Origin of the sequence: Pelagibacterium limicola, from assembly GCF_015694405.1 — a bacterium.
Taxonomy (GTDB): domain Bacteria; phylum Pseudomonadota; class Alphaproteobacteria; order Rhizobiales; family Devosiaceae; genus Pelagibacterium; species Pelagibacterium limicola.
This window is the reverse complement of sequence record NZ_JADQDB010000001.1, coordinates 1-112,291: the sequence shown is the minus strand read 5'-3', so window position 1 is coordinate 112,291 and position 112,291 is coordinate 1. Positions and strand designations below refer to the sequence as shown.

Here is a 112,291-nt window from a genome sequence, read left to right as displayed (position 1 = left end):
GCGCCGTGCTGCATGACGAATGGACGACGTGCCGGGTGAGCGGGCCGGAACTCGAGGCGCTGGCGCGGGGATGAGCGATGTCCGCATAGCAATGATTGCCGCGGTGGGGCGAAACGGGGCCATCGGCGCCGGAGGCAAATTGCCGTGGCGGCTGCCGACCGATTTCGCGTTCTACAAGGCGACGACAATGGGCAAGCCGCTCATTGCCGGGCGCAAGACGTTCGAGAGTATCGGCAAGCCCTTGCCGGGCCGGACCAACATCGTGGTGACGCGGCAGCCCGATTATGCACCGGACGGCGTTGTCACCGTTGCTTCGCTCGATGCGGCGTTGGAACACGCAAAAATGATTGCGCGCCGCGACGGGGTGGATGAGGTTTTCATCAATGGCGGAGGGGAGTTATACGCCCAGGCAATGGGATTGGCTGATCGGCTTTACATCACCCATGTGGATGCCCAACCGCCAGGGGACACGTTCTTTCCCGAGATCGATCCGGATCAGTGGGCAATGCGGCTGCTCGACGACATAAAGCCCGGGGAACGCGACAGCGCAGGGTTCACGATTGCGGTCTATGACAGGAAGTGACGCACCGGTCCGGTTTTCATTGATCGGTCTTGCGCGCTTCCCTATATAACTGCGGACCATTCAAAAAGACTTTCACGACAACCGAAAGGGACGAAATGCCGTGGGAAGATAACAAGGACGGCCGCCGCACGCGTAGTGGCGGCCCCTGGGGCCAAGCGCCCGGCGGCGGCGGCGGGGGCGGACCCCGCAGGCCGGGAGGCGGCGGATTCGGTAACAACACGCCCAATCTTGAAGACATACTTGCGCGCGGCCGGCAACAATTCGGCGGCGGCGTACCGGGTGGACGATGGGCCATCATCGGCGGCATTCTCGCACTGCTGATCTTTTGGGCCTCGAATGCGATCTACACCGTGGCGCCACAGGAAATCGGTGTCGAGCTGGTTTTCGGAAAGCCCAAGGATGAATTCTCCCTTCCGGGGCTGCATTTCCACTTCTGGCCCATCGAGCGTGTGGAAAAGGCCTCGACCACAGAAAACCAGACGCGCGTCGGCGCGGCTGCACGCGATGAAGGGCTGATGCTTTCAGGCGACCAGAACATCGTCAACATGAGCTTCTCGGTCCTCTGGCGCATTACCGATCCACGGCAATATCTGTTCCTCGTTCGCGATCCGGACGAGATGGTGCGTAAAGCCTCCGAGAGCGCCATGCGCGAGGTGGTTGGGCGCCGTACCGCGCAGGCCGTCTTCCGTGACGATCGTGCGGGTATCGCGCTCGAAGTGCAGCGTATCACCCAGCAGATTATCGATAGCTACAATGTCGGCGTGACGATCTCGAACATCTCGATCGAGAACGTGGCACCGCCCACTGAAGTTGCCGACGCGTTCGACGAAGTGCAGCGCGCTTTGCAGGACGAAGATCGCTTCCAGGAAGAAGCCCGCCAATACGCCAATACCTTGCTGGGTAGTGCGCGTGGTCAGGCGGCGTCGATTCGTGAAGAGGCGGCCGCTTACCAGGACCGCGTTATCAACGAGGCCCAGGGTCAAGCCGCACGTTTCGTGGCGGTTTATAACGAGTATCGCAACGCGCCCGAAGTGACGCGTCAGCGTATCTTCCTTGAAACAATGGAAGAAGTGCTTGGCGGTACCAACAAGCTGATCGTTGAGGGCGGCGCGTCCGGTTCGGGCGTGATTCCCTATCTGCCGCTGCCCGAGTTACGCGGCACTACCGGTCAGACGGGCGGAGGTAACCAGTAATGAACAGGCTCGTTATTGTAATTGTCGTACTGGTCCTTGCAGGCTATGCGCTGCTTTCGTCCCTGTTCATCGTCAATGAGCGTGAACAGGCCATCGTCACCCGTTTCGGCGAAATCACCCGCGAAATTCGCGAACCCGGCATCTACTTCAAGATTCCGACCGATTTCGTTGAAGCCGTACAGATCATCGACAAACGCTTGCTGCGTTACGACCTCGACCGTATCCGGTTGCAGGTTTCGGGCGGCCAGTTCTATGTCGTGGATGCCTTCATCACCTACCGGATCGAAAATCCGACCCGGTTCCGCCAAACGGTGCTCGGCAGCCTTCAGCTCGCCGAACAACGTATTGCAACCCGTTTCGAATCCGCGCTGCGTGGGGTTTACGGTCTGCGTGAGTTCGACGCGGCCCTTTCCGAACAGCGTGCGGAAATGATGCGCGAAGCACGCGACCTCGTGGCCGCGGACATGATCGAACTGGGTATCTCGGTGGTCGACGTGCGTATTCTCGTGACCGATCTGACGCCGGAAGTTTCGGCCCAGACCTTCGAGCGCATGAAGGCCGAGCGACTTGCCGAAGCCGCGTTCCTTCGGGCACGTGGTCAGGAGCAGGCGCAAATCCTACGGGCTATCGCGGATCGTCAGGCGGTGGAAATCGTTTCGGCTGCCAACCGTGACTCGGAAATCATCCGAGGCCAGGGCGATGCTGAACGGAACCGCCTGTTCGCGCAGGCCTATTCGCAGGACGAGGCCTTCTTCGAGTTCTACCGCTCGATGGAAGCTTATCGGATTGCGCTGGGCGACGGGAATACGACCATGATGCTCAGCCCGGATTCGGCGTTCTTCAGGTTCTTCGGATCCGATGGGGCTCTGCCGGAATTCCCGGCACCAACATTGGCCCCGATCGATATCGGGGTTGAGGGGCCGAGCGAATTGCCGATGGATCCTTCGCAGTTCGAAGATCTGCTTTCGGTTGACAGCCTTGTGTCGGGCGAAGGGCAGGCCGAGGAACCGGTCGACCTTGAATTGCTGCTCGAAGATGAGCCCGAAGAGGTTCCGGCCCAGTAAGGCCAGCTTCTGATCAATCAGGGGGCGCATCCGTGGATGCGCCCCCTTTTCGTTGCAACACCGGAGGGTGTCATGTCCGATCTTTTCGCCGCGCTCGCACTCGCGCTCGTGCTCGAGGGGCTGCTCTACGCGGCGTTTCCCGAGCAGATGAAGCGTATGATCGCGCAGGTGCTGGAAATGCCCGCCCAGCATTTGCGCCTCGGGGCGCTGGTGGTTGCCGGCGTGGGGCTGGGACTGTTGGCGCTGGTGCGGATGTAGCGGGCTACCACAAATTGCGCCCATCTATCTCCACCACCGGCACGGACGTGATGTCGAAATCGTCCAGCGTCCAGAGATTGACCGAGATGCGGCGCTTGCTCGGGTCGAAATTCGCCTCGGCGGTTTCCCAGTCTTCGGCAAAAGCGGAATAATCGGGATTGTCCGAAAAGGTTGTGCAGCCGCAGACCGGGCAGAAATAGTGCCGGTTTTCCGGAGTGGTCGGGGAATATTGCTGCGCGTTGTCCATCGGTGTGAGCAGGCGGAACTGATCGGGGTCGCCGTAAATCCAGAGCGCGCCCTTTTTGGTGCAGAACGTGCAGGTGCAGCGCGTGGCGGTTTCCGGGGTGAAATCGATCTCGTACTGCGTTGCGCCGCAGTGACAGCTTCCCTTTATCGGCATTCCGGCCTCCATTCGTTGAGAGAAGCCGACGATAACCAATGTCGCTGACAGATCGTGTCAGGAGGCGGGGTTTGCGATGCGGTAAAGGACGTGGGGGCGCAAGGGGTGGCCCGGCGCTATGCGGGGATGCTCGAAATCATCCCCGGGGGTGCGGATCATGCCGATCTTTTCCATCACGCGCCGGGAGGGCATGTTGATCCGAGCGGTGAAGGCAACAACTTCGGGTATCCCGAGGGTCCAGGCGTAATCAAGGCAGGCACGAGCGCCCTCGGGCGCCAAACCCTGTCCCCAGAACTTCGTGTTGATCACCCAGCCGATCTCGACTTCCGGACGCGAGGGAATGACATCGCGGATAATATCAGGAATGGCAGCGATGCCCAAAAGTCCCACGAACGTGCCGTCATGCGTGGTGAGGACCCGGAAATGGGGATCGGTTGTGGACTGCTGAACGCTCAGGTGAAAATCGAACTGTGCATCGGCTTCGGCTCGGCTCAACGTTGAGGGAAAGAAGCGTCGTACGATCGGATCGCCCTGAAGGGCTGCGAAACCGTCGCGATCATCCTCCCGCCAGAGGCGCAGGATGAGGCGCTCGGTTTCGAGTATCATCTGACGAACTCTTCCTCGTTGTAGCCCTGGAGATACAGCAGGGCTGTGAGGTCGCCGTGGTCGATACGGACATCGGCGCGTTCGGCAACGGCGGGTTTTGCGTGCAACGCCACGCCGAGGCCAGCCGCTTCGAGCATATCGAGATCGTTAGCGCCATCTCCGACGGCAAGAGTCTGAGCCGGCGTGATGCCCAGATCGCCGACGAGTTCGACAAGGCGGTTGCGCTTGGTATCCTTGTCGACGATGGGCTTTCTCACGGTGCCGGTAAGGCGATCCTGGGCGTCGAATTCGAGGACATTGGCGATGGATTCGTCGAAGCCTATACGCTTGGCGAAATATTCGGCAAAGAGGGTGAAGCCGCCAGAAACCAGCGAGGTGAAGGCGCCATAGGCCTTCATGGTTTGCACCAGCACGCGTCCGCCCGGGGCGAGCGTGATGCGCTCGCGGCGGATTTCCTCAACCACCTTGCGCTCAAGCCCTGCGAGCAGCGCGACGCGTGTGTCGAGGGCCTGCGCGAAATCGAGCTCACCGCGCATGGCGCGTTCGGTAATCTCGGCGACCTGTGGCTTGATGCCGAGGGCATCGGCCAACTCGTCGATGCATTCCTGGTCGATCATGGTCGAGTCCATATCCGCGACAAGGAGCTTTTTGCGGCGATTGGCAAGCGGAAGGTGCGCCACGTCGACGGGCAGCAGCGAGACTATGTCGCGCGCGATCTCTTCGGGCTTGGCCGCGGTCGGCATGACGATCTCGCAGGCAATGCCTTGCGCGAGCCAGTTGATTTCGCCATGAACTTCCCTCTGCACCGCATCGACGAGCGTGTGCGAGAGTGCCGGTTCGTTGGGATTGGCGATCAGACATAGGACGGACATCGGCAACCACCATGCAAAAGGGCAGGGAAAGATCTGCGGTTCTGATAGCCGGTCCCACCGCGAGCGGCAAGACGAAGTGGGCAATCGAGACGGCCCGAACACGTGGCGGCGTCATCGTCAATGCCGATTCCATGCAGGTCTATGGCGTGCTCGACAGGCTCACGGCCCGCCCGACACCCGAGGAAATGGCTGCCGCACCGCATCTCTTGTTCGGGCATGTCGACCCCGCCCGGCGCTACTCGACCGGCGCGTGGCTCGCCGACGTTCGTGAAGTGATTCAAGCGGTTGAGAAAGAGAATCGGGAACTGATTTTCGTTGGTGGAACAGGGCTTTATTTCGAGGTGCTCATAAACGGATTCGCCGAAGTTCCGACCGTCCCGGAGAAATCGATTCAAGCTGTTGAGAAACTGATTCAAGGGCTGGATGCAGCGGATAGACTGAAATTGCTGGCAGAAAAGGACCCGGCAACGGCAGCGCGCATCGGAGTGGCCGACCCTCAGCGCGTCGTGCGGGCGCTTTCGGTGCTCGAGGCGACAGGCAAGCCGCTGAGTGCCTATCAGGAGGATAACGAAGCACCGCTATTGGAAGGTTTCTCACTCGAGAAAATCGTCCTCATGCCGGATCGGTCACTGCTGCGCAAACGGATCGCCGACCGATTCCAAGCTATGGTCGAGGATGGCGCGGTGGCGGAGGTCGAGACGCTTCTGGCCCGCGATCTCGACCCCTCTCTGCCTGCCATGAAGGCGATCGGGGTCAAGGAGATTGGGGCAATGCTGCGTGAGGAGAGCTCCCCCGAGGAGGCGATTTCACAGGCGGTGACTGCGACGCGACAATACGCCAAGCGGCAATCGACATGGTTCCGCAACCGGATGGCGGATTGGCGGTTTGTCGATCCCTTCGGATGAGGGTGATGCGCTAGATATTCAGGGCCAGCCAGCCGATATAGGCAGCGTAGCAGGCCAGGAAGACCCAGCCTTCGCGCCGGGATACGCCGCGTCCGGTGTAGGCTAGGACGAGCAGGAGGGCGGTAGCGGCGAGCATGGCCCAGATGTCAAATCGAATGATTTCAGGTGGAACGGGGATCGGCTGGACAAGGGCGGTGATGCCCATGATGCATAGGACGTTGAAGATGTTGGAGCCGATGATATTGCCCAGCGCAAGGTCCGTCTGGCGGCGCAACGCCGCGATACCGGAGGTCACGAGTTCCGGGAGTGAAGTGCCCAAGGCGACGACGGTGAGACCGATCACGGTCTCCGACACGCCGAGTTGGGTCGCCAGTTCGACCGCGCTCGACACGAGCAGGCGCGCACCGGCGAGGGTGAGGCCGATACCGGCTACGGTCAGAAGTAGCGAGAAGGCGAGATTGGCGCGGCGGGCCGATTCCGGGGGCGCCTCGGTACGCGCGGCAACCGGGGTTCCGCGCTCGACCATATAGCTACGGACAATATAAGCGATGAGCATTGCGACGAAAATCACGCCCGTTATGCGCTCGATGATGCCGATCAGAACGGTTGCCAGACAGGCGAGCGAGGCGATGACGAGGACGCCACCATCGCGCCGCAAAGTCCTTTTGCTGACGAGAACTGGATAGATTGCGGCTGTAACGCCGAGGATGAGCAGAATATTGGCGATGTTCGAGCCGACGACATTGCCCACAGCGATGCCTGGCGCGCCGGCGAGGGCGGCCTGGACCGACGTCACGAGTTCGGGAAGCGAAGTTCCGAAGGCGACGAGGGTAAGGCCGACAAGCAGAGTGGACATGCCGAACCGGTAGGCAACGGCCACCGACCCGCGCACGAAACTTTCCCCGCCGGCGATGAGCAGGACGAAGCCGGCGATCAATGTGAGATAAACCATTCGCTCCCATGCCCTCAGTTTTCCGGTGCCGGATATAATTTCCGAACGGCGCATGCGTTCCGGCGCGCTACTGATAGCACGGATCCGGCCTTCCGGGAGGGAGGGGAGTTGACGCGCGCGCGCAAGATTGCACAAGTGCGTCCGAGACATTTGGATTTTTTGTGGCGCCGAGAGTGCTGCGGGAGGCGAAGATGAGCGAACATGCGCTGATCGTCATCGACGTTCAAAACGATTTCTGCCCGGGTGGTGCGCTGGCCGTGGACGAGGGCGACGAGATCGTGCCGCTCGTCAATGAACTCATATCCACGCATTCGCATGTGATTCTGACGCAGGACTGGCATCCACGGGATCATTCAAGCTTTGCGTCGCAGCATGAGGGCAGGGCGCCATTCGAGGAAATCGAGGTCGAATACGGCATCCAGAAGCTCTGGCCCGACCACTGCGTACAGGGTACCCGAGGTGCGGAATTCCACGCCGAGCTCAACGTGACACCTGCGGAGCTCATTATCCGCAAGGGGTTCCGGCAGGCCATCGACAGCTACTCGGCGTTCTTCGAGAACGACCACACGACGCCTACGGGGCTGGCGGGATATTTGCGCGAGCGGGGACTTTCCAAGCTGCGGATGGCGGGGCTGGCAACGGATTTCTGCGTGGCCTATTCGGCGCTCGACGCGGTTGCGCAGGGGTTTTCGGTGGAGGTGGTGTTGCCAGCCACCCGGGGGATCGATCTCATGGGCTCGATGGCCGAGATGCTGGGCCGGATGCGCGAAGCGGGAGTGATCCTGCGTTGAGTGCGTCGCGGACCGATATCGCAAGGCGGGTTTTCAACCACACCTTCAAGCTCGACCCGATCGTCAGGTCGCTGCTCGATACCGATTTCTACAAGCTCCTGATGCTCCAGATGATCTGGGGTCTCTATCGCGATGTCGATGCAACCTTTTCGCTGACCAATCGCACCAAATCGGTACGGCTGGCCGACGAGGTCAACGAAGGCGCGTTGCGCGAACAGCTCGACCATGCGCGGACGCTGCGGTTCACGAAAAAGGAAATGATCTGGCTCGCGGGCAACAGCTTTTACGGTACGCGCCAGATTTTTTCGCCGCAGTTTCTTGCCTGGCTCGAAACCTTCCAATTGCCCGAATATGAGCTTTCGGTGCGGGATGGCCAGTTTGAACTGCATTTCCATGGGAAGTGGGTCGAGACGAGCATGTGGGAGATTCCCGCGCTCGCCATCCTCAACGAACTGCGCTCCCGCGAGGCGATGCGCGGAATGGGGCGGTTCGAGCTCGACGTGCTCTATGCGCGGGCGAAGGCCAAGACCTGGGACAAGGTGGAGCGGCTGAAAAAACTGCCGGACCTCAAGATTTCCGATTTCGGTACGCGGCGGCGACACAGCTTCCTGTGGCAGCGCTGGTGTGTGGAGGCTCTCAAGGAAGGGCTGGGCGAGGCGCTGACGGGCACCTCCAACGTGTTGCTCGCGATGGATACGGATCTCGAGGCGTTAGGCACCAATGCACACGAATTGCCCATGGTGCTGGCGGCGCTGGCTGCGGACGACGCTGCGCTGCGACGCGCACCGTTCAAAGTGCTGGAGGACTGGCAAACCTATTACCAAGGCAACCTACTGATCGTTCTGCCCGATGCGTTCGGGACGGAGGCCTTTTTGCGCGACGCGCCGGATTGGGTGGCCGACTGGACCGGCTTCCGCCCCGACAGTGCGCCGGCTATCGAGGGTGGGGAACGCATAATCCGCTGGTGGCTGGAGCGCGGGCGGGATCCACAGGACAAGCTATTGATCTTTTCGGATGCGCTGGACACCGAGACGATCGAGGCGGCGTATCATCACTTCGAAGGGCGAATTCGGATGACGTTCGGGTGGGGAACCAACCTCACCAACGACTTTGCCAATGTGGCGCCGAACTTTACCCCGCAACTCAAGCCGATCTCGACCGTCATAAAGGTTTCGAGCGCAAATGGCCGGCAAGCGGTTAAGCTCTCGGACAACCCCGCCAAGGCGCTCGGCGACCCCGGTGAAATCGCACGGTATGTCAGGGTGTTCGGAACCGAGGGCATGGCGGAGATGCCGGTCGCTGTTTGAAGAACGGCTTCGGCATTCAGCCAGCATACCCGACCCAACCCTTGAAGCTCAGCCCGGCGTAGAACAGGCTGACACTCGCAAAGCCCGCTTGGGTGAGCATTGCCTCTTCCTCCTCCGGAGAGAGAATGGTCAGCCTTGTGGAGATCGCTTCGCGGGCGGATTCGATGTTGCCGGGAAACGTGCCGCCCCAGGCGATGTGACGGTCGATCCACAGCGAGCGCTCGGGCTCGGTCTGAGGAAAGCTGATGTGGGCGAGGACGAAGGGCGCGCCGGGCTTGAGACGGCGGCGGATCTCACGCAGGGTCGGCAGGCGGTTCTCGCGCGCGATGAAGTGAAAAGTCAGAAGGCAGGTGGCGGCATCGAAAGCGGCTTCGGGAGCGGCCTCGATTGTGCCCTGGGTCAAGGCGATGCGGTCCATGTAGGGCGCGGCGGTCTGGTGTACCTCTGCAAGCATGTCAGTTGAAGGATCGACGCCGTCAAACCTCCAGCCGGGGTGGTCGGCGGCCAAAGTTCTGAGCTCCAGCCCACCACCAGCGCCCAGCACTAGGATGCGGGCATCCGGAGGGGTGCGTTCGGCGAGGAGCATGGACATCATGCGATGGAGCGCGTCAAAGCCCGGCACGAGGCGCGGCGGGCCTTCAACATAGCTCTTGGCGTGGGTATCGGAGAAGGAACGGGCTGGATCTTTCATGTAACTTCTAATGTTACATATAGAGGTGCATTGTCAAGCGCCGCTTGCCGGGCCGTGTCAGCTACCGGTTATCATGCGTCTCGGGTCGAGCAGCCCCAGCCGTTCCCGCATGGCGAAGCGGGCGGTGAGGACGACCGCCACAAAGGCAAGGCCGACGGCCAAGCCGATCCAGACGCCGACACCGGCCAGCCGTTCCTCGGCGCCGAGGAATAGCGCTGTGGGCATTCCAACCCCCCAGTAGCCGAACAGGGCCACGACCATGGGGATCTTGGTGTCGTTAAGCCCGCGCAGGACGTGCGCGGCAACGACCTGCGCGCCATCGACGAGTTGGAACAGTCCAGCGAGCAGCAGGTAGGTCGCAGCCAGAGCGAGGGCGGCAGCGTTGCCTGGATCGGCGGGATCAAGGAACAGGCGCACGAAGACATCCGGCATTGTGAGGAACAGCGTTGCCGTGATCGCCATGAAGCCAACGCCCAGCGCCATGGCTGTCCACCCCGCACGGCCGACGGCTGCGGGACTTTGGGCTCCGAAGGCGAGGCCGACGCGGACGGTGGAGGCCATCGAGAGACCCAGAGGGACCATGAAGGCGAACGACGCGCATTGCAGGGCGACGGCATGGGCAGCCAGTTGGGCCGTCCCAAGCCAGCCGATGAAAATTGCGGCGACTGCGAACATGCCAACTTCTGCCAGCAGCATCAGGCCGATGGGGGTGCCGATGCGGAAGATCTGCTTCAAGCGCTGCCAATCGGGCCGCCAGAATCGGGCGAGAATGTTGAAGCGCCTGTATCTGCGATGTCGCAGGGCATAGGCCAGCAGAAGACCGAACATCACGAAGTTGGTTACGACAGTGGTGATCGCCGCGCCGCGCAGCTCAAGCCGGGGAAGGCCGAAATGGCCGAACATCAGGAGGTAATTGCCGGCAGCATTGACGATCACGCCGGCGACCGTCACGTAGAGGATCACCTGGGTCGTGCCCAGCGCCGAGAGAAACGAGCGTATCGCGAAAAGCCCGAGCCCGGGATAGAGGGTCAGTACGGCGATCTGCATGTAGCCTTCGGCGAGTAGGGCCAATTCCGGGTCCTGCCCGGCGAGCAATAGCAGCGGACGGATATTCCAGATGAGTGGGAACAGGAGCGTTGCGAGCAGAATGCAGGCCCAGAAGCCCTGGCGCACGGTACGGCGGACCTGCTTGATCTGGCGTGCGCCCAGCGCCTGCGCGACGAGCGGGGCCACCGCGCCGACGATGCCGCCACCGAGAAGGAGGAAGGGCGTAAAAAAGGCCGTGGCGAGGGTGCCGGCGGCGAGATATTCGAACCCGAGCCAGCCCATCATGATCACGTCGGTCGTATAGAGCGCATTCTGCGCTACCTGCGCCACAACCAGCGGCCAGGCGAGCAGAAAAGTAGCGCGCAGTTCCTCGCTCCAGCTTTGCGCCAGGCGGGGATCGGTATTCGCGTTCATTGGTGTGGCCTTCCCAAGCCGATACGATCCCCGAATCGAGGGGAGCCGATCTGGATACAGGATCAGAAAAGGTTTGTCAGGCCGGATGATGACGGTTTCGGCTTATAGCGCCGTCTCAGTTATCGGTGTGAGTGCAAGCCAGGAAGCAGGGCGTTCGGTTCATTTCGCCAGGACAGAAAAAACAAAATCCCGAAGCGTGATCTTACCGCGCCAAGGTGTATCCGGCTTGTCGAAGTCGCCGTCCAGAGTGGCGACGGTCATCTTGGTATAAGCGCGCGCGGCTTCTTCGGAAAAGCCGATGCTTTTGAAGATTTCCTGCCATTGGTCGCGTTCGGCCACGTCCAGCGCGACCTCTCGATCCAACGCGGCCGCGAAGGCATCTGCCACATCCTGAGGTGTATACCGCGCTGGCCCCTCCACATAGACGATACCGACATCATCGAGTGGGCTCACAAGCCGGGCCGCCGCAGCTTCTCCGAGATCGCGCGGCGCCACCATCGGCATCTGCGCGTTTGCCGGAAACATGCTTGGGAGCTTGCCGGTCTCCCGGACGGTTTCAACGAACCCTGTCCAGTTGGTCATATAGTACGCGCCGCGGTTGATTGCGGCGGGTATAGGCTGGCGACGCAAACCTTCTTCCAGCTCCCACAAGGTGGAAAGATCTCCGATCCTCTCGCCCGGCTGCGCGCCGTAAGTCGAGGCGGCAACGACCTTTTCGAGTCCCGATCCCCCGATTGCAGCCAGGATGTTCGCGATCGTGCGTCTTTCCGTTTTATCGGTGTCGCCCGTGGGGTCGGCCGGCGGATTGAGAAGGAAAGCGCGCTCGCCCGACTGGAAAGCAGCCCGTAAAGACGAAACATCCTCTGCATCGGCCCGCAAAATTTGCGCGCCCTTATCGCTCCAGATTCCTGCTTCCTCGGGCCTACGGGTAAGGACAGTCACCGGCGCGCCCTGGGCCAGCAATGTGTCGGCGACCGCGCCACCGACGTTTCCCGTTGCTCCCATGATCACGTACATTGGCTTTCACCCTGACGGTTTCCAATCGAACCCCTGATAAATTCAGCGGGACCTTGAAAGTTCTCTCGCGCGAGCGCTTTTCCCTATTTCGACAGATTTCGTTCGAGGAACTCCAGAATGCGCCCGGTATGGCCCGGCAGGAAATGGTAGCCGTCCTCAAGAAAGCAGATTTCCGCTTGCGGGGCGCAGGCCCGTAGCCGTTCCCGTGTATCAAATGAATCGATAAGGGCGTCGCGCGCGCCGATGATCGCGAGGGTCGGTATGGTCAGGGTGCGCAACTCGGTATCGCTCAAGCGCGGAATGGCGACAACACGCGGCTTGACCGCTTTGCCGATCATATCCATCAGGCCTGCGATCGTCTGTTGTTGGGGTGGTAGCGACTTGGGGGCAGGGCCGAAGACCATCTCGCGGACCTTGCGCGCGCCCCATGACCCGAACAGAAGAAGGGGTAGAGCCTTGAGGAGAAAATTTTTCTGCCTGCCGATCCCGGCGGGACAGATGAGCACGAGCGCTTCGGCAAAGCCGGGGCGCCGTTTGGCATAATCGAGTGCGAGCCAGCCGCCGAGCGAAGTGCCCACCAGCCCGGCGTGGGATAGCTCGAGCGCGCCGAAGACGTCATCGAGCCATTGAGCATGAGTGTCTCCTTCCAGTTCAGGCCGGACGTGCTCGCTGAGGCCGGGTTCTCCGATCATGTCTATGGCATGGAGGCGGAATCTCGCAGCCCATGCGGCAATATCGGGGAGCCACGCGGCTGAATTGGCTTGTGAGCCGTGAAACAGCACGACAGGAGGCGCGGATTCGGGGCCGCAGGAAATTACGAATGCCTTGCCGTGACGCGTCTGGATTTCGCGTTCGCTTCGCGGGACTGGCCACAGGTCGAGAACCTTCCGATAGGCCTGCTTTACCGCGGTGGCGGATTCGGCGTTTTTGAAAACCAGCTCGCTCATCATCGGCTCCTAGTGTGCACATCGAGCATCTCCAGGAGCTTGCCGACGTCGGCGGGTGTGCCGATGAGGATGATTTTCATGGATTCCGTAGCGGGATCGAAAGCGGTCTGGACGTGCAGAGGCGGGGTCGTGGCATCGCCGGAGAGAGCGGTAGCCTGAAGGAAGGTGGCGATGCGTTCCGAGCGGCCAACGTCGATGGTGGGAATCTCGAGGATGGCAGTGGCGCGGGCAGCGGATGCTTTCGCGGACGCCCCTGCTGCGATTCCGGCGAAGGCGTCGAGCTCGTTGCGGAGAATACGGTAGGACTTGCCTAAACGAGTCGCGGTGAGCCGGCCTTCGCGGATGTAGCGGAGGACCGTTTTCGGATGGAGGTTCAGCCGCTGGGCCGCCTGCTCCACGGTGAAGAGATTGTCGGACATGACCATATATTCCCTATTGCTCCCTAAAAATAACTATAATAGCGAAATATAGAACGCAATAAGGAATATCAGCATGACTCAGAGTTCAGCGAACGCCATGAAAGTGCAGCTACGCACGGACCTGCGGGCCGCGATGAAAGAACGACGTGCGGGCGAAGTGAGGCTTCTTCGTGCGCTGGTTGCTGCAATCGATCATGCGGAGGCACCTCCAATGTCGGCGGGGCCGGTGGTGCAGCACGATTTCCATAGCGGATCGGCCGAGATATTACGCCTCGGGCTCGGCGAAGCGGATATTCGCGATCTGCTCGTCGGTGAAATCGGAGAGCGCGAGCAGGCAGCTCTAGAGTTCGACCGGCTGGGCCTCGAGGACCAGGCGGAAGCGATGCGGGCGGAAGCGCTGATCGTGCGGCGTTACCTCAAATGAATTGAGCCGGCTCTCAAAAAACGATATGCCGCAAGCCCCTTGAGAAAATCACAAAAATAGCAGAAGTTAACCTATGTTAGGGTTCGTTCAGGTTGGATTCAGATTCGTCCTGATAGCCCATCGGTTCCTTCACGCGGAACGAAAAGCGGCGACGAGCATTTGAAGCGTGAGGGAACTCAAAGTTTTTCAAGTCGCACGGAGGCTTCTCAAGATGAAAAAGTTGTTGGTCATTGGCGTTGCGCTCACCACGCTTCTCGCCGTATCCGCCTGTACCCGGACTCAGCAGACGGCTGCGATCGGCGCCGGTGCTGGTGCAATCGTTGGTGGTGTGACCACCGGGACGGTGCAGGGTGCCGCCATTGGCGCGGCCGTTGGCGGCGTTGCCGGTGCGCTTGTCGGCCAGGTGGCCGGTCAGCCCGAGCGCTGCTACTACCGCGCAGCCGATGGTCGTCTCTATATCGACCGCTGCCCGCAGGGCTAATCGCCTGAAACAGGCAAGTTTACGAAGGCTCGCTGCGTCCAGTAGCGGGCCTTTCTTCGTAGTGGCGAGAGAATTTGGGGCTTGACCATCCGAATTGGTCCCACTACCAATGCCGGTGGAATATCTGGAGAAGCTCCGTCGTGACGGCACGTATTCTTGTAGTAGGCAGGCGCATCGCAACATGAGGGAATGACCCTCGTGGCAAATTGCGGTGCGCGGAAACAGGTCCCAAACGGGGCCTTTTTTATTACCTGAAGTCCGCTCCGGCGGCAGTTAGAAGTAGGGAGAGGCTCAAATGGCCGAACAGATGACCGGCGCCGAAATGGTGGTTCAGGCGCTCATAGATCAGGGAGTCGAACATATCTTCGGCTATCCGGGCGGCGCGGTGCTGCCGATCTACGATGCGATTTTCCAGCAGGACAAGCTCGAGCATATTCTCGTGCGGCACGAGCAGGGCGCAACGCACATGGCCGAAGGCTATGCCCGCTCGACAGGCAAGTGCGGGGTCGTTCTCGTGACTTCAGGACCGGGGGCCACAAACGCGGTGACCGGGTTGACCGACGCCCTGCTCGATTCCATCCCGCTGGTCTGCATCACGGGGCAGGTGCCAACGCCGCTTATCGGGTCCGATGCCTTCCAGGAGTGCGACACGGTCGGGATTACGCGCAACTGCACAAAGCACAACTATCTCGTCAAATCGATCGAGGACCTGCCGCGCATCCTGCATGAAGCGTTCCATATCGCGACGTCGGGGCGGCCGGGGCCGGTGGTCATCGACATCCCCAAGGACGTGCAGTTTGCGATGGGGCGCTATTTCAAGCCACAGGCTCAGATGAGCCACCCCACCTACAAGCCGCAGCGAGAAGGGGATATCGAGGCGATCCGTTTGGCTGTCGAATTGATGCTGAAGGCGGAGCGCCCGGTGTTCTACACAGGCGGCGGAATCGTCAATTCGGGGCCGGAGGCGAGCCGGAACCTGCGCGAACTGGCGGAGCTGACGGGATTCCCGGTGACATCCACCCTGATGGGGCTGGGTGCCTATCCGGCCTCGGGCAACCAGTGGCTCGGGATGCTGGGGATGCACGGCACCTATGAAGCCAATATGGCGATGCACGATTGCGACCTGATGATCTGTCTGGGCGCACGGTTCGACGACCGGATCACCGGCCGGATCGATGCGTTCTCACCGGGAAGCCGGAAGATTCACGTCGATATCGATCCCTCCTCGATCAACAAGAACATTCTCGTCGACGTGCCGATCGTCGGGGATGTCAATCTCGTCATGGAAGAGATGATCCGGATCTGGCGGGCCAAGACCAACCAGCCGCGCATCGAAGCCATTGCACCTTGGTGGAAGCAGATCGAGAAATGGCGGAGCGTCAATTCGCTGGGCTTCACCAATTCGGATACGATCATTAAGCCCCAGCACGCGATCCAGCGGCTGTACGAGGCGACGAGAGGCCGGGACGTCTACATCACAACCGAGGTGGGCCAGCACCAGATGTGGGCTGCGCAGCACTTTCATTTCGACCAGCCCAACCGTTGGATGACCTCGGGCGGGCTGGGCACGATGGGCTACGGGCTGCCGGCCGCCATCGGCGTGCAGGTGGCGCATCGGGATGCGCTGGTGATCGACATTGCGGGCGAAGCCTCGGTACAGATGACAATGCAGGAAATGTCGACGGCGTTGCAGTACAACCTGCCGATCAAGGTGTTCATTCTGAACAACGAATATATGGGCATGGTGCGCCAGTGGCAGGAACTGCTCCATGGCGGGCGGTATTCGCACTCCTATTCGGACGCGCTACCCGATTTCGTGAAACTTGCCGAAGCCTATGGTGGCCATGGTATCCGCTGTAGCGACCCGTCGGAACTCGACAATGCGATCGACGAGATGATCAACGTCAACAAGCCGGTGATTTTCGATTGCCTTGTGTCCAAGGAAGAAAACTGCCTGCCGATGATCCCGTCGGGCAAGCCGCATAACGAGATGATCCTGCCCGATACGGCGGATATTGGATCGATCATCGATGAGAAGGGGAAGGTCCTCGTCTAGGACCCCTGAGGGACATGAACATGAATGCAAATCTGTTGCCGACTGGATCGGCATATTTTCTGACCCAGCAGACCCAGACCCCCGAGCGTCATACGCTGACGGTGCTGGTGGACAACGAGCCGGGGGTACTCGCGCGGGTCGTGGGGCTGTTTTCGGCGCGGGGGTTCAATATCGACTCTCTCACGGTGAGCGAGACCGAGCACGACAAGCACCGCTCGCGGATTACCGTGGTAACGGTGGCGACCCCCAAGATCCTCGAGCAGATCAAGCTCCAGCTTGAACGGCTGGTGCCGGTGCACAAGGTGCATGATCTGACCGCGGAGGGGAATGCCATCGAGCGCGAATTGGCCCTGGTCAAGGTTGCCGGGGTCGGCGAGAATCGCGTCGAAGCCTTGCGGCTGGCCGATGCGTTCCGCGCGCAGGTGATCGATGCATCGACCGAGAGTTTCGTGTTTGAGGTGACGGGCAAATCCTCCAAGGTCGAGCAGTTCATAGCGCTTATGGCGCCCATCGGGCTGGTCGAGGTGGTGCGGACCGGGCTGGCGGCGATCACGCGCGGCGCCGAGGGCATGTAGAGGTTGACCAGACTTTCAGCGAATGCCCGGGGCATCATCCTCATGGTGGCAGCCTCGGGCGCATTCGTTATCAACGACTCGTTTTTCAAACTGGCGACAGAGGAGTTGCCGGTCTTCCAGGCTCTGTTCTTGCGCGGCGTTGCGGCGGCCATCTGGTGTTTGCCAATGGTGCTCCTCACGCGGTCGGCGCATCGCATGAGGATGATCTTCGACCGCTGGGCGCTGTTGCGCAACGTGTTCGAAATTATCGCGGTATTCTGCTTCCTCAATGCGCTGGCGCGGATGCCGATTGCCGATATTTCGGCTATCGGGCAGCTTTCGCCCATGCTGCTGCTGATCGGGGCGGCGGTGATTTTCAGGGAGCGGCTTGGGCGCGCACAGATCGTATTGATCCTTGGCGGTTTTGCCGGGGCGCTCATGGTCGCGCAACCTCAGGCGGGGAGCGTATCTCCATTTATGGTTCTTGGGCTTGTTGCTGCGGTTGCCATTGCAGGACGCGATATCGTGGCGCGAATGCTGCCGGCGGACATACCTGGGCCGGTGGTCGCGTATGGCGCGGTCATCATGGTCATGGCGGCGTCAGGGATCGCGACGCTGCTGTTCGATAGCTGGGTTTCCCCCTCGTTCCATACCCTGGTCTATCTGCTTGCGTCGGGATTTTTCCTGATGTTCGGGCAGCTTTTCATTTTTCTGACCTTTCGTGTCGCGCCGGTGGGGGTGGTCGCGCCATTCCTTTACAGCACTTTGTTATGGGCGCTGTTGCTGGGGTTCGTGATGTTCGGCGATTTTCCGAACCCGCTTGCCTTCGCGGGGATCGGGCTGATTCTCGTGTGCGGGGTAATCCTCGTCATGCGGTCGAGCCGGCCCGCAGTGGCAGCCCGGACACCGATAGATATAAAGCAGGGTTCAGGCAGGGCCTGAAACGATGTAGAGAACGTTTCCGAGTCTCCAATCCATCGTGCTTTCCATGACCAAGCTATCCGTCAATCTCAACGCCGTCGCGCAATTGCGTAACCGCCGGAATCTGCCCTGGCCGAGCGTCACGGGCATGGCGCGGATCGTGCTCGATGAGGGAGCAGCGGGGGTGACGGTGCATCCGCGGCCCGACGAGCGGCATATTCGGCGCGAGGACGTTTACGACCTCAAGGCGCTGCTGGACGCCGAATATCCCCAGGCCGAGTTCAATATCGAGGGCTATCCGAGTGAGGATTTCCTCGCGCTGATCGAGGAGGTCGATCCCAATCAGGTGACGCTGGTGCCCGACGATCCGGCGCAGGCGACTTCGGACCATGGATGGGATTTCTTGGGCAAGGGGAATTTCCTGACATCCGTCGTCCAGCGACTCAGGACTTCCTCGCGGCGCGTTTCGCTATTTTGCGACCCGGACGCAGGACATGCAGGCATCGCAGCCGCCAAGGCGACCGGTGCGGACCGGGTGGAATTATATACGGGCCCGTACGGAGCGTGCTTCGATGATCCGGTGCGAGCCGAAGCCGAACTTGCGGTACTCGCCGAGACGGCGAGGGCAGCGCGGGTTGCGGGGATGGGTCTGAATGCAGGCCACGACCTGACGCTGGCCAACCTGCCCGCGTTTAAGGAGGCGATTCCCGGTGTCGATGAGGTTTCCATCGGGCACGGGATCACGGCGGATGCTCTGATCTTTGGGTTCGGCGAGGCCGTCCGGCGGTATATCGACGTATTGGGCGGATGACCGCCTATTTCTTGTTCGACGCGTTGAACGCCGCGGCGGCTTGAATGAGCGCCTTGAAGGCTTCCTCGTCGAACGTTTCGCCCTGCCGGAAATCGATGGCGCGGCGGGTCCCGCCCGTAAGGCTTGAGTTGAAGACGCCCGCGGGATCGGGGAGCGAGGCGCCGCGGGCGAAGGTGGTTTTAACGGCTGCCTTGTAGACCTCGCCGGTGCAGATAATGCCGGCGTATTCCCAAACCGGCGTTCCGCCCCATTTTACCGTTTCGACGACTTCGGGGACTGCTTCGTGAATGAGTGCGCGGATGTGCGCGAGAGTCTCGCCGCGCCAATCGGGGAGGGCGGCGATCCTGGCGTCGATTTCGGTGTCGGCGGGATTCGGATTGCTCATTGAAACCTCCTTCGCGTGGGCCAGTCCAAGGAACGCTAACCCGGTCGATGCGTTGGTCGGGTAGGTTGAGCGAGCGAAAACATGAGTGTTTCATAAACGCGAACGATCCTTCCGCGCAAGCAAGGTTGGACATGCGAGCGCCGAAAATGCAGGAAATACAACGGATAAACCTGCGGTATAGAGCCTTCGTGATTTATCGCCACCCGAGTTCCTACGGTTACATAAAGGTGCCTACTTGTTTTTAGTGATTGAGCAGACTTAAGTATCCTTGGTCACTATTTGTAACCGATTTATAGGAAGTATCAGATGTCCAAACCAAAAATCGCCATCATCATCTCTTCGACGCGTGAAACGCGGTTTGCCGACAAGCCGGCCGCATGGCTGCTCGATTTGGCCAGGCAGCGCTCCGAAATCGATGTGGAACTCGTCGATCTGCGCGATTTTGACCTGCCTTTCTTCAACGAAGTTGCTTCCAACGCCTGGGCGCCTACGCAGGACCCCAAGGCTATCGCCTGGCAGAAGAAGGTCGCCGAGTTCGACGGCTATATTTTCCTCGTCGCCGAATACAATCGTTCGATCACCGCAGCTCTCAAGAATGCTCTCGATCAGGCCTATGTCGAGTGGGGCCGCAAACCGGCAGCCTATGTCGGCTACGGTTCGGTTGGCGCTGCGCGCGCCATCGAGCAGCTGCGCCTGATTAATGTCGAATTGCAGATGGTACCCGTCCGCCATGGCGTGCATATCGGCGGCTCTGAATTCTACACCGTCTGGTCGGGTGCCGGTAATCAGCCGATGTCTGCAATCGAGGGAGCCATCGGCCCGAGCGCCAAGGACATGCTCGACAACCTCGTTTGGTGGACCAATGCCACCAAGGAGGCGCGGGAAGCGGACGTCCAGAAGGAAGCCGCCGAGTAAAGGTCCCGCTCGCCACCACTTGGCCAATATGTTATACGCACAAGGGGTTGCCGTCGTGGCAGCCCCTTATTTTATTCATTGAGTTACGGGCCGATGTTCGAATGGATCGACGCCGCTGGAGATGCGGTGATGGGTGGGGTTATCGGGGTCATGGGCCTCGTGGGGCTGGTCGACGAAGCGCCGTCGCGATATCCGCTCGACGCCATGATGGCCGGGTTCACCGAAGAATGCCAGCTTTCGGGGGCGCTCGAGGCTCTGTGGACGAGCGCAGTCAATGGCGAAGCGCTGGTTCTGCCAGATTTGGGAGAGCATTATTTCGGCGATATTCAGGTGCGTCAGGACGAGGAGTTCCGGGAAATCCGTGTTCCCGTAGAGGGTGAGTGGATGGGACACAGCGTGGATCATTTTGCGCTGTTTGCCGGCAACGACAACGGCATCGCGGTGTTGAGCGTCAGGTTCGATCCCACCGATACGGAGGTGGCGGCAACGTTTGCGCCGCTCGCCCAGGCCTCGGCGGCGAAGCTCGACACCGATCCGGAAAACTACACAGAGGTTTCAACCGCCTTCGTTTCGGAAGGCGGGCTCAGTCAGTATTACTGCGATTTTTCGACCTGATCCGCGTCAGCGCGGCATATCCGGGCAGACATAGGGGACGGGGGCAGGCTCGAAGCGCTGGGTGATGGTTTCATTGACCAGATCGAGCGAGAGGACAAGTTCGGCTTCGGACAGTTCGACGATCTCGGCAGGAATATCCATACCGTCCTCGTTCCAGACGAGGGTGGTGTCCGAGGTCATGACCCAGGATGAGAGGCGGTAGGTTTCCCAGCAGGAATCCGAGAGTAGCGTGCCATCCGAGAGGAAAATCTGCATGGAGCCGGGCATTCCGGAGGTGTCGTCAGACCGTACCCAGATGCGGTCGGTGAGAGAGACGCCGATCATCGGTGCGGAGGTGGGGGCTTCGCTATCCTGCCCGAGCGCGGGGATAGCGAGGGTGGACAGCGTCAAGACGAACAAGGGCAGACAGCGCATCACTTCGATTCCCAATTGGCACGATGTGACATTGTTATCCCGATTCGACCAAAACAGGGCGGGGAGGCCGACGGCATGGAGGGTAGCGCTTGCCAAATGCCGAACCGTAACGTACGGTACGGCAAATGGAAGGCGAACGTTGCCGCGCGTTTGTTCCAGGGTTTACGACGGGGAAAGCGCGCGGTGGGAGCGCGCTTTTGTTTGTGGTTCTCGAGGTCCCTTGGCGCGGCGCGGCCTCCTCAACATTGTCGAACCCCACACCAGAGGGCAACTTTTGACACCTCCAGGCCTAACCATTGGCGACGATACGCTGACCGAAAGGCAGAAGGCCGTTCTGAACGCGGCGCTCGGGCTGCTCGTCGAGGGTGGGGACGGGCTGACGATGACCGGGGTGGCGCGGCGAGCGAGCTGCTCCAAGGAAACGCTCTACAAATGGTTTGGCGACCGCGACGGGCTGCTGACTGCGACGGTGCAGTGGCAGGCAGCCAAGGTGCGGATGGTGCCGGTGGACCGGGAGCGGCTCGATGCGCGGGCGCTCGGGATTGCGCTCGAGAAGTTTGCCCGCGACCTCTTGAGCGTCTTGTCGGGCGATATATCGGTGGCGCTGAACCGGTTGGCGGTGTCCCATGCGGGGCAGGAAAAGCGCAACCTCGGCATGATCGTGCTCGAAAACGGACGCTATGCGATGGGGCGGCGACTGAAACCGGTGCTCGAGGCGGGGCGCGACGCAGGGCTATTGGTGTTCGAGGATTGCGAGGCGGCGTTCCGCACCTTTTTCGGGCTGGTGGTGCGCGACGTACAGATCCGGCTTTTGCTCGGGGATGCAATGAAGCTCGACGAAAAGACAATTCTCGAAGACGCGCGCCGGGCGCGTGAACAGTTTTTCGCGCTCTACGGGGCGTGACGAAAACCAATCCAGACAATGCGATAATGGGAGATTCCAATGCGCGTTTATTACGATCGGGATGCTGATCTCAACATTCTCAAGTCCAAGAAGGTCGCCATTATCGGCTATGGCAGCCAGGGCCGGGCGCATGCGCTGAACCTTCGCGATTCCGGGGTGACCAATGTCGCCATCGGGCTGCGTCCGGGTTCGACGACTGCAAAGAAGGTCGAAGCCGATGGGCTCAAGGTCATGAGCGTTGCCGAAGCGGCTGGCTGGGCCGACATGATGATGATGGCGACGCCGGACGAACTTCAGGCCGATATCTATCGCGACGAGATCGCGCCCAATATCCGTGACGGTGCAGCATTGGCGTTCGCGCACGGACTTAACGTTCATTTCGGGCTGATCGAACCGAAGTCCACGGTCGACGTGCTGATGATTGCGCCGAAGGGGCCGGGCCATACGGTGCGCGGTGAGTATGAGAAGGGCGGCGGGGTGCCGTGCCTGATCGCCATCCATCACGACGCAACCGGCAATGCACACGATCTCGGGCTGGCCTATGCCTCGGGTGTCGGCGGCGGGCGCTCGGGCATCATCGAGACGACCTTCAAGGAAGAGTGCGAGACCGATCTGTTCGGCGAGCAGGCCGTGCTGTGCGGTGGTCTGGTCGAATTGATCCGTGCCGGGTTCGAAACGCTGGTCGAGGCCGGTTATGCGCCGGAAATGGCCTATTTCGAGTGCCTGCACGAAGTGAAGCTGATCGTCGACCTGATCTATCAGGGCGGCATCGCCAATATGAACTACTCGATCTCCAACACTGCCGAATGGGGTGAATATGTTACCGGCCCGCGCATCATCACGCCGGAAACCAAGGCGGAGATGAAGAAGGTGCTGGGCGATATCCAGTCGGGCAAGTTCACCTCCGAGTGGATGCAGGAATACCGCGCCGGCGCCGCGCGCTTCAAGGCCATCCGCCGCAACAACGACGCACACCAGATCGAAGAGGTCGGGACGAAGCTGCGCGAAATGATGCCGTGGATCAAGGCCGGGGCGCTGGTGGACAAAAACCGCAACTAGCTACGCTTGCCTTGCTATCGAGATCGCCGCGCGCTGCCATGGGGAGCGGGCGGTTTTCTTTTTAGCGGTGCGAATGCATATTTTCGCGGCGCGCATTATCGCGCATGATGCGCTCCGAACTCGGGATTCGCCGGCGTGAGGGGCGTATGAGACTTTCCTATTTCATTCTCGACGTGTTCACCCGTGACAGGCTCGCCGGCAATCCGTTGGCGGTGGTTCTGAAGGCCGATGGGCTTTCGGGCGCGCGGATGCAGGCAATCGCGGCGGAGTTCAACCTTTCCGAAACCGTTTTCGTTTTGGCGCCCCAGAACGAGCGGCATACCAACGCCTTGCGCATTTTTACGCCAACCCAGGAACTGCCGTTTGCCGGGCACCCCACGGTGGGCGCGGCAGTCCTGCTAGGGCTACAGAGCCGGGCATCGGCGGTGCGGCTGGAGCTGGGCGTGGGGTTGGTGACTGCTGTCATGGAGCGCATCGACAAGCGCACTGGCGAGGCCAAGTTCGCTCTGCCCAGGCTACCCGAGCGGGTAGGGGAGGCGCCGCCGGACGACCAGATTGGCGAAAGGCTGGGGCTTGCAGTGGCAGATATCGGCTTTGGCGATGTGCGACCGGCGATGTACTCAGCCGGGCTACCGTTCTATCTCGTGCCGGTGCGCGATGCGCGCGCGTTGGCGGCGATCACGCTCGAGCGGAGGGGCTGGAACGATACATTTCGGGGTGACAGAAATTCCGTTTATGTTTTCACTGAAACACCCGATGAGCGCGGAAACGATTATGCTGCGCGCATGTTTCAGGTTGCGCACGGCGCGGGCGAGGATGCAGCGACGGGATCGGCCGCCGCGGCCTTGATCGGCCTTCTGGCGGCGCAGCCGCGCTACGGGGATGGACATCACGAGATCATGTTGCGCCAGGGCCGCGAGATGGGACGGCCCAGCCTCATCGAGCTGCAGTTCAACAAGGAACAGGGTCAGTTGCGTCATGCCGGGATCGGCGGTGCGGCAGTGGTCCTGGCGGAAGGCGTGCTGGATCTGGACGAATAGTCAAACAAGGGTGGGGGACGATGGATATCCTGGCCAAAATACTGCTTTTCCTGCATTTTTTTGGGCTGGTGATCGGCATGGGGTCGGGGATGGCGTTGTCCAACGCCACACGCCTCGTAACGAACCCCGCTGCCGATTCCGGGTTTGATCGGTTCACCGCGATGCTGGCAAGGAGCGGCCATATCGGACTCGGACTGCTCTGGGTTACGGGGGTGCTGATGGTGGCGCTCAAATATGGCGGGATGGGTACCTTTGACGCGTGGTTCTGGATCAAGATGGCGCTGGTCATCGTGCTGACCGCTGCCGTGGGGATCGGATCGGCGTCGGCGCGCAAGGCCAGAGCGGGAGACACGGAGGCCGCAAAACGGGCAAAGCTCGCTTCGATGGTCAGCGGGCTGAGTGGGCTCGGCGTGATCTTTGCGGCTGTTTTCGCCTTCAACTAGGCCGAATTGATCGCATACAAGGCTTGCACGCCGGACAAGATTGCATCATTGTGCGCGGCAACGGAGATTTTGAGGAACCGGTAGAACCGATGCGCCGCAAAGATACATCTGCTGCCGTCGCTATCGCCCGCAAGGAGCAAGCCTTGCGGATCAATCTCCTATTGGGTTCGGGGCTGCTGCTTGGCAGCGCCCTTCTTCTCCTCCTTATCAGCCCCTGATTGCCGGCGGTCCGCGAAGCGTGGACGGGTCATCAGGGGATAGCGCCAGAAGCCGAACACTTAACGAGATGTCCGGCCACAGCCTGCATATGATTTCCGCAGGTGGCCGAGAGTAAGGACCTAAGAGAAATGAGTACCGAAGCCAGTTCAGCGAGCAACACCGACCGCGTTTACATCTTCGACACGACATTGCGTGACGGAGAGCAAAGCCCCGGGGCGACGATGACGCTCGAGGAAAAGCTCCAGGTGGCCGAGATCCTCGACACGATGGGTGTCGACATCATCGAGGCGGGATTCCCCATTGCTTCAAACGGTGACTTCGAGGCGGTGGCGACCATTGCCAAGCGTGCGAAAAACGCCGTGATTGCCGGATTGGCCCGCGCAATCCCCGCCGATATCGACCGGGCAGGGGAGGCGGTGCGGTTCGCCAAGCGCGGACGCATCCACACTTTCGTATCCACCTCGCCGATCCATCTGGCGCATCAGATGAAGAAAACCGAGGACGAGGTGCTTGAAATCGTCACCAAGACCGTAACGCAGGCGCGCAACCTCATCGACGATGTTGAGTGGTCGGGCATGGACGCAACGCGTACACCGGTCGAGTTTCTGGCGCGCTGCACGGAAGCGGCCATCAAGGCGGGCGCGACGACGATCAATGTGCCCGATACGGTCGGGTATTCGACGCCGGAAGACTACTACCAGCTCATCCGGACACTGATCGAGATGGTGCCCAATTCCGACAAGGCAATCTTTTCGACCCATTGCCACAATGACCTCGGGATGGCGGTGGCCAACTCGATTGCCGGCGTGCGGGCGGGGGCGCGGCAGGTCGAATGCACGATCAATGGGCTGGGCGAGCGCGCGGGCAATGCGGCGCTCGAAGAGGTCGTGATGGCGTTCAGGACGAGGGCGGATGCCCTTCCCTTCCACACCAATATCGAGAGCACGCACCTCTCGCGCGCCTCCAAGGTCGTCTCGGCGGCGGCGAATTTTCCTGTCCAGTACAACAAGGCGATCGTCGGCAAGAACGCGTTTGCCCATGAGAGCGGTATCCATCAGGATGGGATGCTCAAGAACGCGCTGACCTATGAGATCATGACGCCTGAAAGCGTGGGCATCAAATCCACCTCGCTGGTGATGGGCAAGCATTCGGGCCGCCACGCGTTCAAGGAAAAGCTGCGCGACCTGGGATATGAACTGGCCGACAACCAGTTCCAGGAGGCCTTCCAGCGTTTCAAGGACCTCGCGGACCGCAAGAAGCACGTCTATGACGATGACATCGTGGCGCTGGTGGACGATGAGATGGGCTCGGCCGCCGATCGCATCAAGCTGGTGGACATGAGCGTAACGTCGAAGACCGGCGGCGTTCACAGGTGCGAATTGACCGTTTCCATCGACGGGGAAGCCACTGAGGTTACCTACGACGGTACGGGGTCTGTGGACGCAATCTTCAATGCGATCAAGAAGGCGGTGGGGGCCGATCCGCATCTGGTGCTCTATGCGGTGGATGGGGTCACCGGCGGTACCGACGCCCAGGCCAATGCCCATGTCCGGCTCGAGATGAACGGGCGCATCGCTTCGGGCAATGCGGCAGAGCCCGACACATTGGTCGCCTCCGCCCGCGCCTATCTCAACGCGTATAACCGTCTGTTGGTGGAAAAGGGCGCTTCGGCGCAGGGCGCTTTGGCGGGTTAAGCCGCCGACGCTTCGGACTTTTTGCCTGGTGCCTCGCCGCGGGGTTTCCAATCCGCCGTCTGCTGGAGCGTGAATTGCGCGTTCCAGCGGCCGGCGCCCCATGCGGGGGTGACGGGCCGCTCGAGGAAGGCGATATAGTCGTGGCGCGGCATATCGATACCGCCAAGGTCCTCGACCCATCCTGACATGATCTGATGGTCAACGGCGGTGAATCCCGCTTCCTCGAGATGGTGATAGAGACTGACGATGGCGAATTTCGAAGCGTTGTCGGCCGTGTGGAACATCGAGAGTGCCGAAAAGACATGTCCGGCCGCGAGACCGAAGAGGCCTCCGACGAGTTGGTCCTCGGTATCGTAGATCTCGACGGAATGGGCATGCCCTTCATCGAACAGACGCATATAGAGCGCCTTGGCCTGCGGCGTGATCCAGGTAAGGTGCGTCCTGGCGCGATCGCGAGGGGCCGCGCAGCCGGAGATGACACCGTTGAAATCGGAGTCGAAGGCGACGCGGAGATCCGTTTGGCGCATGGTACGGCGGAAACGTTTGGCGATGTGGACATTTTCGAGCGGCATGGTGGCGCGCTGCGGCGGCGACCACCACTTCATCCTTCCCCAATGCGCCATGGGGTAAAAGCCTCTGCGGAAAGCCGCGAGGACCGTCGGCGTTGTCAGATCGGTCGCCAATCCACCAAAGCCGGGCGGGCGATCATCGATCCGACCGACATCCGGAATGGCCGGCGGTGGGCTGAGCATTTCCCGGACGATACGGGCAGCAAGAAACGGAAGCCATTTTACCCTTGGCGGCTTCAGCCAATAGGCCGTAGCCAGAGCAAGGCGGCTCAAGGGGAGTTTTCCGGCATTTTGGGGCATAAAGCTGGTCCGTCGGCGGGGGTGCCGTTAATACATAGCTGCGCATTTTATTACATGTGATCGCGCCACGATCCATTATCTCCGCGGATATGGTTCACAGTGTGTTGACTTGCGTCCAGCACCGTCCGGGCGTGAGCTAGAACAAGGCTAAACGGAGGTGACGATGACGATGCGGATACTGCAGGCAATTGCCATCTCAGGCCTTTTTCTGGTCATTGCGGTTCCTGCGCAGGCGGCGACCGCGCTTTTCGCCGGCGGATGCTTTTGGAGCGTGGAAGCCAATTTCGACAAGGTGGAGGGCGTTACTGGGACGACATCGGGCTTTGCCGGTGGACACGTTGAAAATCCCAGCTATGAACAGGTGATTTTCACCGATACCGGGCATTACGAGGCGGTCGAGGTCACTTACGACCCGGATGTCGTGAGCTTCGAGCATTTGCTGACCGTCTTCTGGCACACGACCGACCCAACTGATGCAGGCGGACAATTTTGTGACCGGGGCCACAGCTATCGCACTGCGATTTTTGCGCTCGATGAGGAACAGGCTCGGATCGCTGAGGCCAGCAAGACGGCGCTGGTCGAAGAAACAGGATTTGTCATCGTTACCGAGATTTTGCCTGCCGCTCCGTTCTATGCCGCCGAGGATTATCATCAGGATTTCCACCTCAAGAACCCCGCGCGTTATGAGGCATACCGCATCGGATGCAGGCGGGATTTCAGGCTGTCGGACCTCTGGGGCAACAAGGCATTTCTGGGGACCAGCCTCAATCCGGTTTCGCATTAGCCCAATTGCGATTTGATGGGTGGACAGTCCCTGATGGGTTTGATAGAGAGGCGCCACTTCAGCGGCTTGCCGCATGTCGTGGGTGTATAGCTCAGTTGGTAGAGCAGCTGACTCTTAATCAGCGGGTCCGAGGTTCGAGCCCTCGTACACCCACCATTTCCCCCCTGATGGTGCCGATTCCCTGATACCGATGCGAGCCGCAGGGGTGCAACTGCGCGACGATGGCGGTGCTTATCTGGCATGGAAGTGAGCCCGACGTGGGTTCATAGGCCGTTAACCATCTGCAAAGAAGGCGCATCCGCTATCAGGCGCGACAACCTTTGACCAAGTGGCCCCGGCTATACTGCCGGCGCTATCGAACGGATCAGGTTTATGGACGTGGCCTCACATTCTCCTGCTGCACTGGGAGCGGTCGCCGGAAGCAAGGGCGGACTCTCCGGAAGCGCAGCCGTGCCCGCCGGCCTTGTAGCGAAGGTTCTCCCGGGAGACGTCTGGGACGAAGTCGCCGTGGCGTTCGATGGGATTTGCCAGGAACAGTTATATGCCTACGCGCGCGGTCGATGGCCTGGGGTCGCACTTGAGCCTGTGCTGTTTAGCAAGGACGGAGAGACGATCGGCGGCGCGCTCGTCATGCTGCAGCCGCTACCCCTCAAACTGGGGATGATTGCGCTGGTAAAATGGGGGCCAATGCTCGCTGATGCCGGGGCTCCGGGCGGCGAGGAAATGCTCCGTGGTATGATCGGCCACCTCAAGGCCGAATACGGCGATCGCCGCGCCATGATGGTGTCGATCATGCCCCCAGTTGAATCTCAGCGCGAGAATGCCGGGCTAGCCCGTTTGATCGACCTGGGGTTTTCCCAAGGAGAGAGTCTGCGCGCGCCGGACCGGTATGTCGTCGACGTGAGGCTCGATGACGAAAAGCGGATGGCGGCCTTCTCGCAGAAATGGCGTTACCATCTACGCAAGGCCATGAAGAACGAGCTCGTTTTCGAACGTTCCGCGGCCCACAATCTCGAACGGTTCATGACCCTTTACGATGCCATGTCGGAGCGCAAGCGGTTCGCCGACCATTCGGCGATCGACACGGTTTCCGACCTGTTTGCCTTGCCGGAAGGCAGGGGGCGACCTGAGCTCTTCTTCGTTTCACGCGAGGGGAGTGTCGTGGCCGGGGCCATCGTCTTTACCGCGGGAGCGACAGCGACTTATCTCTACGGCGCGACGATTGATGCCGCACTCGATCTGCGTGCGGGTTATTTCCTCCATTGGCACGTCCTGGGCTGGCTGCGCGACCATACGCGCGCGCGTTGGTACGACCTCGGCGGAACCGACGGTTCGCCGGGCCTGCATCAGTTCAAGAGCGGAATGGTGGGGGACGCCGGTTTTATCCATCCCCTGCCGCCTATTGCCAACTATACTTCTCATCGGAGCGCGCGGCTGGCCGGCGAAGCTGCCTACATGCTGCGACGAGGGTTCAACAACGTGCGCGATGCGCTCGACGCATACATGCGCGTTCTGGCGAAACACCTGCGGCGGGCCGCACGATAGATGTCGATCGCCACCAAGCTTGCATCGAAATCGGTATTCATGTTTGCCCTGCGCATCTTCGGTGCCGGGTTCGTTTTCGTCGTGCAGGCCGCAATTGCGCGGGTATGGGGCGCGGAAGCTCTGGGAGACTACCTCCTCGTGATTGCGGCGGCCAACCTTCTGGCCGTGGGCATGCCATTGGGCTTTCAGACCGTGGGCACGTATTTTGCCGCGGAATACCGCGCCAGGGGGGAAGGGCGTCAACTGCGTCGCTTTCTCCTGCAGGCCTATGGCCAGGTCGCTGCGGTGGGTATTGCCGTGGCGTTGGCAGGTTGGCCGGTCACATATCTTATGGGCGATTCCGGCGCCGATCTGCGCCTTCTATGGTTGCCGACGTCGGTGATCGCGATTGCAACCGCGGTCAGTTACGTCAATGCCACCACGCTTGTAGGGCTCAAGCGGCCGCTTGCGGGATATGTCCCGGACATGATCTTCCGGCCAGCATTGATGCTGGGCGGCTTTGCGGTCGTCGCTGCGGTCACCCAGGGGCCGCAATTGCTTCCCATGCTCTGGCTCGTCGCGCTGCTTCTGCTCGCTTTGTTTGTCGGGCAGTTCGCCTTCGTCGTCCGGGCAGTGCGCGTCATACCGGCTGACGACACGCCCCGCCCCAGCGAGCAGCGGCGGTGGTGGCGGTTCGCGGCGCCGTGGGTGCTGATCGTCCTCGCATCCGACTATTTCTTCGACATCAACCTGCTGCTTCTCGCAGACCTTCTCGATCGCGGGGACCTGGCGATTTTCGGGGTTTCCACGCGTATCTTTGCGTTGGTTTCGTTCGGCGTCGTGGCGGTGTACTCCCTGACCTTGCCGGATATGTTCGAGGCCGAGGCCAAGTCGGACCGCTCCGCATTCGAGAGCCGCGTGGGGGAGGCCAATCTGGTCGCTACGCTGTTGGCTCTCGGACTGTTTCTTGGCGTGCTGATCTTTGGCCGGTTTATCCTGATGTTGTTTGGGGATGACTTCACCGCCGGAGCGCTGCCCATGGCGATATTGTGCCTGGCGCTGGTCGTGCGCGCGATGTTCGGTCCGGCCTCGCTGGTGCTTTCGATGCATGACCAGCCCTATGCCAGCCTGCCATCTATCCTGCTTGGCGTCGTCGTGCTGGTTGCTGGCAATTACCTTTTGGTACCCGCCCATGGGTTGATGGGTGCTGCGGTTTCGGCATTCGTTGCCATCAGCGTCTGGTCTGTCTCGCTGTGGCTGACGGCGCTGGTAAAGGCCAAGGTGGACGTCTCGATATTCAATCGGTTCCGCGCAGCGCCGGCCTAAAACCTAGCGGTCCAACAATCCGCGCAACCGCAGGCCGAGACGTTTGCGCATCGGCAAGGCCATGCCGCGGTCGTAACCTTCGGTGACCTTGGTGAACTTGCGCTCCATGATGAGATAATCCTCGCCGAAGATGTGCTTTTCGAGCAAGGCGATCTGCTCGTAACCATAGCGGCGCAGGAGCGCCAGTGCCGGGCGGTTGTCAGGGCGGACCCAGGTGGAGGCCTTGTGAAAGCGAGAATTGTCCCAATGGTCGATGAAGGCATCCATGCCGAACCGCCCGAGGGGCGTTTTGCGGAACTTGGGGAAGATCGCCGACCATAACTGGAAAATAGTACCGCAATCGGGCCCGGAAATGAGGAAACCACCGACTTCGCCATCCATTTCCAGCAGCAAGATATGCCAGGGATCGATGGCGAGCAGGGTGCGCAGGAAGGTCTTGTCCAGGCGCTCCTTCTCATGGGCCTTGAAGATGTCGGAATAAAACGGCATCGAATCGATGAGGTCCATCAATTCGCGATGGACCATGTCGATATCTGCTCGGGTCGCGGCGCGGGCGTTCATTTGTTCCATGACGCAGCCTCCAGTTCGGACAGCGCAGCTTAGCGGGCTGCCGTTGACAAAGCGTGACTTTCCGTCACGTCGAATGCGCCTCGCTTGCCCGCGTGCCGCGCGGTGCGCTAAGTTCCTCACCAAATGAATTGGGAGGAACTACAATGAGTTCGGAGGCAGTTTTTGCCCCTTCCGCCGACGTCGTGGCGCGGACCTATGTGACGGCCGCGCAGTACGAGGAAATGTACGCGCGCTCGCTGGCCGACCCTGAGGGGTTCTGGGGCGAGCAGGGCAAGCGTATCGAGTGGATCAAGCCCTACACCAAGGTCAAGAACACCAATTTCGATTGGCCCGACATCTCGATCAAATGGTTCGAAGATGGAGTTTTGAACGTTACCGCAAGTTGTATCGACCGGCATCTGGCGTCCCGGGGTGACCAGACGGCGATCATTTTCGAACCGGACGATCCAGAGGCCGAGGCCCGGCATATCACCTATCGCCAGCTTCATGATGAGGTGTGCCGGTTCGCCAACGTCCTCAAGGGCCTAGGTGTCAAGAAGGGGCACCGGGTAACCATCTACATGCCGATGATCCCTGAAGCTGCGTATGCGATGCTGGCTTGCGCGCGGATTGGTGCGGTGCATTCGGTGGTATTCGGCGGGTTCTCTCCCGATGCGCTTGCAGGCCGCATCAACGACTGCGACAGCGCGGTCGTGGTGACCGCCGATGAGGGACGGCGCGGTGGGAAGTCCGTGCCGCTCAAGGCCAATGTGGATGCCGCGCTGGAGGATTGTCCGGGGGTCGAGAAGGTCCTGGTCGTCAGCAATACCGGCGGCGAGGTCGCGATGAAGGGGAAGCGCGACGTATGGTGGCATGAGGCCGCGGCAGGCGTCGAGCCGTTTTGCGATCCCGAGCCCATGAACGCGGAAGACCCGCTGTTCATCCTTTATACCTCCGGCTCGACGGGCAAACCCAAGGGCGTGCTACATACGACGGGGGGCTATCTCGTCTGGGCGTCGCTGACGCACCAGTTGACGTTCGATTATCGCGACGGCGAGGTTTTTTGGTGCACCGCGGACGTGGGCTGGGTAACTGGTCACTCCTATATCGTTTATGGTCCGCTGGCGAATGGGGCGATCACGCTCATGTTCGAGGGCGTCCCGAGCTATCCCGATGCGGGTCGGTTCTGGGACGTTGTCGACAAGCATAAGGTCAACATCTTCTACACGGCGCCAACGGCAATCCGGGCACTGATGGGTGCGGGGACGGAATTCGTCGCGCGGGCCGATCTTTCGAGCCTGCGGCTGCTCGGATCGGTGGGCGAGCCGATAAATCCCGAGGCCTGGATGTGGTATCATAAGCATGTGGGCCGCGAGCGGTGCGTTATCGTGGATACCTGGTGGCAGACCGAAACCGGTGGGTTCATGATTACGCCGCTTCCCGGTGCCATTGCGACCAAACCGGGTTCGGCGACAAAGCCGTTCTTTGGGGTGAAGCCCGTTGTCCTCGAGCCCGAGAGCGGGAAGATCATCGAGAGTACCGAGGCTTCCGGCGTGCTGGCAATTGCCGACAGCTGGCCGGGACAGATGCGGACCGTTTATGGGGACCACCAGCGGTTCAAGGAGACTTATTTCCAGCAATACAAGGGCTTCTATTTCACCGGTGATGGCTGCCGGCGGGATGTCGATGGCTACTACTGGATCACGGGGCGGGTCGACGACGTGCTCAACATATCCGGCCATCGACTGGGAACCGCGGAGATCGAGAGCGCGCTGGTGGCACATCCAAAGGTTTCGGAAGCGGCGGTGGTCGGCTTCCCGCACGACGTCAAAGGGCAGGGCATCTATTGCTATGTGACATTGATGGCCGGAGAGGAGATGTCCGAGGCGCTCGCGGTTGAATTGCGGAACTGGGTACGCAAGGAAATCGGCCCGATTGCAAGTCCCGACCACATCCAGTTCGCGCCGGGCCTGCCCAAGACCCGCTCAGGCAAGATCATGCGCCGAATCCTGCGCAAGGTCGCCGAGAACGATTTCGGTTCGCTGGGAGATACCTCCACACTGGCCGATCCGATGGTGGTGGATGACCTGATCTCAAACCGGAAGAACCGGTAGATCGGAGCCAGCCAGGTCAAATTTGGTCAATTTTGAGCAAGTGAGGCGAAATCCGCCTCGCTTGCTGATGTTTTTTACGGGTTGTTCAGATCGTAGGGACAAAGTCGGTGCTGTCCGATCTGCCCGAATATATAGGGCAGGGTGGTTTTTAAGGCTTTTTTTGTCGAATATGCGCGGGGGCGAAGTGCACCATCAGGAGCCGATGACAGAATATCGGCAGTGGTTCGTTGCGGCAACGATAGCCATCGTCGTGGTGACGGCTTCCTGGCTCGGCTGGTTGCGACCTGTCGAGGACGGCCTGCAAAACCTGCGGTTCAAGTTGGCGTCCCGCCCCGCGAGCGGGGACATCGTTTTCGTTGAAATCGACCCGGCGGCTCTCGCAAATATTGGCAGCGCTTCCAGGGCGCGGGGGCTTTATGCCGATGTCGTCGCGATTCTGGCCGCCAGCGGCGCAGAAATGATTGTCCTCGACGTCAATTTGCGCGGCAGGCTCGGCTATTTCGACGACAACGAGATGTACAGCGCGCTTTCGAGCGCGGCTGGGCGCGTGCGGACGACGGCGACCATGTCCTCCGGGCCCGATCATGCCCCCGAATTGCCGCTGGAGCGCTTTGCCGCTTTGGCGCCTCCGGTCTTTGTCGGGGTAACGCCCGATCGTGACGGTGTGGTCCGGCGCTACCCGTCGCGGCAGATGCACGAAGGTTGGGTGATCGAATCTCTAGCCACGGCCGTCACGCCTCAGAGGCGTGTTCCCGACGGAGCGTTCCTAGTCGATTTCGGCATCGAACTGGATACCATTCCGCGCGTGCCTGTATCCGCTCTTTTGGGTGACGGCGACGTATCGCCGCTCATCTCGGGTAAGGTCGCTATTGTAGGAGTGAGTGACTTCTCGACGCAGAATGGCGTTATGGTCCCGCGATACGGCATGCTTTCGGCAACGGCCGTCCAACTGTTGGCGGCGGAGACAGTGCGGCAGAACCGGATGCTGAGTAGCTGGCGGGTCGATCCGCCATTCGTGCTGGTCGCATTCTCGGCGATCTTGTTCCTGATACTCCGGCGCAAAATGCCGTTTTTGCTGGCTGCATTCGGTTCTGTTGCCTTCCTGATTATAATCGAGCTTATCACAATCGGCATGCAGTCGCGGATGGGCGTCACCGCACATACGGCTGCAGCGCATGTTTCCCAGTTTGCCGTTATCATCGCGGCTCTCATTCAAGAGCTGGGACAGCGCAACAAGTCGCTTAGCCTCGCTTCAAGGGAGCGCGACTCGATGCGGGGCATTCTCGCGCGGGTTGTCGCCGACAATTTCGATGGCGTTGTCGTCATCGACCATAATGAGGTCATACGGGCCGCGAGCAAAATGGCCGAGGATTTCATCGCGCCGGGCTTGCGGGGCCGATCGGCCTCCGAGGTGCTAGACGATACTTTCCTTGTTCACATCAAGTCCGCCATCAATCTGGGCAAGGCGATGGACCGGGCGCAGGAAGCGACCATCATCCGCCCCGGTGGCGAACGCATTGTGGAATTCGTCGTCACGCTTTCCAGCGTTTCCGAGTGGGAGGATACACGGGAATCGGCGGAGCGTGTTGCCTGCCTCACATTCCGCGATATTACGGAGCGGCGGGAGGCGGCGGCGCGCCTCACCTATCTTGCCGAGCATGATCCGTTGACCGGGGCAGCCTCGCGCATGCGATTCGTCGAGGCAATCAACGAGCAACTGGCCACCCCGCTGGATCGCGCCAGAGGTGTTACGGTACTGCTGGTGGGCCTGGCGCGACTGAAGGCCATCACTGATACGCTGGGGCACGCCTTCGGCGATGAACTGGTACGACAGGCCGTGGACCGGCTGGGCAGCTTGGGGGCCGAATGCGTTGCGCGGCTGGATGGCAACAGGTTCGGGCTCGTGTTCAAGGGGCTTGTCGACACCGACATGCTGTCGCTCGCCGAGACCGTCAAGGAAACCCTCTCGCGTCCCTATGCGCTCGATGGTCACCACGCCATTGTCGGTGCTCGGGTCGGGCTGAGCGATTCAGATCTCTCCGGCTCCGTGCCGGAAGCGATCGTGAGTCACGCGACAATGGCACTTTCGATGGCGGACGATGCTTCGGGCAACGCCACCGTGGTCTTTGCCGCGGAAATGGATGCCCGTATCAAGGGAAAGCAGGAGATGGAAACCGCCCTGCGCGCGGCGCTGGAGCGGGGGCAATTTTCTGTGCATTACCAGCCGCAGGTCGATCTCGATAGTGGCGAAATAATCGGCGTCGAGGCGCTCGCACGATGGACCCATCCCGAACTGGGCAATATCTCACCCGGCGAGTTCATACCTGCCGCCGAGGCGACGGGTTTGATCATCGAGCTGGGCCGCTGGGTTCTGGAAACGGCGTGCGCGGAAGTGGCCACCTGGCCCAAACCGGTGAGGCTCTCGGTCAACGTGTCGCCCATGCAGTTTGAGCATGGAGACATCGTATCGGATGTGCTCGGCGCGCTGGCGAAGTCAGGCCTGGCGCCAGAGCGGCTCGATATTGAGATTACCGAAAGCCTCCTCGTGGCCGAAACCACCCATGTAGGCGACAAACTCCAACTGCTGCGCGGCTGCGGTGTGGGCGTGGCGCTCGACGATTTCGGGACCGGCTATTCCTCACTGAGCTATCTTGGCCGCCTGCCTGTCGACAAAATCAAGATCGACCAGAGCTTCGTAAGGGGGCTGCCGGAGGACGACCACGCGACGGCCATCGTGCGGGCGGTGCTCATGCTGGCCGAGTCGCTCGACAAGGACGTGGTGGCCGAGGGAATAGAGACGCAGGATCAGGCGTGGGTGCTACGGCTGGCCGGTTGCAAGAAGGGGCAGGGCTACTTCTTTGGCCGTCCCGGGCCGGCGCTTGCGATACTGGAACGCCTGGCCGCCTCCGACGCCGACCGGCTTGCCGCCAAAAAGGCGGGATAAGTCGCCCAGGGGATTCCCAGGGTTTTCTACGCGCAACTGGTTTTGTCGAGGTCGCGCGGGCGCCGGAATCGTGCCACTCTGAACGCAATGAACGGAGTGTATATATGCGGTTCTTGCGTAACGCGGCGGCTGCCGCTGTTCTGTTTTTTGGTCCGTCGTCGTCGTTATGGGCGCAGACAATTGAGGACATGGCCGGCCAGATGGTGCTTGTGGGCTTCCAGGGAGCTCACGTATCGGATGAGGGCGTGCGTGCCGTCCGTTCGCAGATTGCAGCGGGAACGATCGGCGGAGTAATGTATCTCCGGCCCAACATCTCGTCGCTGGCGGCTGTCCGTGCGATGAACAGAGGTTTCCGCGCCGCACAGCCCTGGCTACCCCCACTCATCGCGCTCGATCAGGAAGGTGGGCAAATCCGGCGCCTGACCGAGGCCGTGGGGTTTGCTGAAATTCCGTCGGCCCGGCAGATCGGACGGGGCAGTCTGGCGGAGGCGCGGGCTACTTATGGCGATCTCGCTACGCGGCTGGCGGCACTCGGATTCAACCTCAATCTAGGGCCAGTGGTCGATCTCGACCTTAATGCTGATAATCCGATCATCGCGCGTTACGAACGCGCTTTTGGGGTCAACCCCGTGCGCGTCGCGCAGATGGCGGCGATGTTCATAGATGGGCACCGGGCGGCGGGCGTGGGAACCGCGCTCAAGCATTTTCCAGGACATGGATCGAGCACAGGGGATACCCACGAAGGCTTCGTTGACGTCACCGATGTCTGGCAGGAAGTGGAACTTGCGCCTTACCGGCGGTTGGTCAGCGATGGCCTCGCCGACATGGTCATGGTCGCGCATATCTTCAACGCCAATTATGCCGGCAATGGCGACGTGCAGCTTCCGGCCAGCCTCTCGCCGGAATGGATCGAGGGCGTGCTGCGCGACACGCTCGGATTTGAGGGCGTGGTGATCAGCGACGATCTCGAAATGAACGCCGTGCGCGAGCACTTCGACCTGCGCGAAACGATCGTCCGTGCGGTGCTCGCGGGCAACGATATCCTGCTCTTTTCCAATACGGCCATACAGGACCCGGGACTGGGCGCTCAAATCCATGCCATCCTGGTCGAAGAGGCAGAGATCGACCCCGCCTTTGCACGACGCATCGAGGAAAGCTACGGACGGATCGTCGCCCTCAAGGCCAGACTGGCTGGTAAGGGCTAAAGCGGCAATACCGAAAGGCCGGCGCTGGACCGCTTCTAACGGCTGTGGCGCTGTTTCTCATTTGGGAGCGAGTGGTTATAGTGACTGGTGGAAGCGGCAGGGAATCGTCCGGTTCCGGTACGGTTATGCGTTGCGGGGATCCGGTCGCGGATGCAGGAAAATAGTGAGGTCCGGCACTTCAGGACGCTGTTCTTCAGCGACGTGCATCTGGGCATGCAGGCCATACGCGTCGATGAACTGCTGGAATTCCTCTCGGTTCACGACGCGGACACGATTTATATTGTGGGCGACCTGATCGACGGGTGGCGGTTGCAGAAAGAGTGGAACTGGCCGCCCAGCTATGATCAACTGGCTCGGGTCCTATTCCAGAAGGCACACCAAGGCGCAAGGATCGTCTACCTCGCGGGTAATCACGACGAGTTTCTGCGCGATTACCTGGGCACTTATTTCGGGGGTGTCGAAATCGTCGACCGCATGATCCATGTGAGCGCCGACGGCAAACGCTATCTCGTCATCCATGGAGACCAGTTCGACGTCGTCGTCGCCAATGCGAAATGGCTCGCCCATATCGGGGACTGGGCCTACAACTTTGCGCTCAAGATAAATGTGCCGGTCAACTGGGTCCGGCGGCGGATGGGGCTGTCGTACTGGTCCTTGTCGGCATGGGCCAAGCAGAAGGTCAAAAGTGCCGTCTCGGTGATGGGGCGATTCGAGGAGGCGCTTTCGCTCGAAGCCCGGACCAGCGAGGTCGATGGAGTCATATGCGGGCATATCCATCATGCTGCCATGCATAACCGTTTTGGCATCCATTACATGAACTCCGGCGATTGGGTGGAAAGCTGCACGGCGATCGTCGAGAATTATGACGGCGCGTTCGAGTTGATCCGTTGGAAGGACACAGGAGCCCCCGCCAAGCTGCCACGTCGACTGAAAGGGCGGAAGCCACAGTCCGAAGTTTAATCCTTCACTGTGCCCGCTATCGTTTGCGTCTTGCATCGGTGCGTGCGCCGGGGCAATGTCGTGTGTTCCTGGTGCCGTTCGAGCACTTCTCAAGGATATTCCGGATATGACTGCAGCGTCGCCTGCGCGGTTCGCTTCACCCGAGGTGCGTGCCGGGCTTTATTACTTGTCTTTCTACGTGCCGGCAGCCGTGCAGACCCTGCTGCTACCGATCTGGCTGGACGCGCAGGGGATCGGTGAGGAACAGATCGGCCTAATCGCGGCAGTGCCGATCGCCGTGATGATCGTCCTCAACCTGTTGGTCGGGCGGATTGCAGACAAGGCAAGCGACTGGCGAAATGTGATCGTCGTCGCCTCGCTGATAGCGGCCGTTGCCTCGCTGGGACTGGCGATGGTGGACAGCTTCTGGGGGATCCTACTGATCGTTTCGCTGTGTGCCATCCCCATGATGGCGACCGAGCCCGTAATCGATGCGGCTACGATGCGCATGACGCGGCGGAGGGGGAGCGATTTCGCGCGAGTGCGCATTTGGGGCACGGTGGGTTTTGTCGCAATGTCCGCGCTGGCCGGATGGATTTACGGCTGGGCGGGAATTGCAATTTTCGTTCCCCTTTTCATCGCCACCTGCCTGTTGCGCGGGGGAGTTGCCCTGTTGTTGCCCCGGTTTCGGGCACCCGACGGCGAAGCTGTGGCGCCGGTCAACATCGACGCGGCAACCACAATGCGACAGGTACTGCGGCCGTGGTTCGTGCTGGCGCTGGCGGGAGGCGCGGTGCTGCAGGCGAGCCACATGCTGCTGATGAGTTTTGGTGCACTGCTGTGGGTGCGGGCCGGAGTGCCGGAATCCATGCTTGGAATCCTTTGGTCGGTTGCGCCGGTTTTCGAGCTTCTGGTGATCTTTTATTTTGCCCGCATCGCCCGACGGTTTTCAGCGCGGCATCTGCTTCTGTTTGCGTGCATATGCGGAGTGGTGCGGTGGACGGGAATGCCGCTTGCCAGCGAATTGTGGCAGTTCGCGGTGCTTCAGTCCCTGCATATGGCAACGTTCGCCCTGGGCTATATGGGTATGGTGAGCTTTGTTGCGAACTGGACGAGCGAGGATATCGCGGCCCAGGCACAGAGCTTTTATGTCGTGCTCAAACAGGTGGCTTCTGTCCTCGCGCTCATCGCCTTTGGGCCATTGGTAGCGGCGATGGGTATGGACAGCTACTACGTGGCCGCCGGGGTCGCCGGCCTAGGTGGTGCGATGATCGTCATTTCGCTGGCTATGAAGAAAACAAAATAGCACTCGGAGAACAAAAAAACGCGGCCGTAGCGGCCGCGTTTTTTTGTTCTCATGACAGGTAGAGCCGTCAGCCCAGCCTGCCGCTGGCGTGCGCGAGCATGGTGTAAACCTTGCCGCGGCTGCTGACGAGCTGGCCGAAGGTTGCCTGCATTCCGTTGGGACCGTTGGCGGCTTCGCCCAGAAGCTGTTCGAATTCGCTCATATAGGCATTGGCCGTGCGAGCGAATTCCGGGTCGCGCTGGAATTTGCGGCGGACCTCATCGAACGTCGTCTGTCCCGCGATGGTATATAGCCTGCGGTTGAACGCCCCAGACTCGCCATCCTGGTAACGGTTCCACGCGGCGACCAAGGCGTCGTCGTCGATCGACCGGGCAATGTCTTCGGTCAGGCTCGAAAGGTTCAGCGGACGCTGGGTGCCTGCCTGGCTGGCCGAAGCGTTGCGCAGGACGTCGCGAAGCCAGCCGCCTTCCGCGGCGGGAGTCGCCGGCTGGGTACGCGAACGTGCGAGCGCCTCATTGAGTCTTTCGGAAGGCGAGGGTGTCTGGGCGACCTGCGCTGGCGCCGGCTGGCGCACCGGGGCCGGGCGGGGCTGCTGCGCGGGCACAGGTGCCTGGGCCGGAACCGGAGCCGGAGCCGGAGCCGGAGCCGGAGCCGGTTCTGTTCGGCTGGACGCTTCGAAGGTCGTGCGCGGAACTTCGCGGCGCGGGGCGCTGCGGGCGGCCACGTCGTGGGTGCTGGGTTGCGCGCGAACGATGGCGTTGAGTTCGGCAAGCGCCTCGATCTGCTCGGCAACCACCCGCCGCATGGCAGCAGCACTGGCTCGTGTTTCCTCGGGCAGATCGAGGACGGAGCGCTGCAATTCGGAGCGCGTGGCTTCGAGTTCCTGGCCAAGCTGGGAAGCCGTCATCCGCATCGCCTCGGCAGTGTCACCGAAGCGCCGCGTCGCGTCGGCATAGGCCCGCTCGATGTCGGCGAGCACATCGGCTTGGGTTTGCCGCAAGGCATTGCCGGCACGCTCGCCTTCCCCGGCAGCAAGATCTCCAATAGCCTGGATTTGGCCAGTGACGCTGTCGGAGGTCGAGTGGAGCGCATCTTCCATCGCCTTGCGGGCTGCAATGAGGCGGCGTTCGGTCTGGTTGACCGTGTCGGCGATCGACTGTGCGAAGCCACGCAGGCGCGCATCGATTTCCTCGGTGCGCGCAGTGAAGCCCTCTGCCAGCGCGCCCAGCGCAGCGCGGCCGTGCTCGATGGTTTCAGTGGTAGCGTTGTTTGCCTCGGCCAGGTTGGCCGCGGCGCCGGTGAATTCGTTGGTCTCGTTTCGCAGCCGCCCTGACATCTCGCCAAACTGCTCAAGCATGTTCGACATCGCCGATTGCAGTGCATGGACGTGTTGGCCGACGACTTCGCCCGCCTGCTCGGTTCCCGAAAGGGCGTCACGAATGGCTTGCGAGTAGCTCGCAGTCTGCTCGCCGACACTGTTCTGGAGGCGGGCGAGGTTGCCAGTCGAGCTTTCCAGAACCCGCTGGAGGAGGAGGTTGGCGTCGTTGAGCTTGCGCAACGCGTCGGTGACCTCGTGCTGGATGCGGTTGGTCGACTCCGCCATAAGCTCTTCGGAGTCGCGCGCATTGGCTTCGAGCGCGGCACGCAACAGGTTGGTCTGAGCTCCGAGCGCGTTGGTGAGCTGGTTCTGCTTTTCGTCGATCAACTGAGCGAAGCCATCGGCCTGCTGGGCGACGATGCGGTTGAGTTCGGACGCCTTGCGTTCCAGTTCTTCAGCGGTGTGGACGGCGCGGACCTCCACGAGATCCTCGATTTGCACGGCAGCGGTCTTGAACTCGTCCATTGCCTTGCGGACGACAACGTCCATGCGTGCCGCCGTCTGCTCCACCTCAGCGGAGATGTTGGCGGTGACGCTGGCCAGTTTATCGTTAAGGACCGTTTCGATGCGATCGGCACCCGATTCGAGATCCTGCATGGAGCGACCGATGGCGTTGTGGATCGAATCGTTGAGCTTGATCTCGATGCGGTCTGCGCCCGTTTCAAGCTCGCGCATGGACTCAGAAATGGTGCCGTGAATGGATTCGTTGAGGCCGGCCAGTCGCTCGGCGGTGATCTCCGCGCGGGTGGTGATGGCTTCGGGCAATGTACCAAGGCGGTCGTCGACCATTTCGGTGATGGCATCGCGGGCTTCTGCAAGGCGCATTTCGACCTGGTCTGCAGCCGCTTTTGCACTCGTGCTGACCGACTCGGCGGCCTTGTCGATGCGGGCGGTCACGCCGGTTTCGGCATCGCCTATGCGAGCAATGGCACTGTCGATTTCGCGGCCGATATTGAGATTGACCTCCGAAACCTTGCTCTCGATGAGCTGGGAGACTTGCGTTGTGCGGCTCTCCATCGCGCTGGTGACGTTGGTGAGGCTCGTGTCGATGCTTTCGCGGAACGCTTCACCCGTCGCATCCATGGCGGCTGTTATGTCGGCGGTGCGTGAGGAAATCGTCTCGCCGATCCGCAGGGCGCGTTCGTCGAGCGATTCTTCGAGTTGGCGGGCCTTGTCGGAGACGCCTTTTTCCAGCTTGGCGCTGGATTCGTCGATGATCGAGCCAAGGTAGCGTGTGCGCTCGGAGAGGGTTTCGCTGAGCTGTCCGGCCGTGATGTCGAGCATCGAATTCATGGCCGCGGCGCGTTCGGATAGAGTGTCGTCAAGTTGGGTGGTGCGGGCCGATAGGGTAGTGTCGAGTTGACCCAGGCGCGAGTCGAGAGTGTTGGCCAGAGTTTCGGTACGTTCCGCCGTCACATTTGCAAAAGCGTCGGACCGTTCATCGAGCTTGGCGGTCAGCGAGGCGCTCCGCTCGTCGACCAGCGAGGCAAAAGCCTGGGTGCGGCGGTCAAGTCCCTCGTTGAGAGCCTGCGCCTTTTCACCGATCGTTGATTCAAGTCGCCCGGCAATTTCGGTGAACTGGCCGGTGTGGCCGTCGAGAGCAGCGATGAGCTTCTCGCCCTTTTCGCCCACGACGGAATCGACCTGACTGATGCGGTTGTCCAGAACCACCGAAATCTCGTCGATGCGGGCGTTCAGCTGCGACAGCGTGCCCTCGCCGGCGCGGGCGAGATGCTCGCGGGTACGGTCGACCGATTCCTGAAGCGAGCCATCCAGTTGCAGCGCGAGGGTCTGAATCTGGCTTTCGAGTGCGTTAGACTGAATCGAGAAGGTTTCGTCCAGCCGCTCGGTGATGCGTCCCAATGTCGATTGGGCCTCGTCGGCGCGGGCCTGGATATCGGTCGAAAGCCTCTGGCCCAACGCAGCGAAGGTCGAGCCAAGCACTTCACCGCGTCGGGTGAAATCAGTGAGGATGGTTTCTGATGTCGCGTTGAGCATTTCGGTCAGCGCGCCGGCCTTGTCTTCTATCGCGGTGGAAACCGAGATGGTGTGGCTGTCGAGCGCATTGACGAGACTGTCGATGCGGGCGTCGACCGTGCCAGCGATTGCAGTCGCGCGGGCGTCGAGCGCGTGGGTCAGAGCCTCGGTCCGATCCTTGAAGGCTGTTTCGATGCGATCGGCCTGACCTTCGAGCGCCGAGGTGATGGTGCTCGACCCGGTAGCGAGGGCATCGACGAGGCCGTCTATGCGCGCGTCGACCGCCCCGGCGATCGAGTCGGCTCGGACGTCCAGAGCCTGTGTAAGCGCAGCGGTGCGTTCGGTGAACGTGGTCTCGATACGGTCCGCCTGGCCATTGAGGACAGACGCGATGCTGGTCGAGCCGGAAGCAAGGACTGTTTCGAGCCGTTCCGTCGTGGCGCCTATGACCTCTGTCACCGACGAAGCGCGATCCGTGAGGGCCCCATCGAGTCGGCTGGCGCTATCATCGAGCGCCATGATGAGGTCGGCGGTGCGGCTGTCTATGGACTCTACAAACGAGCGGCTACGTGAATCGAAAGCCGTCTCGAGCGAGGTACCGGCGGTTTCGAGGGCACCAGTGATCTCGCTACCCGTGGTGCGAAGCCGCTCGGTGATCGAGTTGCCGAGCGTATCGAGTTCTCCCGATACGTTGCCGTGCACGGCAGCGATGGCATCGCGCATCCGCTCGGCGTTCGTGACAACCGACTCGCGCTGGCTGGCGAGTTCCTCGATCAGTTGCCGCATGCGTGTTTCGTTATCCGAATAGGAGCGTTCGAGTGCTGTCACCTCGTTATGCACCATCACCTCCAGTTCGGAGGCGCGTGAAAGGGCGCGCTCGAGCCCGTCGCCAATGGCATTGACCTCGCGGCGTACCGCCTGTCCTACGGTGGCGATCTTGTGTGCGGCCGCGGACTCAGGCTCGTTGAGCCGGATCGCAGCCTGGGTCATGGAGGCGGCAGCTACCCTCAAGTCCTGCGCGCGGCGCACGAGGAAGCCGACGGCGAGCATTGCCAGGACCGGCAGCGCAACGATGGCGGCGAGGGCGGCAAAATCGAGGCTGCGCGCGAATTCGGCAAGGGTAAGGCCCTCGGCGAACTGCGCGCCATAGCGCATCCAAGCGATGGCACCTACACCCGCGACCCAGAGAAGCGAGGCGATGACGGCGACCCATATGGCTGCGCCCGAGGGGCGCGCGTTCAGCCCGTAAAGGAGCGCTGCGGCGCTCGAGCGGTCGTCATTGGCTATGGAAGACGCCTGGGCGGCTATCTTGTCGGCGGCCTTGAGCCGCTCACTGGCAGTGGGCGCTTCCTTGCGCGCCTCTCTGCGTCCGGGCTGGCTTTCGACCTTACGGGCCGGCTTGTCGTCCATCGAAAAGATCGATTCCTTCAGTGCATCCTCGACAGCCGAAAACGCAAGTGCTGCCGGATCGTCCTTGGGAGGGGTCGATTTGTTCGCCATACTCTTTACTACTCTTCACTTTGTGCGCCGCCACGCCGTGAGCGACAAACAGCCGGCCGTGGCGCAAGAAAGCCGCGCATACAGCCTGCCGATGATGTGAACCCTGAACTGAGGCGTCCCCCGGACAGAGCAAACCCCCACACCGTCGCCTGATCTAACATATCCTTATACACCGATAGGTGCGGTTGCTGAAATCTTTATTAAAAGTTCGTTAACGACTTTTTCACGCATGTCGCTTGAGCGGGGAAATCAAGAGTTTTCCCAACCCGGTTAAGCCTTTGTTCGCCCGTCTTTCACTAAAATGAATGAAAGACCGCGGAGGAGGCTGACATGGCCCGCATACACTCTCTGCCATTTGCCGAACCCGGACGCCCACACAGCACGGTGCGGCCGATCGATCTGGTTCACCTCGCCCGCCAAACGCTGGGTGACGATGCGCTGAAGATTGAGGTTCTGCGACTTTTCAATCAACAGATCGTCCACTATTTCGAGCGTGTGCGCATGGCAACGGAGCCGCATGAAATTGCTATGGGCCTGCATACCCTGAAAGGCGCTGCACAGGGCGTGGGGGCTTTCGTTCTTGCCGACATTGTCAGGGCTGCCGAAGCCGACTACCGGGCAACGGGTCAGCTCGATGACGAAATGCTCGATGATATTGCTATGGCCGTCAACGAGGTCCAAAACTATGTCGGCGGTCTGATTGCTCAGGCGGACGCGGGCGGTATGAGGCAATAGGGCGCTTGCCCGGCGGGGCCGGTGTGCCTATATCCGGGCCGACATCCATTTCCCTTCGAGCCTTCGATGCCCACTGTTACCTTTATTGAACCCGATGGCACGCGCCGAGAAATCGATGCCGAGAACGGCGCGACGCTGATGGAAACGGCTATCCGAAACGGCGTGCGGGGAATCGTTGCAGAATGTGGCGGGGCCTGCACCTGCGCCACCTGTCATGTCTATGTCGAGACCGAATGGTTCGGGACGACGGGGGGACCATCCTCGATGGAAGAAGACATGCTCGATTTTGCATTCGACGTGCGCGAGACGAGCCGGCTTTCGTGCCAGATCAAGATCAGGGACGAGTTGGACGGGCTTGTCGTAAACGTGCCCAGCCGGCAGGGGTGAAGAAACACCCCTGCGCTACGCCGCGGATGCGCTAGTTGCTCAAGCGTTCGGCAATCTGTCCGAAAAGATCGAGATCGCCTGCTTCAGGAATGGTCGGATCCGGTGTGTGGCTCGTCTTGACGATAACCATATCGTTGGCGGGGTCGATATAGATGTATTGGTGGTGAAGCCCCAGCGCCATGAAGGCATCGGAATCGGGCAGGGTCCACCATTGATACTGGTATCCCATGGGACTATCGGGCTCGGTCGGTTCGTAGCCTTCGTCGGGAATGGTCGCTTCCCGTACCCAATCGGCCGGTATTACCTGATTTCCATTCGCCACGCCGCCGTTCAGGATCATGAGGCCGAAACGGGCATGATCGCGCGCGGTAGCCGCGAGGCCTGCCCCGAAGAATTCCCGCCCTACGGAGTCCGGCCCGTCCATGATCCAGTAGGCGTCGCTCTCCATTCCAGCGGGCTTCCAGAGCTTTTCGGACATGAATTCCGCTCCCGTTTTCCCGACCACCCTTTCGACGATACAGCCGAGGACGCTGGTATCCAAAGTGGCATAATTGAATACGGCGTCGGGGGCATTAGGGCTGGGTTGGGACTCGTTGGCTGCGTAATCGCACCAGCGGTAATTGTAGAGGACGAGCGCGTTGTCGTGCACCTGGGTTAGCTGCGTGTCGCTGCCGAACTGGTAGACCTCCAGCCAATCCACTCCCGAACGCATCCGCAGCAGATCGCGAATGGTGGGGCCATCGTAACCGGAGCCTTCCATCTCCGGGAGGTAGTCCGTCACCTTATCGTCCAGGCTTTCGATGGCGCCATCTGCCAGCGCGAGGCCAACCAGCGTCGAAACATAGGATTTGGCCACCGAAAAGGTCAGGAAGCGCGTCGCCTCATCGCTGTTGTTGCGGTAATTCTCGTAGACGATCTTCCCGTCCTTGATGACCACCAGAGCGTTGGTGAATAGGCTTTCGAGCGCATCTTCGAGCGGCATTGTTTCGCCAAGAATTGTGTATTCTCCTTCAAGCGCGATCGGCTCGACGGGCAACTCCCAAATATCGCTGCCTGCCTCGACCGTGCGGGTCGCGAATGACTTATCCATGTGCTGGAACGTAAGATAGTTGAGCGCCGGCTCGAACATATGTGCGCGCGCATTTATCATGGTTGGGGTGAGCCAACGCTGGTCGTCGTTGGCGAAAGCAGAAGTGGCGGGCAGGGTGCCTGCGAGCAGCGCCGCCACCACACAGGGCAGAAGCGCCGAATTGAGTTTCGACATAGGGTTCTCCTCCGTTTGAGATTTCCCGGGAGCGGGCGCTCCTCATGCGTCCAGCGGCCCCGGAAGTTTGCGGTCGCCTCGATCGGGGATCGATGTTACCATTGGTAACATTGCTCGTGGCGGTTTGTCCGTCAAGCCGCGCGGCGTTCGACTTAAGTTGAAGCAGTGCTGAAGATGAGGTAGGCGGCGGGGATCAAGACGAGAAGGGCATTGATCGTGGAAGCAGAGGGCCGGAAAAAGAGCGGCTATCACCACGCCGATCTGAGCAGCGCGCTGCAGGAGGCCGCGCTGGATCTCATTGCCGAGCGGGACGGTCCGGCTTTTTCGCTCCGGGAGTTGGCCGCGGTTCTGGGGGTCACCCATGCGGCGGTCTACCGGCATTTTGCGGATAAGGCGTCTCTTTTGGATGTTCTTGCCGGGCGTGGATTTACGTTGCTGCACGAATACCAGAAACGCGAACTCGAACGGTCGCCGCCCGATCCCTATGAGCAGCTGCTAGCGCTGGGCGCGGCTTACATCCAGTTCGCGCTGGACAAGCCTGGCGCGTTCTTGCTGATTTTCGGCAACCGCGGGGAGGAAGTGCGCCGGGCCAAAGCCCGCGAGGAAAACAATGCCGCCGCGCTAAACACCCTCCTACATGCCATCGAGCGTGCCCAGAAGTGCGGTGTGCTTCTAGAAGGCGATCCTCAGAAGATTGCCGGCTTTCTCGTGATGGCTCCCCACGGCTATGCCTGCTATTCCAGCCAGGACCGCGCCAAAATCGGCTCAGGCGCGCTGGCCCTGTCTGCCCGCCAGCTTGCGGAGATCAATCTGATTCCGGTTCTAGCCAATCCCCCGGCCCCGAGCGAAATCCTCGAGCGTTATTTCCGGTGACGAGCCTGCTAAAGCGTCAAGTCGCCCCAAAAGCCATAATCTACTCGTTTAGTAGTGTTTCTAGCCGTTGTCTTGAGCGGGAATATTATTCGCTCCTTGGAATACGGTTTGCTGCTGCGTTCTAACCACGCAAACTCAAAGGAAATAAATAGGCGGCGAGCATCGGCGAGCTTGCTGTCTGGCCGGGAATTCCTTATTTTTTAAGGCGTTTCCGGATAGGATTGCGATGATCCCTTCCGAAGGAACCCCCGAAAATTACGCTATTGGATCGCCTGGAGACGAACTGACTTTGGCCCGGCTCGATACATTCCCGATTTCCTACCGCGTTGCAGGACGGCGGATCGTCATCGTCGGCGGCGACGACGAAGCGCTGGCCAAGGCGCGTCTAGCGGTGAAGACGAGTGCAGAGGTCGTTCTGTTTGCGGATGCGTTCGAGGCGAATTTTACAGGACTGGATGTGACGCTGGTCGAGCGCGGCGTAGAGGCTTCCGATTTCGAGAATGCAGCGCTGGTCTTCGTTGCCGATCACGGACATGAAGGCGCGAGGGCGCGAGGGCTGGCCAAGGCCGCCGGGATTCCTGTCAACGAGGTCGACGTTCCAGAGCATTGCGATTTTTTCACGCCCGCGATCATCGACCGTGCTCCAATATCCATTGCCATTTCCTCGGAAGGCGACGCGCCGGTGCTCGCTCGCCTGATCCGCGCTCGGATCGAGGCGTTGCTTTCGCCCGGGCTCGGCGATTTGGCGAGACTGGCCGGTGCGATGCGCGAGAAGGTCACTGCCGCATTTTCTGATGGTGCGGCGCGGCGGCGTTATTATGAGGCGCTGGTGACATCACCTGCAATCGAGAAGGCGATCGCTGCCGGGCAAGGCGCGCAAATGGCAGATGCACTGCTCGAAGCGCACACTGCGGACGGACAAGGGCAGGGCGTTGTGTGGCTGATTGGCGCCGGGCCTGGCGCAGAGGACCTTTTGACCCTGCGCGCGCAACGGCTACTGCAGGAAGCAGATGTCATCGTTCATGACGGGCTGGTTCCTGCCGCCGTGATAGAAATGGGTCGGCGGGATGCCGAGCGCATTGCCGTCGGCAAGGCCAAAGGACTTCACTCTTTCTCGCAGGCGCAGATCAACACATTGGTCATTCGCCTGGCCCGAGAGGGCAAGCGCGTCGCCCGGCTCAAGTCGGGAGACCCTATGGTTTTCGGTCGCGCGGGAGAAGAAATCACCGCGTTGCGGAAGGCGGGGATCGACTATGCGATCGTGCCCGGGGTTACGGCAGCGCTTGCGGCTGCTGCTGATACATCGACTCCGGTGACGTTGCGCAAGGTTTCCTCGGGATTCGTTTTCGCCACGGCGCACGGTGCGGGCAATGACGACCTCAACCACTGGGCATCGCTTGCCGCTTCGGGGCTGACGCTCGGGCTTTACATGGGCAAGTCGGTTGCGTCGCAGGTAGCGGCCGATCTCGTGGACCGCGGGCTGGATAAGGCGACGCCGGTCGGGGTCGTCGTGAATGCGGGACGACCGGACCGGGTGCTTTATTCAGGAACGCTCGACGGGCTGGCTGCAAACTCAGTGACGTTCGCTGAGGGGCCCGCGATCATTTTCATCGGCGATGCAGTGACGCATGGCAATTGGGCCGAAGCTGAGAAGCTTGCGCCCCCGGAATTCAAAGTAGCGTAAGAAAAAGATGTCGAAAATCCTCACAGGAAACGAATTGCTCTCCGGGGCTACCGTCTATCTGGACGGGCATGGCAACTGGGTTGAAGACCTGCAAATCGCGCGGGTGTTTGCCAAGGACGAGTCCGAAGCACTCGATGCTGCGCTGGCCGCGACAAAGGCAACTGGCCGGGTCATCAGCCTCGAGATCGAGGATGTCGAGGTGAGGGGCGGCCTCGTCTATCCGCATCGTATCCGCGAGCGCATTCGCGCCGAGGGGCCGACGGCACCACGCTTCGACCGCCAGCATCTCGATGAGGACAGCCATGTATCGATATGACGAGTTTGACGCTGCCTTCGTCAATGAACGGGTAGCGCAGTTTTCCGACCAGGTCCGGCGACGCATTTCCGGCGAGTTGACCGAAGACCAGTTCCGGCCGCTCAGGCTGATGAACGGGCTTTATCTTCAACTTCACGCATACATGCTGCGGGTGGCAGTGCCCTATGGCACGCTTAATTCGCGTCAGATGAGAATGCTTGCGCATATCGCGCGAAAGTATGACCGGGGCTACGGGCATTTCACCACGCGGCAGAACATTCAGTACAACTGGCCGAAGCTGCGCGACGTGCCTGCGATCCTTGCCGATCTGGCGAGCGTCGAGATGCATGCGATCCAGACCTCGGGGAACTGCATTCGCAATGTGACGACGGACCAGTTCGCCGGCGCGGCGGCCGACGAGATCATCGATCCGCGGCCTGTGGCGGAGATCATCCGGCAGTGGTCGAGCCTGCATCCCGAATTCACCTTCCTGCCGCGCAAGTTCAAGATCGCCATTACCGGCGCACCGAACGACCGGGCCGCGGTCAAGTTCCATGATATCGGGCTGATGGCGCAGACCAATGGGTCGGGCGAAATCGGTTGGGCCGTATATGTCGGCGGCGGGCTTGGGCGCACGCCGATGATCGCCAAGCTCATCAACGGTTTCGTGCCGCACGAGCACCTGCTGGCGTATCTGGAATCAATCCTGCGGGTCTACAATCGCTACGGGCGTCGTGACAACAAGTACAAGGCGCGTATCAAGATCCTCGTCCATGAAGAAGGGCTCGAGAACATCAAGGGCCAGGTCGAGGAAGAGTTCGCCCATATCCGCGGAGGCGTGTTGACGCTGCCGCAGGAGGAACTGGACCGCATCAACACCTATTTCGCCCAGCCTGCATACAAAGACATTGGCGTGGTCGATATCGACATCGAACGTGAAAAGATTATCGATTCTGCCTATGGGCGGTTCCTCGAGAACAATACCTTCCCGCATGCGCGGCAGGGCTATACGTCGGTGACGATCTCGCTCAAGCCTATCGGCGGGGCGCCCGGCGACGCCACGGCTGACCAGATGGATGTGGTCGCGGATCTTGCGGAAAAATACTCATTCGATGAGTTGCGGGTCTCCCACGAACAGAACCTCGTACTGCCGCATGTAGCGCTGACGGATCTTCGGGCCGTCTATGACGCGCTGGTTGAGGCCGAACTGGCGGACGCCAACGCAGGAGAGATCACCGACATGATCACCTGCCCGGGGCTCGATTATTGCGCGCTGGCCAATGCACGGTCGATCCCGATTGCGCAGGATATTTCGCAGCGATTTGCCTCGCCCGAGCGCCAAAAGGAAATCGGCAAGCTCAAGATCAAGATTTCGGGCTGCATCAATGCCTGCGGCCATCACCATGTCGGCCATATCGGCATTCTGGGTGTCGAAAAGAAGGGCACCGAGCTTTACCAGATCACCGTTGGCGGTGACGGGAGCGAGGACGCGGCGGTGGGCAAGATTCTTGGCCCGGGTTTCGTTGCCGAGGACGTGCCGGACGCAATCGAGAAGCTGGTCGATGCCTATATCGAAAAGCGCGAAAGCGCCGACGAGACGTTCATCGCGGCCTATCGTCGGCTTGGCGATGCCCCGTTCAAGGAGGCGCTCTATGGCAATGGCTAGCCCTATCGTTTCGGCGGAGCCGAAGCACGACAAGCTGCGTCAGCTCGGGATCATTGCGCTCAACGGCATGTTCGACGAGATGGATGCCGAGGGCGTACTGCGGCAGGCCGTCGACGACCTATTGCCGGGCGATATCGCTATGGTGTCGTCCTTTGGCGCCGACTCTGCGGTGCTTTTGCATTTGGTCTCCCAGGTCGATCCGAACCTCCCGGTCTATTTCCTTGAAACGGGAAAGCATTTCGCCGAGACGCTCGATTATGTCCAGACGCTCAAGTCGCGGCTCGGACTCGCCAACGTCATCGCGCTGCATCCGGACTCGGCCGATCTCAAGCGTTTCGATCCCGATGGCGTGTTGTGGGAAACCGATCCGGACTCTTGCTGCCATATTCGCAAGACCGAGCCGCTCGAAAAAGTGCTCGCTGGCTTTGGCGGTTGGGTGACGGGACGCAAGCGGTTCCAGACCGCTGAGCGCGGTGTGCTGCCCCATTTCGAGCTGACGAGCGATGATCGCATCAAGGTCAATCCGCTTGCCTATTTCAGCAACGAAGATATCGAAGCCTACAAGGCCAGATACGACCTCCCCGATCATCCGCTCTATCAAGAGGGCTACAAATCCATCGGGTGCGCGCCTTGCACAAGCGCGGTGGCCGACGGCGAAGACCCGCGCGCCGGCCGGTGGCGCGGGCTCAACAAGCAGGAATGTGGCATCCATTTCGATTTCAATGGGAGCATCGCTAAGCCGGTGAGCCAATCTCAACTGACCCTGTTCAAGGACGGGGAATTCAAGGCCGACCCCTGGCGCTCCTGGGCGGAAGGGGACGAAGCCTCGAGCGTGCGCTACACGCATGTTCCGGTGAGCGTATTCATCGAGCATCGCGAAGCGTTTCTTGCCAGTCCCCACCCCATCGGGTTGCAGGTCGATCCGGGAGAGAAGGTCGAAGAGGTAGCGGACGATCTGTCGCGGTTTTCCTCCGTCGCCATCAATTTCCCGGCGTTTGGCGACGGTCGCGGCTATTCGAGCGCGCGCCTGTTGCGTGAGCGGTACGGCTATGAAGGCGAATTACGGGCCATTGGCGACGTGCTGACGGACCAGATTCCTTTCATGCGGCGGTGTGGGATCAACGCTTTCGTCGTCACCAATATTGCGACGCGCAAAGCCATCGAAGCCGATGCACTGGCCGAGGTGCGCCTTTACTATCAACCGGTCGGCGCCAGCCGCGAAGTGCCGGTCGGCACGCGGCCCTTTCTGCGGCGCAACGCGAACTATACTTGAGCGGCATCGTCCGTTATAGCACGCCCGGCCATCAGACTTACGGCTTTGAGGACTATTCGTATGAGCGGAAATGAAGTTGTGACCGATGTGGTGATCATCGGCGCCGGCCCGGTCGGGCTGTTTGCGGTATTCGAGCTTGGGCTCGTCGACCTCAAATGCCATGTGATCGATATCCTCGACCGGCCCGGCGGGCAGTGCGCCGAGCTTTATCCGGAAAAGCCGATTTACGATATTCCCGCTTTCCCGGAGATTTCCGGGCAGGGCCTCACCGACAATCTGATGAAGCAGATTGCGCCTTTCGGGGCCGAATTTCATTTCTCGCAGATGGTCACCCAGCTTGAAAAGCTGGACGATGGCAGTTTCCGGGTGACGACAGATGCGGATGAGAAATTTGTCGCCAAGGTCGTGGTCATAGCCGCAGGTGGTGGGTCGTTCCAGCCCAAGCGACCGCCAGTGCCGGGAATCGAGGAATACGAGGGCAAGTCCGTCTTCTATGCGGTGCGGAAGATGGAAGAGTTCCGCAACCAGGACATCGTGATCGTGGGCGGCGGGGACTCTGCTCTGGACTGGACGCTCAATCTCGAGCCGCTCTCGCGATCATTGACGCTGGTACATCGGCGGGACGAATTCCGTGGCCACGCCGATAGCGTCAACAAGATGCGGGCGCTGGTGGCGGATGGGAAAATCAATTTCGTCCAGGGCCAGCTGTCTCATCTCGAGGGAGAAGGTGGGCAACTCTCGCACGTTCATCTCAAGACCCCGGCTGGCGACATGAGCGTTCCCGCGACCAGGCTGCTGCCGTTCTTCGGGCTCACTATGAAGCTCGGGCCGGTCTCGGACTGGGGGCTGGAGCTGTACGAGGGCAATCTCATCAAGGTCGATACGGAGAAATTCGAGACCAGTGTGCCCGGCATATTTGCCATCGGCGATATCAACTGGTATCCGGGCAAGCTGAAACTGATCCTTTCCGGATTCCACGAAGGCGCATTGATGGCGCAGGCCGCCAAGCGCATTGCGCACCCTGGCGAAAAGGTCATTTTCCAGTATACGACTTCCTCTACGAAGTTGCAGAAAAAGCTCGGGGTGGCCTGATGCACATCATCGTAACTGATCAGAACGGAACCGTTCACGAACTCGAGGCACTCGAGGGCTGGCGCGTGATGGAGGTGATCCGGGACTGGGGGCTCAACATCAAGGCCGAGTGCGGCGGCTCATGCGCCTGTGCGACATGTCACGTGTTCGTTGATCCTGAATGGGAAGAACGGCTAAATCCGCCCACGGCCGAAGAAGAAGACATGCTCGATACCGTTCCCGACGTGCGAACCAACTCGAGGCTTTCTTGCCAGATTCTGATGAGCGAGGATCTTAACGGGCTCAAGGTTACGCTCGCCGATTCAGCTGCGCAGGAAGAAGCAGCTTAACGGGACAACCGGCAGCGCAGCATAGTTGCGTCGGCATCTGCCGTGTGCTCTACCTATCAGCGTTCATTAAGCGCTGTCGTTTCCCGCCATGTCCATTGTCGAATTACTCCCTTATGCGATCGCGTTGGCGATCGCTGCAGCCATTCCTGGCCCGGGTATCGCCGCCTGCGTTGGCAAGGCACTGGGCTCGGGTTTCCGTCCAGCGACTTATTTTGCGACGGGGCTTGTCCTGGGGGATCTGTTTTACCTGACGCTGGCCGTTCTTGGACTGGCCGCGGTCGCGGCAGCGTTTTCCGGGATATTCGTCCTCATTAAAATTCTCGGCGCCGCTTATCTCATATGGCTCGCCTGGAATTTCTGGCGAGCCGGAATTGACCCTGACAAAGTCGAAGCGCGCAAAGGGAACGGGTTCTGGGCCTCGCTGTTTGGCGGCTTTTCCGTCACGCTAGGCAACCCCAAGACGATCATTTTTTACATGGCGCTTCTTCCCACGGTGGTCAAACTGAACGAGGTGACGTTCGAGCGTTACCTTTGGCTCGTGCTGGCGACGATCGTGGTACTCTATGTGGTCGTCGTTCCCTATATTGCCCTGGCTGCCAAGGCGCGCGACTTCCTGCGCAATCCGCGGGCGCTCAAGGTCCTGAACCGCGGGGCCGCCGGGGCGATGGCGAGTGCCGCCGCTTACATTGTCATCAAGCAATAGTCGCGTTACCTTTTTCTCGCCCCAAAAATACCTTAAGTGTGGCAGCAACCCCCCGACGGGAATCGAGTTATCCGGCTAGCACAATGGTGCTGACTGGTAAAAATTCTCGAGAAAGGGAGTTCCCATGCCAAAATTTGCTCTTGTTTCCCCCGTCGCTCTCGCCCTTGGCCTTGCCCTGACAGGCGCTGCCGCCGCGCAGAACATGATCGGCACACAGGACGTTACCGACGCCGATTGGTCGGCAGTGCAGGAACACTGCGATCAGCTGGTTGCAGATGAGGTGACGGCTGGTATGGAGGAAACGGACGCTGACGATAACGACAGCGGCCACCCCGTCATTACGGGCAATGTCGATTTCGACGCGATCACTCTTGAAGATTGCCGCGCTGCGGGTCTTGTCAGCTAATCTGGCCACGGCTCCAAAAAACGCCCCCGCTTCCTCGGAGGCGGGGGATTTTAAAGCGCTCCCTGGACTGGGGGCAGCTTATAAGTCCGATCGGCAAGTCGCTCCGCCGATATCGGTTTCTTCATATTCATAGGAGCGGCGGTAACTGCCGGGCGGGCATCCAATATCGGCCAACACACGGTGTCGGGCCGAAATAACCGCAAAAAAGGAGTACCACATCATGCGTAAATTTGCTCTTGTTTCCCCCATCGCTCTTGCCTTTGGGCTGGCGCTTACCGGTGCTGCTGCCGCGCAGGTAATGGTCGGCGATCAGGAGGTCCGGGATGAGGACATGCTGGACGTTCAGACGCATTGCGAAGCGCTGGCCACAGCCGCGAGCACGGCGGCTTCACCCAATGAGGCGACCGTTCAACTCGATGAACTCGCCAACCAGCGGACAGGCGTCGAGCTTACCACGATCACCGTCCAGCAGTGTATTGATGCTGGATTGATTGATGGTCCCGTGCCGGGGTTGACGCCAACCGTGACCACAGCACCAGGAACTGACGACTCTGCGGATGATGGTGAGGACGACGAGATCGACGACATCACCAACGATTAAACGCTGCTGCATTTGATCGGGAAGCGGGCAGAACTTACATTCTGTCCGCTTTGCTTTTTGCGGTGTCCAGCCTTGTCAATTCGCCGATAAAGTCCGACACGGCTGGCGATTTCTGCACGGAGAAAGGCAGGGGGCGGACGACGCGGATGGCGGCGATGCCTACGCGGACGGTCATCAGGCCGTTGACCACGCCTTCGCCCAACCTGGCCGAGAGTTTTGTCGCAAGGCCCTGTCCGAGCAACTGTTCTATCACACCATCGGTCAATACCAATCCACCGGTGACGGCAAGGTGCGCAAGAATTGTCGAGATCAAGCGCATGAAACCGAAGAGGCCCGGGCGGGCGCCATAAAGATCGGCAAGGTTGCGGGCCAGTCGAAAGCTCTCGAAAACGACAAATGCTATGTCGATAAGCGCGCGTGGAGACACCGCGGTGACCAACGCTACCCTCCGGGCGCTGGCGGCTGTCAGTACGCGGGCGCGGGCGTCGAGAGGCGCCATGAGCGCACGCTCGGTGATGCGAACGAGTTCGGCGCCGTCAAGAATGGTTTTGGCGTCCGCGACGAGTTCGGCGCGCGCGCGGGCGAGATCAGCTCGATCCGCATAAATTACAAGCAACTCGTCGGTGATTTTTCGGGCGTGGGGCAGGTTATCACCCTCAAGGGCCACTACGCCGCGGGCACGAAGTTTATCGAGGGTACGCAGGCGCAATAGTCCGAGCACTTCGCGGGCGGCCAGGACAGCGAGGGCAAGGACGAAGAGCGCAAGAGCAGCGAGCCCAATCCAGCCGAGCCATTCATAGCGGGCGAAGAGATCGCGGATCAACCGTTCGGCGGCGAGGGCTAGTCCGAGGGAGACGAGTGTACCTCCGGCCCAAAGCGCAAGGGCGCGCCATCGGCGGCCTTTGCGTCTGGGTAGGGAAGCGGCCTCAGGCGTGAGTTCGCCTAGCCCGGCAAAGACATCGGCCTCCAGCTCTGCCGCTTCGCTGGCAAAGGCGCGCGGTGCGCGGACTGGGGCAGGGCCTTCCGCCGGCGGACGGGTGGGCATGGCACGAGGCTCTCTCATTGCATGCGGTCTCCGATCAGATAGTCGAGCGCGCGGTCGAGCCGAATGTTGGGCAGAACGGGATCTCCGGTTTGCGATACCTCGTATGCCGCGGGCGGGAGGAAACGCAGGAAGTTGAGTTGAGGTGTAGATTCAACCGTTTTGAACAGTGAGTCCGGACTTTGCGGCAAGTCTCCGGGAAACAAGGCGATTTCTGTCTTGCCGTCATAAACCGTTCCGCCCAGGCGCTGACCTTCTTCCGGGGTCCCGATGATGGTGTCCAGCGTTTCCCCGTTATGCTTGACCGTGCCTTCGCGCGTGGCGCGTATAGCCGCGATTGCCAGTGAGCGGGCCTCTGCGCCTGCGAACTTGGCGCGCCGCGCGGCGCTGGCCACAAGGCGATTGAGGATCGCTTCGAGGCGCGGGTGCGAGGTATGGTGCAGGAGATCTGCCTTGGTCGCAGCAAAAAGGATCCTGTCGATCCGCCGGGTGAAGAGGCGCGAGATAGGGTTCGAGGCGCCCTGACGAAAACAGGCGAGGACCGAGGTCAGCGCCATTTCGAGATCGGCAACCGCTTCGGGTCCGGCATTCAGCGCGCGGAGTGCATCCACCACGACGATCTGGCGGTCGAGCCGGGCGAAGTGGTCTCGGAAAAAGGGGCGGACGACGACCGCCTTATAGGCTTCGTAGCGGCGCTCGAGCATGGCGTAAAGGCTCGATGAGCGCGGCGTGGCAGCGGGCGGTGGAAGGGGCGCAAAAGTGAGCGCAGGGGAGCCCTCGAGGTCCCCGGGCATCAGGAAGCGACCCGGCGGCAGAGTCGAGAGCGCCTGGGTATCGGACTTGGAATCGCGCAAATATTGCGTGTAGGCAGCGGCCAGGCTCTCGGCTGCTGCATCGGTGGCCTCGACGCCGGGATCGGTAGCAGTGACCAGATCGAGGTAGGGCCTTGCCACGGGATCGCGGGCCGGACGGTTCGCCAGCGAAAGGGCTTCTTCGCTCCATTGGGCGTAGGATCGGGTCAGTAAGGGCAAATCCAGCAGCCATTCGCCGGGGTAGTCCACGAGATCGAGGTTGAGCGTCGATATGCCGAACCGGCTCCAGAGCCAGTTGTTGGACTGGTAGCGCAGGGTAAGCCGGAGCTGGGAAATTCGGCGCGTGCTATCGGGCCAATGCGGTTGTGCGCCGGTGAGTGCCTTAAGGTGGGCTTCGTAGGCAAAGCGCGGCGTCGCGCTGTCGGGATGTTCGGCGAGCTGCGCGCCGATCAATCGGCCTTCGGCCATCGGCGCAAAGCCTGGCAGGCGGGCCCCCGTCAGGAGGTTATGGATGAAGGCAGTGATGAAGATGGTTTTGCCAGCCCGGGAAAGGCCCGTCACGCCAATGCGCAGGGTGGGGGTTACCGTGCCCGATGCGGCGTCGGCGAGGTTGCCGAGGGCAATGCCCAATTCGTCGGTCATCCTTGTCGGCAAATCGGGCAAAAGCTTTTAGTCTCCGCGTGCTGAACGAAGGTAGGTTGCGGAACGGGGAATGTGAAGGGGCCCCTGCCGGTGCTCCCGCCATTACGTCATGCCGATGGCATCTTCTCGAATTTGGGGATAGCGCCGTCGAGCACATCCCAAGGATGGCCACGGAAGGCGTAGGTTACGGCTTGTGGCTCGAACATGCGGGGGTCATCGAGACTGGTGGCATGGATCGCCGTCAGGTCGGGCATCGCCGCAAATGTCAGGTAAACCGGGGTGCCGCAGATCGGGCAGAAGTGATGGGTCTTGTCGTTTCCGCTGTCAGCGGTGACGGTCCATTGTGAGGACTGTCCGGTCACCAAATCTGCTGCGGGCTGCATAAAGCTGAGATAGGAGCCGTGGCCGGTACCGCTCCGCTTCTGGCAGTCAAGGCACTGGCAGTGGTTCTGGGAAACCGGTTCGGTGCTCGCGCCGTAGCGAATTGCACCGCAAGCGCAGCCGCCCGTATAGGTTATCTTGTTCATCTTGATACCTCTTGCGCTGTTTTGGGCTTGGCAAAGATGTCGAGACCCTTTCCGGTTTCCAGGAAGGATTTGAGGCTGGAAAGGACGATCGGCCAGCCTCGACGCATGCCGTTTTCCATGCGGCTACCGACCAAAATTTCGTCGTGGTTCACGGTCAGGCGCACCATGTCGGCATATTCATCGATGGTGAAGGTCACCCGGCTGAACATCGCGGGATCATGGGCCTCCGAGGCATTGGCCCATGTCAGGACGAGGCGGGTGGGCGGGGTATGCTCGATAACTTCACCGACCAGTTCTACCGATTGCGTCTCGTTGTCCCGCACGTGCTCCCATTTGGCGCCGGGCTGCCAGTCCGACACGTTGCCGTGACCCCAATACTGTCTCGCGATCTCGGGCCGGGTGATGGCCTCGAATACCCTTTCCGGCGTCGAGGCGATGTATGTGACATAAACAAAACTGGTACGTTCGGCTGTCATTCATTATCTCCTTCGAGCTCCTTCTTGAGCTCGTACAACATGGTCAGGCGCTGGAGCTCGAACTTGCGAACCCATCGCTCGTAAACATCGTGAAGCGGGACCGGGTTGATGAAATGCAGTTTTTCCCGGCCGCGTTTGACGGTTGTGATGAGGTTGGCGGCTTGAAGGATGTCAAGGTGCTGTGTCGCGGATTGCCGCGTCATCGCCAGCCCATCGATCAGCTGGTTGAGCGTTTGCCCATTGTTCTCATAGAGCAGATCGAGCAGTTTCCTGCGCGTTGGGTCGCCCAGCGCCTTGAATACCTTGTCGTCGTCCATCGGTCTCATTTCTGTCTGCAGCGATAATAGGCAGGTATTTGCCTGCATATCAAGATGGAAAATGCACTGGGATTTTGTAGAGGCGCGCGTCAGAAATTCACGTGATTTTCCACAGTCTTATGGAAGGCCGACTCCGCAACCGGATTGCTTTGCTCTTTCAGCCCCGTTCCAAATTGTTCAAGACACGCGCGAAGGAACGGCGACCAATGTGGCCCAAAATCGGAACCAAGTGCTGGGCTCTTGCGAAGGGCTCAACGGAAGCGTGGAGGGGAGCGGCTCGCAGCTAATCCCTTGCTATGGGCAAGAGGAGCGAAGTCCTCGCTCCTCTTGATGGCTGTTATTCCGTCCCGATCTTTTCCAGATCATAAGGCGTGGACTGATAGATCTCGTTGATCCAGTTCTGAAACATCAGGTGCGCGTGGCTGCGCCAGCGGTTTTCAGGGTCGATCGTCGTATCGCCGTCCGGAAAGAGGTTTACCGGCAGAGCGGGATCGAGGCCGGCTTTGACGTCCCGTTCGTATTCGTCGACCAGGGAACGGTTGTCGTATTCGAGATGGTTGAGCATATAGGCCGCGCGGAGCTTCTTGTCGCCAAGCATGCAGACGCCGATCTCCTCGCTGTCGATCAGGACCTCCAGATCCGGACCAATCGAGGCGCGGTCGATATCGTTGTAGCGCGAGACGGGGATCATTGGACTGTCCGACAGGCCGCGGAGCAGGGGCGATGGATTGACGATCCGATGGCGGAAGACACCAAATGCCTTTTTGTCCATGCGGTAGCGTTTTACATCGTGGAAATGGTGGAGCGCGGCCTGCGCGCCCCAGCAGATGAACATTGTGTGATGCACATTGGTCTGCGTCCAATCCATGATCTCAAGCATTTCGGGCCAGTAACGCACGTCCTCGAAGGGGATGTGAGCAACCGGGGCGCCGGTCACCACGAACCCATCGAACTTGCGTTGCCTGACGGTTTCCCAGGTCTGGTAGAATGTCTCGAGATACTTCTGGGGCGTATTTTTCGATGCATGATCGGTGATGCGCACCAGCGTCAGGTCGACCTGTAGAGGTGTTGCGCCGATGAGACGCGCGAACTGGGTTTCGGTACGTTCCTTGTTGGGCATCAGGTTCAAGAGCCCGATCTGCAGCGGACGGATGTCCTGCCGGATCGAGCGCGTTTGGTCCATGACGACCACGCCTTCAGCTTCGAGAGTCCTGCGGGCTGGGAGCTGATCGGGGATGCGGATGGGCATTTTTTACGTCCTCATTGGAATGTCATGCGGGTCAGCGGGCATCGATTGCCCTGCACATGAGTTCCATGAAGTCATTCTTGTCGCGGACCATCGCGAGGTCCTCCGCGTCAATTTCGTAGCCGAAATTATCGGCCAAGGCCTGATACCGCGGCAGGCGGTCGCGTAGGAGCGCCTCGAAGCCCCAGACGGCGAACGCGTCGGGGTCGACATCATCGTCATGCCGAACGTCATTCAAGCGCTTGAACTCATCCCATTTCTCGATGAGGAAGGCCGGCGGGTAATACATCGGCTTGGGGGCTGCCCGGAAGCGGTCGACGAGGCGCTGGGCGTCGCCCTCGCTGCCCTTGAGATAGACGAGTACGGTGTTTTCCCGCAGCGCCTTGACCACCGCGTCCTCGGGGTTGTGCGGATCGAGGACCTCGATCAGCGAGCCGCCTGTGTCGCACAGGAAATCGTCGTAACCGTAAAGGTCCTTGGCGCGCTCGATAAAATACGGAACGTCAAGCAGGGAGTAGACCTCCGCCATCCGGTGCTGCTCCTGCCGGCGCTGGTATTCGGCGAAAGGCAGGCCACCCTTTTGGGGATCGCCGGGCGTGCCGAGATAGGTCGAGAGCGGCTCGAGGTTATCGAACGTAATGTTGGATGAAATGTAGATCGAATCCGAGCGCAGGAGTTCGGCAAGGAAGGGAACCTTCATTGCCTCGCGCTTGAAGTTGTCCACGATGAACTCGCCCATATGCCGCGTGCCTATGCGGAAATCCACCGAGAAGTGGAACCAGTCCGCCTTGCGCAACAGGTTGCCCAGCCGTGTCTTGCCGACGCCCGCCATGCCGAAGACGGTCACGGCCTTGCGAGGAAGGGCTCTGAATTCTGCGGCGTTCGCGAAGTGCATGGCAGACCCGGTAATTCGTTCAAGAGCAGCCGTTTAGACCATTGCCGGGGCGCAAACAAGCGATGAGGCCGGGCAGAAATTGCCGGGATAGTGGAGAAAGATTCCGGGCTGGGCATGCTGATGGACGGCATGTCCGTTCTAAAGTCTAGGAAATTCAATCAGTTGAGAGTCTGGCATCCGGCTTGCTTCGTGTTTTGTGAATATGTGCGCACTGGCGCCGGCAATACGGAGAGTAAAATGGGTATTTATGGTGCTTTGGCGACGGCCGTGACGGGGATGCGAGCCCAGGCATTTGCGCTCGAGAACATCTCGGGCAACATCGCCAACTCCCAGACCACGGGCTACAAGCGGATGGAAACCGGGTTTATCGACCTCATTCCTGATGCGGCAGTTGGGCGGCAGGTGCCGGGCGCGGTTCTGGCCTACTCACGCTCAACCAACGATGTGCGTGGCGATATCATCACCTCGCCCACGGGAACACATATCGCGCTCAACGGCTCGGGCTTCTTCATCGTTTCGCAGAAAACCGGAACGACGGATGGGCAGGCAGTGTTTGGCGATGCCAACTTCTATACGCGGCGCGGCGACTTCGAGATGGACCGCGAGGGGTATCTCATGAATGGCGCCGGTTATTATCTGCGCGGCGTGCCGATCGATGCCGAGACAGGGAACGTTGCGGGCTCGGTCCCCGAAATGATCAAGATCGGCAACGGGCTTATCCCTGCGCGTTCGACAACCCGGGTCCAGTACCAATTGAACCTCCCGGCCGTGCCGGCCGTCGGGCTGCTCTATGCGCCGGCGCAGACAGGAACCAATACGGGCGGCATCGCCGGCGGCGATTTGCTGACCGCTTTCACGGATTTTTCTGCAGGTGAGACCTTTACGATCAATACCGGACAAGGAGTGCAGACATTTACCGAGGGTGTCGACGGCACGACCGTGCAGGAGCTCATCGACTGGATCAACGGTAATGCCAATATCAACGCGACGGCCTCGCTTGCTGGCGGCAATATCCAGATCGTCGCCAACGACGTGCAAACGGGCCTGACCATTGCAGGTTCAGGTCAGCTTCCAGGTGTCACGACCCAAGGCGTGCCCGAGTTTCTCAATCAGACTGTAGAGGGCGGGGCGATTACCGTCTATACCCCCAATGGCGCGTCGGTGAACGTTCAGATGCGCTGGGGTATGCTGTCGGAAAATCCGAACACCTGGCAGCTCTATTACATGTCTCAGAGCAACCCCCAGCAGTGGGTGACGGTCCCAGGAGGCGAGTTCGGGTTCAACGCTGCCGGCGCGCTTGCTACATTGGGCGGCAACCCTGTTGCTGCTGGCGATGTCGTGCAACTCAACCTCCCGAACCTGACCGTGAACGGTACTACGGTCGGGAATGTGATGCTGGATTTCGGCATAGGCGGGATCACCCAGTTCAGCAACGCCAACGGTCGCGCCTCGGTAACCCAGCTCAGCCAGAACGGTTATGCCGCGGGCTCATTCATGTCGGTCGCCATCAACGACGCAGGACGCGTGGTGGCCACCTATTCGAACGGCGAGCAGATCGAGCTCTACCAGATCATTACCGCCAATTTTAATGCACAGAACATGCTCAAGCGCATGGATGGCGGCGTCTATGCGGCGACCGCGCAATCGGGCGAGGCAATCCTTTCGATCGACGGCGGGATTTCCGGCGGTGCTCTGGAATCCTCTAATACTGACATTTCGGACGAGTTTACTAAGCTGATCGTAACCCAGCAGGCTTACGCTGCCGGCACTCGCATCGTGTCAACGTCCGACAAGATGCTGCAGGAAGCCCTGAATATGATCCGCTAGTTGCGACAGAACGTCTTAAACTGGAGAGACGGACGTGGGACTAAGTTCGACACTTTCAAACGCTCTTGGCGGCATGAATGCAAGCCAGCGCGGGATCGATGTACTTTCACGCAATGTGGCCAACCAGGGTACGCCTGGTTACCACAGACAGTCCCTTGTCATCACCGAAACGGCGTATGGCACCAGCGCACAGGTACGCACGGCGGAACTCACTCGCGCCTTCAACGAGGCGCTGGAAAAGCAGCACCTCGTTGCGGTTTCAAACACGGGATTTCATTCGGCGCGCGCATCGTTTCTAGACCGTTTGCAGATGCATATCGGCAAACCGGGAAGCGCGAACTCCCTCGATACGCTTTATACCGGGTTCGAAAACGCGCTTCAGGCTCTGGCGACCAATCCCAACGACGTAACGACACGGGCCGGCGTGCTCAACACCGCGCAGCACCTGGTAGAGCAGCTCAACCTCCTGAGCGGCGCCGTGCAGGAGATGCGGCGCGAGACCGAATCCCAGATCACGAACGCGGTTTCCGATCTCAACCGCAACCTCAAGGCGCTTGCCGACGTCAACATCCGTATCCTTGATCTGTCCCAGGACCAGGCGGCACGGCTCTCACTGATGGATGAGCGCGACCGGCTGGTGGCGATGGTCGCCGAGAACATCGACGTCCGCGTGAGCTACAGGTCTGATGGCACGGTTTCGCTCATGACCGAATCGGGCGTGGGCATTCTCGACGTGATGCCGTCCGAATTCACCTTTTCGACTGGAGGCGCGCTATCGGCCACGTCGCAGTTCAGCACCGATCCGGCGCAGAGCAGCGTGGGGGCGCTCAAACTTCGCACGCCATCGGGCCTTGAAATCGATCTGGGCGCGCAACGGCTCCTTTCTTCCGGCAAGATCGCCGGGCTGATGGAGTTGCGCGATACGACGCTGGTCAACATGCAGGATCAGCTCGACGAAATCGCCGCCGGATTGGCCTTGGCGCTCAATACCGTGACGACGGCGGGTACGAGTGTGCCGGCCACAAATCCTGGCGATCCGGCGGGTTTTGAGCTCGATCTCAACAATATCCGCCCCGGTAACTCGGTGCTCCTGAACTATACCGACTCCAGTGGAACGCACACTGTGCGGCTAATCCATACTGAAGACGGAACCGTGCCGCCTTCGCCCAACGCCCGGGGTGAGCGGGTCATTGGCGTGGATCTCAGTGATCTGGGGGCGGCCGCGACCGCGCTCAACACTGCGCTGGGCCCTGACGTGACCTTCACCGACGAGGGTGGTGGCGTCCTGCGCATGATGGACGACGGGGGAACCAACTCCTCAATAGCGGCCATGACATCCTTTGTTACAGCGTCGGGCAATCAAAGCGGCAACGCTGCGCTGAACCTGTTCGTAGACGCCTATGGAGTGCCCTTCAGCAACAGCCTTGATGGGACCGACCAGAAGATCGGTTTTGCGAGCCGGATCCAGGTCAATTCCGCGCTTGTCAGTAACCCCAACCTGCTCGTCCAATATGATGTGGATGTGTCACTCGGCGATCCTACACGGCCTCGCTTCCTGCTCGACAGCCTCAAGTCGATGCAGTTCACCTCTGAAAAAATGACGTCCATTTCCGATGGCGGCGTACGTCTGTCCGGTAAGGTCGGCGAAATGATCGGCCAGATGATCAACCATCAGGGCAATGTGGTGGCCAGAGCAGAGAGCCAGTACGCTGCCGTCCAGTTTACGCTCGATACGCTGACTCAACGGATGTCGGCGGAGTATGGCGTCAACGTTGACGAGGAAATGGCACGGCTGATGCAGCTGCAAAATACCTATTCAGCAAGCGCCAGAGTGGTTTCGGTCGTCCAGGAACTGATCGACGCCCTGATGCGGATGTAAGAGGCCAACTGGCATGATTGTGAACAAAGCGCTTTACCCGGTTTCGACGACGATCAAGACGATCAACAATATGCAAAAGCAGATGGAGAGCCTCCAGATGCAACTTGCGACCGGCAAGCGTCACAATACGCTGGCCGAAATCGGTTCGGACCGCGTTCACGACCTCAATATTCGGGCGCGGCTGGGACGAATTGCCGGCTTCCAGGCCAACATCCAGACGGTCGAGACCCGACTTTCTTTCTATACCAAGTCCATGCAGCGCCTCGACGAGATTGCGGGCAGTGCGCGCGGGCTCGCAGTGCCCGGTGCCTATGGTACGAACGGGATCAACCTCGCTAACGCCCAGAGCCAGGCTTCGACGCTGCTCAAGGAAGTGATCGATACGCTCAACACCGATATCATGGGGCAGTACATTTTCGGTGGGAACGCCTCGGACCGCAAGCCGGTGGCGAGCTTCGACCAGATCATGCACGGGCCGAACGGTTTCGTGCCCTTTGTGCAGGCGCGGCATGGCGAGGATCTCGCCAACACTGGCAGGCTGGACCGGATTGTCGCTGGCGACACGGTTTCGCTCGTGGAAGACGGCGACCACGATTACGGTTTCAAGCTCGTGGGCGGCTCGTCGACAAATCCGGGGATTACCGTCACACTTGACCCTATGGATCCGCTGGACCCGGATGGTGCACAACGAGTCGATGTGCAGTTCGGCTCACAGCCGGTTGCGGGGCAGGAAGTCACCTTGATCGTCAGCTATCCCGACGATCGCAACCGCCATGAGACGATCACGCTAAAGGCGACGACGGAAGTCCCTCCGCCGGCAGGAACGTTCCTTATTGGCGCTGATGAAAATGCGACGGCAACGAATTTTTCTGCTGCGCTCGGCAACAGGCTGGACAAGCTGACCAGCACAAAATTGACTGCAGCTTCCACCTATGCCGCTGCCGACCAGTTCTTCACAAAGCGCGGGGAGTCCCAGCACCCCCAAGCGATGCAGTGGTATAACGGTCAGGATGTCGGGGCCAACGGCAACCCGCGACAGACCGTTTCCGCCGACATCGATGAATCGACGAAGGTAAGCTATGGCGTCCAGGCCAACGAAAACGGCATTGTCGAGCTGATGAAAGGGCTCGCAGTGTTCGCTGTCAGCCAGCTCACGCCGATCGATGAAACCAATGCTGGGATTTACGATGGGCTGGTCGGACTCCAGCGTGCGCGCTTAGCTAATGTCAACAACGCGCAGCCGGGTTCGATTCAGGTCATCACCATGGAACTCGGCCTTGCGGCCAACACGCTCAATACGGTCAAGGCGCGGCATTCCCAGTACGATGCCGAACTCAAGACGATGCTTTCGGCTATCGAGACGGCGCCCGTTGAAGAGGTTGCGATGCAGATGCTGACGCTGCGCACACGCCTCGAAGCCAGCTATCAGGTCACCTCGATGGTGAGCCAGCTTACGCTCGTGAATTACCTGAGGTAATAGCAGAACCGGACCGCTCGGAACGAACGTCCGCCGTTCGCTCGGTCTATTTGGACCGCAGGCCGGCCGCAATTTCCTTGTTGATCAGGATCAGCGTGTCGAGTTTTTCGGGCTCGGGGCGGGCCAGAACGGCGACCGTGTGCTTCATCACGAAAAGGCCGAGATTGGCGATGTTCTGCTTGATGGGCTGGGGAAGGGGATTTTCCTCCCGCGTAACGGTCTGCAGGAAAATGCTCCAGAGCTTGCGGTTATAGGTCAGAGCCTTATCGAGGTCCCCCGATTGGTCTTCCCAATTGTCGCGAATGCGTTGGAGCTGGACGGCACTTTTGGCAAGGAGATTGGCTTCCAGATCGCGCGGATTAACCGTCTTCTGGGCCGTCTGTTGATACGCCTGTGCTCCGTGCTGCTGCATTTGAGAGAAGTTCCCCCTCATATTCGATTAGCTTTTTTGCAACCCTAAGGGCTTTGTATAAATCGCCGGTTAAGATTTCATTGTTTATCTGATCAATAAGGGGAAGCGTCGAGGGTGCGGCACGGACGACATCGTTGACCATCTCGAAGTAGCTCTTCTGGAGCTTTTCGACAGAGCCTTCGACATACATGATCTGAATGGCCAGATAGATGGCCTTGGCCGGAGTGTCGGCGGTGTCGGGCGTGAGGATATCCTTCTCGCGAAGGATCGGCGCCTTGCCCTCGATGAACAGCTTGGTGCGCTGGTCTCCGTTGGTGACGACGCAGGTGCCCAGGAGCAGCTTTTCGCCAGGCTTGAGCTCGACCTTGAGTGCCATTTTTCGCTTTCCCCCGGCGGCGGACGATCTAGCCGAACAGTCGCAGCACCGATTGATCCGCCTGGCTGGCAAGCGAGAGTGCGGTCTGGGACAATTGCTGACGCGTCTGGAGAGCCAACATGTTGGCGGCTTCTTCGTTGGTGTCGGCGAGCGTTAGGTTGGCCGCGCCGGATTCCAGTGTGTTGATCATCTGCTTGGTGAAATTCTGCCGCGCCTCGACCACCGTAAGGTTGGCGCCGAAGCGGGAGGCCTGGGTGCGCAACGTGCCCAAGGCGTCCTTGAGTGTCGAGAGAGTCGACTCGATATCGACCGTGGCGTCAAACCCGTCCGCGGGTAGTTCAAGCAAGTTCAGGTTAAGGGCATCGAAGGCCACACCCTGAATGACCAGCCTCGACGTCCCGTCTTCATTGAACAGGACCTCGAGATTGTCGCCGTTTATGAGGTTCACCCCATTGAAAGAGGCGTCCTTGGTCATATCCGAAATCTGCTGGAGCAGTTCGTTGTATTGGGTAACCATTTCCCGGCGCTTGGGATTGACCACTTCGACCGTCGTTCCGGTTGGGGCGCCCAAGTGGTTGCCGGCAGTCAGGCCGGTGGCTTGGAGCGTTGCGGCGGTGCCCCCGATCTGAACGGAATTGCTACCGACACCCTCAATGGTGATGAAACCACCGTTGCCGGTCACGGTGAACTGATTGGTGCCGGCGCTGGTAGCGGCGGCGGCCTGAAGTTTGGCCAGAATATCGCCTGCCTGGTCGCCAACGTCGATGGCAACGTCGACCCCGTTTATGGTGATTGTTCCGGCCTGGCTCGCTACCGCAGGCGTCTGGTTCACCGTGCCTGAAGACAATCCAACTGCGTTTACCGCCGTGTTATCGCCGGCTATGACCAGTGAGTTGGTGCCCACCGCTTCAACGGTGATGACGCCACCAGACTCGGAGACCGTAAAGGCCGTTGTGCCGCCGCTAGCCGCTTCGGCCGCTTGGAACGCGGCCATAACCTCCGTAAGGCCGTCGCCCGGGGCGATGGTCACGGTATGGCCGTTGATGGTGAAGCTGCCGGTGGTCGCGGGGGCACCGGGATCGGGCGCGTATGCCCCTGCCATTGCCGTAGCGGCGCCGGAGGTGCCGGCAACGGTCAGCGTGTCATCCAGATTGGTGCCCATTGAAAACACGACATCGGTGCCGCTCATGGCGATCGTGAAATCATTGAATCCGTCGGCATTTCCGGCGATTGCCGCTTGAATTTCACTAAGGACCGTATCGATGTCCTTGCCGCCGCTGACATCGATGCCGATTTCGGGCGGCGTTACTGCGCCAGAATCGTTGTCGTGGAAATAGATGGTGTAGGTGTCGGTGCCGTCGGTAAAGGACAGGGTGGTGCCATCGGCAAAGCCGTTGGTCATCGCTGTGGCATTGCCGGCTGCACCTAAGTCAACGGTTCCCTCAGCCGGTCCTGGAGGCTGGGCCGCCGCAGCTGTAAATCCGGTCAGATTGGCCGTCGCAATGGTCGCCGGCTGCGCCGGCTGAGCGCCGGCGATCGTCAGGGCGCTGAGGTTGACGGTCGTAACGGATCCAGCTTGACGCACCGGTTGCTGAACGGTTGGTGTCGTCTGAAGAGCCTGACGGGCCGTCGCTTGTGCCGCTTCAACCAGCTTGGATATGGCAGAAATGCCTTTGTCGGCAGCCTGCAACGTCTGCACGCCATTCGAAATGGCGTCCATGAGCAGGTCCAGATCCTTGGAGCGGGCTTTCAACGCCGAGGCCGTAAAGAAGTTGGTAGGATTGTCGAGCGCCGAATTGACCTTGAGGCCGGTCGCGAGGCGCTCCTGTGTACGATCCATCATCTTGGCCGTATTTTGCAGGTGCAGGAGGTTCGCGCGTACGGCTTTCGAAAGGGTAACGTCGGTCATGGCCATCGTCTCGCTGACAATTTTGCAGAATCAGCCCGCTAACGAGCCGTTAACCAAAAGTGACTCACGAGGTGCTACCGAATGGTTAACAGAATCTATCTTGGGGACACGAAATTAATGATTTCGTTCAGATAGAGCGGTCGCGCAGATGGAAGGGAGAATAGGGAGGCTGCCAGTCGTTCCGCGTATTTCTGGCAGCCGGGCCGGTTGACACCTTTTCCTGCGGTAGCAGAGATGCGAGCCGGCTGGCTTCGAAAAGCGTTCGGGACGAAACGGAAGCGCTAACAGCCTGAGCTGGCTGCAATTTTTTATCGCCATCCCGGTGCGGGGCAGGCGAGCGTGGCGGGGTCTGGCCAAGACTGGCCCCTCGCGACTCCGATGCCGACTCGATGGCTTCCGACTCCGGACGCGATTGCGCGCGGCGTGCGCTGGACGCGACACCGAGCGGGCCTTGCATCAGGGTAATTTGTCCAACCACCGTTAACGAAGTTCCTTACCTGGCCGGCAAAAGCTACCGGGCAGTTTATGCCGGCAAGGGTTGGGCTATCGTTATAACGGTCGATAAAATTGTCTTAAAATGAGACAGTCGGGCCCGCGCTAGAGCGCGCGATCGATGGAAATGCCCCTGAGCGGCTCTTCGGGTTTACGGGCAGGAGCGTTGGGGGCGGAATACGTCTTGGGTTGCTGGCCGGCACTGACCTGACGGGCCACATCGGCGAGCAGGTTTTCCGTCACATTGCGTGCCGTCGCGAGGACGCGGAGATTCTCGGCCATCTGAGTTGCCAGGGCTTCATGGCCGCGGCGCAGCGCATCGACTCTCAATGGGGCTTCGGCCTTGAGGCGTTCGGCAACCCGCTGCACGGCACGGGCAATGGTCACGTAATCCTGTGCGAGCTTCGTCTTGTCGGCAGTCAGTTCGGCCGCCTCGCGCATATGGCCGGCGCGCAGGAGGGTGGTCTCGCGGTTCATGATCTCGACGAGAACTGCAAGAGCGGTTTCGGCGCGGTCGCAAAGCGTTGCCGCATCGAGCTCTTCGAGGGCGGCCAGGCGTTCAGCGGCTGTCATTTTTCGTAGGCTCCTATTGCGCTCGCGCGGAAGACTGGCGCGGGGTCGTAATGCTGCTGCTCGATAAGGGCGGTGACCATTTGGTCGGCGAGCCCGATGCCTCCGGCCTTGGCCATGAGGTCTGCGTACTGTTCGGCCATCATGCCGCGCCAGGTTTCTTCGGCGTGACCGCCGCCGAACATCGAGTCGGTTTCCAGACCCTTGAACATTTCGGCGACGAGGGTGTTAAGAAACACGCCTTCGAGTTCGACGGCTTTTTCCTTAAGTCGATCGATCGCCCGACCCGGATTGGCTGCGGTCGGCAGGCTGTAGCTGGTGGAAATCGACATCAGATCACCTCGATTTCCGCCTGCAGGGCGCCGGAGGCCTTGATCGCCTGGAGAATGGCGATGAGATCCCGCGGGCTGATGCCCAAGGCATTGAGACCATCGACGAGCTGCTGGAGCGAAATCGATTCCGGCACCACGGCAAGCTGACTTTCCGTCGTGAGGACATCGATTTGCGTGCGCGGTTCGACGGCTGTCTCACCGAAGCTGAAGGGCTCGGGCTGAACGATTGTGGGATTTTCCGAAACGGTAATCGTCAGGCTTTGATGGGCAATGGCGACTGTCGAGACGCGCACGTCCTTGCCGATAACGATGATGCCGGAGTTCTCGTTGATGATGATACGGGCTGCCTGATCGGTCTGGATTACCAGCTGCTCGATGTCAGTCAGGAGATCGACGATATTTCCGTTGAAGTTTTGGGGGAGGGTGAGGCGTACGGTTGCCGGGTCCGATGGAATGGCAACGGGCACGCCGATGAGATTGTTGATCGCCAGGGCGATGCGCCGTGAGGTGGTCAGGTCCGGATTCCGGAGTGAAAGACGCAGCGAGTGCTGGGCGCCGAGCGAGAAGCTGATTTCACGTTCGATCAAAGCACCCGAAGAAATGCTCCCAGTCGTCGGTACGCCGGACACAACCGTTGCCGCATCGCCGGCGGCGGTAAAGCCATTGATGATGACCGGGCCTTGGGCGATTGCGTATACTTCCCCATCGGCGCCGAGCAGCGGCGTAACGAGGAGGGTGCCGCCCTGAAGGCTGGTGGAGTCGCCGAGTGCTGATACGTTGACGTCGATGCGGTTGCCCTGCGCGGCGAAGGCGGGCAGGTTGGCGGTAATCATGACGGCGGCCACGTTGGCTGTGCGCAAGTTTTCGCCGCGAGTATTCACCCCCATCCGCTCGAGCATCGCGACGAGGCTCTGGCGCGTGAAGGGCGAGTTGTTGAGGCTGTCGCCCGTGCCGTTAAGGCCCACAACCAGCCCGTAGCCCACGAGCTGGTTGTCGCGAATGCCCTCAATGCTGACGATATCCTTGATCCGCGCAGGCGCGGCGTAGGCGGCCCCCAGCGGCGCGATACCGACCGCTATGGCAACGAGCCAGGCGATTGTTGTCCTGATGAAACTGCGCTGCATCGTATTCCCCGATTCCTTGTCCCGCCAACTGCCTCCCCAGGCGGAGGGCGGGCCTTCTGCCTGGGAAATAGCGAAAAGCGTGCCAATTCGGGTAACGTGTTCTAAGTGATTGAAATTTATAGAGTGCCGGCGGGTCTCCTAGAACTCCTGGCCCCGTCACCCGGCAGGGATTGCCGGTTCGTTAAGGTAAAATTAACGGGCATGGGCAAAATCTGCCGGTTAGAAAACGATTAACCATGTCGGGCGGAACGGATATATGCGCATCGACGGTACTGGGCGGATCATACCCGGCGTGGGCCGGGGTACCGGCCATGCGAGCCGGAGCGGGGAGGCCTTCAGACCCGAAGCGCCAGCCACGCAAGCGCGCGCTCAACAGACCTCGATGACCGCAGCTTCCACCGGGATAGATGCACTTTTGGCCCTGCAGGCCGTGGACGATGCGACGACAGGCAGGCGCAAGGCGGTCAAACGTGCCAACCTTCTGCTCGATGCGCTGGAGGAAATTCGCGCCGATCTTCTGGGAGGGCGAGTTAACGAGGGGCGTTTGAACCGTGCTGTCGCGCTTCTGGGACAAGCCAAGGGCGCGATCGAGCCCGAGCTTGAGGCTCTTGTTGCCGACATTGAATTGCGCGTTCGGGTGGAACTGGCCAAGCTCGGCAGATATCCCCCTCTGTGACCCGTTCGCCGCACAGGGCGGTCACGCATTAGGGATGAGGGCAAAAGGATGTTGCTCCAATTTTAGGTTGAACCTATATAGGCGGCGACCTGCGGTTCGGGGAGTGAGTCTATCGATGTCGGTTGATGCCCTTGCTGAAGACTACCGTCCTTCCGAGGACGAGGAATTCATGAACCCGCGGCAGCGGGACTATTTCCGGCGCAAGCTGGAGGACTGGAAGAACGAGATATTGCGCGAAAGCCGCGAGACGCTCGAGAACCTGCAGGAAGAGAACACCAACCATCCCGATATGGCCGACCGTGCGTCATCGGAGAGCGATCGTGCGCTGGAGTTGCGCACCCGTGACCGCCAGCGCAAGCTGATTGCCAAGATCGATGCAGCCCTCAAGCGCATCGATGACGGCACCTACGGTTATTGCGAGGAAACTGGCGAACCCATAGGTATCGCCCGCCTTGATGCCCGTCCCATCGCTACCCTGAGCCTTGAGGCGCAGGAGATGCATGAGCGGCGCGAGAAGGTTTATCGCGACGATTGATCGCTTTGCTTCAACGGAATTTCCAAGGCCCGCTTCAATGGCGGGCCTTTTGTTTTCAGAACTTCCGCTTGTAGGCGGCGGCAATCGCTGCTGCCTCGTTGCCTGCGCGGTGCCCTGCATCGATACTGTAGACGAAGCCCATTTCCAGTTCGGCGGCGAGGGAAGGCCTGAAGAGGTACGAGAGGCCCAGATCGAGCTGCCGCCCGGACGGGGCGACCTCGCCTGAAACTGTCTGGTAGTTGAGTGTGCCGTCACGCGAGCGCCCTACCGGGATATCCATCGAAATCGTGCCGCTTTCGGCGCGCAGAGGCTGGGACAGGGTGAATGTCAGGCGGTCGTCGCTGGCAAAGACGTCGCTCGCACGCAGGCCGACTTGAAAGCCCGAAAAACCAACGGGATCGATGGCTGTTGCATAACCGGATCCGGCGGTCCCGAACGCCACGCCGTATTCCAACCCCCCGAACAGCGCCAACTGGGGCGTGATATCGAGGCTGGTCGCCAGCGTGAAGGCGGAAAGGGCGGAGCTTTCCGGCGTGGAAAATGGCCCAGAGCCCGTCATGCCCAGGAATGCACCCTGCTCGGCAGACTGGGATACGCCTATCCGGACGTCCAGTGCGTCAAAATCGAAAGCCAGCGCGGCCCCGGCGCCGACCATCGCACCATTGGGGTCAGACGCGTGGGCGCCCGCGAAGCCATAATGCTCGAATTTCGCAAACCCCATATCGTACCGGCCATAGGCGGCGGTGGTCGAAGTCGCCAAGCCAAGCACCGATGCATTATTGACGTTCTCACTTCCCAACCCGAGCGCGTTCTGAAGGTAAGTGTGTCCGTCGAGCACGGAAAATCCGAATGTGTAGCCGAGGTCCTCGAAGTGCAATTCCTGGCTCGTTTCGTCGAAACCGAAGGCGGCCAGCCCATTGGTTGCCCGTTCGTTGAATATGCCAATCCTGGGTAGGGCGGCGGATTCCCGTGTGCTGGACTTGGCAGTGGGCGCAAACGTGCCAGCATCGATATAGAAATCGCCATTGAGGGCGTCGAAGACCGCGAGATCGTTGCCGGTCATCAGCCGGGAGAGGCCGTCGCCGAACGCCGCGTTGCCACGCAGAAACGAGCCATCGAGATCGTGGCGCTCGGCGGCTTGGACGCTGCGACCGTTGAGCAGGGAGACGGTGCCGATAGGGCTGAGCGCGGCAGCGACATCGAGTACGCCCATACCCCATTCGTTGGAATAGGACTTAGCCACGCCGTTCCCGAAATTGTGCGTTCCGGTAGCGTTGAAACCGGCAAAGTTGGAATAGGCCGATGCGAGAAGTCGCTTCTGCCATTCATTGGGCGAGAGATTGGGAAAGGCCTCCGCAACGAGTGCGATCGCTCCGGACACCTGCGGTGCGGCATAGGACGTGCCCGTTCCATACCAATAGTCGTCATCGGCCAGGCTTTCTGCAGCAACGGTCGTCCCGTCGGCAAAAAGGCAGAAAGTTGCGGCCTGTCCGCACGGCGCCGAAATTCGTCTGGCAGCGGTGATTTGCAGATTGGCGTTCAGATTGAACGCGCCGTTGCCGACAGCAATCCAAGCGTCCTGTAGATAGGGCAGCAACACCGGTAGGGCGCCAGAAGCATCCGCATCGGAAAGCGCGCTGTTATTGGAAAGCGCCCATACGACGACCCCCCGGTCTTGGAATGCGTCGAGAGCGGTAAAGTATTGCTGCCAGGCAGCAGCCCCGCCTCCCGAAAAGTGATTGAAGGCTGAGGCTATAGCTGCGGTCGTCCCGGAGGAGCCACCGATATGGGCTTGCACATCGGCCAGCAGCAACTCGCCTCCTCCCGTCCTCAATACGCCCCAGGAATTGTTTTGGGCAACCGCTTGTCGTGATCTGGCATCCAGTGTCGCCAAGCGGATTTTGGAGAGATCCATCGCCGACTTGGAATTATCGAGATAGCTCGTCAAGTGTAGCGAGGCGTTAGGCGCCACACCCATAATATCCCCGGTGGACTCATTGGCAGCGATTAGAGATGCGACATGTGTGCCATGGTCGCCATAGGCGCCCGGGATTACGGATATGTCTCCGTAAGCGACTATTGTTTTGCCTGTGAAGACCTCATGGGACACGCGGAAACCATCGTCTACGACCGCAACCAGCATGCCGTTACCCGACAAACCCCCGGATCGTGCGATGTGGAGCCGAATTAGTTCATACGGATGAGCCCGATAGGTTGTCCCCCCGATCGTTATATCTCTGTCGACATTCTGGAATTCCGGAGAGATTCTGATGGTTTCGGCTGCCGCGCTATCAAACGTGTGGGCGACCGAAACCGTAACCCAACTGGCCGGAACGCCACCGCCGCCGCCGCCGCCTCCACCGCAGGCCGAGAGGGTTGCGGCCATTAACACGGCGCTAAGGGGTTTGAAAGTTCTTCGGGCGTCGCGCTTAAGGGATGCTGAGGACATGTTGTCATTGTGGCCATGAATCGACGGAACGGTGTCATGATGCCGTTCGGAAGCCTGGGGGTAAAGACCTCGATGACCTTTCCGGCGCCAGCACTGTATAAGTCCCCCCGACCAGCGAGGCGCTCAGAGATACCGTGCCTTCAAATGCGCCATGAAGTGGGCCGGGTTGAGGGGTTCTCCCGTCGCTTTCTCGAGAATCTCCGGGGTGGAATGGCGCGAGGCGAGGGACCAGATGTTCTCACGGCGCCAGGCGTTGAGGGCATCGAAGTGGCCAGCGGCAACATGATTGCGAACATCGGGGATCGCCTTTTCGATCACCGCCCATTGCTGTGCAGCGATCATGGCTCCCAGCGTGTAGCTGGGGAAATAGCCGAAGGCGCCGGCGGGCCAATGGACATCCTGCATGGGACCGTCGCGGTAGTTGTCCTTTGTGGAATGGCCCAGATAGGCGGTCATCTTCGCGTCCCAGACTTCCGGAATATCGCGCACCGACAGTTCACCTTCGATCAATGCCTTTTCGATCTCAAAGCGCAGGATGACATGAAGTGGATAAGTGGTCTCGTCGGCATCGACGCGGATGAACCCCCGCTCAACGGTGTTGACCTCCCCAATCACGTCCTCGACCGTCCAGCCCTCGAGCACATCCGCGCCGAGATGTTCGCGGACGACCGGCATGGCCCATTGCCAGAATTCCGGCGACCGGGCGATCTGCTGCTCGACGAACAAGGACTGGCTTTCATGGATGGCCATGCCACGGGCATGGCCAACGGGAAGGTGGCCGAGCTCGCGCGGCAGGCCCTGTTCGTAGAGCGCATGGCCGGTTTCGTGAAGCACACCCATAAGCGATGAGAGGAACTCGTCGGTCCGGTAGCGGGTCGTCATCCGCACATCAGTCGGCACGCCGCCGCAGAATGGGTGATGAGAGACATCGAGCCGGCCATGGGTGAAGTCGAAGCCCAGCGCTGCCATCATCGATAGTCCCAGTTCACGCTGCATTTCGATGGGGTATGTGCCCTTCAACGATTTTTGCGGGCGCGCGACGCGCTGCTTGTCCTGCGCTTCGAGCGCGGCCGGCACGAAATCGACAAGGAAGGCTTTAAGGTCTTCGAAGATGGGGGCAATATCGGCGGCGCGATTGCCGGGGTCGTATTGCTCCATCATGGCGTCATAGGGCGCGAGGCCAAGGGCGTCGGCGCGCATGGCGGCTTCCTCGCGCGCCAGCGCCACGACATTTTCCAACGCAGGGGCAAAACCTGCCCAGTCGTTCTTGATGCGCAGATCGCGCCAGAGCTGCTCCGAGCGCATATTGGATTCGGTCTGTCGGCGGACAAAATCGGAGGGCAGGCAGGTTGCGTTGGTATGGACTCGGACGAACTCGCGCAGGGAAAGCTGGTCGTCAAGCGAGAGGTCTTCGGCTTTGGCTGCCTCGATCCAGTCCGCGACGTCCGGAGCGGTAAAGGTCTCGTGCCGTATTCCCGAGAGATGCGCTACCGCCTCGGCACGCTTTTCGCCACCCCCGACGGGCATATTGGTTGCCTCGTCGGCGGAGAGGATGGCGATGGCGTGGTCGATGGCTTCGAGCTTGCGGCCAAGGGCATCGAGTTTGGCGTAGGACATTCACATCATGCTCCGGATCGGTGTCTGTCCACCCATAGCGCCGCCATCCCTCAAATGGAAGGCGTGTGCCGTGTGGTCATCCCCGTTCGCGGCGCGGCGGGTCTGTAGGCCGATAATCCTACGATTGCCGAAGCGACCGCACCTGCTCCGATGACGATCAGGCGCCGGCGCGAGAGCGGGTTGGGTTCAACCTGCCTTCTTCGCTGACGGTCGGCATGGGCGCGCATCTGTTGGACATGGGCGGCGAACATGGGGTCTAACATTTGGGGCTCCTGCAAAGGTGTTTGCCGGATAGCCGAACGAGGAAAAATGAAATCGACACGGACAGAAAATATTGTGCTGCTGTCGATCCTGGCGGCTTTCATTCGTCCATATGCCGGTTCAATCTGCGCAGCGAGGAGGTATGCCCATGCGCTATATGCTGATGATCTATCTGGACGAGACCAAATTCGAGCCAATGACGCAGGCCGAACGGGATGGCTTTACCAATGGCATGCTCGATTTCGACGAGGAACTGATTGCGGGCGGGCACTATGTAGTATCCGAGGCGTTGCAATTGCCCTCCGAGGCGGTGACGGTGCGCAAATGGGACGGAGCATTGTCAACGACCGATGGCCCGTTCATGGAGACCAAGGAACATCTTTCAGGTTTTTTCGTCATCGAGGCCCGCGATCTCAATGAAGCAATCCGTGTGGCGGGGCGTATGCCACTGGCTACAATGGGGTCCGTGGAAGTTCGGCCCCTCAAGGTCCTCGAAAGGATTCCGTCATGAAGTTCATGTGTCTTGTTCTGCTCGATTCCGAAGTGACGAAAACCATGACAGATGCCGATTGGCAGGCGCTTGGCGCGGCGTCGCTCGATTACGACACTTATTTGTTTCGCGATGGCTCGCTGATTATGGCCCAGGCCCTGCAAGGACCGGATACGGCACGCACGGTCCGGGTGCGCAAAGGCGAAGCGGTCGTTAGCGACGGGCCTTATATTGAAACTCGCGAGCAGGTGGCCGGCTTTGTTCTCGTTGAAGCAAGGGACATGGACCACGCCATCGAAATCGCCAAGGGCATCCCCATTGCTAAGATCGGGGCGGTGGAAATCAGGCCCGAATATCTCATTCCGAGACCTTAGTGACTATATCCGGCCAAAGCGCAGTGGACACTGCATGGCGCGAACATTCGCGCAGGGTGTTGGCGACGCTTGTGCGATTGCTGCGCGACTTCGACCTCGCTGAAGAAGCACTTCATGATGCATTTCTGGCCGCTGCAGATCGTTGGTCGCGGGATGGTGTGCCGGACAATCCCTCTGCATGGCTGATCTCCACCGGCAGGTTTCGGGCCATTGACAAATTGCGGCGGCGCAAGACGTTCGGCAGCTTTGAGCCCGAACTTATCCGCCAGATCGAGGAGGACGCCGCGGCGAAGGCAGGTGTCGAACCCGACGAGGTTGCCGATGACCAGTTGCGGCTGATCTTTGTGTGCTGCCATCCGGCGCTCGCGCCCGAAGCGCAGACCGCGCTCACGCTGCGCGAGGTATGTGGGTTGACGACCGAGGAGATCGCGCGCGCCTTTCTTGTGCGTCCCGCGACACTTGCGCAGCGGATCGTGCGGGCCAAGGCGCGGATCCGGGAGTTGGGACTGGCCTACGAGGTGCCCGCATGGGATGCGTTGCCTGAAAGGCTCGATGCGGTGTTGCGGGTCATCTACCTGGTTTTCAACGAGGGTTATTCTGCGACTGCCGGCGAAAGCGCGATACGCACAGAACTCTCCAACGAAGCCATCCGGCTGGCTCGGCTTCTGGTTTCTTTGCTGCCGGACGCAGAGGCGCTTGGGCTTTTGGGTCTGATGCTCATCCACGAATCGCGCCGGACGGCGCGCCTGTCGCCGGAAGGCGAGATCGTCCTGCTCGCCGATCAGGACAGAAGCCTTTGGCGGCGCGATCTCATCGAGGAGGGAAGCGGATTGGTTGAGCAGGCGTTCGCGACGCGGCAGATCGGGCCTTATACGCTGCAGGCCGCGATCGCCGCTCTGCACGCAGACGCGGCGCGGCCGGAAGATACAGATTGGGCGCAGATCGTGGCACTTTACGATGTGCTGTTGCGTGCAGCGCCTTCTCCCGTGGTCGAACTCAACCGCGCTGTGGCAATCGGCATGGCGCGCGGGCCGGGAGAGGGGCTGACGCTCATCAATGCGCTTCTCGCGTCGGGCCGGCTCGATGATTATCACCTGATCCACGCGGCGCGCGCCGATATGCTCTGGCGGCTGGGAGATAACGGCGCTGCCAGGAGCGCCTATGCGGATGCGTTGGCGCTATGTCGTCAGGAGCCGGAACGAAGGTTTCTCACACGGCGTATTGCCGAACTCAAATAAATAGGGGCGCGGCGGGGAATGCCGCGCCCCTGTTGTCCGGTCCCACGGGGAAGAGGGGCCGGAAAGGGCGCCTGCCAGATTTTGGGGAAGGCAGGCGGCCTTGGGGAATGTGGGCGCCAATGGCCCGTTGTTGCCTAGAACGGTAGGATCGCGTCGAGGACCTGTTGCCCGTAACGGGGCTGCTGGACGTCGGTGATTTGTCCGCGGCCGCCATAACCGATGCGGGCTTCGGCGATCTTGGTAGAGGGGATGGTATTGTCAGAGCCGATATCCTCGGGCCTGACGATGCCAGCCACGATCAGATCGCGGACTTCGAAGTTCACGCGAACCTCCTGGCGGCCCTCGATGACAAGATTGCCGTTGGGCAAGACCTGGACGACGACAGCAGCGACTTGCGTGGTTACCCGCTCGGAACGGTTCACCGAACCGTTGCCGGCATGGTTGATGCCCGAGTTGGTACCCAGCGCTGCGTCTGCCGAGACATCGGGCGCGACGGAATTGAAAATCGAGCCCATAACCCCCGAAAGGCCCGCTGTGTTGCTCGACGTCCGGGACGAGGAGGTCGTGTTCCCGATCTGGGCGCGGTCGTCGATGACGACATGCACCGTCAGGATATCGCCGATCTTGGAGGCGCGCTGATCCTTGAAGAAGCCCCGGGCATCGGAGCGGAACAGCGAGTTTGCCTGATAGACCGCAGGCTCGGCCACTGGCATCGGCATTGCAACCGGCCGATAGCCGGCGGTGACGGTCGGATCGACAATCGGCGACAGGGCCGGCGCTTTTCCGACATTGGCGAGCCGGTCGGTGGTGTTGCAGGCTGCGAGCGTCGATACGAGTGCAAGCCCGGTCATGATCTTGAGAAAGGTGTTCATTTGGTTTCCCCGTTGATGCCGCGATTCCCCAATCGCGGTAAGATAAGTTCCTAGAGACCGGCAATCTGCTGGTTGCCGCTTGAAATCAGGACGACGCCGGTATCGATGGCAACGCCATGCAACACCTTGCGGGTCATCGGATTGAGTACGCTCACCGGTTCTGACATGCTCGCCGCATTGAGTGCCTTGCCCCGCGCAGTCAGCGTGAGAGGCCCTTGGCGGTAGATGACGGTGACCATGTCGTTGCGTGAGACGAGTTCAGGCGCGGCGAGATCGTTGGGCCGGATCAGGACGCCGGCGCGAGTCTGGCGCTGGAGTTGCTTGCCGACTATATCGTCGACCCTGACAAGCCCGGCATTTTCGGCATAGGTGAGAGGTACCAGTCGCATTTCGATATCGTTCGCGCCGAGGATCGATCCTGCGGGCAGCGTGCGCGCCAGATGCGGAGCTTCGATCATGATCTGGATCTGGCCCGACACGTCGAGAGGAGTATCGTGCCCAGACACCTGAAAGCGGGCAGAAAAAGTCGATGAGCCTGGCATATAGCGCAGGATAACCAGCGAGGCCGGGGCTTCGGTGGCAGCCGCAGTGAGCACGGGAAGGGGCGCATCGAGCGCTATCTGCATGTTCATGGCCCCGTTAAGGATGCCGCGGCCCAGCAGATCGGCTTCAATCAAGCCCGAGATCAGCGGCAGATCGATCGCGATCCCAGGACGGGTCACGCGGATGCGGTCGAGGCCGGCCGTTTCGAAGGTATCGATGCCCAGGGGCTTTACCGCCGACCTGATCTGGTCGATCGTCACGACGCCGCTCGTGCCGGGCACTGGTGCGCGAAAGATGGCGGTTTCGGCCTGCAGGCCGGCATTCTCGAACACGTCACCAACGGTCACCAGCGCGGATTCGATAGTAACGTCGCCTCGAAGAATGGGCATTGCGTGCGCGGCGTGCGCGAGCATGGCAAAGGCCAGCGTCAGGGCGGTTCGCTTCATCCGTGCGGTAAACATCACTCAAACCCTCCTTTCAATCGTCAGCGAAGCTGGGCTGTGGCCTGCATCATCTGGTCTGCGCCCGATATGACGCGGGCGTTCATTTCGTAAGCGCGCTGTGCGGCGATGAGGTCGGCCATTTCGGTGACGGCGTTGACGTTGGCATTTTCAAGATAACCTTGAAGAAGCGCTCCCATGCCTTGGGACCCCGGAAAGCCGATCTGGGCGTCGCCGCTGGCGGGTGTTTCGAGAAACAGGTTGTCCCCGATCGATTCCAGCCCACCCTTGTTGACGAAACGCGCCATTTGGATCTGGCCGAGCTGCACTGGAATGCTGTCGTTGTTGAGATAGGCCTCAACCATTCCGTCCCGGCTGATCGATACGGCCGTGGCTTCGCTCGGGATGATGATGCCGGGTTCGATCTGGAACCCGTCCACGTTGACAAGGAGGCCGGTAGAGTCGCGCTCGAACGTGCCGTCGCGGGTATAGGCGGTGCGGCCGTCGGGCAGGGCGACGACGAAGAACCCTTCGCCCCGTATGGCGATATCGAGTTCCTTTTCGGTGGGCACCACGTTGCCTTGCGTCATGACACGGGCCGTCGCGGCGAGCTTGACGCCCGAGCCGATCTCGATCCCGACAGGGACCTGTGTGCCCGAGTCCGATGTTGCGGAGCCCGCCCGGCGGTAGGCCTGATAAAGCAGGTCCTGGAATTCGGCGCGCTGGCGCTTGTAGCCAGTGGTCCGCATGTTGGCGATATTGTTGGAGATTACTTCGACGTTGCGTTCCTGGGCGGACATGCCGGTCGAGGCAATGTAGAGGGCTTTCATCGCTTGTTTCCTCAGGCTTGCGCGTCGCCAAGACGCTGGATTGCGGTGCGGCGGAGTTCGTCCTGCTTGTTCATCAGGTCGGCGAGAGACGTATAGGCGCGGGTAACCCGGATCATTTCGGTCATCTCCGCGATGCCGGAAACGTTGGAGCGTTCCGTTGCGCCCTGGATAACCGCCGTGGACTGCGCTTCCCGAGGCGTGCCGCCCTCGAACATCGTGTCGCCGGTGCGGGTCAGTTCCTGCGCATTCGCGAATTCGACGATGCGGAGTATGCCCTTGTTGCCTGCGCTCGATGTGATCGTTCCATTGGCCGAAATGGTGATATCGATTTCTTCCGCCTCGAAACGTATCGGGTTGCCGGTGCTCGAGAGGACCGGATAGCCGTTCTGAGTAACGAGGAGGCCGCTGGAGTTAAGTTCAAAGACGCCGTTGCGCGTCCAGCGTTCGCCCTGCGGGGTCTGTACGGCAAAGAAGCCTTCGCCCGACAGTGCAATGTCCAAGGGGTTGCCGGTCTGGACGATGGAGCCGGGGGCGAAATCATGCATCGTCGCCCAATCCTGCACATAGGAAAGGGGCTGGTCGCCGCGAGGGAACGTCCGGTCCGCGGCCACAGGCATGATATATTCCTCAAAGAGGATTGCTTCCGCCTTGAAGCCGGTCGAATTGATGTTGGCCATGTTGTTGGCCAGCACGTCCATCTGGCGTTGAAGTGCCATTTGGCGCGAGAGGCCGATTAGTTGCGCGTTCTGAATCATTAGCGCGTTTCCCCGTTTTAACCGGAGACCCACTTCCCCAAGCGGATCGTCCGCAAAGGGCATTGCACGCGCCGTGCCAAACTGAAAACATTAATTAAAACAACATATTATTTTACGCAAAGAAGTCGTTTACAGTAGGTTATCCTTAACAGTGAGGCAAAACTTGCCGGGTAATTTCTGCCGCGCGGGCCCGGTTGGTAACCATTCATTAACCTTGCGGGGATTAGCTGGATTGGCCGGGAAATCCGGGCCTTTGGAGGATTCGGAACCAATCCATGAGCGACGTTGCAGATAGCGAAGTTGACGGGAGCGCCGAGGACGGCGCTGGTGCGAAGTCCGGTCGCCGTAGGCTGATCATCATCGGCGGCGCAATCCTTGCGGCGCTGATCCTTGCTGGGGCCGCCGGTGCCTGGTTCTTGGTGGGCACAGGGTCCGATACGGATCAGCACGCCGCAGCCGATGCGCGCGAACCGCATTTCTTCGAGCTGCCGGTTATCACCGTCAATCTCAGCACCGGAGGAGGCAACCCCGAATTCCTGCGCATTTGGATTGCTCTGGAAGTTAGGGACGAGGCAATGATGTCCATGATCGAGCCCCGGCTGCCGCGTGTGCTGGATGCATTTCAGGTTTACCTGCGAGAATTGCGCCGGTCCGATCTCGAAGGTTCGGCGGGAGTCTATCGCCTCAAGGAAGAACTGCACCGCCGCATCAATCTGGCCGTATATCCGGCGACGGTCGACAACATCCTCTTTAAAGAGATTCTGGTGCAATAGGTATGGCGGACCCCGAACAAAGCCTTGGCGGATTGAGCGACGATTGGGCGGCCATGCTCGAGGCAGAGCAGGGCGTGGAGGGTGTCGATCGCGTACTCAACCAGGACGAGATCGATTCACTTCTGGGCTTTGATGCCAGCGTGGGCGCCAACGTCGAGCTCACAGGGGTCCGCGCGCTCATCAATTCGGCGCTGGTCAGCTACGAGCGCCTGCCGATGCTCGAGATCGCTTTCGACCGCCTGGTGCGATTGGCGACGACCACGCTCAGAAATTTCACCTCCGACAATGTGGAAGTATCCTTGGATTCCATCTCCTCGGTGCGGTTCGGGGACTATCTCAATTCTATCCCGCTGCCGGCCATTCTTTCGGTGATCAAGGCTGAAGAGTGGGACAATTTCGGCCTTCTGACGGTCGATTCCAGCCTTATTTATTCGATGATCGATGTGCTCTTGGGCGGTCGAAGAGGGTCGAGCGTAATCCGTATCGAGGGGCGTCCCTATACGACTATCGAACTGGCCTTGGCGCGGCGCATGATAGAGCATGTGCTGGAAGACATGCGCAAGGCGTTCGAGCCCTTGACGCAAGTGACCTTCAAGCTTGACCGGATGGAAACCAATCCCCGATTTGCAGCGATCTCGCGGCCCGGGAATGCGGCCATCCTTGTCGAGTTGCGTATCGACATGGACGACCGTGGCGGCAAGATCGAAATCATGCTGCCCTATGCCACGATCGAGCCCATCCGTGAGCAATTGCTCCAGATGTATATGGGTGAGAAGTTCGGACGCGATCCAATATGGGAAGGACATCTCGCGACGGAAATCCATGCTGCGGACACGGAGATTTCTGCCGTTCTACATGAGATGGAGCTGCCGCTCTCGCGCATCCTGAGCCTCTCGCCGGGGGACACAATCACATTCGACATGACGCCCGCCGATCCTGTCACGCTACGATGCGGAACGGTCGATCTGACCAAGGCAGTCATGGGGCACATCGGCAACAATGTTTCTGTGAGGGTGATACGCCCACTTTATCCGCCAAAGGTCACGATGGCGGCTTTCGAGGCGATGGACGAACAAGCGGAGGGCAAGTCATGACGGGACTTTCGTTAGGGCTGATAATCGAGGGTACCGTTGCCGTGCTGCTCGCGACCACCATTGGCTACTGCATCCTGCTCAACCGCAGGATCGCGAGCCTGCAAGCCGACCGCCTGGCGCTTCAGCAGATGACCGCCGATCTTGTCCAGGCCACAACCATGGCCAATGCGGCGATCAGGGGGCTGAAAGAAACCGCGGTGGAGGCTGACGAAACACTCAATCAGCGTCTCAACGAGGCCGAGCGTTTCGCCATCGAATTGGCTAACCACGTCAATGCGGGACAAGCGGTAATGGACCGGATCACACGGATTACGCAGGCCGCCCGCAGCCAGCAGGGCGGGGACCAGGCGGCAAAAGCGTCGACTGCGCTCAAGGCCCTGACCGAGCACCAGCGGCGCCGGAGCAGCGCGGCGTGAAAACCATGAGGCTGTTGCCCATCGTGATACTGGCCGCGTCGGCTCTCCTGGTTCTCAAGGTGAGCGGTCTCGTGTTTGGCGAAGGGTATATCCTCACTGGAATTTCAGGTGTCACAGCGAGCGAACATGGGACGCCGGCCTCGGACGAAGCCAATCTTGCCGCTGCCGATGTGGCGGCACGCGCGCTGTTTGAAAATACACCGGCTCCAGCCGAGGGTGACGCAGTTCCGACCTTGCAGTTCGATTCCCAAGGCGCAGGAAGACCGGTCGCGCTCGTCGAGGATGACACAGAACGGCTGATCCTTGAAAGGCTTGCGGCCCGGCGCGCCGAGCTCGATGCCCTCGCCGAGGAACTCGACATGCGACTGGCTGTTGTCGAAGCCGCCGAACTGAGGCTCGAAGAGCGGATGGCCGAACTGATGGCCCTCGAGGCGCGCATAAACGCGGCGATGGATGAGCAGGAGGCCCGCAATGCCGGACAGTTCGCTGGCCTTGTGGCCATGTACGAGTCCATGCGCCCCTCCGATGCAGCAACCATCTTCAACGATCTCGAGACGAGCGTGCTGCTCCAGGTGAGCCGAAGCATGAATCCGCGTAAACTCGGTCCGATCATGGCCAAGATGCATCCCGCGAAAGCGCAGGGTTTGACCGTGCTTATGGCGGCGGAAGGCGAAAGCGCGCAGCCCGAAGCGGCCCAGGGTGGCTTTGCTCATTTGCCGCAAATTGTAGGGCAGTAAAAGCGTGCCAAGGTAAGGGCATCTTAAACGCTCGCCGCTAGGCTGCCAAAATTGAACGGCGGCAGGCAGAATGCTTTGTACCACCAGACGAGCGGGAAGCGATCTCATTAACGCCGCGCGGGCAATCGCGCTGGCGTTTTTTGCGTGCCTTGCGCTGGCTTTCCCTGCCACGGCTCAGGATCGCGTCACGGTGGAGGTGCAGCGGCACGAGAACTACGGCCGCATCATCGTTACCTTCCAGGACCGGCTGTCCCTGCCAGAGCACGAAGTTTCCATCGAAAACGGCGTGCTGGTCATCCAATTCGGTGTCCGCCTCGCGGGTGTTCTGCCGGAGATTGCGCGTGCACTGGACGATGTCATTTCGGTTGCGCGCTTCGATCCGGACATGACCGGGATTCGTATGGGCCTGCGCGGGCCCATGCAGCTCAATACCATCGATGCCGGCGAGCAGCTTTTCATCGATCTGCTTCCGCCCAACTGGGTGGGGCTGCCCCCGAGCTTGCCGCCGGAAACCGTGGCGCGGCTCGCCCGGCGGGCTGAAGATGCAGCCAGATTGGCCGAAGAGCGCCGTCGGGCCGAACTGGCGGCCGAATATAATCCCGCCGCCGTGGTCCGCGTGGGTCGCCATCCGACCTTCTGGCGGATCATGTTCAATTGGAATGTGGGGACGCGTGCAAGCTACGCCCGCGAGGAAGACAGCGCCAGCATTACCTTCGACTGGCCCGTGGGAATCGATCTCTACGAAATCATCTCCGATATGCCCGAGCAGTTGCTCGCGGTGGAGAATACGGTCAGTCTCGGCGGCACCACCGTTACCCTGAACGTTGAGCAAGGCACACGGATGCGCTTTTACGAGGATAGCGCCACGCGCTTCATTCTCGATATCGATCTTGCGGGCGTGTTCGTGGAAGCAATCGATCCTGAAGCGCTGGCTCGGGCTTCAGCAGGGGTGGAGGGTAGCGGCACCGCAGAAGCTGCGCATTCCGACAGCTCGGACCCCGACGGTGCAATTGCCGCCTCCGGGGAAGAGCCCGACACTGTCGTGCCCTTTGTGACGACGGTGGGTTCGACCGTGCGAGTGGTATTCCCCTTCCACCGAGAAACGCCAGCGGCGGTGTTCCGGCGCGGCGACACACTATGGCTGGTCTTCGACACGCCCGCCGAAATCGCCCCACCCATGGACGAGTATTCCAGCGGTTCGTTGGACGCCCTGGTATCGGATTTTGCCGTCGAAGGTTTCGAGGGGTCCAAGGTCGTCCGCCTGGAACTCAGCCAAGACCGATTGGCCACAATGGGCTCGGAAGGCCGGGCGTGGGTATTGTCGCTCGGTGACGTGCTCATCAGCGCCACCCAGCCCATCATGCTCGAGCGGCGGCAGGGAGCAGGTGGACTATTTGAAGTCTTCGCCGACGTGGGGCAGCCCGGGCGTGTCCATACGCTGCGCGATCCGAACGTGGGCGATACGCTTGAGGTCGTTACCGCGTTTCCTCCTGCGCGCGGCATCGTTCGGGATCTCCATTATGTCGATTTCTCAGCGCCACGCACCGTGCACGGGCTTGTATTCCGGCCCAACCACGACGGTGTGTCGGTAAGGGTCGAAGGCAACCGGGCGGTTGTGGCGGCCGAGGCTGGACTCACGCTTTCCGCCGAGCAGCCGATACGGCTCGCGGCGTCGGGGATCGATGCCCAGAATCTGGTCGATCTCGGCGTCCATATTGCCGCCAACCCCGCCGACTTGCAGCAACGGCGGATAGAGTTGGTCGGGCGCACGCTGAGCGCCGAAGGACGCGATCTCGACCGGGCCCGGCTCGACCTGGCAACATTCTATCTGGCGAACAATCTCGCGTTTGAATCTCTGGGCGTACTTTCGACCTTGCGAGCAAGCTTGCGCCAGCCAGACCTCGAATCGGCGATCCGCATTGTCGAAGGTGCAGCGAACGCGGTGGCCGGGAGAGCCAGAGAGGCCGTCTCGCTGTTGGGAACAGAGGCCCTCGCCGAGAGCTCGGAGGCTCGGTTCTGGCGCACCATCGCCCGCGCCCAGCTGGGGGATTGGGAAGGCGCCCGAATGGAGGCCCTTGGTTCGGAACTGCTCGCTTCCAACCAGCCAAACTGGATTCGGAGCCGCTATCTGCTCGCCGGTATCAGGGCCGCGGTGGAGCGGGAAGATATCGCGCTGGCAACGCGCTTCCTACAGCAGATCGATCTCTCAGCCATGGGGCCGGACCAGATTTCCGAGTTCGACTTATTGAGCGGTATGCTCGACGAACTCAACGGGCGGTATCCCGAAGCGTTGGAGAGCTATGGGCGGGTCATTGCCGCGGATCGCCGCCCCACGACATCCCAGGCGGTTCTGCGCACGATTTCGCTTCTCGATGAACTGGGTCGGCTCGATGTGGCGCGTGCCGCTGACACTTTGGCCGTCCAGTCAGTCATCTGGCGCGGTGATTCCACCGAGCTTGCCATAATCGAAAAGCTCACGGACCTGCAGTATCGCAACGGTAATTACCGCGACGCATTCTCGACGACCCGGCTGGTTTCGGACAGCCACCGGAATTCGGATGTCCTGTCGCGCCTCATGGAACGCGCCCAGGTCGAATTCCAGGCGCTTTATATCGATGGACGAGCCGATGCACTCGACGCTATCGAGGCCTTGAGCATCTACTACGATTTCCGGCAGTTGACGCCTGCCGGGACACAGGGCGACCAGATGATCCGCAACCTGGCGCATCGCCTGATCAGGGTCGACCTCCTCAATCAAGCAGCTGAACTCCTCGACTACCAGGTTAACAATCGTCTGCAAGGCGCTGCGCGTTCGCAGGTGGCGGCCGATCTTGCAATCATACACATCGCCAATCGCGAGCCCGCCAAGGCGCTCGAAGCTCTATACCGCACGCGTCTTTCGGGCCTGCCCCCAGCGCTCGAGCGCCAACGACGTGTTCTCGAGGCGCGAGCATTGCTTGATGTGGGCCGGTTCGATCTTGCGCTCGATATGCTGGCCGGCATGGCCGGGCGAGACATCGACCTTTTGCGCGTAGACGCCTATTGGCGCGCGAAACGCTATCGCGAAGCGGCGGAAACCATTGAGAGGCTTTACGCCGTGGATCTCGACAAGGGCACGCTCAGCCCGATCGCGCGTACCAATATCGTCAAGGCGGCTGTCGGTTACCTCATGGCCAACGATCAGATTGGGCTCTCGCGTCTCCGAAACCGGTATTCGGACCTCATGTCCCGGGCGCCGGAATGGCCTATGTTCTCGTTCGTCACGGACGCGATCGACACCTCGGCCAGCGAATTCCGGCAAATTGCGCGACAGATCGCAGCGGTGGATTCCCTCAACGCCTTCCTCAATGCCTATCGCGAAATCTATACCTCGGAAGGTGCCATAACACCCTTCCGGGCCACCCGGCAGGACGGGATCAGCTAACCCATAAAACTTCGGAGCAGGGACCCGACGACGAGGTACCAGCCGTCGACCAGCACGAAGAAGATCAGCTTGAAGGGCAGCGAGATGATGACGGGCGGGAGCATCATCATGCCCATGCTCATAAGCACCGATGCCACCACCATGTCGATGACGACGAAGGGCAGGAAGAGCAGGAAGCCGATCTCGAAGGCGCGCCTCAACTCCGAAATCATGAAAGCGGGGATGAGGATACGCAGTTCGAGTTCTTCAGGTGTGTCGGGTGGCGGTGTTTCGGTGAGATCGAGGAACAGCATCACATCGCGGTCGCGGACATGTGTCCGCATGAATTCGTGGAACGGGCCGGCTGCCAGTTCGGCGCCTTCCGCAATCTCTACATTTCCCGCAATGAGCGGTGCTATTCCCTGGTCGTAGCTTGCCTGCAGCGTCGGGGCCATGATGAAAGCGGTGAGAAATAGCGCCAGCGAGACCATGACGGAGTTGGGCGGCGCAGTTTGCAGGCCGATCGCCGTGCGCAGGAGCGACAGCACGACGACGATGCGTGTGAAACTGGTGACCATCACGAGAATCGAGGGCGCCAAGGCCAGGACGGTGATGAGCGCAATCAACTGGATGGCGCGCTCGGTGAGGGTCGTATCGTCACCGAAATCGATGCTGATGTCCTGACCGAAGGCCGCCGCCGGAACCAGTGCCGCAACTAGCACGGTCGCCGCAATTACCGCGCGCAAAAGCCTCCCGCGGCTGGGAAGCCCGCGCAGAAGATCAGGTTCGCCTTCCTTTGTTCTTGTCGGCGTTATCGTTTTCCCCCGATTCAGCTACGGTTTCGAGCGCAGGTTCGCGATCGTCGCTCATACCGTTTGTAGCTGAGTCGATTGCGGGAGCACCCGCCGTCGCGCGCTTTCCACCGGGAAGTTCGCCGCCTTGTCCGTCAGTGGCCCGCAAGAGGCCGGTATGGCGCAGCGATTTGGGCTTGCTCGTGGAGGAGGTATTTTCGAGGCGAGAGACGTTGGCAGGCGGCGTTTCGGCTTCGGATGCGCTTGTAGGGATCATCCGGCGTCCGGGCCGGACTGGAGTCGTCAGGGCAGGGGCTTCGAAGCCGGTTTCGACGACGAGATCGTTGGTGCCGCCGATGACGATCAGGTGTTCGACGCCGTCGCGCCGGATAATGATGGCCTGGCGTTTCTGGTCAATGGGGATGCTATCGACGATCGAGAGGCGCCTTTGCCGTCCGCGACCGATCGTCCGGGTGGCCTGTCCCATCACCTTTATGAGCCATACAGCCAAAACGATCAGCGCTAGCACGATGGCCAGCGCAACGATCATCGTGACATAGTTGGTTTCGCCGCCGAACAGGCTGGTCAGAAATCCCACTGTCGCGTCTCCTTAAACGAACACATTCCAAAGCCGCTTCTCCCGGCTGCATTGAGCAGAGAAATTGAATCGCCGGGCAAGGTTTGCCTAGCATAGAGCAGGAAAAGGCCAAAACATGAAGTTTTCCCGCACATGGGGAAAATGAAATTAACGCCTCGTTAACCATGAGACAGGCAAGATTTGCCCAGTTCGATCCGGCTGCGAGTCTTGATACGATGGGTATAGGCGACCTGCCAATCTTTTCCGCCTTGCGGAACAAGATGCAATGGCATCAGACCCGCCAGACATTGCTGGCGGAGAATGTGGCGAATGCCGAAACACCCGGCTATCGCGGCCGCGACCTTGCTCACTTCAACTATGAAAAACTGGTGCAACGCCCCAACGCGGCCGTCAATACGCGAACGACCAATGCCAAGCATTTTTCCGTCGGCGGCTCGGACGCGACGCGGTTCGGTGCGATGCGGATGAACAATTTCGAGATCATGCCCGAAGGGAACGGGGTGACGCTCGAAGAAGAGATGATGAAGGTCACCACCAACCAACTGGAATACCAGGCGGCGACCACACTTTATTCGCGTTCCATGAGGCTGGTGCGCATCGCATTGGGCAAGCAGGGTTAGGCTAGGGCATTTCCATGAACGACTTCATGACTTCGATCAAGATCGCGGGAAGCGGTCTTAACGCCCAGACGGCGCGGATGCGGGTGATCGCCGAGAACATGGCAAACGCGGATTCGGCCGGCAAGACACCGGATGAGGATCCGTACCGGCGCCGCATTCCCACGTTTCACGCGGTCCTCAACAGGGAACTGGATGCCCACGAAGTGCGTGTGGGGCGCCTGTCTTACGACATGACCGACTTCATCTCCCGATACGAACCGGGCCACCCGGCTGCTGACGAATTCGGTTACGTGAAGTATCCCAACATCAATACGCTGATCGAGACCATGGATATGCGTGAGGCCCAGCGAACCTATGAGGCCAATCTCAATGTTGTCACCGTGTCGCGCCAGATGCTCGGCCGCACACTCGATATCCTGCGCGGTTAGGAGCTAGCCAATGTCGACGCCATTTAACGCAGCGACCGCCGCGTACGGCAATGTGTCCCGCCTCATTTCCGATCAGGCTTCGGGAAAGACAGCAGGGCTCGCCTCGCCGGCTCAGGGCGGTGTGGATTTCGGCGCGATGCTGACCGAACAGCTCAATTCGGTCGCGGCTGCCGGTCGGCACACCGATCAGGTGAGCATGGATATGCTCAATGGCAAGGCCAACGTCGTCGATGTGGTTACCGCTCTGGCGCAGACCGAAATCGCGATGGAAACCATGGTCACCATCCGCGACCGGGTGATTTCGGCTTACGAGGAAATCATGCGGATGCCGATTTAGCGCGCACACCATCTCCGTGTACGATTGAGCACCGATTCGGTTGGAGTCTTTCCCATGAGTGGTGCCGTCACACTTGATATCGCCCGCGACGGGATCTGGACGCTGATCCTGATTTCGGCGCCCATGATGCTGGTCGGGCTGGGCGTGGGGGTGGTCATTGCGCTGTTCCAAGCCCTGACGCAAATCCAGGAAATGACGCTGGTCTTCGTGCCCAAGATCATCGCCATTTTCGTTACCATGCTCATTGCACTGCCTTTCATGGGTGCAACCATGGCGGCGTATATGAACCGGGTGGTCGACCTGATCATCACGGGCGGATAGCGGGCGATGAGCGTCCAGTGGGGACCTGACGTCGCATATTATTTCTTTTTGCTGTTTGCGCGCGTGGGCACGATGTTCATGCTGTTGCCCGCGATCGGTGAGCGCACGATACCGGCGCGGTTGCGATTGACAACGGCGCTGGCGTTTTCGGTTGTCCTTTATCCGCTTGTTGCGCCGGAACTCGGTGCCGTCCCGGCAACCCTGGCTGGATTGCTGGCGATGCTGGGGCACGAGTTGGCCGTGGGCTTTATTCTTGGCGGGCTGACGAGGCTCGTGCTGGTCGCGGCACAGGTTGCCGGGGCTGTCATCGCCTATCAGATGGGGCTTTCAATGGCGCAGACCGCCGACCCGACGCAGGGCGGCGTGCAGGGGGCCATCGTGGGCAACTTCCTCGCGTTCATGGGCATTGTGCTGATCTTTGTCACGGACATGCATCACATGCTGCTGGCGGGCATCTATCAAAGCTACACCTACTTTCCTCCCGATGCGCCGCTGATGCTCGAGGATGCGTCCGAGACGGCGACGCGGGTCATTGCCGGGGGCTTCATCACTGGCGTGCAAATGGCTGCGCCGCTGCTCGTCTTTGGGCTCGTCTTCTATCTCGGGCTCGGTATTCTGGGACGGCTGATGCCGCAAATTCAGGTGTTCTTCATGATGATGCCCGCCAATATCATTGTCGGGCTAGTGCTCTTCGCGCTGCTCCTGGTTCTGATGATGACCTGGTACATGGCGCATATCGAGCGGCATTTCTCGTTGATCGGGGGGATATGAGGACCGATGTCCGACCAGCCCGATCAGAGCGAGAAGACAGAAGATCCCTCCCATAAACGGCTTACGGACGCCCACAAGAAGGGGGACGTCGTCAAGAGCCAGGAGGTGACCACCTGGTTCATGATCACGGGATCCGCGCTGGTCTTTGCGTTCTTTGCGCCATGGGCCAGCGGATCGGTGATGAACAGCCTCAAGGGCGTGATGGAGCACTCCTACCATCTCGAGGTTGGCGGCCCGGCGTTCGGTCAATTCTTTTATACGATCGCGACTAGCATATTGGGCGTGCTCCTGATCCCGATGGCGTTTCTGGCTTTGTTCGGTATCGCGGGGAACATGGTGCAGCACCAGCTTGTGTTTTCCGTCGATCCGATCAAGCCCAAGTTCTCCAAGATTTCTCCTATCGCCGGTTTCAAACGCCTTTTTTCCACCGAGGCGCTGGTCAATTTCGGCAAAGGGTTGTTCAAGCTCGTCGTGTTCTCGGCGGTGATGTTCGTTGTCATCTGGCCGGAGCGTGATCGGCTCGACACCATGATTGCGGCCGATCCACTTCTAGTTCTGAGTGTGTTTCAGGAAATCGGCCTCAAGATTTTCGTCGTCACGATCATCACGATCACGATCATCGCGCTGCTCGACTATCTCTACGTGCGCCACAAATGGTGGAAGCGGCAGATGATGACGGTCAAGGAGGTCAAGGACGAATACAAACAGATGGAAGGCGACCCGCATGTGAAGGGCCGCATCCGACAGATTCGCCTGGAACGCAGCCGCAAGCGCATGATGGCGGCGGTGCCCGACGCTACGGTGGTCATTACCAACCCGACGCACTATGCTGTGGCGCTCAAGTACGATCGTTCAATGGCGGCACCCGAGGTTGTTGCCAAGGGCGTCGACGCGCTGGCCCTGCGCATCCGGGCATTGGCGAACGACCATGATGTGCCGATTGTCGAGAACCCGCCGCTGGCGCGTGCGCTCTATGCCGGCGCGGAGATTGGCGAACGGATTCCCGAGGATCAGTTCAAGGCGGTGGCGCAGGTAATCGGTTACGTCATGCGCCTCAAGCAGCGGGCAGGCTGGAAACCATCGTAACGTGAGAAAACCGTGCCAAACGACGCGCGGAAGGGCTTACGCACTACCCAAGGCGAAGCGCGGTTTGCTACCAATACGGAAGCTGATTCGGTATTCGCCCCAAAAGGCGGTGCAGCGAGGTAGAACGACATGGCGGTGGCTCCTGCCGGAGAGGATAACTATCCTGAACCCGTGGTGACGCGGGCGGCATCGCCAGGTGCGCTCTGGCGGGTGGTCGGGCTTTCCGTCGTGTTTATCGCGATAGCAACCGGTTTTGCCTTGCTGGGGGACGCCGCTCCCACGGACATGGTGCTGCTCTTTCTGGGCATCCTTGCTGTGATTGGCGTTTTTTCCCTGTTTGCACTGGCAGCGGGACTGTTCCGCTTCGTGGGCGGGGAGGAGAAACGCACGCTTGCACGTGCCATCGTCGACAGCCTGCCTTATGGCGCGCTGGTGACAGACCGTGACGGCAAGATTGCCTACGCCAATGCCAGCTATGCCGAGCTGTCCAGGGCCGTAACGAAGGGAGTGCCGGTTGGTGTGCCGCGCCTCCTTGCGGGACATCCGGAGGCGAGCGAAGCGATTTACCGGCTGAGCCGTGCTGCGCGTGACGGGCGAGCGATCGTTGAGGACATCAGGTTGCCGCGTGCGGGCGGCGGTGCGCAATGGCTCCGTGTCGGCGTGCGCAACCTGCCCGAGTTCGATGGGGGCGGGCGCAGGCCAATCATCTGGACGGTCGAAGACATTACACGCGATCGCGAGACGCAGGAGAACTTCTACGTCGATCTTCAGAAGGTGATCGATTACCTCGACCATGCGCCCGCAGGTTTCTTTTCGGCCAATGCGCGCGGACGCATCCAGTATATCAACTCCACGCTTGCCGATTGGCTTGGCTACGATCTTGCAGCGTTCGAGGCGGGCGAACTGGATCTGAGCGAAATCGTGCATGGCGACGGGGCGGGATTGCTGCTCGGGGGCGGGCAGGAGGGCACCGTGCGCACCGAGATCGTCGATCTCGATCTCGTGCGTCGCGACGGCACCAGCCTGCCGGTCCGGCTGTTGCACAGGGCGGCTCGGCTGGCTGAGGGGGAACTGGGGGAAACCCGGACACTGGTGCTCGATCGTTCCCGCGCGCTCGATGGCGAAGAGGCGCTGCGCGCCGCACAGGTGCAGTTCTCGCGGTTCTTCAACAATACGCCCATCGCCATCGCGGCGCTCGATGCCAATGGCAAGGTGGTGCGGACCAATGCGCCGTTCACCCGGATTTTCGGGCTGACTTCAGGCGAACGCAGCATCGAGGGTATAGATATCGGGTCGCTGGTCGACGAGGAGGGCGCAGGAAAGTTCCGTGCGGCGCTCAATGCGGCTAAAGGCCATAAATCCGAGATCGATCATGTGGATGCCACGGTACCGGGAGAAGAAGCGCGCAGCGTGCGCATGTTCATCTCCGGAGTCGAGCAGAGTGGCGAAAGCGATGAGGCGGCGATCCTTTACGCGCTCGACATGACCGAGCAGCGGCAGCTGGAGGCTCAATTCGCGCAGGGCATGAAGATGCAGGCGGTCGGCCAGCTTGCAGGCGGAGTGGCGCACGATTTCAATAACGTTTTGACCGCAATCATCGGTTTTTCCGAACTTCTGCTGCTCAAGCACAGGCCGTCCGATCCTTCATTCTCCGACATCATGTCGATCAAGCAGAGCGCCAACCGCGCAGCGGGGCTGGTCAAGCAACTCCTCGCCTTTTCTCGTCGACAGACCCTGCGACCGCAGATCCTGGAAATTCCCCAGCATGTGGACGATCTCACTGTACTGTTGAAGCGCCTGATCGGGGAGAGGGTGACGCTCGACGTTGAGCACGCTGCGGACGTGTGGCCGGTGCGGGCGGATCTGGTGCAGCTTGAACAGGTCATCATCAATCTCGTGGTCAATGCGCGTGACGCCATGCCCAATGGAGGGGCGATCACGCTCAGGACGCGCAACGTTCTCGAAGCCGAGGCAACGAGCTTCTCTTATCGAGGGATGCCGGCCGCCGATTATGTGCTGATCGAGGTGGAGGATACCGGCACTGGCATGACGCCTGAGGTAATGGAAAAGATTTTCGAGCCGTTTTTTTCCACCAAGGAATTGGGCAAAGGAACCGGGCTCGGGCTCTCGATGGTCTATGGTATCATCAAACAGACCGGCGGGTTCATCTATCCTGAATCGGAAGTGGGCAAGGGCACGACCTTCCGCATCTTCCTGCCCCGGCACATCCCGGCCCCGGACGAGGTGGCTGCAAAGCAGGTAGCGGCACCGGTCAAGGATCTGACAGGGAACGAGCGAATCCTGATCGTCGAAGACGAAGAAAGCGTGCGGGCTTTTTCGGCGCGAGCGCTGGCCGTGACCGGCTACGAAGTCTTCGAAGCGGCGTCCGGTGAAGAGGCGCTCGAAGTGTTAGAAGAGATCGACGGCCAGCTCGATCTCATGATCTCGGACGTGGTGATGCCCGAGATGGATGGGCCGACGCTCCTGACCGAGGTGCGCAAGAAGTATCCGGGCCTCAAGGTGATCTTTGTTTCCGGCTACGCCGAGGAGAGCGTGCGGCAGGGGCTGGCGGACGATAGGAGCGTCGAATTCCTGCCCAAGCCATATTCCCTCGACCAGATCAACTCGAAGGTCAAGGAAGTGCTGACCGGCCGAAAGGCCGGGGAGCAGGGGGACTAGTTTCCTGTAGGCCGCAGACCGGGGTTATCGCCAATCAGGCGGATGAGCGGCTTGTCTCCCATAGGCTTATAACAATCGGTGGCGCTCCTTCGTCCAATCTGCTCACTCGGCATCATTGTAATCGATGTTCTCATTTTGTCCCTTGACATAACGGGAATAAAATGGGAACAAATCTGCAACATGAATATCCTGTTGAGGAACGCCGACCGCGTTGCACGCGCCGGGCAGAGGTGAAATAAGGAGATAGAAATGGCGGTTTCACAGCTTCGCGTGGTTGACGGAGGTTCGATGGACAAGAACAAGGCTCTCGAGGCAGCCCTCGGGCAGATCGAGCGAAGCTTCGGCAAGGGGTCGATTATGCGCCTGGGCGAGAACGCCTCGGTGCAGGTCGAGTCCGTTTCTACCGGATCGCTGGGACTCGATATTGCGCTCGGGATCGGCGGCCTGCCGCGCGGGCGTATCATCGAAGTATTCGGGCCGGAAAGTTCGGGCAAGACGACGTTGGCGTTGCATGTGGTGGCCGAAGCCCAGAAGGCAGGTGGCATTTGTGCGTTTATCGATGCCGAACATGCTCTCGATCCCATTTATGCCCGCAAGCTGGGCGTCAATGTCGACGACCTTCTGATTTCGCAGCCCGACGCGGGCGAACAGGCGCTGGAAATTGCCGATACGCTGGTACGTTCGGGAGCCATTGACGTTCTGGTCGTCGACTCTGTTGCAGCTCTCACGCCGCGCGCCGAGCTTGAAGGTGAGATGGGCGATTCCCTGCCGGGTTTGCAGGCCCGGCTCATGAGCCAGGCCATGCGCAAGCTTACCGCTTCGATCTCGAAGTCCAAGGCGATGGTCATCTTCATCAACCAGATCCGCATGAAGATCGGGGTGATGTTCGGGTCGCCCGAAACCACCACCGGCGGCAATGCGCTCAAGTTCTATTCGTCGGTGCGCCTCGACATTCGCCGTATCGGCACGATCAAGGAGCGTGATGAAGCAATCGGCAACCAGACGCGGGTGAAAGTGGTCAAGAACAAGCTGGCCCCTCCGTTCCGCCAGGTCGAGTTCGACATCATGTATGGCGAGGGTATTTCCAAGACCGGTGAGTTGCTCGATCTGGGGGTGAAGTCGGGGATCGTGGACAAATCCGGTGCCTGGTTCTCCTATGACAGCCAGCGGTTGGGGCAGGGACGTGAAAATGCGCGCCAGTTCCTCAAGGACAATCCCGAGGTTGCCGCGCAGATCGAAACCGGTATCAGGGAAAGTGCCGGGCTTCTGGCCGCCGAACTTATCGCAGCTGGCGATGATGCAGATGGCGGTGGCGACGAGGATTGACCGGTTTTTCCGAGTGCCGTGCATGGCCTCCAGGCGCCGGGTAGCCGGCGCCTTTCTTGTTTCCGGCGCGCCATTGCACTGACCGGCTCCGCGCGATAGAAGGCTTGGCGAAAACGTCAGGCTTTTGGGCCTCGACGCCGAATTATGGGCGGCGCAATGCTGCGCAGACGGGGTTTCCGGGCTAGAGATGACCAGCGTAAACGATATCCGATCCACCTTTCTCGACTATTTTGCCAAGAACGGCCACGAGAAGGTGGCATCCAGTCCGCTCGTGCCGCGCAACGACCCGACGTTAATGTTTACCAATGCGGGAATGGTGCAGTTCAAGAACGTGTTTACCGGCCTTGAAAAGCGCCCCTATACCCGCGCGACGACCTCGCAGAAGAGCGTACGTGCCGGGGGTAAGCATAACGACCTCGACAATGTGGGATATACGGCGCGCCACCTGACCTTTTTCGAGATGCTCGGCAATTTCTCGTTTGGTGATTATTTCAAGGAAACAGCGATCGAGCTGGCCTGGAATCTTGTCACCAAAGAGTTTGGGCTCGATGCGTCCAAGCTGCTTGTCACCGTCTATCACACCGACGACGAGGCTGCCTCCTACTGGAAGAAGATTGCTGGATTTTCCGACGACCGGATCATTCGCATTCCGACGTCCGATAACTTCTGGTCCATGGGCGATACGGGGCCATGCGGCCCGTGTTCGGAAATCTTTATCGACCGCGGAGAGCACATCTGGGGCGGACCTCCGGGGTCTCCAGACGAGGATGGCGATCGGTTCCTTGAATTCTGGAACCTTGTTTTCATGCAGTACGATCAGCAGCCCAACGGCGAACGGCTGGCGCTGCCGCGCCCCTCGATCGATACGGGCATGGGCCTCGAGCGTATGGCGTCGATCCTGCAGGGGGTCGAGAGCGTCTTTGAAACCGACCTTTTCCGGCATCTCATCGATACTGCGGCGTCAGTCGTGGGCAAGGCCCCGACCCGTGAGACCGTGGCATCCTACCGCGTGATCGCCGACCATTTGCGCTCAATGTCGTTCCTGGTGGCCGACGGCGTACTGCCCTCCAATGAAGGTCGCGGATATGTGCTCCGCCGCATCATGCGCCGAGCGATGCGTCACGCCACCCTGCTAGGCACAAACCAGCCCACGATCTTCAAGCTCGTCCCGATGCTGGTGCGGGAAATGGGTCAGGCCTATCCGGAGCTGGTGCGCGGCGAAGCGATGATTGCGGAGACAATCCGTCTCGAAGAAGAGCGCTTTCTCAAGACGTTGGGTCGCGGACTTCAGATTCTTGAAGAGGAGACGTCCGGCCTTGCCGAAGGGGATACACTGGCTGGCGAGACCGCTTTCCGGCTTTACGATACCTATGGGTTTCCGCTCGATCTGACGCAGGATGCCTTGCGCGCGCGTGGGATTGGGGTGGATCAATCCGGTTTCGATGCTGCGATGGCGCGCCAGAAGGCGGAGGCGCGAAAGAGCTGGTCGGGCTCAGGCGACGCGGCGACCAGCGCCGTGTGGTTCTCGGTTGCGGACAGTGTCGGGGCGACGGAATTCCTGGGATATGACGCCGAGGAAAGCGACGGCGCTGTCGTTGCACTCGTCAAAGATGGCGCCCAAGTCGAGGCGCTTAATGCCGGGGATGAAGGCTTCATCGTTCTTAACCAGACGCCTTTCTACGCCGAAAGCGGCGGGCAGATCGGGGATACCGGCACGATGTCGGGCGAAGGCGTCGAGATTGAGGTTCTCGACACCACCAAGCACGCGGGTGGCGTTTTTGCGCACAACGTGAAGGTTGTTTCCGGGGTCCTCCAACTCAGCGTGCCGTTGACACTGAAGGTCGATCATCGGCGCCGTCAGGCCATTCGTGCCAATCACTCGGCGACTCATCTCCTGCATGAAGCGTTGCGGCAGGTCCTAGGCACACACGTCGCCCAGAAAGGCTCGATGGTGGGGCCGGACCGCTTGCGATTCGATTTCTCGCACACCAAGCCGATCGCGCCAGAAGAACTCGTGGAAGTGGAGCGATTAGCCAATGCCGTGGTGCTGCAGAACGCACCGGTCGAAACGCGGCTGATGGCGGTCGACGACGCGGTGGCTGCGGGCGCAATGGCGTTGTTCGGCGAGAAATATGGCGATGAGGTGCGTGTCGTTTCGATGGGTATCGCCAGCGAGGGCGAGAAGGCGGGTAAGGTCTATTCGATGGAGCTGTGCGGGGGCACTCACGTGCGGCGCACCGGTGAAATCGGGCTGGTCACCGTCGTGCAGGAAACCTCCGTTGCCGCCGGCGTGCGGCGCGTCGAGGCGCTGACGGCGGACGGCGCACGGCGCTATCTCTCCGAGCAGGACGCCCAGTTGCGCGCTGTTGCGGCAGCGCTCAAGGCCACGCCGCGCGATGCCCTTGCACGGGTGGAGGCTTTGGTCGAGGAGCGGCGGCAGCTCGAACGCCAGCTGGCCGAAGCGCGCCAGAAGCTGGCAATGGGCGGTGGTAGTGGTGGCGAGGCATCGGCGTCGGAGTCCGTGAACGGGGTGACCTTCATGGGCCGCGTCGTTGCGGGCCTGCAGCCCAAGGACCTCCGTGGGCTGGTCGATCAAGGCAAGAAGCAGATCGGGTCGGGTGTGGTTGTCATCGTGGGGACCACGGAGGACGGCAAGGCCGGTATTGCGGTCGGAGTGAGCGAGGATCTTACGGGCAAGGTCAGCGCCGTCGATCTGGTGCGTGTTGGTTCTGCGGCACTTGGCGGCCAGGGCGGCGGCGGACGTCCCGACATGGCGCAGGCCGGCGGACCGGATGGCAGCAAGGCGGACGAGGCCGTGGCTGCGATCAGGACCGCCTTGGCGAGCTAATTGTCCTCATTCTCGTCTGGCAGCTTGTTGCGGCCGAAGCGGGCGAGACGCGCACCAAGAATCGATCGTGCAGCTTCGACGCCCGGGGTTCCGATGCCCGCGACGACAACGATGATCAAACCGATGATGGCGATCGTATCGGGATATTCCTGATAGAAGATGCCGCCGAGCAGGATGGCCCAGAAGATCTGACTGTACTGGGTCGGCGCGATCTGGTTGGCAGCGGCGCGGCGGGTTGCCGCGATCATTACGAGTTGCCCCGTGCCCCCGAAGATGCCGATGAGCAGGAATATTCCGAACTGATGGAGGGTTGGCATCTGGAAGGTCGGGAGCATGGCAATGCCATTAAAGACCATGGCGTAGACCAACAGGACGCCAAGCAGGGAAACGCGGCGCTCATTTGCTGAAATCCGCTTGAGGATAATTGCGCCGAACGACGCAGCGACCGCGGCGCCGATAGCGGCGAAGTGGCCGATCTCGAGCTCCCGAAAACCAGGCCGAACCACAAGCATCACGCCGGCAAAGCCGATGGCCAAGAGAGCCCACCGCATCGGTGTCATGCTTTCGCGCAAGATGAATACCGACAGGATGGTCACCAGAATTGGTGTCAAGAAGACCAAAGCGTATGTTTCGGCCAGGGGTATCGTCGTAAAGGCGATCGTCACGAGGATCATAGAGCAGATGCCCAGAATTCCGCGGAGCTGGGTCAGTACTGGATGTCGCAGTCGCCAGGATTCGCGCCAGCGTTCGCCACGGGGCTTTACGACAAGCGCGGGCACGAACGAGAAAAGCGTCACGAAAAACGCAATCTCGAATACCGACATGGAATCGCCAAAGCTTTTGATCAGCGCATCGCCAAACGCATAGCTGCCATAGGCGATAAAGCCGAGAAGCACGCCGACAGACATGGGGAGGCACCGAACTCAGGGCAGGATGAACGCAACTTTCCAGCTATAGGCCGGTTCGTGGGAGGCGTCGAGGGTAAAACGCCGTACAGTTTACCGGTCGCTCATGGCCGGGCCGATGCGCTCGATACGATTGGTCCAGATATAGCCTGAAAATGCCGCCGGCACGCGCGCCAGGGTTTCGAGGTCATCGATTCCGGCCGTGCCGGGATCACCGGATTCGTACGGGCCGAGCAGAATGATTTCGCTTCCCACTTCAGCCAAGCGTTTCTGGAACAGTTTCGGCCAGCCCCAAAGCCAAGGGGCTAGATTGATCGGTACCATGACATAGGTATCCCGGCAGGCAGAGGGAACAAATCCCGTCCAGCCATAGCCCATATACTGGAGGAGGCAGTCCATAAGGCCGCGGCGCGACCAGACAGCGAGGTTGGGCATCGAGGCTTTCGCCCGGAATGTCGGCGCGTCCCCTCCATAAGCGCCCCACACTGCGCCGGCCCATTCGGGATGCTGGGCGACGAGGATGGCGAGCATGTCGCCCTCTCGAGCTTCGTTGGACTTGAAATTGATAAGAAACCGCCGGTCGGGCATTGCCGAAAGAACGTCCTCGAGCGAGGGCATGAGCCCGACGCCCTTGCCGCGCAGGGGAAAGGACTTCCCGTCGTCGGCGGTGTAGCCATAACCGATGTCGAGGGCTTTGAGATAGGCCATGTCATGCGCGCGGGTTTCCCCGGCGCCGTCGGTGCGGCAATCGAGCGTCCAGTCGTGAAAGATCGCAAATTGGCCGTCCGTTGTCGGATGCACGTCGATTTCGACAATGTCGGCGCCGGCTGCGAATGCGGCTTGCATTGAGGGAACCGTGTTCTCGAACAATGCGTGTTCGGGCGGAGCAATGCGTTCGGCGGTGCAGGTGTCGTTTTCCAGCCCGGTGCGGTCGAAGGTGTGATGCACGCCGCGATGGGCGATGAGTTGGATTTGCGGGTTCTCCGAGGGCGGCACGCGCCAGGAGGCGTTCCAGATCCAGATTGCGCCCGCGACGATGACGAGAATGGCCAATAGGCGCAGCAGGACAGCTTTCATCCGATTACTCCGGAGCATCGGTCCGAACATTGATCGAAGAGTTTGGTGGTAAAATTGCGGCGGGCATCACAGACGAAAAAAGGGACGGCCATGCCGTCCCTTTGATATTAGCCGCCAGCTGCGAGTGTTATGCCATGGCTTTCTGAAGATTGGCGTCGATGGCATCGAGGAAGCCGATGGTCGAGAGCCAGGGCTGGTCAGGGCCAACGAGCAGCGCGAGATCCTTGGTCATCTGGCCGGCTTCGATGGTGTCAACCACGACTTTTTCGAGCGTTGCGGAAAACTTCGCGAGTTCGGCGTTGTCATCGAGCTTGGCGCGGTGGGCGAGGCCACGGGTCCAGGCGAAGATCGAGGCCGTGGAATTGGTCGAGGTGTCCTTGCCCTGCTGGTGCTGGCGGAAGTGGCGCGTCACGGTGCCGTGCGCGGCTTCGGCCTCGACGGTCTTTCCATCGGGGGTCATCAGCACCGAGGTCATCAAGCCCAGCGAGCCGTAACCTTGCGCGACGGTGTCGGACTGCACGTCGCCGTCATAGTTCTTGCACGCCCAGACATAGCCGCCAGACCACTTGAGGCTTGCGGCCACCATGTCGTCAATCAGGCGGTGTTCGTACCAGATTTTCTTTTCCTTGAACTGGGCTTCGAACTCGGTCTCGTAGATTTCCTGGAAAATGTCCTTGAAGCGCCCGTCATAGGCCTTGAGAATGGTGTTCTTGGTCGAGAGGTACACAGGATAGTTGCGGACGAGACCGTAGTTGAGCGATGCGCGAGCGAAATCGCGGATGGATTCGTCAAGGTTGTACATGGCCATCGCAATGCCCGAGCCCGGTGCGTCGAACACTTCGTGCTCGATCACCTGGCCGTCCTCGCCGACGAACTTTATGGTGAGCTTGCCCTTGCCGGGGAATTTGAAATCGGTGGCGCGGTACTGGTCGCCGAAAGCGTGACGGCCGACGATGATGGGCTGGGTCCAGCCGGGCACGAGGCGTGGAACGTTGCGGCAGATGATGGGCTCGCGGAAGATCACGCCGCCAAGGATATTGCGGATCGTGCCATTGGGCGACTTCCACATCTTCTTCAATCCGAATTCCTCGACGCGAGCTTCGTCGGGGGTGATGGTCGCGCATTTCACGCCCACGCCGTGTTTCTTGATGGCGTTGGCGGCATCGATCGTCACCTGATCGTCGGTGGCGTCGCGGTGCTCGACCGACAGGTCGTAATATTCAAGATCGATGTCGAGGTAGGGATGGATCAGCTTGTCCTTGATGGCCTGCCAGATAATCCGGGTCATCTCGTCGCCGTCGATGTCGACGACCGGATTTGCGACTTTGATCTTGCTCATTATTCGCTCCGCGCTCTTTAAAACAAAGGGTAAACCCCTGGCTCGGCGCCCCTATAGCATCATGAGGCGAAAGCGCAAAGCGCGTGGCAAGAAGGGGGGAGTGCCGGGGCGGCACGGATTGACAGTCGTGTATATACACGTCCATAAAATGCGTCATGAAACGCGAACTGGAAGATTGTCTTGTGCTCAACACGCGCATGGCGGCCCGGGCCGTCACACGGCGCTATGATCGCAAGTTGCGCCCGTTCGGGCTAACGGCCGCTCAATTCTCGATCCTCGCTACCATAGCCCGGAAGCCTGATCGGTCGATCACCGAGATGGCGCGCGCTTTGGCGATGGACCGTACGACGCTCTCGCGCAATCTCGATCTGCTGGAAACCAAGGGGCTCATTGTGCGCCGGGGAGGGGAGACGCCCAACAGCCGGTTGTGCGTGCTTGCCGACGCCGGCGCGTCGCTGATCCATTCGTTGATGCCAGAGTGGCGCAAGGCGCAGGCCGAACTGCGCGTGCTGCTCGACGGGGAAACTTTTGATGACCTGCTGACAGCGCTGAAGCGGTTGGCAGCTCTCTAGGACAAAGATAGCGCAAAATCGTCCAACTTTCGGCGTGTAATTACACTATCCAAGGAGTGACAGAATGCTCAGACCAAGCGAGTCCGATCCCGTGGTCATTACCGGAATGGGGGCCGTGTCCCCGTTGGGTGTCGGCGTGGACGTGAACTGGGAGCGATTGATCGCGGGTCGAAGCGGTATCGTCGTCAACGACCGGTTCGACCTCACGGGGTTTGCCAGCACCATTGCCGGGCTGGTGCCCGACAAGGCGAGCGATCCGCATGGCTTCGATCCGGGTGACTGGATCGATCCTAAAGAGATCAAGAAGATGGACCTTTTCATCCAGTACGGGCTGGCCGCTGCCGCGCAAGCGCTGGATCAGGCGGGCTGGCGCCCTGAGTCAGAGAGCGACAAACGAAAGACGGCGACCGTCATTGGTACTGGCGTCGGTGGGTCCCCGGTTATGGCCGAAGCGGTCCGGATAATCGCCGAAAAGGGGCCGAAGCGGCTTTCGCCTTTCACGGTGCCGTCGTTTCTCGCCAACCTGGCGGCGGGATGGATTTCCATCCAATACGGGTTCAAGGGGCCGATCGGTGCGCCGGTCACGGCCTGCGCGGCGTCGGCACAGGCGATTGGCGACGGGTTGCGGCTTATCCTGACCGGGGAGGCCGAGGTTGCCGTGGTCGGGGGTGCGGAAGGCTCGGTGGACCCGATCTCGATTGGGGGATTCGGCGCCTCGCGTGCGCTCACTTCGTCAGGCAACGATCATCCCGAAAAAGCGTCCCGCCCGTTCGATAATGGCCATTCGGGCTTTGTGCTGTCGGAAGGTGCTGCAGTGCTCGTCATCGAGAAGCTGAGCCATGCCCGGGCGCGCGGGGCGATGCCTCTGGCAGTGCTGGCCGGCTATGGCACTTCGGCTGACGCATATCACCTCACGGCCGGATCGCCCGATGGTGCGGGCGCGCAGATCGCGGTCCGCAATGCGTTGGAGATGGCCGGTCTGCAGCCCGAGGCCATCGGTTATGTCAACGCGCATGCGACCTCCACGCAAGTTGGCGATGCCGCTGAACTTGCTGCGTTGACCGCGGTGTTCGGCATGAAGAGCAAGGAGATCGGCCTCTCCTCAACAAAGGCCTCAACCGGGCATCTGCTCGGTGCGGCAGGTGCGATCGAGGCTGTTTATTCGGTGATGGCGCTGCGCGAAGGCGTGCTGCCGCCCACGATCAATCTCGACGATCCGATGGATGGCACCGATGCGTTCACCATGATCGCGAACGCACCGCTGGAACGGCAGGTCGATTATGTGCTCTCGAACTCGTTCGGGTTCGGTGGGGTCAATGCGTCGCTGATCTTGGGACGCTTATAGGGCGGTTCCAGAATAAGCGGGCACGACGTATTCGCTTCGGAAGCCGACAAAAAAACGCGGAGCACCTGTTTTGATTTGATCAAATCAGGTGCTCCAGTAATGCCAGATGGCGCCTACAGCGCGTAGCGCAGGGTGGCGGCGAGGGAGGCCTTGCGAGGGATTTCGTCCCGACGGACGGCAAGGACCTTGGCGCCACTGCTCAAGGCGCGGGCTGCGATTTCATCGACCACCCCATAGGTATCCGGGCCTTCTTCGCCAAAGGTAACGGCGCCATTGTCGTCATCGACCGTGCCGTGGACGATTTCGTCCATATCGACCAACAGGGTTTCTATGGCGCCAAAGGTGGCGGCGCGGGCGGCGTCGGAGATGTCGGTCGTAGCGCGACTGTCGCCCGCACGTTTTTCGTAGGTGCGCTTGAAGTTTTCCACTTCGGCCGCATAGGCGCCGTCAAGCACTGGGCGGGCAGCTTCCGCGATTTCACCCTCGCTCGAACGGTCATTGGATGCGGTAACGGTGTCGGGCAGAAGATTGGGATAGCTGTTGATCGAGCGATAGATCGAGGCCAAAGGCTCGGTGGCGGCAAGGATAAGCGGAATGTCGCGGCCCGAAAGCACAGGGCGCAATGCGGCATCGATCAGGCGCGCATATTGGGTCAGCCGCACTTTCTGGCCTTCCGACCCGGTAATGCGGCGCTTGGCCGTGCGGTCGTTGATGGTCGATCGGTGGAGGGCGCTGGCGGCGTCCTTTGGCAGGTTGGGCACCTTGACCAATTGTGCAGGGAGATCGGGGAAAATCTCGATAAGCCGAACATCGTTTTCCGATAGCGCCAGAACGAAGGCGTCATGCGGGAAGGTGATGGCGCGCAGCAATGGCTTGAGGTGGAAACGGTCGGCGACTTCGACCAGTGGCTTGATGCGATTGGCGAGGCGGAAGGTGCGGATCGAATCCGGGGTGGCGAACACGGCCAGCGTATGGGCTTGGGTGCGCCAGAAATCCTCGTCATCGAGCAGATCGTCGAACTGTTCGCCCAGCGCGGCGGCGCGGCGCTTGTCGAGCCCGGCGGCTTCGAGCTGGCTCATGGCATCCTTGATGAGATTGCCAAGTTCAATGATCGAGGCGTCTACGTCCTGCGTGAGGGGCGTGGTGGGAACATAAATCGAAACACAGGCATCGGCGCGCGCCGCCTTGAGTGTCTTGAAGTCCTGCAAGGCGGGCGTGTCAACGTAAAGCATGGGAATCCCTTTTTGTTTTTTGTTCAATACGGGGGAAGATAGGTGATCGGTTTTTCAATACAACCGACGATCGCCCGATATGTTGCGCAAGATTGCGAACGGGCACAACGATAACGGCGCGACCCATCGGCGCATTGATCCAGATCAGCCTTCGGCGCCGGGGCGATAAGTCTCATATTGCGCGATGCCTTCGGGCAGAGCGTCCCAGACGAGATGGCTGCGCGAGAAGATGGCCTGTGTCGGCACGAACCAGTCGGGTTCGGTAAAAAGCCCAACGGGCAGGAGGATCAGTGCAGGAGAGCGGGCGGTCACGCCGTAAACCGGTGTGCCGCATATCGGGCAGAAATGACGCGAGATTTCGGATCCCGAATTCGCGATCTTGGTGAAATGCCGGGTTTCCCCGGAAACGGTCACATCATCCCTGCGCATGATGACGAAGCCCGAATGCCCCGTGCCCGTCGCCTTGCGGCAATCGCGGCAAGAGCAGAGCAGCATGGAGAGCGCGCGGCCGTCGACAGCGACCGAGACCGAGCCGCAGGCGCATGTCGGCGTTTCCGTCAGCGTGAGTTTTTCCATGGCGCTATTTTGGCGGAAGCGTTGCGGCGAAGGCAAGGCATCGGTCGAGCCAGTCGGCCAGCGCGTCTTCGTCCTCGATCACATCGCCATCCACGACCACAAAGCCGGACATCTTGCGCCCCTGCATATCCATTTCGTGGCAACCCAGGCGGGAGAGAGCGGCGGCCATGCCCTCCTTGCCGACGCGCGCAAGAAGTGTGCCTTCCTTCATGACGCCCACAACCATGTTGCCGCGGGCCATGAAGCAGAGACCGCCAAACATCTTCTTTTCGATGAGCGGAGTTTTGAGCGACAGATGATCGCGAACGCGACCGGCCAGTTCATCGAGCGCATGGTTCATGGCCGAATGCTACACAGTCCGGCGCGGACTGCAATCTTGATTCTCTCGACAGGGCCGCGTAATTCCCGCTGGCACAAGTGAGAAGCCGATGGCCGGAACCGATACGTCAAAGCAGTTTGTCTTTCGTCCCACGCCCGCAATCATTCTCGTCGAGCCGCAGCTCGGTGAGAATATTGGCGCGGCGGCGCGGGCGATGGCCAATTTCGGGCTTTGGGACTTGCGGCTCGTCAATCCGCGCGATGGCTGGCCGAACGAAAAGGCGGTGGCGGCGGCCTCCAAAGCCGATCATGTGATCGAGCGCGTGAAAGTTTTCGCTACGCTGTCCGAAGCCGTGGCCGACCTTACCTATGTTCTTGCGACGACCGCGCGTGGTCGCGAAATGTTCAAGCCGGTCATTGGGCCAGATGCCGCCGCAGAAAAGCTGGCGGCACATATCGGAGCAGGGCGGCACGGGGGCGTTCTTTTCGGTCGGGAGCGATGGGGGCTGACCAATGAAGAGGTGGCCATCGCCGACGCTATCGTGACGCTGCCTGTCGAACCGGCCTTTGCTTCGCTCAATATCGCGCAAGCCGTGTTGGTGCTGGCTTATGAATGGCGGCGGGTTACGCTGTCCGGCGAACCCCTGCCGATCGAGGAAGATCTGGGAGAGGCTGCGCCGCGTGACCAGGTGATCGGGCTGGTCGAGCAATTAGGCGAGGCCTTGGACCGCGCGGGATTTTTCAAGTCCCCCAACAAGCGGCCGGGCATGATGGACAACATGCATTCCATGTTCGCCAAAGCCAGCTTCAATGCCCAGGAGGTGCGAACGCTGCGCGGGGTCGTTGCTGCGCTCGACCGGCGGCACGAGCGCCCCAATCCGACACGCAGGCGCAGGGGCGAGTAAGCCTCTCGTCCAACGCGCAATTGGTCTTTTCCGGGAACGCGTCGACGGCCAGTGCATTGGAACCCTGACGGTTTCACTCCGGCAGGATCGCGCCATGACTAGAATAGAGCAATTGCGTCTCGAGGACGTCGAAGCGAGCGTCGCGCTACATCTCGACCATCTCCGCCTGGGCCTGTTTCCCCGGCTCGGCCAGCGGTTCATGCGGTTTTACCATGAGACCTTTATTCACTCGCCCCATGGCGTAGCCCTGGTGGCGCGCGAAGGCGGTGAGGTTATCGGCGTGCTGTTCGGAACGGCCTCCAATGCTGCTCATTATCGGTGGGTCGTGCGCAACCGGAGCTGGAAGCTCGGGGCGACGGGATTGGCCGCGCTCCTGAGCCGCCCGATGCTTGCATTGAAGTTTATGACGACGCGTGGTCCGCGTTACGCCCGCGCCATCATGCGGAGGCTTTCGCCGGCCAGCAAGTCGCGTGGTGGAAGCGGTGCGCCGCTTCCGGTCCTCAGCCATGTGGTCACTGCGCCGGACGTGAGGCAGAGGGGCGTCGGGCGCAAGCTGGTCAAGGCGTTTGCCCAGCAGGTGCGGCGGGACGGAGCGCAAGCGGCACTGCTGGTGACCGAGGAAGATGGTTTGGGCACGCCATTTTTTGAACGCATTGGCGCCAGGCTGGCCGCAAAAAGGATAGGGCAGGATGGCGTGCCGGTGAGGGAGTATAGGCTGACACTGGGAGACGCCTCCAGATATGAGAATACCGAACCCGATCGCACTGGCCGCCCTGTTTTCGGGCCTAATCACGCTCGTATCGGCCCACCAGAACACCTTTCCGCTCGGGCGGGGCATAGCCCAGGATAATCTGGCACTGGAGGAGGTACCCCTCGACGTTGTCCCGCTGGTCCCGCATCAACAAGGAGCTGAGCCTTTGTCTCCGCAGGAAACGGAGGCCGCTGCGAAGCAGCTCGCCAGTTCCATCGCACTGTCGCTGATCACACACGAGGCCCACGAGGGCATCGAGGACATCGCCGCGCGATTGCCGCCGGAGGCAGCGCCTTTTGCCGGCGCGCTCCACCGGCCCGGGACGTGGTCAACCGGACGCATAATCTACCCGCAGCTGGGCGGCCTGCTGCCCGGCGGCGCGTCGGTAATGGTCGTGGTCGAGCAGATGTGGGCGGAGCCCGAGGGAGTGCACGTGGAATGGCGCACACTCGATATCCGGCTGATCCGGACGGGCGGTATTTGGCAGGTTGCCTCGCTGGAATCCAATGGTGGCGAGCCGTTGGCGCCGCCCGCTAACCTGTCTCCCGAAGCGCTGGCGGTGTTGGCCGATCCGCGGATCGAACTGCCGGATTCAGCGCGATGGGACATCTATGCTGGGCTCGTTTCGCCCAAACTGCTGGCGCTGCTGGCGCGGATGGCCGAATGGGACGGGTTCGGTGTCGTCACTTTTTCAACGGGCCACCCGTGGGAAGTGTTCGGCACTGCTCGCCAGAGCGATCATTCACGCGGTCTGGCGGTGGATATCTACCGGCTGGGTCCCGATCTGGTCATCGACCAACGCCAAACCGGCTCGCGTGTGCATCAATTCGTGCAATGGCTCTACCAACAGCCAGAGGTGCGCCAGATCGGAAGTCCTTGGGCTCTCGACGGGCGGGGTGGACGCAGTTTTACCGACGCCCTGCATCAGGATCATCTGCATATCGCGGTTTATCCCTAGAGCGTCACCCGAGCTGAATGAATCGGTGCGGGTTCCCAAATCAACGCGTTTCTGATTCATCATGTTTGCCGGGTGAGGAGGCCGGCGGACATGTCGAAAGCTTTGTCACTCGATCTCCGGACGCGTGTTCTTGCCGCCGTGGCCAGCGGGCTCAGCCATCGCCAGACAGCTGAACGCTTTGGTGTCAGTGCGGCAAGTGTGAGCCGCTGGAGGGCGCGCGAGCGTGATCAGGGAGCGCCTCTTCCCAAGGCCTTGGGAGGTGACCGTCGATCTGGACGCATCGACGCCTGCAAGGCATTGATCCTATCGCTGCTTGAGGAGACGCCCGACATTACGATCGAGGAGTTGCGGCAAGCTTTGAGCGCACGTGGTCACCGCTTCGGTTTCGGCACGATCCAGCGCTTCTTCGTGCGTCACGCCATCACTCGAAAAAAAAGACGCTCCACGCATCCGAACAAGACCGGCCAGACATCCTGAAACAGCGCCAGGAGTGGTTCGAGGGGCAGCTTGATCTTGATCCGGCCAA

General features: G+C 60.5%; 110 protein-coding genes, 1 tRNA gene and 2 pseudogenes (1 of these 113 cut by a window edge). 70 read left to right on the top strand and 43 right to left on the bottom strand.

The genetic code is table 11. The features are described from left to right. The 5 genes and pseudogenes from I2G20_RS00565 to I2G20_RS00545 all read left to right on the top strand — a co-directional run. Positions 1-74 carry the 3' end of a GNAT family N-acetyltransferase gene (locus I2G20_RS00565; RefSeq protein ID WP_196257738.1) on the top strand. Its footprint begins 406 nt before the window's first position, so only the last 74 of its 480 coding nucleotides appear in the window; its start codon lies off the left edge, out of view; it ends in the stop codon at positions 72-74. Beyond that, entirely contained in the window at positions 71-583 is a 513-nt protein-coding gene (locus I2G20_RS00560; protein ID WP_196257737.1) for a dihydrofolate reductase, read from the top strand. The genes I2G20_RS00565 and I2G20_RS00560 overlap by 4 nt, the downstream gene beginning before the upstream one ends. A gap of 95 nt (positions 584-678) precedes the next feature. Then, positions 679-1,776, top strand: a complete 1,098-nt coding sequence (hflK, locus tag I2G20_RS00555) for an FtsH protease activity modulator HflK (protein ID WP_196257736.1) — start codon at positions 679-681, stop codon at positions 1,774-1,776. After that, positions 1,776-2,672: pseudogene (gene hflC, locus I2G20_RS00550) on the top strand (protease modulator HflC); the annotation flags it as partial. The gene hflK and the pseudogene hflC, both read left to right, overlap by 1 nt. A 240-nt stretch (positions 2,673-2,912) precedes the next feature. Then, a complete protein-coding gene (locus I2G20_RS00545) occupies positions 2,913-3,098 on the top strand; it encodes a DUF2065 family protein (RefSeq protein ID WP_196257734.1) in 186 nt (61 codons plus the stop codon). A gap of 4 nt (positions 3,099-3,102) precedes the next feature. Here the strand turns inward: I2G20_RS00545 and I2G20_RS00540 are convergent, their stop codons facing one another. From I2G20_RS00540 to serB, 3 genes are read right to left on the bottom strand one after another with little or no spacing between them, the layout of a single operon-like run. After that, positions 3,103-3,498, bottom strand: a complete 396-nt coding sequence (locus I2G20_RS00540) for a GFA family protein (RefSeq protein ID WP_196257733.1) — start codon at positions 3,496-3,498, stop codon at positions 3,103-3,105. A 57-nt stretch (positions 3,499-3,555) separates the two neighbouring features. Continuing rightward, positions 3,556-4,104, bottom strand: a complete 549-nt coding sequence (locus I2G20_RS00535) for a GNAT family N-acetyltransferase (RefSeq protein WP_196257732.1) — start codon at positions 4,102-4,104, stop codon at positions 3,556-3,558. Beyond that, positions 4,101-4,976, bottom strand: a complete 876-nt coding sequence (serB, locus tag I2G20_RS00530) for a phosphoserine phosphatase SerB (RefSeq protein WP_196257731.1) — start codon at positions 4,974-4,976, stop codon at positions 4,101-4,103. The genes I2G20_RS00535 and serB overlap by 4 nt, the downstream gene beginning before the upstream one ends. 11 nt (positions 4,977-4,987) lie before the next feature. Here serB and miaA point away from each other — a divergent pair, with 11 nt between their 5' ends. Beyond that, positions 4,988-5,881, top strand: coding sequence for a tRNA (adenosine(37)-N6)-dimethylallyltransferase MiaA (gene miaA, locus I2G20_RS00525; RefSeq protein ID WP_196257730.1), 894 nt, complete (start codon positions 4,988-4,990; stop codon positions 5,879-5,881). A 10-nt stretch (positions 5,882-5,891) separates the two neighbouring features. Here the strand turns inward: miaA and I2G20_RS00520 are convergent, their stop codons facing one another. Then, complete coding sequence (locus I2G20_RS00520; RefSeq protein ID WP_196257729.1) at positions 5,892-6,833, bottom strand: calcium/sodium antiporter; 942 nt, start codon at positions 6,831-6,833, stop codon at positions 5,892-5,894. A gap of 191 nt (positions 6,834-7,024) precedes the next feature. Here I2G20_RS00520 and pncA point away from each other — a divergent pair, with 191 nt between their 5' ends. Continuing rightward, positions 7,025-7,624 (top strand): bifunctional nicotinamidase/pyrazinamidase, encoded by a 600-nt coding sequence (gene pncA / locus I2G20_RS00515; RefSeq protein ID WP_196257728.1) that lies wholly within the window; start codon positions 7,025-7,027, stop codon positions 7,622-7,624. After that, positions 7,621-8,931, top strand: a complete 1,311-nt coding sequence (pncB, locus tag I2G20_RS00510) for a nicotinate phosphoribosyltransferase (RefSeq protein WP_196257727.1) — start codon at positions 7,621-7,623, stop codon at positions 8,929-8,931. The genes pncA and pncB overlap by 4 nt, the downstream gene beginning before the upstream one ends. 16 nt (positions 8,932-8,947) lie before the next feature. Here the strand turns inward: pncB and I2G20_RS00505 are convergent, their stop codons facing one another. The 5 genes from I2G20_RS00505 to I2G20_RS00485 form a co-directional block, all read right to left on the bottom strand. Beyond that, complete coding sequence (locus I2G20_RS00505; protein ID WP_196257726.1) at positions 8,948-9,622, bottom strand: class I SAM-dependent methyltransferase; 675 nt, start codon at positions 9,620-9,622, stop codon at positions 8,948-8,950. 57 nt (positions 9,623-9,679) lie between these two features. Next, positions 9,680-11,083: an MATE family efflux transporter gene (locus tag I2G20_RS00500; RefSeq protein ID WP_196257725.1), complete on the bottom strand. Its 1,404-nt coding sequence runs from the start codon at positions 11,081-11,083 to the stop codon at positions 9,680-9,682. Positions 11,084-11,242: 159 nt separating this feature from the next. Continuing rightward, positions 11,243-12,100, bottom strand: coding sequence for an NmrA family NAD(P)-binding protein (locus I2G20_RS00495; protein WP_196257724.1), 858 nt, complete (start codon positions 12,098-12,100; stop codon positions 11,243-11,245). Between the two features lie 83 nt (positions 12,101-12,183). Continuing rightward, a complete protein-coding gene (locus I2G20_RS00490) occupies positions 12,184-13,047 on the bottom strand; it encodes an alpha/beta fold hydrolase (protein ID WP_196257723.1) in 864 nt (287 codons plus the stop codon). Beyond that, on the bottom strand, positions 13,047-13,466 hold the full coding sequence (locus tag I2G20_RS00485; protein ID WP_196257722.1) for a helix-turn-helix domain-containing protein: 420 nt from the start codon (positions 13,464-13,466) through the stop codon (positions 13,047-13,049). Before I2G20_RS00485 ends, I2G20_RS00490 begins: the two co-directional genes overlap by 1 nt. Positions 13,467-13,539: 73 nt before the next feature. Between I2G20_RS00485 and I2G20_RS00480 the strand changes: the two genes are divergently transcribed. From I2G20_RS00480 to I2G20_RS00455, 6 genes are all read left to right on the top strand, one after another. Beyond that, complete coding sequence (locus I2G20_RS00480) at positions 13,540-13,890, top strand: GatB/YqeY domain-containing protein (RefSeq protein WP_196257721.1); 351 nt, start codon at positions 13,540-13,542, stop codon at positions 13,888-13,890. A gap of 211 nt (positions 13,891-14,101) precedes the next feature. Then, the gene (locus I2G20_RS00475; protein ID WP_196257720.1) at positions 14,102-14,371 is read left to right on the top strand and encodes a YMGG-like glycine zipper-containing protein; all 270 of its coding nucleotides are present in this window, start codon (positions 14,102-14,104) and stop codon (positions 14,369-14,371) included. A 295-nt stretch (positions 14,372-14,666) separates the two neighbouring features. Further along, on the top strand, positions 14,667-16,427 hold the full coding sequence (locus I2G20_RS00470; protein ID WP_196257719.1) for an acetolactate synthase 3 large subunit: 1,761 nt from the start codon (positions 14,667-14,669) through the stop codon (positions 16,425-16,427). 20 nt (positions 16,428-16,447) lie between these two features. Further along, positions 16,448-17,002 (top strand): acetolactate synthase small subunit, encoded by a 555-nt coding sequence (gene ilvN / locus I2G20_RS00465; RefSeq protein ID WP_196257718.1) that lies wholly within the window; start codon positions 16,448-16,450, stop codon positions 17,000-17,002. A 3-nt stretch (positions 17,003-17,005) separates the two neighbouring features. Then, a complete protein-coding gene (locus I2G20_RS00460) occupies positions 17,006-17,923 on the top strand; it encodes a DMT family transporter (RefSeq protein WP_196257717.1) in 918 nt (305 codons plus the stop codon). A 46-nt stretch (positions 17,924-17,969) separates the two neighbouring features. Beyond that, a complete protein-coding gene (locus tag I2G20_RS00455; RefSeq protein ID WP_196257716.1) occupies positions 17,970-18,713 on the top strand; it encodes a pyridoxine 5'-phosphate synthase in 744 nt (247 codons plus the stop codon). 4 nt (positions 18,714-18,717) lie between these two features. On the opposite strand, the gene I2G20_RS00450 is transcribed toward I2G20_RS00455, so the two are convergent. Next, on the bottom strand, positions 18,718-19,098 hold the full coding sequence (locus I2G20_RS00450) for a DUF1801 domain-containing protein (protein WP_196257715.1): 381 nt from the start codon (positions 19,096-19,098) through the stop codon (positions 18,718-18,720). 306 nt (positions 19,099-19,404) lie between these two features. Between I2G20_RS00450 and I2G20_RS00445 the strand changes: the two genes are divergently transcribed. Together I2G20_RS00445 and I2G20_RS00440 are read left to right on the top strand one after the other, a co-directional pair. Further along, complete coding sequence (locus I2G20_RS00445; RefSeq protein ID WP_196257714.1) at positions 19,405-20,013, top strand: NADPH-dependent FMN reductase; 609 nt, start codon at positions 19,405-19,407, stop codon at positions 20,011-20,013. A 93-nt stretch (positions 20,014-20,106) separates the two neighbouring features. Further along, positions 20,107-20,628 carry a hypothetical protein gene (locus I2G20_RS00440; protein WP_196257713.1) on the top strand — a complete coding sequence of 174 codons (522 nt, stop codon included), beginning with the start codon at positions 20,107-20,109 and terminating at the stop codon, positions 20,626-20,628. A gap of 6 nt (positions 20,629-20,634) precedes the next feature. Here I2G20_RS00440 and I2G20_RS00435 read toward each other — a convergent pair whose 3' ends face one another. Next, on the bottom strand, positions 20,635-21,042 hold the full coding sequence (locus I2G20_RS00435) for a hypothetical protein (protein ID WP_196258215.1): 408 nt from the start codon (positions 21,040-21,042) through the stop codon (positions 20,635-20,637). Between the two features lie 274 nt (positions 21,043-21,316). Between I2G20_RS00435 and I2G20_RS17170 the strand changes: the two genes are divergently transcribed. The 5 genes from I2G20_RS17170 (at position 21,317) to I2G20_RS00410 (ending at position 26,401) form a co-directional block, all read left to right on the top strand. After that, the gene (locus I2G20_RS17170; RefSeq protein ID WP_246472707.1) at positions 21,317-21,946 is read left to right on the top strand and encodes a TetR/AcrR family transcriptional regulator; all 630 of its coding nucleotides are present in this window, start codon (positions 21,317-21,319) and stop codon (positions 21,944-21,946) included. Between the two features lie 39 nt (positions 21,947-21,985). Then, entirely contained in the window at positions 21,986-23,005 is a 1,020-nt protein-coding gene (ilvC, locus tag I2G20_RS00425; protein ID WP_196257712.1) for a ketol-acid reductoisomerase, read from the top strand. Positions 23,006-23,151: 146 nt separating this feature from the next. Next, a complete protein-coding gene (locus tag I2G20_RS00420) occupies positions 23,152-24,045 on the top strand; it encodes a PhzF family phenazine biosynthesis protein (RefSeq protein WP_196257711.1) in 894 nt (297 codons plus the stop codon). A gap of 20 nt (positions 24,046-24,065) precedes the next feature. After that, a complete protein-coding gene (locus I2G20_RS00415; RefSeq protein WP_196257710.1) occupies positions 24,066-24,488 on the top strand; it encodes a hypothetical protein in 423 nt (140 codons plus the stop codon). A gap of 347 nt (positions 24,489-24,835) precedes the next feature. Beyond that, positions 24,836-26,401 carry a 2-isopropylmalate synthase gene (locus I2G20_RS00410; RefSeq protein WP_196257709.1) on the top strand — a complete coding sequence of 522 codons (1,566 nt, stop codon included), beginning with the start codon at positions 24,836-24,838 and terminating at the stop codon, positions 26,399-26,401. Here I2G20_RS00410 and aat read toward each other — a convergent pair. After that, positions 26,398-27,270: a leucyl/phenylalanyl-tRNA--protein transferase gene (gene aat / locus I2G20_RS00405; RefSeq protein WP_196257708.1), complete on the bottom strand. Its 873-nt coding sequence runs from the start codon at positions 27,268-27,270 to the stop codon at positions 26,398-26,400. The genes I2G20_RS00410 and aat overlap by 4 nt on opposite strands. 163 nt (positions 27,271-27,433) lie before the next feature. Here aat and msrA point away from each other — a divergent pair, with 163 nt between their 5' ends. From msrA to I2G20_RS00385, 4 genes are all read left to right on the top strand, one after another. Further along, entirely contained in the window at positions 27,434-28,054 is a 621-nt protein-coding gene (msrA, locus tag I2G20_RS00400; RefSeq protein ID WP_196257707.1) for a peptide-methionine (S)-S-oxide reductase MsrA, read from the top strand. An 80-nt stretch (positions 28,055-28,134) separates the two neighbouring features. After that, positions 28,135-28,210 (top strand) — tRNA-Lys (locus I2G20_RS00395). Positions 28,211-28,426: 216 nt separating this feature from the next. After that, positions 28,427-29,599 carry a lipid II:glycine glycyltransferase FemX gene (locus I2G20_RS00390; protein WP_196257706.1) on the top strand — a complete coding sequence of 391 codons (1,173 nt, stop codon included), beginning with the start codon at positions 28,427-28,429 and terminating at the stop codon, positions 29,597-29,599. After that, positions 29,600-30,904: a lipopolysaccharide biosynthesis protein gene (locus I2G20_RS00385; RefSeq protein WP_196257705.1), complete on the top strand. Its 1,305-nt coding sequence runs from the start codon at positions 29,600-29,602 to the stop codon at positions 30,902-30,904. A gap of 3 nt (positions 30,905-30,907) precedes the next feature. Here the strand turns inward: I2G20_RS00385 and I2G20_RS00380 are convergent, their stop codons facing one another. Then, positions 30,908-31,474 (bottom strand): GNAT family N-acetyltransferase, encoded by a 567-nt coding sequence (locus I2G20_RS00380; RefSeq protein WP_196257704.1) that lies wholly within the window; start codon positions 31,472-31,474, stop codon positions 30,908-30,910. Positions 31,475-31,617: 143 nt separating this feature from the next. On the opposite strand from I2G20_RS00380, the gene acs reads away from it, so the two are divergent. The 5 genes from acs (at position 31,618) to I2G20_RS00355 (ending at position 39,961) form a co-directional block, all read left to right on the top strand. After that, complete coding sequence (acs, locus tag I2G20_RS00375; protein ID WP_196257703.1) at positions 31,618-33,567, top strand: acetate--CoA ligase; 1,950 nt, start codon at positions 31,618-31,620, stop codon at positions 33,565-33,567. Between the two features lie 202 nt (positions 33,568-33,769). Continuing rightward, entirely contained in the window at positions 33,770-36,511 is a 2,742-nt protein-coding gene (locus tag I2G20_RS00370; RefSeq protein WP_196257702.1) for an EAL domain-containing protein, read from the top strand. Between the two features lie 104 nt (positions 36,512-36,615). Further along, entirely contained in the window at positions 36,616-37,716 is a 1,101-nt protein-coding gene (locus I2G20_RS00365) for a glycoside hydrolase family 3 protein (RefSeq protein ID WP_196257701.1), read from the top strand. A 150-nt stretch (positions 37,717-37,866) separates the two neighbouring features. Then, positions 37,867-38,676, top strand: coding sequence for a UDP-2,3-diacylglucosamine diphosphatase (locus I2G20_RS00360; RefSeq protein ID WP_196257700.1), 810 nt, complete (start codon positions 37,867-37,869; stop codon positions 38,674-38,676). Positions 38,677-38,782: 106 nt separating this feature from the next. Continuing rightward, positions 38,783-39,961, top strand: coding sequence for an MFS transporter (locus I2G20_RS00355; RefSeq protein WP_196257699.1), 1,179 nt, complete (start codon positions 38,783-38,785; stop codon positions 39,959-39,961). Between the two features lie 67 nt (positions 39,962-40,028). Here the strand turns inward: I2G20_RS00355 and I2G20_RS00350 are convergent, their stop codons facing one another. Next, positions 40,029-44,816, bottom strand: coding sequence for an apolipoprotein A-IV repeat region-like domain-containing protein (locus tag I2G20_RS00350; protein WP_196257698.1), 4,788 nt, complete (start codon positions 44,814-44,816; stop codon positions 40,029-40,031). Between the two features lie 330 nt (positions 44,817-45,146). Here I2G20_RS00350 and I2G20_RS00345 point away from each other — a divergent pair, with 330 nt between their 5' ends. Further along, the gene (locus tag I2G20_RS00345) at positions 45,147-45,551 is read left to right on the top strand and encodes an Hpt domain-containing protein (RefSeq protein WP_196257697.1); all 405 of its coding nucleotides are present in this window, start codon (positions 45,147-45,149) and stop codon (positions 45,549-45,551) included. A 66-nt stretch (positions 45,552-45,617) separates the two neighbouring features. Beyond that, positions 45,618-45,938: a 2Fe-2S iron-sulfur cluster-binding protein gene (locus I2G20_RS00340; RefSeq protein WP_196257696.1), complete on the top strand. Its 321-nt coding sequence runs from the start codon at positions 45,618-45,620 to the stop codon at positions 45,936-45,938. A gap of 31 nt (positions 45,939-45,969) precedes the next feature. On the opposite strand, the gene I2G20_RS00335 is transcribed toward I2G20_RS00340, so the two are convergent. Then, complete coding sequence (locus I2G20_RS00335; RefSeq protein WP_196257695.1) at positions 45,970-47,202, bottom strand: serine hydrolase domain-containing protein; 1,233 nt, start codon at positions 47,200-47,202, stop codon at positions 45,970-45,972. Between the two features lie 216 nt (positions 47,203-47,418). Between I2G20_RS00335 and I2G20_RS00330 the strand changes: the two genes are divergently transcribed. The 10 genes from I2G20_RS00330 to I2G20_RS00285 all read left to right on the top strand — a co-directional run bounded on the left by I2G20_RS00330 (position 47,419) and on the right by I2G20_RS00285 (position 56,124). Further along, on the top strand, positions 47,419-48,075 hold the full coding sequence (locus I2G20_RS00330) for a TetR/AcrR family transcriptional regulator (protein WP_343070296.1): 657 nt from the start codon (positions 47,419-47,421) through the stop codon (positions 48,073-48,075). A 226-nt stretch (positions 48,076-48,301) separates the two neighbouring features. Then, the gene (gene cysG / locus I2G20_RS00325; RefSeq protein ID WP_196257693.1) at positions 48,302-49,759 is read left to right on the top strand and encodes a siroheme synthase CysG; all 1,458 of its coding nucleotides are present in this window, start codon (positions 48,302-48,304) and stop codon (positions 49,757-49,759) included. A gap of 7 nt (positions 49,760-49,766) precedes the next feature. Continuing rightward, positions 49,767-50,075 (top strand): DUF2849 domain-containing protein, encoded by a 309-nt coding sequence (locus I2G20_RS00320; protein WP_196257692.1) that lies wholly within the window; start codon positions 49,767-49,769, stop codon positions 50,073-50,075. Then, the gene (locus I2G20_RS00315; protein ID WP_196257691.1) at positions 50,062-51,720 is read left to right on the top strand and encodes a nitrite/sulfite reductase; all 1,659 of its coding nucleotides are present in this window, start codon (positions 50,062-50,064) and stop codon (positions 51,718-51,720) included. Before I2G20_RS00320 ends, I2G20_RS00315 begins: the two co-directional genes overlap by 14 nt. Continuing rightward, on the top strand, positions 51,707-52,993 hold the full coding sequence (locus I2G20_RS00310; protein ID WP_196257690.1) for a phosphoadenylyl-sulfate reductase: 1,287 nt from the start codon (positions 51,707-51,709) through the stop codon (positions 52,991-52,993). The genes I2G20_RS00315 and I2G20_RS00310 overlap by 14 nt, the downstream gene beginning before the upstream one ends. Positions 52,994-53,053: 60 nt before the next feature. Next, positions 53,054-54,085, top strand: a complete 1,032-nt coding sequence (locus I2G20_RS00305) for an NAD(P)/FAD-dependent oxidoreductase (RefSeq protein ID WP_196257689.1) — start codon at positions 53,054-53,056, stop codon at positions 54,083-54,085. Further along, a complete protein-coding gene (locus tag I2G20_RS00300; protein WP_196257688.1) occupies positions 54,085-54,414 on the top strand; it encodes a 2Fe-2S iron-sulfur cluster-binding protein in 330 nt (109 codons plus the stop codon). Before I2G20_RS00305 ends, I2G20_RS00300 begins: the two co-directional genes overlap by 1 nt. Positions 54,415-54,502: 88 nt before the next feature. Next, positions 54,503-55,117, top strand: a complete 615-nt coding sequence (locus tag I2G20_RS00295) for a LysE family translocator (RefSeq protein ID WP_196257687.1) — start codon at positions 54,503-54,505, stop codon at positions 55,115-55,117. Between the two features lie 124 nt (positions 55,118-55,241). Beyond that, positions 55,242-55,523 (top strand): hypothetical protein, encoded by a 282-nt coding sequence (locus I2G20_RS00290; RefSeq protein WP_196257686.1) that lies wholly within the window; start codon positions 55,242-55,244, stop codon positions 55,521-55,523. A gap of 220 nt (positions 55,524-55,743) precedes the next feature. After that, positions 55,744-56,124, top strand: coding sequence for a hypothetical protein (locus tag I2G20_RS00285; RefSeq protein WP_196257685.1), 381 nt, complete (start codon positions 55,744-55,746; stop codon positions 56,122-56,124). A 34-nt stretch (positions 56,125-56,158) separates the two neighbouring features. Here I2G20_RS00285 and I2G20_RS00280 read toward each other — a convergent pair whose 3' ends face one another. The 7 genes from I2G20_RS00280 to I2G20_RS00250 form a co-directional block, all read right to left on the bottom strand. Continuing rightward, a complete protein-coding gene (locus I2G20_RS00280) occupies positions 56,159-57,187 on the bottom strand; it encodes a YcjF family protein (RefSeq protein WP_196257684.1) in 1,029 nt (342 codons plus the stop codon). Then, complete coding sequence (locus I2G20_RS00275; RefSeq protein WP_196257683.1) at positions 57,184-58,620, bottom strand: YcjX family GTP-binding protein; 1,437 nt, start codon at positions 58,618-58,620, stop codon at positions 57,184-57,186. Before I2G20_RS00275 ends, I2G20_RS00280 begins: the two co-directional genes overlap by 4 nt. Before the next feature lie 107 nt (positions 58,621-58,727). Further along, positions 58,728-59,147 carry a GFA family protein gene (locus tag I2G20_RS00270; protein WP_196257682.1) on the bottom strand — a complete coding sequence of 140 codons (420 nt, stop codon included), beginning with the start codon at positions 59,145-59,147 and terminating at the stop codon, positions 58,728-58,730. Then, the gene (locus I2G20_RS00265; protein WP_196257681.1) at positions 59,144-59,623 is read right to left on the bottom strand and encodes an SRPBCC family protein; all 480 of its coding nucleotides are present in this window, start codon (positions 59,621-59,623) and stop codon (positions 59,144-59,146) included. The genes I2G20_RS00270 and I2G20_RS00265 overlap by 4 nt, the downstream gene beginning before the upstream one ends. Continuing rightward, positions 59,620-59,940: an ArsR/SmtB family transcription factor gene (locus I2G20_RS00260; RefSeq protein WP_196257680.1), complete on the bottom strand. Its 321-nt coding sequence runs from the start codon at positions 59,938-59,940 to the stop codon at positions 59,620-59,622. Before I2G20_RS00260 ends, I2G20_RS00265 begins: the two co-directional genes overlap by 4 nt. Positions 59,941-60,277: 337 nt before the next feature. Further along, positions 60,278-61,189 (bottom strand): homoserine O-succinyltransferase, encoded by a 912-nt coding sequence (locus I2G20_RS00255; RefSeq protein WP_196257679.1) that lies wholly within the window; start codon positions 61,187-61,189, stop codon positions 60,278-60,280. A gap of 31 nt (positions 61,190-61,220) precedes the next feature. Beyond that, on the bottom strand, positions 61,221-62,081 hold the full coding sequence (locus I2G20_RS00250) for an ATPase (protein ID WP_196257678.1): 861 nt from the start codon (positions 62,079-62,081) through the stop codon (positions 61,221-61,223). Between the two features lie 237 nt (positions 62,082-62,318). Here I2G20_RS00250 and I2G20_RS00245 point away from each other — a divergent pair, with 237 nt between their 5' ends. From I2G20_RS00245 to I2G20_RS00235, 3 genes are read left to right on the top strand one after another with little or no spacing between them, the layout of a single operon-like run. Then, positions 62,319-63,908 (top strand): flagellar hook protein FlgE, encoded by a 1,590-nt coding sequence (locus I2G20_RS00245; RefSeq protein WP_196257677.1) that lies wholly within the window; start codon positions 62,319-62,321, stop codon positions 63,906-63,908. 34 nt (positions 63,909-63,942) lie between these two features. Continuing rightward, positions 63,943-65,787 (top strand): flagellar hook-associated protein FlgK, encoded by a 1,845-nt coding sequence (gene flgK / locus I2G20_RS17415; protein WP_196257676.1) that lies wholly within the window; start codon positions 63,943-63,945, stop codon positions 65,785-65,787. Between the two features lie 13 nt (positions 65,788-65,800). Then, on the top strand, positions 65,801-67,264 hold the full coding sequence (locus I2G20_RS00235; RefSeq protein WP_196257675.1) for a flagellin: 1,464 nt from the start codon (positions 65,801-65,803) through the stop codon (positions 67,262-67,264). 46 nt (positions 67,265-67,310) lie between these two features. On the opposite strand, the gene flaF is transcribed toward I2G20_RS00235, so the two are convergent. The 6 genes from flaF to I2G20_RS00205 form a co-directional block, all read right to left on the bottom strand. Continuing rightward, a complete protein-coding gene (flaF, locus tag I2G20_RS00230) occupies positions 67,311-67,676 on the bottom strand; it encodes a flagellar biosynthesis regulator FlaF (protein ID WP_196257674.1) in 366 nt (121 codons plus the stop codon). Then, a complete protein-coding gene (gene flbT, locus I2G20_RS00225) occupies positions 67,624-68,052 on the bottom strand; it encodes a flagellar biosynthesis repressor FlbT (protein ID WP_196257673.1) in 429 nt (142 codons plus the stop codon). Before flbT ends, flaF begins: the two co-directional genes overlap by 53 nt. Positions 68,053-68,080: 28 nt before the next feature. Continuing rightward, on the bottom strand, positions 68,081-69,961 hold the full coding sequence (locus I2G20_RS00220) for a flagellin N-terminal helical domain-containing protein (protein ID WP_196257672.1): 1,881 nt from the start codon (positions 69,959-69,961) through the stop codon (positions 68,081-68,083). A 597-nt stretch (positions 69,962-70,558) separates the two neighbouring features. After that, positions 70,559-71,026, bottom strand: a complete 468-nt coding sequence (locus I2G20_RS00215; protein ID WP_196257671.1) for a hypothetical protein — start codon at positions 71,024-71,026, stop codon at positions 70,559-70,561. Continuing rightward, positions 71,023-71,355, bottom strand: coding sequence for a rod-binding protein (locus I2G20_RS00210; RefSeq protein WP_196257670.1), 333 nt, complete (start codon positions 71,353-71,355; stop codon positions 71,023-71,025). Before I2G20_RS00210 ends, I2G20_RS00215 begins: the two co-directional genes overlap by 4 nt. Beyond that, the gene (locus I2G20_RS00205; protein ID WP_196257669.1) at positions 71,355-72,479 is read right to left on the bottom strand and encodes a flagellar basal body P-ring protein FlgI; all 1,125 of its coding nucleotides are present in this window, start codon (positions 72,477-72,479) and stop codon (positions 71,355-71,357) included. Before I2G20_RS00205 ends, I2G20_RS00210 begins: the two co-directional genes overlap by 1 nt. 256 nt (positions 72,480-72,735) lie before the next feature. On the opposite strand from I2G20_RS00205, the gene I2G20_RS00200 reads away from it, so the two are divergent. Continuing rightward, positions 72,736-73,155, top strand: coding sequence for a flagellar assembly protein FliX (locus I2G20_RS00200; RefSeq protein ID WP_196257668.1), 420 nt, complete (start codon positions 72,736-72,738; stop codon positions 73,153-73,155). 115 nt (positions 73,156-73,270) lie between these two features. Next, positions 73,271-73,690, top strand: a complete 420-nt coding sequence (gene dksA / locus I2G20_RS00195) for an RNA polymerase-binding protein DksA (protein WP_196257667.1) — start codon at positions 73,271-73,273, stop codon at positions 73,688-73,690. A 55-nt stretch (positions 73,691-73,745) separates the two neighbouring features. Here the strand turns inward: dksA and I2G20_RS00190 are convergent, their stop codons facing one another. The 3 genes from I2G20_RS00190 to I2G20_RS00180 all read right to left on the bottom strand — a co-directional run bounded on the left by I2G20_RS00190 (position 73,746) and on the right by I2G20_RS00180 (position 78,019). Continuing rightward, positions 73,746-76,076, bottom strand: a complete 2,331-nt coding sequence (locus I2G20_RS00190) for a S8 family peptidase (RefSeq protein ID WP_196257666.1) — start codon at positions 76,074-76,076, stop codon at positions 73,746-73,748. Between the two features lie 186 nt (positions 76,077-76,262). Further along, positions 76,263-77,756, bottom strand: a complete 1,494-nt coding sequence (locus I2G20_RS00185; RefSeq protein WP_196257665.1) for a carboxypeptidase M32 — start codon at positions 77,754-77,756, stop codon at positions 76,263-76,265. Between the two features lie 50 nt (positions 77,757-77,806). Next, positions 77,807-78,019 carry a hypothetical protein gene (locus I2G20_RS00180; protein ID WP_196257664.1) on the bottom strand — a complete coding sequence of 71 codons (213 nt, stop codon included), beginning with the start codon at positions 78,017-78,019 and terminating at the stop codon, positions 77,807-77,809. A 146-nt stretch (positions 78,020-78,165) separates the two neighbouring features. Here I2G20_RS00180 and I2G20_RS00175 point away from each other — a divergent pair, with 146 nt between their 5' ends. The 3 genes from I2G20_RS00175 to I2G20_RS00165 are packed head-to-tail and all read left to right on the top strand — an operon-like array spanning position 78,166 to position 80,119. After that, entirely contained in the window at positions 78,166-78,528 is a 363-nt protein-coding gene (locus tag I2G20_RS00175) for a YciI family protein (RefSeq protein ID WP_246472705.1), read from the top strand. Continuing rightward, on the top strand, positions 78,525-78,881 hold the full coding sequence (locus I2G20_RS00170; RefSeq protein ID WP_196257662.1) for a YciI family protein: 357 nt from the start codon (positions 78,525-78,527) through the stop codon (positions 78,879-78,881). The genes I2G20_RS00175 and I2G20_RS00170 overlap by 4 nt, the downstream gene beginning before the upstream one ends. Further along, positions 78,881-80,119, top strand: a complete 1,239-nt coding sequence (locus tag I2G20_RS00165; protein WP_196257661.1) for a sigma-70 family RNA polymerase sigma factor — start codon at positions 78,881-78,883, stop codon at positions 80,117-80,119. Before I2G20_RS00170 ends, I2G20_RS00165 begins: the two co-directional genes overlap by 1 nt. Before the next feature lie 134 nt (positions 80,120-80,253). Here I2G20_RS00165 and flgH read toward each other — a convergent pair whose 3' ends face one another. Genes flgH through flgF form a run of 4 tightly spaced genes read right to left on the bottom strand, consistent with a single transcriptional unit; the run spans position 80,254 to position 83,559 of the window. After that, positions 80,254-80,991 carry a flagellar basal body L-ring protein FlgH gene (flgH, locus tag I2G20_RS00160; protein ID WP_196257660.1) on the bottom strand — a complete coding sequence of 246 codons (738 nt, stop codon included), beginning with the start codon at positions 80,989-80,991 and terminating at the stop codon, positions 80,254-80,256. A gap of 50 nt (positions 80,992-81,041) precedes the next feature. Beyond that, positions 81,042-81,995, bottom strand: a complete 954-nt coding sequence (gene flgA / locus I2G20_RS00155; protein WP_207747490.1) for a flagellar basal body P-ring formation chaperone FlgA — start codon at positions 81,993-81,995, stop codon at positions 81,042-81,044. A 23-nt stretch (positions 81,996-82,018) separates the two neighbouring features. After that, a complete protein-coding gene (flgG, locus tag I2G20_RS00150; protein WP_196257658.1) occupies positions 82,019-82,804 on the bottom strand; it encodes a flagellar basal-body rod protein FlgG in 786 nt (261 codons plus the stop codon). A gap of 11 nt (positions 82,805-82,815) precedes the next feature. After that, positions 82,816-83,559, bottom strand: a complete 744-nt coding sequence (flgF, locus tag I2G20_RS00145) for a flagellar basal-body rod protein FlgF (protein WP_207747489.1) — start codon at positions 83,557-83,559, stop codon at positions 82,816-82,818. Between the two features lie 275 nt (positions 83,560-83,834). On the opposite strand from flgF, the gene I2G20_RS00140 reads away from it, so the two are divergent. The 5 genes from I2G20_RS00140 (at position 83,835) to I2G20_RS00120 (ending at position 90,003) form a co-directional block, all read left to right on the top strand. Next, positions 83,835-84,332, top strand: a complete 498-nt coding sequence (locus I2G20_RS00140) for a flagellar basal body-associated FliL family protein (RefSeq protein ID WP_196257657.1) — start codon at positions 83,835-83,837, stop codon at positions 84,330-84,332. Positions 84,333-84,334: 2 nt separating this feature from the next. Continuing rightward, positions 84,335-85,426 carry a flagellar motor switch protein FliM gene (gene fliM, locus I2G20_RS00135; RefSeq protein WP_196257656.1) on the top strand — a complete coding sequence of 364 codons (1,092 nt, stop codon included), beginning with the start codon at positions 84,335-84,337 and terminating at the stop codon, positions 85,424-85,426. Beyond that, a complete protein-coding gene (locus tag I2G20_RS00130; RefSeq protein WP_196257655.1) occupies positions 85,423-85,842 on the top strand; it encodes a DUF6468 domain-containing protein in 420 nt (139 codons plus the stop codon). Before fliM ends, I2G20_RS00130 begins: the two co-directional genes overlap by 4 nt. Beyond that, positions 85,839-86,579, top strand: a complete 741-nt coding sequence (locus I2G20_RS00125; protein WP_196257654.1) for a MotE family protein — start codon at positions 85,839-85,841, stop codon at positions 86,577-86,579. Before I2G20_RS00130 ends, I2G20_RS00125 begins: the two co-directional genes overlap by 4 nt. 70 nt (positions 86,580-86,649) lie before the next feature. Beyond that, a complete protein-coding gene (locus I2G20_RS00120) occupies positions 86,650-90,003 on the top strand; it encodes a hypothetical protein (protein ID WP_196257653.1) in 3,354 nt (1,117 codons plus the stop codon). On the opposite strand, the gene fliP is transcribed toward I2G20_RS00120, so the two are convergent. Then, positions 90,000-90,728 (bottom strand): flagellar type III secretion system pore protein FliP, encoded by a 729-nt coding sequence (fliP, locus tag I2G20_RS00115; RefSeq protein ID WP_207747488.1) that lies wholly within the window; start codon positions 90,726-90,728, stop codon positions 90,000-90,002. The genes I2G20_RS00120 and fliP overlap by 4 nt on opposite strands. A 34-nt stretch (positions 90,729-90,762) precedes the next feature. Continuing rightward, positions 90,763-91,371 (bottom strand): flagellar biosynthetic protein FliO, encoded by a 609-nt coding sequence (locus tag I2G20_RS00110; protein ID WP_196257652.1) that lies wholly within the window; start codon positions 91,369-91,371, stop codon positions 90,763-90,765. Positions 91,372-91,535: 164 nt separating this feature from the next. Between I2G20_RS00110 and flgB the strand changes: the two genes are divergently transcribed. The 9 genes from flgB (at position 91,536) to alaS (ending at position 101,787) form a co-directional block, all read left to right on the top strand. Next, a complete protein-coding gene (gene flgB, locus I2G20_RS00105) occupies positions 91,536-91,991 on the top strand; it encodes a flagellar basal body rod protein FlgB (protein ID WP_246472701.1) in 456 nt (151 codons plus the stop codon). A 14-nt stretch (positions 91,992-92,005) separates the two neighbouring features. Continuing rightward, positions 92,006-92,419, top strand: coding sequence for a flagellar basal body rod protein FlgC (gene flgC, locus I2G20_RS00100; protein ID WP_196257651.1), 414 nt, complete (start codon positions 92,006-92,008; stop codon positions 92,417-92,419). 10 nt (positions 92,420-92,429) lie between these two features. Further along, positions 92,430-92,756, top strand: coding sequence for a flagellar hook-basal body complex protein FliE (fliE, locus tag I2G20_RS00095; RefSeq protein ID WP_196257650.1), 327 nt, complete (start codon positions 92,430-92,432; stop codon positions 92,754-92,756). Between the two features lie 54 nt (positions 92,757-92,810). Further along, positions 92,811-93,077: a flagellar biosynthesis protein FliQ gene (gene fliQ / locus I2G20_RS00090; protein WP_196257649.1), complete on the top strand. Its 267-nt coding sequence runs from the start codon at positions 92,811-92,813 to the stop codon at positions 93,075-93,077. Positions 93,078-93,083: 6 nt separating this feature from the next. After that, positions 93,084-93,848, top strand: a complete 765-nt coding sequence (fliR, locus tag I2G20_RS00085; protein WP_196257648.1) for a flagellar biosynthetic protein FliR — start codon at positions 93,084-93,086, stop codon at positions 93,846-93,848. A gap of 6 nt (positions 93,849-93,854) precedes the next feature. Next, positions 93,855-94,934 (top strand): flagellar biosynthesis protein FlhB, encoded by a 1,080-nt coding sequence (gene flhB, locus I2G20_RS00080; RefSeq protein ID WP_196257647.1) that lies wholly within the window; start codon positions 93,855-93,857, stop codon positions 94,932-94,934. A gap of 129 nt (positions 94,935-95,063) precedes the next feature. Continuing rightward, positions 95,064-97,613, top strand: a complete 2,550-nt coding sequence (cckA, locus tag I2G20_RS00075; protein WP_196257646.1) for a cell cycle histidine kinase CckA — start codon at positions 95,064-95,066, stop codon at positions 97,611-97,613. A gap of 249 nt (positions 97,614-97,862) precedes the next feature. Beyond that, positions 97,863-98,939 carry a recombinase RecA gene (gene recA / locus I2G20_RS00070; RefSeq protein ID WP_196257645.1) on the top strand — a complete coding sequence of 359 codons (1,077 nt, stop codon included), beginning with the start codon at positions 97,863-97,865 and terminating at the stop codon, positions 98,937-98,939. A 187-nt stretch (positions 98,940-99,126) separates the two neighbouring features. Then, positions 99,127-101,787 carry an alanine--tRNA ligase gene (alaS, locus tag I2G20_RS00065; protein WP_196257644.1) on the top strand — a complete coding sequence of 887 codons (2,661 nt, stop codon included), beginning with the start codon at positions 99,127-99,129 and terminating at the stop codon, positions 101,785-101,787. Here the strand turns inward: alaS and I2G20_RS00060 are convergent. From I2G20_RS00060 to I2G20_RS00050, 3 genes are all read right to left on the bottom strand, one after another. Then, positions 101,784-102,695: a DMT family transporter gene (locus tag I2G20_RS00060; RefSeq protein ID WP_196257643.1), complete on the bottom strand. Its 912-nt coding sequence runs from the start codon at positions 102,693-102,695 to the stop codon at positions 101,784-101,786. The two genes, alaS and I2G20_RS00060, sit on opposite strands and share 4 nt — an antisense overlap. A gap of 90 nt (positions 102,696-102,785) precedes the next feature. Then, on the bottom strand, positions 102,786-103,757 hold the full coding sequence (locus I2G20_RS00055; protein WP_196258171.1) for a glycerophosphodiester phosphodiesterase family protein: 972 nt from the start codon (positions 103,755-103,757) through the stop codon (positions 102,786-102,788). Positions 103,758-103,896: 139 nt separating this feature from the next. After that, positions 103,897-105,108 carry an NADP-dependent isocitrate dehydrogenase gene (locus I2G20_RS00050; RefSeq protein ID WP_196257642.1) on the bottom strand — a complete coding sequence of 404 codons (1,212 nt, stop codon included), beginning with the start codon at positions 105,106-105,108 and terminating at the stop codon, positions 103,897-103,899. A 155-nt stretch (positions 105,109-105,263) separates the two neighbouring features. On the opposite strand from I2G20_RS00050, the gene I2G20_RS00045 reads away from it, so the two are divergent. Continuing rightward, on the top strand, positions 105,264-105,680 hold the full coding sequence (locus I2G20_RS00045; protein WP_196257641.1) for a MarR family winged helix-turn-helix transcriptional regulator: 417 nt from the start codon (positions 105,264-105,266) through the stop codon (positions 105,678-105,680). Between the two features lie 64 nt (positions 105,681-105,744). Further along, positions 105,745-107,025, top strand: a complete 1,281-nt coding sequence (fabF, locus tag I2G20_RS00040) for a beta-ketoacyl-ACP synthase II (protein ID WP_196257640.1) — start codon at positions 105,745-105,747, stop codon at positions 107,023-107,025. Positions 107,026-107,138: 113 nt separating this feature from the next. Here fabF and I2G20_RS00035 read toward each other — a convergent pair whose 3' ends face one another. From I2G20_RS00035 to I2G20_RS00025, 3 genes are all read right to left on the bottom strand, one after another. After that, positions 107,139-108,257 carry a baeRF11 domain-containing protein gene (locus tag I2G20_RS00035; protein ID WP_196257639.1) on the bottom strand — a complete coding sequence of 373 codons (1,119 nt, stop codon included), beginning with the start codon at positions 108,255-108,257 and terminating at the stop codon, positions 107,139-107,141. 144 nt (positions 108,258-108,401) lie between these two features. Next, the gene (locus tag I2G20_RS00030; RefSeq protein WP_196257638.1) at positions 108,402-108,833 is read right to left on the bottom strand and encodes a GFA family protein; all 432 of its coding nucleotides are present in this window, start codon (positions 108,831-108,833) and stop codon (positions 108,402-108,404) included. 4 nt (positions 108,834-108,837) lie between these two features. Then, positions 108,838-109,173, bottom strand: coding sequence for a TfoX/Sxy family protein (locus I2G20_RS00025; protein ID WP_196257637.1), 336 nt, complete (start codon positions 109,171-109,173; stop codon positions 108,838-108,840). Positions 109,174-109,261: 88 nt separating this feature from the next. Between I2G20_RS00025 and I2G20_RS00020 the strand changes: the two genes are divergently transcribed. The 4 genes and pseudogenes from I2G20_RS00020 to I2G20_RS00005 form a co-directional block, all read left to right on the top strand. Beyond that, positions 109,262-110,056 carry an RNA methyltransferase gene (locus I2G20_RS00020; RefSeq protein WP_196257636.1) on the top strand — a complete coding sequence of 265 codons (795 nt, stop codon included), beginning with the start codon at positions 109,262-109,264 and terminating at the stop codon, positions 110,054-110,056. A gap of 94 nt (positions 110,057-110,150) precedes the next feature. Then, positions 110,151-110,906: a GNAT family N-acetyltransferase gene (locus I2G20_RS00015; RefSeq protein WP_196257635.1), complete on the top strand. Its 756-nt coding sequence runs from the start codon at positions 110,151-110,153 to the stop codon at positions 110,904-110,906. Then, complete coding sequence (locus I2G20_RS00010; protein ID WP_196257634.1) at positions 110,797-111,765, top strand: hypothetical protein; 969 nt, start codon at positions 110,797-110,799, stop codon at positions 111,763-111,765. Before I2G20_RS00015 ends, I2G20_RS00010 begins: the two co-directional genes overlap by 110 nt. A gap of 90 nt (positions 111,766-111,855) precedes the next feature. Further along, positions 111,856-112,291: pseudogene (locus I2G20_RS00005) on the top strand (helix-turn-helix domain-containing protein); the annotation flags it as partial.

What these genes read in the sequence shown, in the direction of transcription:
- cckA (WP_196257646.1), top strand. Translation starts at nt 95,064, where the DNA reads ATGGCGGTGGCTCCTGCCGGAGAGGATAACTATCCTGAACCCGTGGTG.
- dksA (WP_196257667.1), top strand. Translation starts at nt 73,271, where the DNA reads ATGTCGGTTGATGCCCTTGCTGAAGACTACCGTCCTTCCGAGGACGAG.
- I2G20_RS00200 (WP_196257668.1), top strand. Translation starts at nt 72,736, where the DNA reads ATGCGCATCGACGGTACTGGGCGGATCATACCCGGCGTGGGCCGGGGT.
- I2G20_RS00180 (WP_196257664.1), bottom strand. Translation starts at nt 78,019, where the DNA reads ATGTTAGACCCCATGTTCGCCGCCCATGTCCAACAGATGCGCGCCCAT.
- I2G20_RS00140 (WP_196257657.1), top strand. Translation starts at nt 83,835, where the DNA reads ATGAGCGACGTTGCAGATAGCGAAGTTGACGGGAGCGCCGAGGACGGC.
- I2G20_RS00440 (WP_196257713.1), top strand. Translation starts at nt 20,107, where the DNA reads ATGTTCGAATGGATCGACGCCGCTGGAGATGCGGTGATGGGTGGGGTT.
- flhB (WP_196257647.1), top strand. Translation starts at nt 93,855, where the DNA reads ATGTCCGACCAGCCCGATCAGAGCGAGAAGACAGAAGATCCCTCCCAT.
- I2G20_RS00475 (WP_196257720.1), top strand. Translation starts at nt 14,102, where the DNA reads ATGAAAAAGTTGTTGGTCATTGGCGTTGCGCTCACCACGCTTCTCGCC.
- I2G20_RS00255 (WP_196257679.1), bottom strand. Translation starts at nt 61,189, where the DNA reads ATGCCCATCCGCATCCCCGATCAGCTCCCAGCCCGCAGGACTCTCGAA.
- I2G20_RS00520 (WP_196257729.1), bottom strand. Translation starts at nt 6,833, where the DNA reads ATGGTTTATCTCACATTGATCGCCGGCTTCGTCCTGCTCATCGCCGGC.
- I2G20_RS00320 (WP_196257692.1), top strand. Translation starts at nt 49,767, where the DNA reads ATGTCGAAAATCCTCACAGGAAACGAATTGCTCTCCGGGGCTACCGTC.
- msrA (WP_196257707.1), top strand. Translation starts at nt 27,434, where the DNA reads ATGACGATGCGGATACTGCAGGCAATTGCCATCTCAGGCCTTTTTCTG.
- I2G20_RS00285 (WP_196257685.1), top strand. Translation starts at nt 55,744, where the DNA reads ATGCGTAAATTTGCTCTTGTTTCCCCCATCGCTCTTGCCTTTGGGCTG.
- flaF (WP_196257674.1), bottom strand. Translation starts at nt 67,676, where the DNA reads ATGCAGCAGCACGGAGCACAGGCGTATCAACAGACGGCCCAGAAGACG.
- I2G20_RS00560 (WP_196257737.1), top strand. Translation starts at nt 71, where the DNA reads ATGAGCGATGTCCGCATAGCAATGATTGCCGCGGTGGGGCGAAACGGG.
- I2G20_RS00130 (WP_196257655.1), top strand. Translation starts at nt 85,423, where the DNA reads ATGACGGGACTTTCGTTAGGGCTGATAATCGAGGGTACCGTTGCCGTG.
- I2G20_RS00270 (WP_196257682.1), bottom strand. Translation starts at nt 59,147, where the DNA reads ATGAACAAGATAACCTATACGGGCGGCTGCGCTTGCGGTGCAATTCGC.
- ilvN (WP_196257718.1), top strand. Translation starts at nt 16,448, where the DNA reads ATGAATGCAAATCTGTTGCCGACTGGATCGGCATATTTTCTGACCCAG.
- pncA (WP_196257728.1), top strand. Translation starts at nt 7,025, where the DNA reads ATGAGCGAACATGCGCTGATCGTCATCGACGTTCAAAACGATTTCTGC.
- I2G20_RS00350 (WP_196257698.1), bottom strand. Translation starts at nt 44,816, where the DNA reads ATGGCGAACAAATCGACCCCTCCCAAGGACGATCCGGCAGCACTTGCG.
- I2G20_RS00535 (WP_196257732.1), bottom strand. Translation starts at nt 4,104, where the DNA reads ATGATACTCGAAACCGAGCGCCTCATCCTGCGCCTCTGGCGGGAGGAT.
- I2G20_RS00050 (WP_196257642.1), bottom strand. Translation starts at nt 105,108, where the DNA reads ATGAGCAAGATCAAAGTCGCAAATCCGGTCGTCGACATCGACGGCGAC.
- I2G20_RS00485 (WP_196257722.1), bottom strand. Translation starts at nt 13,466, where the DNA reads ATGTCCGACAATCTCTTCACCGTGGAGCAGGCGGCCCAGCGGCTGAAC.
- flgH (WP_196257660.1), bottom strand. Translation starts at nt 80,991, where the DNA reads ATGAACACCTTTCTCAAGATCATGACCGGGCTTGCACTCGTATCGACG.
- I2G20_RS00455 (WP_196257716.1), top strand. Translation starts at nt 17,970, where the DNA reads ATGACCAAGCTATCCGTCAATCTCAACGCCGTCGCGCAATTGCGTAAC.
- I2G20_RS00260 (WP_196257680.1), bottom strand. Translation starts at nt 59,940, where the DNA reads ATGGACGACGACAAGGTATTCAAGGCGCTGGGCGACCCAACGCGCAGG.
- I2G20_RS00215 (WP_196257671.1), bottom strand. Translation starts at nt 71,026, where the DNA reads ATGACAGCCGCTGAACGCCTGGCCGCCCTCGAAGAGCTCGATGCGGCA.
- fliR (WP_196257648.1), top strand. Translation starts at nt 93,084, where the DNA reads ATGAGCGTCCAGTGGGGACCTGACGTCGCATATTATTTCTTTTTGCTG.
- I2G20_RS00495 (WP_196257724.1), bottom strand. Translation starts at nt 12,100, where the DNA reads ATGTACGTGATCATGGGAGCAACGGGAAACGTCGGTGGCGCGGTCGCC.
- I2G20_RS00030 (WP_196257638.1), bottom strand. Translation starts at nt 108,833, where the DNA reads ATGGAAAAACTCACGCTGACGGAAACGCCGACATGCGCCTGCGGCTCG.
- flbT (WP_196257673.1), bottom strand. Translation starts at nt 68,052, where the DNA reads ATGGCACTCAAGGTCGAGCTCAAGCCTGGCGAAAAGCTGCTCCTGGGC.
- serB (WP_196257731.1), bottom strand. Translation starts at nt 4,976, where the DNA reads ATGTCCGTCCTATGTCTGATCGCCAATCCCAACGAACCGGCACTCTCG.
- I2G20_RS00500 (WP_196257725.1), bottom strand. Translation starts at nt 11,083, where the DNA reads ATGAACGCGAATACCGATCCCCGCCTGGCGCAAAGCTGGAGCGAGGAA.
- acs (WP_196257703.1), top strand. Translation starts at nt 31,618, where the DNA reads ATGAGTTCGGAGGCAGTTTTTGCCCCTTCCGCCGACGTCGTGGCGCGG.
- I2G20_RS00315 (WP_196257691.1), top strand. Translation starts at nt 50,062, where the DNA reads ATGTATCGATATGACGAGTTTGACGCTGCCTTCGTCAATGAACGGGTA.
- I2G20_RS00300 (WP_196257688.1), top strand. Translation starts at nt 54,085, where the DNA reads ATGCACATCATCGTAACTGATCAGAACGGAACCGTTCACGAACTCGAG.
- I2G20_RS00360 (WP_196257700.1), top strand. Translation starts at nt 37,867, where the DNA reads ATGCAGGAAAATAGTGAGGTCCGGCACTTCAGGACGCTGTTCTTCAGC.
- I2G20_RS00035 (WP_196257639.1), bottom strand. Translation starts at nt 108,257, where the DNA reads ATGCTTTACGTTGACACGCCCGCCTTGCAGGACTTCAAGACACTCAAG.
- alaS (WP_196257644.1), top strand. Translation starts at nt 99,127, where the DNA reads ATGACCAGCGTAAACGATATCCGATCCACCTTTCTCGACTATTTTGCC.
- cysG (WP_196257693.1), top strand. Translation starts at nt 48,302, where the DNA reads ATGATCCCTTCCGAAGGAACCCCCGAAAATTACGCTATTGGATCGCCT.
- flgG (WP_196257658.1), bottom strand. Translation starts at nt 82,804, where the DNA reads ATGAAAGCCCTCTACATTGCCTCGACCGGCATGTCCGCCCAGGAACGC.
- I2G20_RS00410 (WP_196257709.1), top strand. Translation starts at nt 24,836, where the DNA reads ATGAGTACCGAAGCCAGTTCAGCGAGCAACACCGACCGCGTTTACATC.
- I2G20_RS00480 (WP_196257721.1), top strand. Translation starts at nt 13,540, where the DNA reads ATGACTCAGAGTTCAGCGAACGCCATGAAAGTGCAGCTACGCACGGAC.
- I2G20_RS00170 (WP_196257662.1), top strand. Translation starts at nt 78,525, where the DNA reads ATGAAGTTCATGTGTCTTGTTCTGCTCGATTCCGAAGTGACGAAAACC.
- I2G20_RS00235 (WP_196257675.1), top strand. Translation starts at nt 65,801, where the DNA reads ATGATTGTGAACAAAGCGCTTTACCCGGTTTCGACGACGATCAAGACG.
- flgC (WP_196257651.1), top strand. Translation starts at nt 92,006, where the DNA reads ATGAACGACTTCATGACTTCGATCAAGATCGCGGGAAGCGGTCTTAAC.
- I2G20_RS00220 (WP_196257672.1), bottom strand. Translation starts at nt 69,961, where the DNA reads ATGACCGACGTTACCCTTTCGAAAGCCGTACGCGCGAACCTCCTGCAC.
- I2G20_RS00345 (WP_196257697.1), top strand. Translation starts at nt 45,147, where the DNA reads ATGGCCCGCATACACTCTCTGCCATTTGCCGAACCCGGACGCCCACAC.
- I2G20_RS00280 (WP_196257684.1), bottom strand. Translation starts at nt 57,187, where the DNA reads ATGAGAGAGCCTCGTGCCATGCCCACCCGTCCGCCGGCGGAAGGCCCT.
- I2G20_RS00450 (WP_196257715.1), bottom strand. Translation starts at nt 19,098, where the DNA reads ATGAGCAATCCGAATCCCGCCGACACCGAAATCGACGCCAGGATCGCC.
- I2G20_RS00490 (WP_196257723.1), bottom strand. Translation starts at nt 13,047, where the DNA reads ATGAGCGAGCTGGTTTTCAAAAACGCCGAATCCGCCACCGCGGTAAAG.
- I2G20_RS00290 (WP_196257686.1), top strand. Translation starts at nt 55,242, where the DNA reads ATGCCAAAATTTGCTCTTGTTTCCCCCGTCGCTCTCGCCCTTGGCCTT.
- I2G20_RS00370 (WP_196257702.1), top strand. Translation starts at nt 33,770, where the DNA reads ATGACAGAATATCGGCAGTGGTTCGTTGCGGCAACGATAGCCATCGTC.
- I2G20_RS00420 (WP_196257711.1), top strand. Translation starts at nt 23,152, where the DNA reads ATGAGACTTTCCTATTTCATTCTCGACGTGTTCACCCGTGACAGGCTC.
- I2G20_RS00470 (WP_196257719.1), top strand. Translation starts at nt 14,667, where the DNA reads ATGGCCGAACAGATGACCGGCGCCGAAATGGTGGTTCAGGCGCTCATA.
- I2G20_RS00390 (WP_196257706.1), top strand. Translation starts at nt 28,427, where the DNA reads ATGGACGTGGCCTCACATTCTCCTGCTGCACTGGGAGCGGTCGCCGGA.
- I2G20_RS00385 (WP_196257705.1), top strand. Translation starts at nt 29,600, where the DNA reads ATGTCGATCGCCACCAAGCTTGCATCGAAATCGGTATTCATGTTTGCC.
- hflK (WP_196257736.1), top strand. Translation starts at nt 679, where the DNA reads ATGCCGTGGGAAGATAACAAGGACGGCCGCCGCACGCGTAGTGGCGGC.
- I2G20_RS00025 (WP_196257637.1), bottom strand. Translation starts at nt 109,173, where the DNA reads ATGAACCATGCGCTCGATGAACTGGCCGGTCGCGTTCGCGATCATCTG.
- flgB (WP_246472701.1), top strand. Translation starts at nt 91,536, where the DNA reads ATGAGACAGGCAAGATTTGCCCAGTTCGATCCGGCTGCGAGTCTTGAT.
- I2G20_RS00190 (WP_196257666.1), bottom strand. Translation starts at nt 76,076, where the DNA reads ATGGCCGCAACCCTCTCGGCCTGCGGTGGAGGCGGCGGCGGCGGCGGT.
- I2G20_RS00295 (WP_196257687.1), top strand. Translation starts at nt 54,503, where the DNA reads ATGTCCATTGTCGAATTACTCCCTTATGCGATCGCGTTGGCGATCGCT.
- fliE (WP_196257650.1), top strand. Translation starts at nt 92,430, where the DNA reads ATGTCGACGCCATTTAACGCAGCGACCGCCGCGTACGGCAATGTGTCC.
- I2G20_RS00335 (WP_196257695.1), bottom strand. Translation starts at nt 47,202, where the DNA reads ATGTCGAAACTCAATTCGGCGCTTCTGCCCTGTGTGGTGGCGGCGCTG.
- I2G20_RS00060 (WP_196257643.1), bottom strand. Translation starts at nt 102,695, where the DNA reads ATGTCTGTCGGCGTGCTTCTCGGCTTTATCGCCTATGGCAGCTATGCG.
- fliQ (WP_196257649.1), top strand. Translation starts at nt 92,811, where the DNA reads ATGAGTGGTGCCGTCACACTTGATATCGCCCGCGACGGGATCTGGACG.
- I2G20_RS00175 (WP_246472705.1), top strand. Translation starts at nt 78,166, where the DNA reads ATGCGCTATATGCTGATGATCTATCTGGACGAGACCAAATTCGAGCCA.
- I2G20_RS00045 (WP_196257641.1), top strand. Translation starts at nt 105,264, where the DNA reads ATGAAACGCGAACTGGAAGATTGTCTTGTGCTCAACACGCGCATGGCG.
- I2G20_RS00015 (WP_196257635.1), top strand. Translation starts at nt 110,151, where the DNA reads ATGACTAGAATAGAGCAATTGCGTCTCGAGGACGTCGAAGCGAGCGTC.
- I2G20_RS00445 (WP_196257714.1), top strand. Translation starts at nt 19,405, where the DNA reads ATGTCCAAACCAAAAATCGCCATCATCATCTCTTCGACGCGTGAAACG.
- I2G20_RS00020 (WP_196257636.1), top strand. Translation starts at nt 109,262, where the DNA reads ATGGCCGGAACCGATACGTCAAAGCAGTTTGTCTTTCGTCCCACGCCC.
- fliM (WP_196257656.1), top strand. Translation starts at nt 84,335, where the DNA reads ATGGCGGACCCCGAACAAAGCCTTGGCGGATTGAGCGACGATTGGGCG.
- I2G20_RS00340 (WP_196257696.1), top strand. Translation starts at nt 45,618, where the DNA reads ATGCCCACTGTTACCTTTATTGAACCCGATGGCACGCGCCGAGAAATC.
- fabF (WP_196257640.1), top strand. Translation starts at nt 105,745, where the DNA reads ATGCTCAGACCAAGCGAGTCCGATCCCGTGGTCATTACCGGAATGGGG.
- I2G20_RS00265 (WP_196257681.1), bottom strand. Translation starts at nt 59,623, where the DNA reads ATGACAGCCGAACGTACCAGTTTTGTTTATGTCACATACATCGCCTCG.
- I2G20_RS00305 (WP_196257689.1), top strand. Translation starts at nt 53,054, where the DNA reads ATGAGCGGAAATGAAGTTGTGACCGATGTGGTGATCATCGGCGCCGGC.
- I2G20_RS00185 (WP_196257665.1), bottom strand. Translation starts at nt 77,756, where the DNA reads ATGTCCTACGCCAAACTCGATGCCCTTGGCCGCAAGCTCGAAGCCATC.
- I2G20_RS00540 (WP_196257733.1), bottom strand. Translation starts at nt 3,498, where the DNA reads ATGCCGATAAAGGGAAGCTGTCACTGCGGCGCAACGCAGTACGAGATC.
- I2G20_RS00380 (WP_196257704.1), bottom strand. Translation starts at nt 31,474, where the DNA reads ATGGAACAAATGAACGCCCGCGCCGCGACCCGAGCAGATATCGACATG.
- flgA (WP_207747490.1), bottom strand. Translation starts at nt 81,995, where the DNA reads ATGTTTACCGCACGGATGAAGCGAACCGCCCTGACGCTGGCCTTTGCC.
- I2G20_RS00365 (WP_196257701.1), top strand. Translation starts at nt 36,616, where the DNA reads ATGCGGTTCTTGCGTAACGCGGCGGCTGCCGCTGTTCTGTTTTTTGGT.
- I2G20_RS00245 (WP_196257677.1), top strand. Translation starts at nt 62,319, where the DNA reads ATGGGTATTTATGGTGCTTTGGCGACGGCCGTGACGGGGATGCGAGCC.
- I2G20_RS00415 (WP_196257710.1), top strand. Translation starts at nt 24,066, where the DNA reads ATGGATATCCTGGCCAAAATACTGCTTTTCCTGCATTTTTTTGGGCTG.
- I2G20_RS00310 (WP_196257690.1), top strand. Translation starts at nt 51,707, where the DNA reads ATGGCAATGGCTAGCCCTATCGTTTCGGCGGAGCCGAAGCACGACAAG.
- I2G20_RS00205 (WP_196257669.1), bottom strand. Translation starts at nt 72,479, where the DNA reads ATGCAGCGCAGTTTCATCAGGACAACAATCGCCTGGCTCGTTGCCATA.
- I2G20_RS00120 (WP_196257653.1), top strand. Translation starts at nt 86,650, where the DNA reads ATGCTTTGTACCACCAGACGAGCGGGAAGCGATCTCATTAACGCCGCG.
- I2G20_RS00010 (WP_196257634.1), top strand. Translation starts at nt 110,797, where the DNA reads ATGAGAATACCGAACCCGATCGCACTGGCCGCCCTGTTTTCGGGCCTA.
- I2G20_RS00355 (WP_196257699.1), top strand. Translation starts at nt 38,783, where the DNA reads ATGACTGCAGCGTCGCCTGCGCGGTTCGCTTCACCCGAGGTGCGTGCC.
- I2G20_RS00435 (WP_196258215.1), bottom strand. Translation starts at nt 21,042, where the DNA reads ATGCGCTGTCTGCCCTTGTTCGTCTTGACGCTGTCCACCCTCGCTATC.
- flgF (WP_207747489.1), bottom strand. Translation starts at nt 83,559, where the DNA reads ATGATTCAGAACGCGCAACTAATCGGCCTCTCGCGCCAAATGGCACTT.
- aat (WP_196257708.1), bottom strand. Translation starts at nt 27,270, where the DNA reads ATGCCCCAAAATGCCGGAAAACTCCCCTTGAGCCGCCTTGCTCTGGCT.
- I2G20_RS00250 (WP_196257678.1), bottom strand. Translation starts at nt 62,081, where the DNA reads ATGCACTTCGCGAACGCCGCAGAATTCAGAGCCCTTCCTCGCAAGGCC.
- I2G20_RS00505 (WP_196257726.1), bottom strand. Translation starts at nt 9,622, where the DNA reads ATGAAAGATCCAGCCCGTTCCTTCTCCGATACCCACGCCAAGAGCTAT.
- recA (WP_196257645.1), top strand. Translation starts at nt 97,863, where the DNA reads ATGGCGGTTTCACAGCTTCGCGTGGTTGACGGAGGTTCGATGGACAAG.
- I2G20_RS00210 (WP_196257670.1), bottom strand. Translation starts at nt 71,355, where the DNA reads ATGTCGATTTCCACCAGCTACAGCCTGCCGACCGCAGCCAATCCGGGT.
- I2G20_RS00545 (WP_196257734.1), top strand. Translation starts at nt 2,913, where the DNA reads ATGTCCGATCTTTTCGCCGCGCTCGCACTCGCGCTCGTGCTCGAGGGG.
- miaA (WP_196257730.1), top strand. Translation starts at nt 4,988, where the DNA reads ATGCAAAAGGGCAGGGAAAGATCTGCGGTTCTGATAGCCGGTCCCACC.
- I2G20_RS00275 (WP_196257683.1), bottom strand. Translation starts at nt 58,620, where the DNA reads ATGACCGACGAATTGGGCATTGCCCTCGGCAACCTCGCCGACGCCGCA.
- ilvC (WP_196257712.1), top strand. Translation starts at nt 21,986, where the DNA reads ATGCGCGTTTATTACGATCGGGATGCTGATCTCAACATTCTCAAGTCC.